Source organism: Rugamonas rubra (genome assembly GCF_900114705.1).
Lineage (GTDB): Bacteria > Pseudomonadota > Gammaproteobacteria > Burkholderiales > Burkholderiaceae_D > Rugamonas > Rugamonas rubra.
Map to the genome: position 1 here is coordinate 225,791 of NZ_FOTW01000010.1, position 84,928 is coordinate 310,718.

Annotated in this window: 80 protein-coding genes, 1 tRNA gene and 3 pseudogenes (1 of these 84 only partly in view); 28 read left to right on the forward strand and 56 right to left on the reverse strand. The window is 67.0% G+C overall.

The genetic code is table 11. The features are described 5' to 3' along the window. The 4 genes from BM252_RS11610 to BM252_RS11625 all read right to left on the reverse strand — a co-directional run. Positions 1-984, reverse strand: the 5' portion of a protein-coding gene (locus BM252_RS11610; protein ID WP_093387738.1) for a TAXI family TRAP transporter solute-binding subunit. It extends 447 nt beyond the left edge of the window; the window shows 984 of its 1,431 coding nt (coding positions 1-984); it begins with the start codon at positions 982-984; the stop codon falls past the left edge of the window. Between the two features lie 201 nt (positions 985-1,185). Continuing rightward, on the reverse strand, positions 1,186-4,374 hold the full coding sequence (locus tag BM252_RS11615) for a transglycosylase domain-containing protein (protein ID WP_093387619.1): 3,189 nt from the start codon (positions 4,372-4,374) through the stop codon (positions 1,186-1,188). Positions 4,375-4,822: 448 nt separating this feature from the next. Then, entirely contained in the window at positions 4,823-5,608 is a 786-nt protein-coding gene (locus tag BM252_RS11620; RefSeq protein WP_093387620.1) for a competence/damage-inducible protein A, read from the reverse strand. A gap of 91 nt (positions 5,609-5,699) precedes the next feature. Continuing rightward, positions 5,700-6,533 carry an EI24 domain-containing protein gene (locus BM252_RS11625; protein ID WP_093387622.1) on the reverse strand — a complete coding sequence of 278 codons (834 nt, stop codon included), beginning with the start codon at positions 6,531-6,533 and terminating at the stop codon, positions 5,700-5,702. Between the two features lie 302 nt (positions 6,534-6,835). Here BM252_RS11625 and BM252_RS11630 point away from each other — a divergent pair, with 302 nt between their 5' ends. Continuing rightward, entirely contained in the window at positions 6,836-7,192 is a 357-nt protein-coding gene (locus BM252_RS11630) for an FKBP-type peptidyl-prolyl cis-trans isomerase (RefSeq protein ID WP_093387623.1), read from the forward strand. A gap of 135 nt (positions 7,193-7,327) precedes the next feature. Here BM252_RS11630 and BM252_RS11635 read toward each other — a convergent pair whose 3' ends face one another. After that, positions 7,328-8,137, reverse strand: a complete 810-nt coding sequence (locus BM252_RS11635) for an anti-sigma factor family protein (RefSeq protein ID WP_093387625.1) — start codon at positions 8,135-8,137, stop codon at positions 7,328-7,330. A 247-nt stretch (positions 8,138-8,384) separates the two neighbouring features. Between BM252_RS11635 and BM252_RS11640 the strand changes: the two genes are divergently transcribed. After that, on the forward strand, positions 8,385-8,669 hold the full coding sequence (locus BM252_RS11640) for an HU family DNA-binding protein (RefSeq protein WP_093387626.1): 285 nt from the start codon (positions 8,385-8,387) through the stop codon (positions 8,667-8,669). A 96-nt stretch (positions 8,670-8,765) separates the two neighbouring features. On the opposite strand, the gene BM252_RS11645 is transcribed toward BM252_RS11640, so the two are convergent. Continuing rightward, positions 8,766-10,181, reverse strand: coding sequence for a wax ester/triacylglycerol synthase family O-acyltransferase (locus BM252_RS11645; RefSeq protein ID WP_093387739.1), 1,416 nt, complete (start codon positions 10,179-10,181; stop codon positions 8,766-8,768). A gap of 206 nt (positions 10,182-10,387) precedes the next feature. Here BM252_RS11645 and BM252_RS11650 point away from each other — a divergent pair, with 206 nt between their 5' ends. Then, positions 10,388-10,642 (forward strand): acyl-CoA-binding protein, encoded by a 255-nt coding sequence (locus BM252_RS11650; RefSeq protein WP_093387628.1) that lies wholly within the window; start codon positions 10,388-10,390, stop codon positions 10,640-10,642. A 52-nt stretch (positions 10,643-10,694) separates the two neighbouring features. Here the strand turns inward: BM252_RS11650 and BM252_RS11655 are convergent, their stop codons facing one another. Next, positions 10,695-10,976 (reverse strand): polyhydroxyalkanoic acid system family protein, encoded by a 282-nt coding sequence (locus BM252_RS11655; RefSeq protein ID WP_093387629.1) that lies wholly within the window; start codon positions 10,974-10,976, stop codon positions 10,695-10,697. 246 nt (positions 10,977-11,222) lie between these two features. After that, positions 11,223-12,536, reverse strand: coding sequence for a citrate transporter (locus tag BM252_RS11660; protein ID WP_245774204.1), 1,314 nt, complete (start codon positions 12,534-12,536; stop codon positions 11,223-11,225). 252 nt (positions 12,537-12,788) lie between these two features. Between BM252_RS11660 and BM252_RS11665 the strand changes: the two genes are divergently transcribed. The 5 genes from BM252_RS11665 (at position 12,789) to BM252_RS11685 (ending at position 17,842) form a co-directional block, all read left to right on the forward strand. Further along, positions 12,789-14,261 (forward strand): gluzincin family metallopeptidase, encoded by a 1,473-nt coding sequence (locus BM252_RS11665; protein ID WP_245774205.1) that lies wholly within the window; start codon positions 12,789-12,791, stop codon positions 14,259-14,261. A 103-nt stretch (positions 14,262-14,364) separates the two neighbouring features. Further along, positions 14,365-14,649 carry a protealysin inhibitor emfourin gene (locus BM252_RS11670; protein WP_093387631.1) on the forward strand — a complete coding sequence of 95 codons (285 nt, stop codon included), beginning with the start codon at positions 14,365-14,367 and terminating at the stop codon, positions 14,647-14,649. Between the two features lie 183 nt (positions 14,650-14,832). Then, the gene (fdxA, locus tag BM252_RS11675; RefSeq protein ID WP_093387633.1) at positions 14,833-15,156 is read left to right on the forward strand and encodes a ferredoxin FdxA; all 324 of its coding nucleotides are present in this window, start codon (positions 14,833-14,835) and stop codon (positions 15,154-15,156) included. 144 nt (positions 15,157-15,300) lie between these two features. Further along, positions 15,301-16,374: an NAD(P)/FAD-dependent oxidoreductase gene (locus BM252_RS11680; RefSeq protein ID WP_093387634.1), complete on the forward strand. Its 1,074-nt coding sequence runs from the start codon at positions 15,301-15,303 to the stop codon at positions 16,372-16,374. A gap of 232 nt (positions 16,375-16,606) precedes the next feature. After that, positions 16,607-17,842: a polyhydroxyalkanoate depolymerase gene (locus tag BM252_RS11685; protein WP_093387636.1), complete on the forward strand. Its 1,236-nt coding sequence runs from the start codon at positions 16,607-16,609 to the stop codon at positions 17,840-17,842. A gap of 54 nt (positions 17,843-17,896) precedes the next feature. On the opposite strand, the gene BM252_RS11690 is transcribed toward BM252_RS11685, so the two are convergent. Continuing rightward, complete coding sequence (locus BM252_RS11690; protein ID WP_093387637.1) at positions 17,897-18,769, reverse strand: substrate-binding periplasmic protein; 873 nt, start codon at positions 18,767-18,769, stop codon at positions 17,897-17,899. Between the two features lie 171 nt (positions 18,770-18,940). Here BM252_RS11690 and rsxB point away from each other — a divergent pair, with 171 nt between their 5' ends. Together rsxB and nth are read left to right on the forward strand one after the other, a co-directional pair. Next, positions 18,941-19,675, forward strand: coding sequence for an electron transport complex subunit RsxB (rsxB, locus tag BM252_RS11695; RefSeq protein ID WP_425442300.1), 735 nt, complete (start codon positions 18,941-18,943; stop codon positions 19,673-19,675). Then, positions 19,672-20,319 (forward strand): endonuclease III, encoded by a 648-nt coding sequence (gene nth, locus BM252_RS11700; RefSeq protein WP_093387640.1) that lies wholly within the window; start codon positions 19,672-19,674, stop codon positions 20,317-20,319. The genes rsxB and nth overlap by 4 nt, the downstream gene beginning before the upstream one ends. Positions 20,320-20,413: 94 nt before the next feature. Here nth and proB read toward each other — a convergent pair whose 3' ends face one another. The 4 genes from proB to rplU form a co-directional block, all read right to left on the reverse strand. Then, the gene (gene proB / locus BM252_RS11705) at positions 20,414-21,532 is read right to left on the reverse strand and encodes a glutamate 5-kinase (RefSeq protein ID WP_093387642.1); all 1,119 of its coding nucleotides are present in this window, start codon (positions 21,530-21,532) and stop codon (positions 20,414-20,416) included. A 334-nt stretch (positions 21,533-21,866) separates the two neighbouring features. Beyond that, positions 21,867-22,976 (reverse strand): GTPase ObgE, encoded by a 1,110-nt coding sequence (obgE, locus tag BM252_RS11710; protein WP_093387643.1) that lies wholly within the window; start codon positions 22,974-22,976, stop codon positions 21,867-21,869. Between the two features lie 97 nt (positions 22,977-23,073). After that, the gene (rpmA, locus tag BM252_RS11715; RefSeq protein ID WP_093387645.1) at positions 23,074-23,346 is read right to left on the reverse strand and encodes a 50S ribosomal protein L27; all 273 of its coding nucleotides are present in this window, start codon (positions 23,344-23,346) and stop codon (positions 23,074-23,076) included. Positions 23,347-23,385: 39 nt separating this feature from the next. After that, entirely contained in the window at positions 23,386-23,697 is a 312-nt protein-coding gene (rplU, locus tag BM252_RS11720) for a 50S ribosomal protein L21 (protein WP_093387741.1), read from the reverse strand. A gap of 293 nt (positions 23,698-23,990) precedes the next feature. On the opposite strand from rplU, the gene ispB reads away from it, so the two are divergent. Together ispB and BM252_RS11730 are read left to right on the forward strand one after the other, a co-directional pair. Further along, positions 23,991-24,980, forward strand: coding sequence for an octaprenyl diphosphate synthase (ispB, locus tag BM252_RS11725; protein ID WP_093387647.1), 990 nt, complete (start codon positions 23,991-23,993; stop codon positions 24,978-24,980). 118 nt (positions 24,981-25,098) lie between these two features. Next, positions 25,099-26,430: a leucine-rich repeat-containing protein kinase family protein gene (locus BM252_RS11730; protein WP_093387649.1), complete on the forward strand. Its 1,332-nt coding sequence runs from the start codon at positions 25,099-25,101 to the stop codon at positions 26,428-26,430. Between the two features lie 160 nt (positions 26,431-26,590). Here BM252_RS11730 and arsC read toward each other — a convergent pair. Further along, a pseudogene (gene arsC, locus BM252_RS11735) lies at positions 26,591-26,938 on the reverse strand (arsenate reductase (glutaredoxin)); the annotation flags it as partial. A gap of 171 nt (positions 26,939-27,109) precedes the next feature. On the opposite strand from arsC, the gene BM252_RS11740 reads away from it, so the two are divergent. The 3 genes from BM252_RS11740 to BM252_RS30030 all read left to right on the forward strand — a co-directional run bounded on the left by BM252_RS11740 (position 27,110) and on the right by BM252_RS30030 (position 29,669). Continuing rightward, positions 27,110-27,186: transfer RNA gene (locus BM252_RS11740), tRNA-Pro, on the forward strand. Positions 27,187-27,762: 576 nt separating this feature from the next. Then, complete coding sequence (locus BM252_RS11745) at positions 27,763-29,061, forward strand: AAA family ATPase (RefSeq protein WP_093387652.1); 1,299 nt, start codon at positions 27,763-27,765, stop codon at positions 29,059-29,061. After that, positions 29,058-29,669 (forward strand): HNH endonuclease family protein, encoded by a 612-nt coding sequence (locus tag BM252_RS30030; RefSeq protein ID WP_139236427.1) that lies wholly within the window; start codon positions 29,058-29,060, stop codon positions 29,667-29,669. Before BM252_RS11745 ends, BM252_RS30030 begins: the two co-directional genes overlap by 4 nt. Positions 29,670-29,726: 57 nt before the next feature. Here BM252_RS30030 and BM252_RS11750 read toward each other — a convergent pair whose 3' ends face one another. Then, a complete protein-coding gene (locus tag BM252_RS11750) occupies positions 29,727-29,927 on the reverse strand; it encodes a hypothetical protein (protein WP_093387654.1) in 201 nt (66 codons plus the stop codon). 122 nt (positions 29,928-30,049) lie between these two features. Between BM252_RS11750 and BM252_RS11755 the strand changes: the two genes are divergently transcribed. Beyond that, positions 30,050-30,856 (forward strand): substrate-binding periplasmic protein, encoded by an 807-nt coding sequence (locus tag BM252_RS11755; RefSeq protein ID WP_093387655.1) that lies wholly within the window; start codon positions 30,050-30,052, stop codon positions 30,854-30,856. A 137-nt stretch (positions 30,857-30,993) separates the two neighbouring features. Here the strand turns inward: BM252_RS11755 and BM252_RS11760 are convergent, their stop codons facing one another. The 3 genes from BM252_RS11760 to BM252_RS30990 all read right to left on the reverse strand — a co-directional run bounded on the left by BM252_RS11760 (position 30,994) and on the right by BM252_RS30990 (position 34,003). After that, positions 30,994-32,457, reverse strand: a complete 1,464-nt coding sequence (locus tag BM252_RS11760; protein ID WP_245774206.1) for a sensor domain-containing diguanylate cyclase — start codon at positions 32,455-32,457, stop codon at positions 30,994-30,996. 195 nt (positions 32,458-32,652) lie between these two features. Next, the gene (locus tag BM252_RS11765) at positions 32,653-33,672 is read right to left on the reverse strand and encodes a polysaccharide deacetylase family protein (RefSeq protein ID WP_093387659.1); all 1,020 of its coding nucleotides are present in this window, start codon (positions 33,670-33,672) and stop codon (positions 32,653-32,655) included. A 184-nt stretch (positions 33,673-33,856) separates the two neighbouring features. Continuing rightward, positions 33,857-34,003 carry a hypothetical protein gene (locus BM252_RS30990; protein ID WP_174900503.1) on the reverse strand — a complete coding sequence of 49 codons (147 nt, stop codon included), beginning with the start codon at positions 34,001-34,003 and terminating at the stop codon, positions 33,857-33,859. A gap of 186 nt (positions 34,004-34,189) precedes the next feature. Between BM252_RS30990 and BM252_RS11770 the strand changes: the two genes are divergently transcribed. Beyond that, positions 34,190-34,732 (forward strand): gamma carbonic anhydrase family protein, encoded by a 543-nt coding sequence (locus BM252_RS11770; RefSeq protein WP_093387660.1) that lies wholly within the window; start codon positions 34,190-34,192, stop codon positions 34,730-34,732. Positions 34,733-34,736: 4 nt separating this feature from the next. Then, a complete protein-coding gene (locus tag BM252_RS11775) occupies positions 34,737-35,582 on the forward strand; it encodes a glutaminyl-peptide cyclotransferase (RefSeq protein ID WP_093387662.1) in 846 nt (281 codons plus the stop codon). 85 nt (positions 35,583-35,667) lie between these two features. Here BM252_RS11775 and BM252_RS11780 read toward each other — a convergent pair whose 3' ends face one another. The 5 genes from BM252_RS11780 to BM252_RS11800 all read right to left on the reverse strand — a co-directional run bounded on the left by BM252_RS11780 (position 35,668) and on the right by BM252_RS11800 (position 40,818). Then, on the reverse strand, positions 35,668-37,659 hold the full coding sequence (locus BM252_RS11780; RefSeq protein ID WP_174900504.1) for an ATP-binding protein: 1,992 nt from the start codon (positions 37,657-37,659) through the stop codon (positions 35,668-35,670). After that, positions 37,656-38,147, reverse strand: coding sequence for a cache domain-containing protein (locus tag BM252_RS11785; RefSeq protein WP_093387665.1), 492 nt, complete (start codon positions 38,145-38,147; stop codon positions 37,656-37,658). The genes BM252_RS11780 and BM252_RS11785 overlap by 4 nt, the downstream gene beginning before the upstream one ends. Before the next feature lie 31 nt (positions 38,148-38,178). Beyond that, positions 38,179-38,670: a cache domain-containing protein gene (locus BM252_RS11790; RefSeq protein WP_093387666.1), complete on the reverse strand. Its 492-nt coding sequence runs from the start codon at positions 38,668-38,670 to the stop codon at positions 38,179-38,181. Positions 38,671-38,785: 115 nt separating this feature from the next. Next, entirely contained in the window at positions 38,786-40,018 is a 1,233-nt protein-coding gene (locus tag BM252_RS11795; protein WP_093387668.1) for an acyl-CoA dehydrogenase family protein, read from the reverse strand. 86 nt (positions 40,019-40,104) lie between these two features. Continuing rightward, positions 40,105-40,818 carry a histidine phosphatase family protein gene (locus tag BM252_RS11800; RefSeq protein ID WP_093387669.1) on the reverse strand — a complete coding sequence of 238 codons (714 nt, stop codon included), beginning with the start codon at positions 40,816-40,818 and terminating at the stop codon, positions 40,105-40,107. Between the two features lie 92 nt (positions 40,819-40,910). On the opposite strand from BM252_RS11800, the gene BM252_RS11805 reads away from it, so the two are divergent. Next, complete coding sequence (locus BM252_RS11805) at positions 40,911-41,822, forward strand: LysR family transcriptional regulator (protein ID WP_093387671.1); 912 nt, start codon at positions 40,911-40,913, stop codon at positions 41,820-41,822. A gap of 24 nt (positions 41,823-41,846) precedes the next feature. On the opposite strand, the gene BM252_RS11810 is transcribed toward BM252_RS11805, so the two are convergent. The 5 genes from BM252_RS11810 to BM252_RS11830 form a co-directional block, all read right to left on the reverse strand. Then, positions 41,847-42,473 carry a PqiC family protein gene (locus tag BM252_RS11810; protein WP_245774207.1) on the reverse strand — a complete coding sequence of 209 codons (627 nt, stop codon included), beginning with the start codon at positions 42,471-42,473 and terminating at the stop codon, positions 41,847-41,849. Continuing rightward, positions 42,470-44,086 (reverse strand): PqiB family protein, encoded by a 1,617-nt coding sequence (locus BM252_RS11815; protein ID WP_093387674.1) that lies wholly within the window; start codon positions 44,084-44,086, stop codon positions 42,470-42,472. Before BM252_RS11815 ends, BM252_RS11810 begins: the two co-directional genes overlap by 4 nt. Next, a complete protein-coding gene (locus BM252_RS11820) occupies positions 44,079-45,422 on the reverse strand; it encodes a paraquat-inducible protein A (protein ID WP_245774208.1) in 1,344 nt (447 codons plus the stop codon). Before BM252_RS11820 ends, BM252_RS11815 begins: the two co-directional genes overlap by 8 nt. Positions 45,423-45,624: 202 nt before the next feature. Beyond that, positions 45,625-46,857, reverse strand: coding sequence for a M20/M25/M40 family metallo-hydrolase (locus BM252_RS11825; protein ID WP_093387675.1), 1,233 nt, complete (start codon positions 46,855-46,857; stop codon positions 45,625-45,627). A gap of 63 nt (positions 46,858-46,920) precedes the next feature. Continuing rightward, positions 46,921-48,138: a urate hydroxylase PuuD gene (locus BM252_RS11830; protein ID WP_093387677.1), complete on the reverse strand. Its 1,218-nt coding sequence runs from the start codon at positions 48,136-48,138 to the stop codon at positions 46,921-46,923. 128 nt (positions 48,139-48,266) lie between these two features. On the opposite strand from BM252_RS11830, the gene BM252_RS11835 reads away from it, so the two are divergent. Then, positions 48,267-49,205 (forward strand): LysR family transcriptional regulator, encoded by a 939-nt coding sequence (locus tag BM252_RS11835; protein WP_093387678.1) that lies wholly within the window; start codon positions 48,267-48,269, stop codon positions 49,203-49,205. A gap of 134 nt (positions 49,206-49,339) precedes the next feature. On the opposite strand, the gene BM252_RS11840 is transcribed toward BM252_RS11835, so the two are convergent. The 15 genes from BM252_RS11840 to BM252_RS11905 all read right to left on the reverse strand — a co-directional run bounded on the left by BM252_RS11840 (position 49,340) and on the right by BM252_RS11905 (position 63,467). Beyond that, positions 49,340-49,873, reverse strand: a complete 534-nt coding sequence (locus BM252_RS11840; RefSeq protein WP_139236430.1) for a hypothetical protein — start codon at positions 49,871-49,873, stop codon at positions 49,340-49,342. Positions 49,874-49,880: 7 nt separating this feature from the next. After that, positions 49,881-50,198, reverse strand: a complete 318-nt coding sequence (locus BM252_RS30040) for a hypothetical protein (protein ID WP_139236432.1) — start codon at positions 50,196-50,198, stop codon at positions 49,881-49,883. Between the two features lie 9 nt (positions 50,199-50,207). Then, entirely contained in the window at positions 50,208-51,002 is a 795-nt protein-coding gene (locus tag BM252_RS11845; RefSeq protein WP_093387681.1) for a substrate-binding periplasmic protein, read from the reverse strand. Positions 51,003-51,130: 128 nt separating this feature from the next. Then, positions 51,131-52,864, reverse strand: a complete 1,734-nt coding sequence (locus BM252_RS11850) for a putative bifunctional diguanylate cyclase/phosphodiesterase (RefSeq protein WP_093387683.1) — start codon at positions 52,862-52,864, stop codon at positions 51,131-51,133. 220 nt (positions 52,865-53,084) lie between these two features. Next, positions 53,085-54,089 (reverse strand): porin, encoded by a 1,005-nt coding sequence (locus BM252_RS11855; protein ID WP_093387684.1) that lies wholly within the window; start codon positions 54,087-54,089, stop codon positions 53,085-53,087. Between the two features lie 236 nt (positions 54,090-54,325). Next, positions 54,326-55,222, reverse strand: coding sequence for a MaoC/PaaZ C-terminal domain-containing protein (locus BM252_RS11860; protein ID WP_093387685.1), 897 nt, complete (start codon positions 55,220-55,222; stop codon positions 54,326-54,328). Then, on the reverse strand, positions 55,219-56,784 hold the full coding sequence (locus tag BM252_RS11865; RefSeq protein WP_093387687.1) for an acyl-CoA synthetase: 1,566 nt from the start codon (positions 56,782-56,784) through the stop codon (positions 55,219-55,221). Before BM252_RS11865 ends, BM252_RS11860 begins: the two co-directional genes overlap by 4 nt. 33 nt (positions 56,785-56,817) lie before the next feature. Next, the gene (locus BM252_RS11870) at positions 56,818-57,888 is read right to left on the reverse strand and encodes a branched-chain amino acid ABC transporter permease (RefSeq protein ID WP_093387688.1); all 1,071 of its coding nucleotides are present in this window, start codon (positions 57,886-57,888) and stop codon (positions 56,818-56,820) included. Further along, the gene (locus BM252_RS11875; RefSeq protein ID WP_093387743.1) at positions 57,885-58,880 is read right to left on the reverse strand and encodes a branched-chain amino acid ABC transporter permease; all 996 of its coding nucleotides are present in this window, start codon (positions 58,878-58,880) and stop codon (positions 57,885-57,887) included. The genes BM252_RS11870 and BM252_RS11875 overlap by 4 nt, the downstream gene beginning before the upstream one ends. Then, positions 58,880-59,632, reverse strand: a complete 753-nt coding sequence (locus BM252_RS11880; RefSeq protein WP_093387690.1) for an ABC transporter ATP-binding protein — start codon at positions 59,630-59,632, stop codon at positions 58,880-58,882. Before BM252_RS11880 ends, BM252_RS11875 begins: the two co-directional genes overlap by 1 nt. Beyond that, positions 59,629-60,399, reverse strand: a complete 771-nt coding sequence (locus BM252_RS11885; RefSeq protein ID WP_093387691.1) for an ABC transporter ATP-binding protein — start codon at positions 60,397-60,399, stop codon at positions 59,629-59,631. The genes BM252_RS11880 and BM252_RS11885 overlap by 4 nt, the downstream gene beginning before the upstream one ends. 140 nt (positions 60,400-60,539) lie before the next feature. After that, positions 60,540-61,733: a substrate-binding domain-containing protein gene (locus BM252_RS11890; protein ID WP_093387693.1), complete on the reverse strand. Its 1,194-nt coding sequence runs from the start codon at positions 61,731-61,733 to the stop codon at positions 60,540-60,542. Between the two features lie 60 nt (positions 61,734-61,793). After that, complete coding sequence (locus BM252_RS11895; protein WP_093387694.1) at positions 61,794-62,054, reverse strand: hypothetical protein; 261 nt, start codon at positions 62,052-62,054, stop codon at positions 61,794-61,796. Between the two features lie 19 nt (positions 62,055-62,073). Further along, the gene (locus tag BM252_RS11900) at positions 62,074-62,853 is read right to left on the reverse strand and encodes an enoyl-CoA hydratase/isomerase family protein (RefSeq protein WP_093387696.1); all 780 of its coding nucleotides are present in this window, start codon (positions 62,851-62,853) and stop codon (positions 62,074-62,076) included. Then, complete coding sequence (locus tag BM252_RS11905; protein ID WP_093387697.1) at positions 62,850-63,467, reverse strand: TetR/AcrR family transcriptional regulator; 618 nt, start codon at positions 63,465-63,467, stop codon at positions 62,850-62,852. Before BM252_RS11905 ends, BM252_RS11900 begins: the two co-directional genes overlap by 4 nt. Before the next feature lie 55 nt (positions 63,468-63,522). On the opposite strand from BM252_RS11905, the gene BM252_RS11910 reads away from it, so the two are divergent. After that, a complete protein-coding gene (locus tag BM252_RS11910; protein WP_174900505.1) occupies positions 63,523-64,410 on the forward strand; it encodes an alpha/beta fold hydrolase in 888 nt (295 codons plus the stop codon). 34 nt (positions 64,411-64,444) lie between these two features. Here the strand turns inward: BM252_RS11910 and BM252_RS11915 are convergent, their stop codons facing one another. The 8 genes from BM252_RS11915 to aptA all read right to left on the reverse strand — a co-directional run bounded on the left by BM252_RS11915 (position 64,445) and on the right by aptA (position 75,771). Next, on the reverse strand, positions 64,445-65,680 hold the full coding sequence (locus BM252_RS11915; RefSeq protein WP_093387700.1) for a Zn-dependent hydrolase: 1,236 nt from the start codon (positions 65,678-65,680) through the stop codon (positions 64,445-64,447). 90 nt (positions 65,681-65,770) lie between these two features. Continuing rightward, entirely contained in the window at positions 65,771-67,165 is a 1,395-nt protein-coding gene (hydA, locus tag BM252_RS11920) for a dihydropyrimidinase (protein WP_093387701.1), read from the reverse strand. A 28-nt stretch (positions 67,166-67,193) separates the two neighbouring features. Beyond that, complete coding sequence (locus tag BM252_RS11925; RefSeq protein ID WP_093387702.1) at positions 67,194-68,678, reverse strand: NCS1 family nucleobase:cation symporter-1; 1,485 nt, start codon at positions 68,676-68,678, stop codon at positions 67,194-67,196. Between the two features lie 93 nt (positions 68,679-68,771). Then, the gene (preA, locus tag BM252_RS11930; protein WP_093387703.1) at positions 68,772-70,085 is read right to left on the reverse strand and encodes an NAD-dependent dihydropyrimidine dehydrogenase subunit PreA; all 1,314 of its coding nucleotides are present in this window, start codon (positions 70,083-70,085) and stop codon (positions 68,772-68,774) included. Further along, complete coding sequence (locus BM252_RS11935; protein WP_093387704.1) at positions 70,085-71,467, reverse strand: NAD(P)-dependent oxidoreductase; 1,383 nt, start codon at positions 71,465-71,467, stop codon at positions 70,085-70,087. Before BM252_RS11935 ends, preA begins: the two co-directional genes overlap by 1 nt. Positions 71,468-71,618: 151 nt before the next feature. Next, complete coding sequence (locus tag BM252_RS11940) at positions 71,619-73,121, reverse strand: CoA-acylating methylmalonate-semialdehyde dehydrogenase (RefSeq protein ID WP_093387705.1); 1,503 nt, start codon at positions 73,119-73,121, stop codon at positions 71,619-71,621. A 30-nt stretch (positions 73,122-73,151) separates the two neighbouring features. After that, a complete protein-coding gene (gene ald, locus BM252_RS11945; RefSeq protein ID WP_093387706.1) occupies positions 73,152-74,267 on the reverse strand; it encodes an alanine dehydrogenase in 1,116 nt (371 codons plus the stop codon). A 187-nt stretch (positions 74,268-74,454) separates the two neighbouring features. Continuing rightward, positions 74,455-75,771 (reverse strand): omega-aminotransferase AptA, encoded by a 1,317-nt coding sequence (gene aptA, locus BM252_RS11950; RefSeq protein WP_093387707.1) that lies wholly within the window; start codon positions 75,769-75,771, stop codon positions 74,455-74,457. 204 nt (positions 75,772-75,975) lie between these two features. Between aptA and BM252_RS11955 the strand changes: the two genes are divergently transcribed. Beyond that, positions 75,976-77,445 (forward strand): aminotransferase-like domain-containing protein, encoded by a 1,470-nt coding sequence (locus BM252_RS11955; protein WP_093387708.1) that lies wholly within the window; start codon positions 75,976-75,978, stop codon positions 77,443-77,445. A 10-nt stretch (positions 77,446-77,455) separates the two neighbouring features. After that, positions 77,456-78,112 carry a TetR/AcrR family transcriptional regulator gene (locus tag BM252_RS11960; RefSeq protein WP_093387709.1) on the forward strand — a complete coding sequence of 219 codons (657 nt, stop codon included), beginning with the start codon at positions 77,456-77,458 and terminating at the stop codon, positions 78,110-78,112. A gap of 65 nt (positions 78,113-78,177) precedes the next feature. On the opposite strand, the gene BM252_RS11965 is transcribed toward BM252_RS11960, so the two are convergent. From BM252_RS11965 to BM252_RS11970, 3 genes and pseudogenes are all read right to left on the reverse strand, one after another. Continuing rightward, the gene (locus tag BM252_RS11965) at positions 78,178-79,272 is read right to left on the reverse strand and encodes a collagen-binding domain-containing protein (protein WP_093387710.1); all 1,095 of its coding nucleotides are present in this window, start codon (positions 79,270-79,272) and stop codon (positions 78,178-78,180) included. A 214-nt stretch (positions 79,273-79,486) separates the two neighbouring features. Next, positions 79,487-79,576, reverse strand: a pseudogene (locus tag BM252_RS32205) (PEP-CTERM sorting domain-containing protein); the annotation flags it as partial. 39 nt (positions 79,577-79,615) lie between these two features. Further along, a pseudogene (locus BM252_RS11970) lies at positions 79,616-80,452 on the reverse strand (choice-of-anchor A family protein); the annotation flags it as partial. A 135-nt stretch (positions 80,453-80,587) separates the two neighbouring features. Here BM252_RS11970 and BM252_RS11975 point away from each other — a divergent pair. The 5 genes from BM252_RS11975 to BM252_RS11995 all read left to right on the forward strand — a co-directional run bounded on the left by BM252_RS11975 (position 80,588) and on the right by BM252_RS11995 (position 83,907). Further along, positions 80,588-81,148 (forward strand): GNAT family N-acetyltransferase, encoded by a 561-nt coding sequence (locus tag BM252_RS11975; protein WP_093387744.1) that lies wholly within the window; start codon positions 80,588-80,590, stop codon positions 81,146-81,148. Between the two features lie 146 nt (positions 81,149-81,294). After that, a complete protein-coding gene (locus BM252_RS11980; protein WP_093387712.1) occupies positions 81,295-81,561 on the forward strand; it encodes a hypothetical protein in 267 nt (88 codons plus the stop codon). Next, positions 81,558-82,460 (forward strand): sensor histidine kinase, encoded by a 903-nt coding sequence (locus tag BM252_RS11985; RefSeq protein WP_093387713.1) that lies wholly within the window; start codon positions 81,558-81,560, stop codon positions 82,458-82,460. Before BM252_RS11980 ends, BM252_RS11985 begins: the two co-directional genes overlap by 4 nt. Then, positions 82,457-83,227: a LytR/AlgR family response regulator transcription factor gene (locus tag BM252_RS11990; protein ID WP_093387714.1), complete on the forward strand. Its 771-nt coding sequence runs from the start codon at positions 82,457-82,459 to the stop codon at positions 83,225-83,227. The genes BM252_RS11985 and BM252_RS11990 overlap by 4 nt, the downstream gene beginning before the upstream one ends. Positions 83,228-83,481: 254 nt before the next feature. Continuing rightward, positions 83,482-83,907 (forward strand): VOC family protein, encoded by a 426-nt coding sequence (locus BM252_RS11995; RefSeq protein WP_093387715.1) that lies wholly within the window; start codon positions 83,482-83,484, stop codon positions 83,905-83,907. A gap of 100 nt (positions 83,908-84,007) precedes the next feature. Here the strand turns inward: BM252_RS11995 and BM252_RS12000 are convergent, their stop codons facing one another. Beyond that, positions 84,008-84,601 carry a putative adenosine monophosphate-protein transferase Fic gene (locus tag BM252_RS12000; RefSeq protein ID WP_093387716.1) on the reverse strand — a complete coding sequence of 198 codons (594 nt, stop codon included), beginning with the start codon at positions 84,599-84,601 and terminating at the stop codon, positions 84,008-84,010. A gap of 1 nt (position 84,602) precedes the next feature. Then, on the reverse strand, positions 84,603-84,928 hold a 326-nt coding region (locus BM252_RS12005), incomplete at its 5' end, for an IS4 family transposase (RefSeq protein ID WP_281249348.1).

Genomic DNA, 84,928 nt, shown 5'->3' on the forward strand with positions numbered 1-84,928 from the left:
GGGCGCGCCGTCCTTGTAGTACTTGGCCGCCCCGGCGGCGACCGGGATCTCGGTGTAGCGCGCCGAGGGGAACTGGCCCTGCTGCTGGAACCAGCCGGCGCCGCCGTGGATCGAGCTGGCCGCCTGCACGAACAGGTCGACCAGGGCCGGATGCAGGTCCTCGCGCGCCACCAGCGTGGCGGTCGGGGCGATCAGGTGGTATTCCTTGGCCGGCAGGTCGCGGCCGAAGTCGACGATGCCGCGCGGCAGCACCACATGCGTCAGGAAGGGCAGCTTGCGGGCGTAGGCCTCGGCCTGGGCGAAGTCGAACAGGCGGATGCCCGGCGTTTGCAGCAGCATCTGGATCAGCGGCGCCTCCGGCGCCGAGCTGAACACCAGGCCGTCGATGCGGCCCTCGAGCAGTTCGATGGTGGCGGCGGTGTTGCCCAGCGAGCTGGTGGTCAAATCGCCCGGCTCGACGCCGTTCAGCGACAGCAGCTGTTTGAACAGGCGCGGCGCGCCGGCGCCCTCCGGCCCCAGGTTGATGCGCTTGCCCTTCAGCTGGCTCAGCTCGGTGATCTCGGCCTGCTTGTGTTTTCCCTTGCCCTGCGGCTCGCGCAGGAACAGCCAGACCGGCTCGGTGAACAGGCTGCCCAGCGACACCAGGCCCTCGCGCTCGGCGGCCGCCTCGTCGGTGGAACCGCTCTGCACGAAGGCAATGTCGACCTGGCCCTGCTTGAGCCGCTGCAGGTTCTCCTGCGAGCCGGCCGAGGGCTGCAGCGCCACCTTGATGCCGTGCTTGGCCAGCGCGGCGGCGTACTTTTTGCCGAACTCCTCGTAGGCGCCGTTCTCCTGCCCGGTCGACAGGCTGACCTTGCGCGGCGGCGCCGGATCGACGACGAAATAGGCCAGCAGGCAGACGCCGACGATCAACAAAATGGTCGGGCCGGCGGTCACCAGCAGATCCCGCACGGAGAACTGGGTGAACTTGAGAATCTTGGACATGGTGTGGCGCATAGGTTTCATGGGCTGATACGATGCCAACAAATGATCAACTATGCAAGGGGAACCCGGCCGGGCCGGCGCGGGAGCAGGCGGCCCCGCAAGCACCCGACGGCGACAAGCCAGGGTCAGACCCTAGGGTCTGACCCTCGATTCCGCCCTTGGGTTTGAACGAGGCCAACGGCGGGCGGGCAGTCCCCGGCCTCAGCCGCCGCAGGGCCGCTGCGGCAGCGCGGCGGCGGCGGCCATGCCTGCCGCCGCCGCGGCCGGGGCCGCCGGCATCACGCCGGCGCCGCCCAGCGCCGCCGTCTTGAGCAGCGCCGGCTTGGCCGCCGCCGGCTCGATCAGCGGCATCAGGCTGGGCGCCAGCACCGTCAGCAACTGCACCGGCAGGGCGCTGGTGAAGTCGTAGTTCTTCGACTCCGGCCCGTGCACATAGGCCGTCATGCTGCCGAAGAAGCGCTCGCCGATGTTGAACACGAAGGTCGCCGAGCGGTTCACGTAGCGCGACTCGATCAGCCGGCCGCCGCCGCCGTAGACGTCGAAGCGCTGGTCGCCGGTGCCGGTCTTGCCGCCCACCGGAATGACCGTGCCGTCGGCCTTGACGAAGGCCATGCGGGCGCGCTTGGCGGTGCCGTCCGAGACCACGCCACGCACCGCGTCGGCCACCACGCGGGCCACCTCGGGCGCCAGCACCTGTTCGTTGTTGCTGGCCTTGCCGCGCGTCAGCAGCGTCTCGTACGGCGTGCCGGAGGCGAAGTGCAGCGAGGAGATGCGCTGGCTACCCTTGCGCACGCCGCCGTTGACGATGATGCCCATCAACTCGGCCAGCGCGGCCGGCCGGTCGGCCGAGGCGCCCAGGGTGGTGGCGTAGGACGGCACCAGCGACTCGAAGGGATAACCCATCTTCTTCCACTGGCGGTGGATCTCCATGAAGCCCTCCATCTCCAGCAGGCCGGCGATGCGCCTGTCCTGGGCGTGCTTGTGGTGGGTCTTGAACAGCCACTGGTAGACCTCCTGCCGCTCCTTGTCGCTGGCCGCCATCATCTGCGCCAGCGTGGCGCCGCTGTGGCTGCGCATATAGGCCACCATCCACAGCTCCAGTGGATGGACGCTGGCCAGGTAGCCGCGGTCGGCCAGCGACCACTTGTCGATGGCGTACTGCCCGAACAATTTGCTGACGCGCTCGGCCGGCACCTCGTTCTGCGACGGCAGGTGTTCCTTGAGGAAGGCGGCGAACTGCTCCTCCTTGGCCTGCGGGTACAAGGTGCCGAAGATCACCGCCAGGCGCACCGGCGTGCTGCGGATGTTGGCCAGCAGCACCTGGTCGAGCTCGGCCGGCTGCTTGCCCTTGTACTTGCCGTAGAAGCGCGCCAGGAACTCGCGGCCCTCCTTGTCGGCGAAGCGGGCCAGGTAGCCGGCGCGGCGCGGATCGTCGGCGTCGGCCAGCAGCGAGGCCGACGAGCCCGGCGTCTGGAACATGTAGAACTTGGCCACGTCGCGCATCAGGCGCACGAACACCAGGTTGGTCGAGTGGCGCAGCGCCTCGGTCACGCTGAGGATCTTGCCGTTGTCCTCCTTGGAGAAGTTGCCGAAGTAGTGCAGCCCGCCGCCGGTGAAGAAGCCCTCGCCCGGATTGCCGGAATACTTGCGCTCCATCGCCGCGTGCAACATCGGCGTCAGCTCGCGCCCGCCCTTTTCCAGCGGCAGCGCCTTGAAGTACTCGATGGCCCACAGCGACAGCTTGTCCTGCGGATCGACCACCACCTTGGCCAGCGCGGCGCCGTCCATGCCGGCGTACTTCTTGTTGAGCTGGTCGACGATGTCCAGGTAGCTCACCAGGGTGCGCAGCTTGGCCGTCGAGCCCAGGTCCAGCTTGGCGCCCTCGTTGATGTCGAGCGGCTGGTCGTAGTTGTCGGTCTGCAGGCGCAGCAGGTTGCTCTGCTCGCCCTTCTCCAGCAGGGTGAAGCTGTAGACCACGTTGGCCGGGTCGCCGTTGCCCAGCATGCCCTTGCCGGTCAGGCCGGCGGCCTTGGCGTGCTCGGGGTCGCGCAGGTCGCGCAGCACCTGGGTGACGGCGCGCTGGGCCTGGGCGTCGAGCGTGCTGACCACCTTCAGGTCGAGCCGGTCGAGGTTGTACATGCGGTTGTCGCCGAGCAGGTTGGCCAGGTGCACGCGGATCGCGTTGGAGGCCTTGCGGGTGACGAAGCTCATCGCCGGCGCCGCCTGCACGCCCGAGCCGGCGGCCGGCCGCAGGCGCACCGCCAGGCCGGCGTCGCGCAGCGCCGGCGTGATCAGGCCGTCCTGCGCCAGCAGGCGCAGGTGGCTGTTGGCCAGCACCTCCAGGTCGGCCGTGCCGTCGCCCAGGTAGTGGCTGGGGCGGCGTTGGGCGATCAGCAGGCTGAGCGCCTCCTTGAAGGCGAGCGCGCTGCCGGGCTGGTCCATCTTGCCGCCGAGCAGGCGGTTGAACTCGTCGAAGTCGCGGCCGTACCAGACCCACATGCCGTCGCCGATGCCGTTGACCTCGCCATAGCCGGGCTTGGCCGACAGCGGCACCGTGTTGAGGTAGTCGACCACGATCTGGTGGCGCACCTGCGAGGTGTCCTCGCCCTGCTGGTAGGCGCGCAGGCTGGCCGAGACCATCTGCTGCAGCTTGTCCTTGAGCGAGCCGGTGCGCCCTTCCGGCGAGTGGCGGTACTTCTCGATCTGCGTCGCCAGCGTGCTGCCGCCGGCCGGCCGGTGGCCGCCGCTGATGCTGTTGACCGACTTCTCCAGCACCGCCTTGCTGAGGCGGTCCCATTCGACCGCCGGATTGCGCTTCGGATACTTGGTGTCGAGCAGCTCGCGGTTCTCGATGAACAGCAGGCTGTTGACCAGCGCCGCCGGGGTCTGCTCGAAGCGCGCATAAATGCGCTCCGGGTAGCTGGCCGAGAACAGCGGCTGGGCGCGGCAGTCGACGATGGCCAGGCCGGTCTTGGTCTTCTCGCGGTAGGTGGCGAACACGCCCATGTCGGCCAGCTCGAGCATCTTCGGCGAGAAGCGCGACTGCGCCGTGACGGCGTAGTCGCGCGCCTTCAGCTTGGCCAGGTAGTCGGGCAGGTTGGCGTAGCCGAGCCGCTCGTCGTAGGGGCTGTCCTTGGGGAAGCGGATGGCGTTGCTCGGCCCCGCTTCGACCCGGTAGCTGAGTTTTTCCACCAGGCCGGCGAAGAACCTGGCCTGCATGGTCGAGCTGCGGGTTTCCTGCACGCCCCACCAGACGGCGAAGGAGAGCAGCACCAGCAGCACCAGGATGAAGGCGTTGCGGGATCGTTTGCCGCGTCCGGGAGTGGACGGCGGCGCCTCTGGCTGGGAGGGGGCCAGGTGGGCGGAGGTGTCGGGATTGTCGTTTTGCATAGGGGTGGGGACGGCGCGCAAATGACGCTGACGGCCATAGCCGAAGGCTGCCGCGCCGGCGCGCAACTTGCGCACCGCACGTACAACAATCCGGGGCCGGCGGAAGCGTCGATTGCTTAACATATTGTTCAAACCGGTCAGTCGTCTGTTTCAGTCATACTTACGGCCACATCTCGAGTACGAAGCCCGCACGCGATACGATCTGGAGTGAGTGCTTTCGTCGGCAACGCTGATGCAATGGGCGCGCCGGGCCACCGCGATGTGCGGCGGTGGCGGCCTGCGCGCTTAACTCCATTGCACCACAACGGCGCCGTGGCAACGGCCCGCCGCGCAGAAAAAGCGCGCGCCGCCGGCCATTTTCGCAAAAAAACAACGGCGCCTTGCGCGCCGCGAAAAGCCCGCCGCGCCGCCGCGCCGGCAGCGCCCGGCGCGGCCGCCACGGGCGCCGTCACAGCGGGTGGAACTCGACCCGCAGGCGGCCCAGCTCGGCGCACAGTTGCGCGTAGGCGGCCTCGGTCTGCGCCGGCTCGCCCTTGACGCCGAGCTCGATGTGGCGGCGCGTGTTGGCGTCGCCCACGCTGGGCAGGCTGAACACCTTGACCAGCGGGAACTGCGCCTCCAGCGCCAGCATCAACGGCGTCAGCGCCGACTCGGCGGCCTCGTACACCGTCACCGCCTTCTCCAGGCGCGGGGCGCGGTTGAACAGGTGGGCGTAGTGGGTGTCGAGCACCCATTCGATCATCGGCCAGGCCATCACCGGGAAGCCCGGCACGAAATAGTGCTCGCGCAGCGCGAAGCCGGCCACGTTGTTGTAGGGGTTGGGCACCAGCGCCGCGCCTTCGGCGAACTCGGCCATTTTGAGGCGGTGCAGGTTCTCGGCCGAGTCGAGGTCGGCCGCCACGCCGCTCTGCTCGCCCATCTGCACGATGCGCTGTTGGATATTGCGCTTGCCCTCGGCGTGCAACACCAGCGGCAGGCCGAGCGCGTCGGCCGCCGCCTGGCGCGTGTGGTCGTCCGGCGTGGCGCCGATGCCGCCGCAGCAGAACACGATGTCGCCGCTGGCGAAGCTGCGCTTGAGCGTGGCGACGATGCGCGCCGGCTCGTCGCCCAGCACCTCGGCCCAGGCCAGTTGCAGGCCGCGCGCGGCGAGCAGCTGCACCACCTTGGGGAAGTGCTGGTCGACCCGCCGGCCGGAGAGGATTTCGTCGCCGATGATGATGAGTCCGATTGCCATGCTAACCCTTATGGAAACGAAAAAACGATAGGAAAATGCAACGCGCGATACGCGCGATACGCGCGATTCGCGCGATTCGCGCGCGGCCGGCTCACTCGGCCGCCATCACCGCCTCGATGGCGGCCGCCTGCTCGACGCGCAGCGCGGCCAGCGCCTCCAGGCAGTAGTAGGTGAACCACAGGCCGGTGAAGATGAACACCAGGATGTACAACCAGATCGACAACGCCGCCAGGAAGGGGAACAGCACCACCGCCATCACGCTGCCGCCCACCCACAGCAGGCCGGGCAGCGCGCCGGCCAGGCCGGAGACGACGCCGATGGCCAGCAGCGGCCAGCGGTGCCGGCGCAATATCCCCTGCCGCTCGGCCACGCTGGCGTAGTCGGCCAGGGAGTCGTAGACCATCACCCGGCTGGTCAGCCAGCCCCACAGCGCCACCTGCAACAGCACGGCCAGCGGCGGGATGGCGTACAGCGGCAGGGTCAGCAGCCACAGCACGGCGAACACCAGCACGGCGGCCAGCGCGGTGCCGGCGCTGCCGAGCAGGCTGCCGCCGTGGCGCTGTTGCAGCCCGGCGTAGTGGCGCCCGCCGACGTGGCGCACCACCACCGGCATCGCCGCCACGCCGATGAACACCAGCGCCGTCATGATCATCAAGGGCAGCAGCAACAGCATGGCGACGAAGGGCACCACCACGGTCTTCAGCATGCCCAGGCCGAGCGAGGCCAGCCAGCCGTTGCTGAGCTTGAACAAATCGTGTTCGATGAACAGCCCGTGCAGATAGTCGAGCAGCGCTTGCAGGCCGAAGAACAGCAGCACGCCCCACAACGCCACCGACAGGACGAAGGGCAGCAGGCTGAGCAGCAGCATGCGCGCCTGCAGCTGCGACAGCACGGCGCGGCCGTAGGCGTTCAGCACGGCGCGCATCAGGCCGTGTCCCTGCGCAAGGTTTCCATCATCGCCATTTCCCCGTCCGGTGGCCGCCTCGGCGGCGGCATTGCAAAACAGTTATTTTAAGGGCAAACGGGGGGCGCACAGGAGGACGGCGAAAAATATTTCCAAAACGCAATACCGAACAACGCGGCGCACCGCCCGCCCCGGGGCACGCCGCGGCGGGCCGGCCGGCGGCGCGGCGGCGGGCCGCGCCGCATAGCGCTTTGCACCTGCTTGCACTACAATTCGGAGCGGTTCCCGCTTCCCTATTTTTTTACGTTCAACAAGGAAAAAACATGTCCACCATCACCACCGACTCCGGTCTGCAGTACATTGAAATCGCCGTCGGCGAAGGCGCCGAAGCGAAACTCGGCCAGAACGTGACCGTGCACTACACCGGCTGGCTGCGCAACGACGACGGCAGCAAGGGTCCGAAATTCGACTCGAGCAAGGACCGCAACGACCCGTTCGAGTTCGCCCTGGGCGCCGGCATGGTGATCCGTGGTTGGGACGAGGGTGTGCAGGGCATGAAGATCGGCGGCACCCGCCAGTTGATCATCCCGGCCGAGCTGGGCTACGGCTCGCGCGGCGCCGGCGGCGTGATCCCGCCGAACGCCACGCTGATCTTCGACGTCGAACTGCTCGGCGTGTAATGCGCCGCGCCGCCCGCCCGGGCGGTGCCGCCCCCTTGGCCGGCAACGGCGGCGCCTAAGCGCCGCCTGCGCTGGCGCCGGCCTCGTGCGCCGGCCCCCCGCCCTTGCCTGCCCCGCGCTTCCCAGACATTGCCGTCAACGCTGCCAGCCCTTGCGCAGCGCGTCCAGCTCCGCGTGCGGATCGAGCATGCCGCCGTCGATGCGCTGGTCGATCGCCTCGAGCAGCGCGGCCGGCAGGTTCACCCCCGCCATCCGGTAGGCCCCCATCTGCGGCTGCGGCCGCGGCACCTGCACCAGCACCGGAATGCGCCACTGCGCGCCGCCGCGGCAGGCCAGTCCGCTCAAGTCCTCGCTGGCGCCGCCCAACGTGAAGCTGCGGCAATAGCCGCCCTGCCGGGCGACGAAACTCAAGCCCACCCGCACGTCGCCGGCCAGCGGCGCCGCGCCGCCCAGCTGCTGGTCCAGCGCCGTCGCCAGCAGGCCCTGCGCCGTCAGCACGCCGTCGCCGCTGGCCAGCATGGCGCCGTTGGCGCCGGCCGGGCCGGCGCCCCAGGGCGGCTGCCAACCGGCCAGCGCGGTCCTGCCCAGCACCGCGCCCAGCACCAGCGCCAAGGCCAGCAGCAGGCCCAGCGCGGCCCAGTCCAGCCAGCGCCAGTGGCGCAGGCGGGCGCGCCGCGCCGCGCCGGCCTGGGCGGCGCGGTTGGCGCGCACGGCGGCCAGTTGCACCACGCTGCCGGCGCGCTGCCGGCCCGGCGGCGGCCAGGCCGGCGCGGCCCGCGCCGCGCCCTCCAGCGGCGCGTACAGGGCGGCGCGCAGGGCGCGCTGGTGCGCCACCCGGCGCGCCAGCGCGGCGTCGTGCTGCATCGCCTGCTCGAGCGCCCGGCGCGTGGCCGGGTCCAGGCCGCCATCGGCGTAGACCATCAGGGTGTCGTCCGAAAAACTCATTGTGCAGTCCTCGCAAGCCGGCGGCGCGCTCGCGCCCCTCAGTTCTTTATATGGCAGACCGGCCGACTATACAAGGCCAGCCATGCTGGCGCGCCGTCCGGCGCATGCCTTGCGGCCCGCCCTTGCTGGGCGCGGCGGGCGCGGTTGCTTGCCGCCTCAAGCACCACAAGGCTTGCTTCAACGGAATGTACTTACTTTTGGCAATATTTATGCTAATCTGCGCGCTCTAATAACCAAGGAGGTAGTAATGAAAAAAGGCGAATTGATTGCAGAATTTGCGAAACGCACTGAAGTGTCAGCTGCTGCCGCCAACGGTGCGGTGAACACGCTGCTCGCCATCATCACCGAGCGTCTGAAAAAGGGCGACACGGTAGGCATCACCGGCTTTGGCACCTTCTCCGTCGCCAAGCGCGCCGCGCGCAAGGGTCGCAACCCTGCCACCGGCGAAGCGATCAAGATCGCCGCGTCGAAAACCCCTAAATTCTCCGCTGGCGCGACCCTGAAGGCCGCCGTCAATCCGAAGAAGAAGTAATCCCGACGTGGTGTGACGACGTTGCCGCCCGTCCGGGCGGCGAAACGGCGGTTCGCGGTGTGGCCCTGGCGCCCGCCCCGGCCGCCGTTCTGTTTTTCAGGCCTGGTCCATCAACGCCAGCAACAGCAGCTTTTCAAACTCCGGCGCGAAGCGCTCGATGATGCGTTCGGGGTCGCGCGCCAGCGCGTCGTCGGTGACGATGCCGAACTGCACGCCGCCGTTGTAGCTGAGGATGGACACGCCGACGCCGATGTCGCCCGACTGCGGCACCCAGAACATCACCTGCTCGAGCCGGCTGCCGGCCAGGTACAGCGGGGTCTGCGGCCCCGGCACGTTGCTCATCACGGCGGTCGCCTTGCGCGCGAAATAGTTCTGGATCTCGCTCTGCAGCTGCTTCGGCGTGGCGCCCAGCACACCCAGCACCGACATCGCCACCAGCGCCGTGTAGCCGCCCTTGAGCTGGTCCATGCGGCGGCGCACCTCGCGCAGCCGCGCCACCGGGTCCTCGATGCCGACCGGCAGCACCAGCGGCACCAGGCCGAAGGCGTTGCCCAGCTTTTGCAGGCCGCTCTCCTTGCGCAGGTTGACCGGCACCATCACCCGCAGCGCGCAGTCGGGCGCCACGGCGTCGCCCTTGGCGCGCAGATAGGCGCGCAGCGCGCCGGCCACGCTGGCCATCAGCACGTCGTTGATCGAGCAGCCGTAGGCCTGGCCGACCGCCTTCACCTCGGCCAGCGGCAGCGGCTCGCTCCAGGCCACGTGCTTCCTGCCGTTCGGCTTGCCCTTCAGGCGGGTCGGGCTGTCGCTCGCCATCGCCGTCAGCTTGACGGCGTCCTGCGTCAGCTGGGCGGCGGCCTGGCCCAGCTGGCCCAGCCGTTCGCCCAAGTGCGGCAGATCGGCCCACATGGCGAAGGACTTCAGCCACAGCGCCGACGACAGCTCGATCGCCTTGACGCTGGCGGCGGTGATCGGCTGCAGGATCTGCTGCCACGGGTTGCGCTCGGCGGCGGCCACGGCGGCGGCCGGCAGCGCGTGCGGCTGGGCATCGGGATGGGCGCCGAACATCGACATGAACACGCCGACCAGGGCGACGCCGTCGGCAATGCAGTGGTGGATGCGCACGATCAGCGCCTGGCCCACCTTGCCGTCGGCGCCGACCACCCGGTCGACCAGGTGCATCTGCCACAGCGGCAGGTGGCGCGCCAGCGGCTGCTGCGACAAGCGGCCGACCAGCAGTTGCAGCGCCGCCTTGTTGCTGCCGCCGTCGGCCGGCAGCGCCAGCGCGGTGTGCACCACGTGCTCGTCCAGGTCGACCGCCTGCTCCTGCCACCAGGCGCCGCCCAGGTCGGTGACGACCCGGCTGCGGAAGCGGCTGAAGGCGAGGAAGCGGGTGGTCAGCGCCTCCTTCAGGCCGTCCTTGCTGATCGGCGCGCCCAGCATGGCGACGCCGACGATCATCATCTGGTTGCCCTCCGAGTCCATCCTGAGCCAGGCCGTATCCACGGTCGACATCTTTTTCCGGCTGAAGCTGGGCAAGGCGGTGGGCAACATTCGAGCATCTCCTCTAAGGTTTGCGGGCGTTTTGTTTGTATTATGGTGCGTATCGGTGATGTCAACGTATTAAGATACTAGTGACATTACTCTAGCCCAACAACCTTGGCAAGCGCGGCAATCCGCGCCGCCGCCCAGGCAACAAGCCTTTTCCAATAGGAGCAATCATGAACTTACAAGAACAATTCCAGCAGGCCCAACTCGACTCGAAGAACCTGTCCGAGCGTCCGGACAACATGACCTTGCTGAAGATGTACGCGCTGTTCAAGCAGGCCTCGAGCGGCGACGCCAGCGGCGAGCGTCCCGGCTTCACCGACATGGTCGGCCGCGCCAAGTACGACGCCTGGGCCGCGCTGAAAGGCAATTCGACCGAGCAGGCGCAACAACAATACGTCGACCTGATCGAAGAACTGAAGGGCTAGGCAGCCCGAACGCGGCGGGCCTTGCGCCCGCCGCGGCAACACCCGCGCCGCCTCACGCGGCGCCGAACACCTTGCGCATGTTCTCCGCCACCTTGCTCTCGATCTTGCCCGAGAAGGCGCTGAACAGGAAGCCCAGCTTGATCTCCATCTGCGCCTGGTGCTTGTGCAAGGTCAGCGAGCCGGCCACGCCGCTGCGCTCGAAATGCAGCACATCGCCCTCCCACTTGCACTCCATATCGAACTCCGCCGCCATTTCCTCGGCGACCTTCTGCGCCGCCTCGCGCGCCTTCTTCGGCGTCAGCTGGTGGTCCTGCACAATGTTGATGTCAGCCATCTGGCTATCCTTTCAAGTTTGAAACAGGCGCCATGATGCCAGCTGGCCGGCCGGCGCGCCAGTGGCGCCGGCCGCCGCTACTGCTGCCTAGTGTCCTGAATTGCTAGTTCGTTGAGCCATAAATATGGCGAAATCGGCCTGAGACAAGGAACAAAGCACAGCAAGGCCGGGGCCTTGCGCGCATTTGTGACGCAGTATCAGGACGATTCTCGTCATATTTATTCAACGAATCTGCAATTCAGGACACTAGTGCGCCATCGGCTCCGGATGCCAGCCCAGCAGGGCCAGCATGACGGCGAAGCCGAGCACATAGGCCAGCGGCACGTGCCAGCCATGGCGCAGCCACTGTGCCACCGAGCGCGACTCCGGATACATGCCGCTCAGCGCCACCCCGGCCGAGGAGCCGAACCAGATCATCGAGCCGCCGAAGCCCACCGCGTAGGCCAGGAAGCCCCAGTCGAAGCCGCCCTGCTTGAGCGCCAGCGCGGTCAGCGGGATGTTGTCGAACACCGCCGAGACGAAGCCGATGCCCAGCGCGATCGGCCAGGAGGCCGGCGGCAGCGCCTCGACCGGCATCAGCGAGGCCGACCAGACCAGCGCCAACAGGAACACCGCGCCGCGCAGCGCGCCCGGCAGCTCGTGCCAGTCGGGCCGGCGCACCAGGCCGCTGAGCAGGATCGCCAACCAGACCGCCGCGCCGAGGAAGGGGAACAGTCCGCTGGCGGCGGCATAGCGGGTGTTGAGCAGCACGTTGGCGCCGATCGTCAGGGCCAGGATGAAGGCGACGATGCCGACCCGCAGCCAGTCGACCCGCACGCCGTCCGGCGCGTCCTTGACGATCGGGCTGTAGGCGTGCTGCTGGCGCGCCGCCGGCACCGCGCACACCAGCAGCGCCACGCCGGCCGCCACGTAGGCGTGCAGCACCTGGCCCGGCGCCACGCCGGCCAGCCACATCATGGTGGTGGTGGTGTCGCCGACCACGCTGCCGGCGCCGCCGGCGTTGGAGGCGGCGACGATGCCGGCCAGGTAGCCGATGTGCACCTTGTTGCGGAACACGCTGCGGGCGATGGTGCCGCCGATGATGGCGGCGGCGATGTTGTCGAGGAAACTGGAGATGAAGAACACCAGCACCAGCAGCACCAGCGGCCCCTTCCAGTCGTCCGGCATGTAGTGCGGCAGCACGGCCGGAATGTGGCTGCGCTCGAAGTGGCGCGCCAGCAGCGCGAAGCCGAGCAGCAGCGCCAGCAGGTTGGCCAGGCCGACCCACTCGTGGCCGGCGTGGCCGAGCAGGCCGGCCAGCCCGGCGCCCTCGCCGAACGGCGCCCACAGCAGCTTGTAGACGGTGATCGCCAAGGCGCCCCACAGCGCCGTCAGCATGGTGCTGACGTGGCTGAAGGCGACCATGCCGAGCACGCCGGCGAACAACAGGAACTCGAGCGGCACGCCGGCCAGCGCCGGGCCGGCGGTGGCGGCCGGGACGGTGGCGGCGAGATTGGCGGCGGCCGGGCCGGCCAGGCCTGACAACAGTAATAGCAACAGCGGCGGGGTGAAACGGGGCATGGCATCTCCGGGAAACGTATCCGGCACCGCCGACTTCGGACGGCGCGGAATTTTATTGTGAAATGGATTCTAGCGCATCGCCAACCGCGCGCCGCCGGCGCCGATCTTTGCGCCGCGTCAAACGGGGCGCCCCGCCCCGGCGCGACCATGCTCTTGAACCGGCGCGCCGAGGCGGCGCCCGGCGGCGCGCCGGCCCGCTGCCGCCGACGCCGGCCGCCCCCAAGCGCAGCAGCATCCATCGGGAGATTCATCATGGACCAAAAAGTCATCGTGCCGGTCGAGGCGGTGCCGACCAAGTGCGCCGCGCTGCCGGTCGGCTACGTCCCCACGCCGTCGGCGTCCTACCGCCAGCACCGCAAGGCGGCCCAGCTGACCCAGGAGCCGGCGGCGCCGCGCCTGAAGGAGGCGGCGCTGTACCCGCCCGGCTCGCGCGTGCTGATCTGGAAACAGGACCCCGCCGTCAGCGAAATGGGCACGCGCAAGTCCTACCTGCCCGGCATCATCCTCGAGGGGCCGCGCGACGCCCGCATCGTCAGCGGCAAGCCCGGCATCGCGGCGGTCAGCCCGAACACCTTCGGCGACTTCATCCTCTCGCCCAACACCGACCAGTTCGACGCCGTGCACACCTTCGCCATCGTGCGCCAGACCTTGACCATGTACCAGCGCGCGCTGGCCAGCAACGGCGCCGAGGCGCCCCTGCCGTGGCAGTGGAACGGCGCGCACAACACCGCCCCGCTGCAGGTCTACCCGCACGGCCTGCCCAACGTGATGAACGCCTACTACAGCCGCTCCGACCGGGCGCTCAAGTTCGGCGACTTCGTGCCCAGCGGCGCCGGCGAGCGCATGTACACCTGCCGCTCGCTCGACATCGTCTCGCACGAGGCCGGCCACGCCGTGCTCGACGGCCTCAAGCCGAAGTGGCTGCTCAGCAGCAATCCGCCGCAGACCGGCGGCCTGCACGAATCCTTCGGCGACCTGACGGCGATCTTCCTGACCCTGTCCCAGTTCGACCAGGTCGAGGCGGTGATCGCCCAGACCAAGGCCGACCTGCACGACAAGACCTTCCTGGCCGACATGGCCGAGCAGTTCGGCCTGGCGCTGGGCCGCCCCAACGGCCTGCGCAACGCCGACAACGACCTCAAGCTGTCCGAGGTGGGCAACGAGGTGCACGCCATCTCGCAGGTGTTCACCGGCGCCATCTACGACATCCTGGCCGATATCTTCGCCTTCGAGCGCGGCCCCAACATGCGCGACGACGCCATGGTGCTGCACAGCGCCGCCGAGTACCTGCGCGGCCTGGTGCTGCGCGCGCTGATCGCCGCGCCCGACAGCGGCGCCACCTTCGCCGACGTGGCCAACCAGATGCTGAAGATCGCCGCCGCCGACCAACGCCCGGTCGAGTACCGCAACTTCATCCGCAACCGCTTCACGCTGCGCGAGGTGGTGCTGGCGACGGTGGCGCCCGGCGTCAACCACGACGCCGCGCTGACCCTGGCACCCAACATCGTCGACCAGGCGGGCGCGCCCCAGGACCGCCGCGCCTGCTGCGGCACCATGAACCACGCCGACTACGCCGGCGTCGAGGACGTGCTCGAGGAGGAGCGCCAGCGCCTGGCCTCCTGGTGCCGCGACTACGGTTGCGGCGGCGGCGGCGGCGGCAACGGCAACGGCAACTGGCGCGAACCGGCCAGCGCCGAGGAGCTGGGCCTGACCACCAACAAATGAGGCGCCCCGCCTTGGCGCGCCGCCTTGGCGCCCCGCCTTGGCGCACCGGGGCGGGCCTTCCTCCGCAGGCGGGCTCGACCAACAACACCACAAGGGGAACAAGATGAAAATTAGCGCCACCTCCAGCGGCGGCTACGCCGGCCTGGTCCAACACCTCGAGGTCGACACCGACAGCGGCCCGGCCGGCAAGGCCTTGGAACAAGCCCTGAAGGCGCACAACTATTTCGCCGCGGCGCCGTCCGCCGCGCCGATCGGCGCCGACCTGTTGCGCTGGACCCTCACCTTCGACGACGCCGGCCAGCAGCGCAGCGTCAGCTTCGTCGAGGACGGCCAACCCGCCAACGCCCCCTGGCAGGAGCTGCTGGCGCAGATCCGCGCCGCCGCCTGAGGCGCCGCCCAGGCCGCCGCGCACGACGTGATACGGAGCATAAACGAATTTGCTTATATGTATTGTATATAAGCCCAATTTGTGAGAAGCAGCGAATTACCTTAAAATACAGTGCTTTGCGGAAGTGCGCATGCCGCCAACGCGCCGCTGACGCCGCAGCACACCAACATTGATAGGACTGTTATGACCCACGTTGTCACCGAATCTTGCATCAGCTGTCGTTACACCGATTGCGTCGATGTCTGCCCGGTAGATTGTTTCCGCGAAGGCCCGAACTTCCTGGCGATCGACCCCGACGAATGCATCGACTGCGCCGTCTGCGTGGCCGAGTGCCCCGTCAATGCCATCTTCGCCGAGGAGGACGTGCCGTCCGACCAGCAGGCCTTCATCAAGATCAACGTCGACCTCGCGCGCAACTGGCCTTCGATCACCAAGACCAAGGCGGCCCTGCCGGAAGCCGAGGAGTTCAAGGACGTCAAGAGCAAGCTGCAACTGCTGGTACGTTAAGACAGACAGCGCCCCCACCGCCCGCCCGGCCAGCCCGGCTGGCGGACCGCATTCCGACGCCCCTCTCTCTTCGAGTTCCGCGCGCCACGCGCGGGCCTGTCTCATTGTTGCCAAACCAATATTGAAACCACAGGAAAGCATCGTATGAATAGCGCAACCACGTCCCCCACAACCGGCCTCATCGAAGCCGACGCCGTCATCATCGGCGCCGGCCCGGTCGGCCTGTTCCAAGTGTTCGAACTGGGCCTGCTCGAAATCAAGGCCCACGTCATCGACTCGCTGGCGGCGGTGGGCGGGCAATGCGTCGAGCTGTATCCGGACAAGCCGATCTACGACATCCCCGCCGTGCCCTCCTGCACCGGCCAGGAGCTGACCGACAACCTGCTCAAGCAGATCGCCCCGTTCAACCCGACCTTCCACCTGGGCCAGGAAGTGACCGTGGTCGAACGCCGCGACGACGGCCGCTTCAACGTCGAAACCAGCGCCGGCACCCGCTTCGTCACCAAGACCATCTTCATCGCCGCCGGCGTCGGCTCCTTCCAGGCGCGCACGCTGAAGGTCGACGGCATCGACGCCTTCGACAACAGCCAGCTGTTCTACCGCGTCAAGGACCCCGCCCTGTTCGAGGGCAAGAACCTGGTCATCTGCGGCGGCGGCGACTCGGCGCTGGACTGGGCCCTGAACTTCGTCGGCAAGGCCGAATCGGTGGTGCTGCTGCACCGCCGCGAGGACTTCCGCGCCGCGCCCGCCTCGGTGGCGAAAATGAAGGCCCTGTGCGACGACTACGAGATGCAGTTGTTGATCGGCCAGGCCAGCGGCTTCGAGGTCGACGCCGCCGGCAAACTGAACCACCTGAAGGTCACCGCCCTCGACGGCGTGACCCGCCGCGTACCGCTCGACATGCTGCTGGTGTTCTACGGCCTGACGCCCAAGCTCGGCCCGATCGCCGACTGGGGCCTGGACATCGAACGGCGCCAGCTCAAGGTGCAGAGCACCGAGAAGTTCGAGACCAACGTGCCCGGCATCTTCGCCGTCGGCGACATCAACACCTATCCGGGCAAGAAGAAGCTGATCCTGTCGGGCTTCCACGAGGCCGCCCTGGCCGCCTTCGGCGCCGCGCCCTACATCTTCCCGGACAAGAAGATCCACATGCAATACACCACCACCTCGCCCAAGTTGCACAAGGTGCTGGGGGTGGAAAGCCCGGTCTTCGACTAAACAACGGCCCGCTCTACAACAAGCGGGTCTTGTCCTACACAAAAAGCAGCGGAAACGCTGCTTTTTTTCCGTCCGATACACTATCATCGTACTATGAAAACCGGGCAAAGCCGCATGCCTGCTTTCTCTCAAGTATCCTAAAGTGCTTTACGTCACGAACAAATATCCTATAATTGGTCTATGATGTAAGGCGTTGGTGCACCGCACCAAAAATTAATTGCCAGGACTACTTATGCTCTACCAACTGCACGAAATGCAACGTTCGCTTCTGACGCCTCTCATGCAATGGGCCGACGCGTCGTCGAAGATGTTCACCAATCCTGTCTCCCCGCTGGCGCACACGCCGTTTTCGCAACGGATCGCCGCGGGTTACGAGCTGATGTACCGATTGGGCAAGGACTACGAAAAACCAGCCTTCGAGATCGACAGCGTCCAGGTCAACGGCCAGACGGTCGGCATCGTCGAGCACGTCGAGCTGACCAAGCCGTTCTGCCGCCTGCTGCACTTCCGCAAGGACCTGAGCGACAAGGAAACGCGCGCCCTCAAGCAGCCCAAGGTGCTGCTGGTGGCGCCGCTGTCGGGCCACCATTCAACGCTGCTGCGCGACACCGTGCGCGCGCTGTTGGCCGAACACGACGTCTACGTCACCGACTGGACCGACGCCCGCATGGTGCCGATGACCGAAGGCGCCTTCCACCTCGACGACTACATCTTCTACGTGCAGGACTTCATCCGCCTGCTGGCGCCCGACCTGCACGTGATCTCGGTTTGCCAGCCGACGGTGCCGGTGTTGGCCGCCATCTCGCTGATGGCCACCGCCAAGGACCCGAAACTGCCGAAGACCATGACGATGATGGGCGGCCCGATCGATCCACGCAAATCGCCGACCCAGGTCAACAATCTGGCCACCGAGAAGAAGTTCTCCTGGTTCGAGAACACCGTGATCTACGCGGTGCCGCCGAACTACCCGGCCTTCGGCCGCAAGGTCTACCCGGGCTTCCTGCAGCACGCCGGCTTCATCGCCATGAATCCGGGCCGCCACGCGCAGAGCCACCGCGAGTTCTACATGCACCTGGTGACCGGCGACGACGAGCCGGCGGAAGGCCACCGCAAGTTCTACGACGAGTACAACGCGGTGCTCGACATGCCGGCCGAGTACTATTTGGACACCATCAAGACCGTGTTCCAGGAGTTCAGCCTGCCCAAGGGCACCTGGATGGTCGGCGGCCAGCTGGTGCGGCCGCAGGACATCACCACGGTGGCCCTGTTCACCGTCGAGGGCGAGCTGGACGACATCTCCGGCGCCGGCCAGACCCAGGCCGCGCACGAGCTGTGCAGCGGCATCCCGGCGACTATGCAGCAGGACTTCGTCGCGCCCCAGGCCGGCCACTACGGCATCTTCTCCGGCCGCCGCTGGCGCGAGACGATCTGTCCGAAAATCGGCGAATTCATCAAGAAACACGGTTAAACGCCAACAAAAAACGCTCTTCGGAGCGTTTTTTTTCGTCCGTCCGCCGCCGGTTCAGGGCGCCATCACGCGGCGCGCGTTGTCTTTCCAATAGGCCCGCTCGATCTTGCCCAGGTCGAACTCGCGCGCCGCCTCGTTGAAGGCTCTCTGCTGCGTCAGTCCCTGCTCGTCGCGCTTGAAGCAGACGTGCACCGAGCGCTCCTTGAACAGCGTGTCGATGCTGCCGATGCGGGCCGCCTCGGCGCGGCTGAAGCGGCGCGAGGCCAGCAGGTGTTGCAGCACGTGCCTTTCGACCACGATGGCGCCGACCCGTTGCTTGAGCAGCTTGCGCAGATTGGTCTCGTCGTTGACGCCCTCGTCCACCGTCAGCTCGCCGCGCTGGCGCATGGCGTCGAACTGCTCGCCGTTCGAATAGCCGGCCACCGTGCCGATGCGCAGCTTGTTCAAGCCGGCCAGGCTGGCCGCCGCCACCGGCGCCGACTTCAAAAAGGCCAGCACCGTCTGCGTGTTGCCGATCGACGAGGAAAAGTGACACAGCTGCTCGCGCTCGGGCGAGCGCCAGACCGCCAGGAAACCGGCGTAGCGGGGATGGTGCAGACCAAACTCCATGGTCCGCTTCCACGGGAAATACTCGATCTGCAACTGGACGCCAAGCCGCCCGTAGACCGCCTGCAGCAAGGCGCCGGACAGGCCGCTGTCGGGCAGGTCGGGGCCGATGAAGGGCGGCCAGTCCTCGGCGGCGAAACGGATCACGCGCAGCGGCGCCACGCCGTCCGGGTGCGCCGCGCCGACCGGCTGGACGGCGCACAGCGCCAACCACAGCAGACAGCCGCCGGCCAGCCGCCGCCGCAGCGGCAACGCTTGGGACGACGGCGGCGGCAAGCGCGACGGCGCAAGGGAACGAGTCCAGCGCAGGATTGGCAACATGGCGACTACCGGATTGAACGCGACACTACTATCCTCGCACAAAACAAAATGTTCGCAAACTTAATTATGGGCAATACTGTTTTCCTGCTATCAGGCCGCGGGCGACAAGGTTTTTCGGCCCGCGCCGCGCAGATATCGGATAATGACGCTTTCCCGTTTTTGAAGCTGACCGTGGCCGCTCCAGATTCCCCCTCCCTCGCCGACCGCATCGAAGACCTGCTGCCGCAGACCCAGTGCACCAAGTGCGGCTACCAGGGCTGCCGCCCCTACGCCGAGGCGATCGCCGGCGGCGGCGCCGACATCAACCAATGCCCGCCGGGCGGCGCCGAGGGCGTGGCGCGCCTGGCCGGCCTGCTCGGCCGCGCCGTCATCCCGCTCAACCCGGTCAACGGCCGCGAGCGGCCGCGCGCCGTCGCCTACATCGACGAGGCCCTGTGCATCGGCTGCACGCTGTGCATCCAGGCCTGCCCGGTCGACGCCATCGTCGGCGCCGCCAAGCAGATGCACACCGTGCTGCCCGAGCTGTGCACCGGCTGCGACCTGTGCGTGGCGCCCTGCCCGGTCGACTGCATCGTCATGTACCCGGTGACGCAGACGGCCGGCTGGGACGCCTGGAGCCAGCCGCTGGCCGCCGCCGCGCGCCTGCGCCACGAGCGCCGCGCGCTGCGCCTGCAACGCGACATCGCCGAGAACGACGCCCGCCTGGCCGCCAAGGCGGTGGCCAAGCTGCGCGCCGTCGACCAGCTGGCGCCGGAGAACACGGCCGAGCAGGCCGAGAAGGAGCGCAAGCGCGCCATCATCGCCGCCGCCATGGAGCGCGCCCGCCTGAAGGCCGAGGCCGCCAAAGCCGGCGCCGCCGCCGACGCCCCTCCTCCGCCACCCGCCGACCAGACCCCGTCCACATGAACAACGCAAAACGACTGGACATGTTCACGCGCTTCCGCGCCGCCAATCCGCAACCCGTCACCGAGCTGGAATACACCACACCGTTCGAGCTGCTGATCGCCGTGCTGCTGTCGGCCCAGTCCACCGACGTCGGCGTCAACAAGGCGACGCGCAAGCTCTATCCGGTGGCCAACACGCCGGCCAAGATCCTGGCGCTGGGACTCGACGAGTTGACGGAATACATCCGCACCATCGGCCTGTACAAGACCAAGGCCAAAAACGTCATCGCCACCTGCAAGATTTTGCAGGAGCAGCACGGCGGCGAGGTGCCGCGCGACCGCGAGTCGCTCGAGGCGCTGCCCGGCGTCGGCCGCAAGACCGCCAACGTGGTGATGAACACCGCCTTCGGCGAGCCGACCATGGCGGTCGACACCCACATCTTCCGCGTCGCCAACCGCACCGGCCTGGCGCCGGGCAAGAACGTCGACATCGTCGAGCAAAAGCTGCTCAAGTTCGTGCCAAAGGAGTTTCTGCACGACGCCCACCACTGGCTGATTTTGCACGGCCGCTACACCTGCATGGCGCGCAAGCCGCTGTGCTGGAACTGCATGGTGGCCGACCTGTGCGACTACCGCGCCAAAACGCCGGCGCCGGCCGACGCCTAAACCCGATGCCAAAACGGGGTCTGACCCCGGACGGGGTCAGACCCCTGCTGCCGGTGTGCGGGGTCGGCCTTGGCGTCCGCCCGGCTGCCTACCGCTACAACAAGACCATGTTATCGCGGTGCACCAGCTCCGGCCCCTCGAGGAAGCCGAGGATCGCCTCGATCTCGGCCGAGGGCTTGCGCATGATGCGGCGCGCCTCGGCGCTGGTGTAGTTCGACAGGCCGCGCGCCACCGCCCGGCCGTCCTCGCCGACGCAGGTGATGACGGCGCCACGGCCGAACTCGCCCTTGACGTCGACCACGCCGATCGGCAACAGCGACTTGCCCTCCAGGGTCAGCTTCTGCACCGCGCCGGCGTCCAGCACCACCTGGCCGACCGTGTGCAGGTGGTCGGCCATCCACTGCTTGCGCGCCGTCAGGTGGCCGGTCTGCGCGGTCAGCTCGGTGCCGATCGCCTCGCCCTGGGCCAGCCGGGCCAGCACGTCGCTGTCGCGGCCCCAGGCGATGATGGTGTGGGCGCCCGACTTGGCGGCGCGCTTGGCCGCCAGGATCTTGGTCAGCATGCCGCCCCGGCCGATGTCGCTGCCGGCGCCGCCGGCCATCGCCTCGAGCGCCGGATCGCCGGCGCGGCCCTGCTGGATCAGCTTGGCGTCCGGGTCCTTGCGCGGATCGGCCGAGTACAGGCCGTGCTGGTCGGTCAGGATGATCAGCGCGTCGGCCTCGATCAGGTTGGCCACCAGCGCGCCCAGGGTGTCGTTGTCGCCGAACTTGATCTCGTCGGTGACCACCGTGTCGTTCTCGTTGATGATCGGCACCACGCCGAAGCGCAGCAGGGTGGTCAGCGTCGAGCGCGCGTTCAGGTAGCGCTCGCGGTCGGCCAGGTCGGCGTGGGTCAGCAGCACCTGGGCGGTGCCCAGGCCGTGGGCGCGGAAGCTGGTCTCGTAGATCTGCGCCAGGCCCATCTGGCCGACGGCGGCGCAGGCCTGCAGTTCGTGGATGTCGGTCGGGCGGCGCTCGAAGCCGAGGCGCAGCATGCCCTCGGCGATGGCGCCGGAGCTGACCAGCACCACCTGCTTGCCCAGCGCGCGCAGGCCGGCGATCTGCGCCGCCCAGCGGGCGATGGCGGCATGGTCGAGGCCGCGGCCGTCGTTGGTGACCAGCGAAGAGCCGACCTTAATGATGATGCGGTTGGCTTTTTGTATGACGGAATTCATGGTGCGGCGGTTCTCATCTGAAGGCTGACAAATAAAACCCCTGGCGGCGCCGCGCGCGGTGTGCGGTGTGCGGCGGCCCCGGCCGGGACGAATCTGGTGCGTTGCTGTGACATCGCCGGGAACGGGCTGGCCGTCCTGCCGCTTATAGGGCCGGGTCCGTGGTAACGGGGCCGGCGCCACATTGATGACATACACCGGCGATAACCGTTTATGTCGAGAAAAATGCGAAACGGCCGCACTAGTGCGGCCGGCGTTACACCCATTTTAACCAAGCTGGGCCGGCTTGTCAGCGCCGCGCGCGCGCCCTGTGGCGTGCGGCGCGGCGGCCGAACCTTTAGTCGAGGATTTTGAAACGCGGATCGTCCGGATCGATCGAGGAAATGCCGCGCGCCTCTTCCGTCATCTGGGTTTCCTCGGCACGCTGTTCGCTGTGCTTTTTGGTTTCCAGGTGCATGTAGATGGCGTTGACCAGTTCCTGCGTGCCGCTGTGGTCCAGTGCCGAGATCTCGAACACGGGGCCCTTCCAGGCGAAGCGCTTGATGAAGTCCTTGACCACCGATTTGCGGTCGGCCTCGGGCACCATGTCCATCTTGTTCAGCACCAACCAGCGCGGCTTGTCGACCAGCGACTCGTCGTACTTCTTCAGCTCCTTGACCAGGGCCTTGGCTTCCTTGACCGGATCGACGTTGGTCTCGAACGGCGCCAGGTCGACGATGTGCAACAGCAGACCGGTGCGCTGCAGGTGGCGCAGGAATTGGTGGCCCAGGCCGGCGCCCTCGGAAGCGCCTTCGATCAAGCCGGGAATGTCGGCGATCACAAAGCTCTTCTCGTGCGAGACGCGGACCACGCCCAGGTTGGGGTGCAAGGTGGTGAACGGGTAGTCGGCGATCTTCGGCCGGGCGTTCGACACGGCCGAGATGAAGGTCGACTTGCCGGCGTTGGGCATGCCCAACAGGCCGACGTCGGCCAGCACCTTCAGCTCCAGGCGCAGTTCGCGCCGTTCGCCTTCCTTGCCCTCGGTCTTTTGACGCGGCGCACGGTTTGTCGACGATTTGAAGTGGATGTTGCCCCAACCGCCCTCGCCGCCCTTGGCCAGCAGCTCGATCTGGCCGTGTTCGGTCAGGTCGGCCATGATTTCGCCGGTCAGATGGTCGATGATCAGCGTGCCCACCGGCATGCGCATGTGGATGTCGTCGGCGCCCTTGCCGTAGCAGTCGGCGCCGCGACCTGGTTCGCCGTCCCGCCCCTTGTGCATCTTGGAGAAGCGGAAGTCGACCAGGGTGTTGATGTTACGGTCGGCCACGGCCCAGATGCTGCCGCCCTTGCCGCCATCGCCACCGTCCGGGCCGCCGAAAGGTCGGAACTTTTCACGGCAGAAGGAGGCGCAGCCATTGCCGCCGTCGCCGGCGATGACTTCAATTTTTGCTTCGTCGATAAACTTCATAATGTGCCGCCATAAAACTAAAAAGGCTCTACCTTGGGCAGAGCCTTTCGATTGAAGGCTTGCGCCTTACAGTGTGCGTTTTACGCTGAAGCGTAAATTACGCTGGTACTACGGTCGCTGGTACGACGGTCACGAACTGGTGCGAACCGGCGCCCTTGACAACGAACTTGACCTTGCCTGCGATCAGCGCGAACAGGGTGTGATCCTTGCCCATGCCTACGCCTTCGCCGGCGCGCACTGGGGTGCCGCGCTGACGAATGATGATGCCGCCGGCATTGATCGATTGACCGCCGTAGACTTTAACGCCCAGGCGTTTTGATTCTGAGTCACGGCCGTTTCGCGTTGTGCCGCCGCCTTTTTTGTGTGCCATTTATAGCTCCTTAATTAGCTGGTGTGTCGCAAACAGCGATTAGCCGTTGATCGAAACGATTTGGATTTCGGTGTAGTTCTGACGATGGCCTTGATGCTTCTGGTAGTGCTTACGACGACGCATCTTGAAAATCTTCACCTTATCGTGACGACCGTGTGCCACAACAGTAACCAGTACCTTTGCACCTTCGACCAATGGAGCACCAAACTTGATGGTGTCGCCCGCGCCAACGGCGAGGACCTGATCGATGGTGATTTCGGAACCAATGTCTGCCGGTATCTGTTCTACTTTAAGTTTTTCGCCAGCGACAACTTTGTATTGTTTGCCACCGGTTTTTATGACCGCGTACATGATTTGAAACCTCATCAAATGTTAGAAAAGTTCATCCCGTGGGTTTGCTCACAAACCTGCATGTGTTGCTGAACCGAAACGGGAGAACCTGTGATTATACATGGGATGAGAATTTGCGTCAAAAACTATTCACAAATGGGATTTGTCGTGGTATGTCGGCAACTTTGCCCCGGCGCCGGCGCGCGCCGATGCTCGGATCGCCATCGAAGTTGCCGCCCATAGCAGGCAAAAGCCACTGATAGGCGGGGCATGACGTATAATCGCCGCACCTAATAGTCTATAGCAGGTTCGCCTTGTCTGCCGCCACCCAAAACGCCACCCAAAACAACATCGCCCACACGATCGCCGCCGACATGGACGCGGTCAACCAGGTGATCCGCCGCAGCCTGCACTCCGAGGTCAGCCTCGTCAACCAGATTGCCGAGTACATCATCAGCGCCGGCGGCAAGCGCATCCGGCCCGTGCTGGTATTGCTGGTCGCCAACGCCTATTCCTACAAGGGAAAGGCGCACCACGAGCTGGCGTCGGTGGTGGAGTTCATCCACACCGCCACCCTGCTGCACGACGACGTGGTCGACGAATCGTCGTTGCGCCGTGGCCGCGCCACCGCCAACGCCCTGTTCGGCAACGCCGCCTCGGTGCTGGTCGGCGACTTCCTCTACTCGCGCGCCTTCCAGATGATGGTCGGGCTGAACAATATGCGGGTGATGCAGATCCTGTCGGACGCCACCAACGTCATCGCCGAGGGCGAGGTGTTGCAGCTGCTTAACATGCACGACCCGGACGTCAACCAGGAACGCTACCTGCAGGTGATCCGCTCGAAGACGGCCAAGCTGTTCGAGGCCGCCGCCGAGCTCGGCGCCCTGATCTCCGGCGCCAACGACGCCCAGATCGAGGCCGCCGGCGAATACGGCCGCTCGCTGGGCACCGCCTTCCAGCTGATCGACGACGTGCTCGACTACGCCGGCGACGCCGCCGAGATCGGCAAGAACGTCGGCGACGACCTGCGCGAAGGCAAGCCGACCTTGCCGCTGATCTACCTGATGGAGAACGGCACGGCCGAACAGCGCGAGCTGGTGCGCAGCTGCATCGAGCAGGGCGACGAGCAGCACTTCGACACCATCCTGGCCGCCATCACCACCAGCGGCGCGCTCGACTACACGCGCCGCCAAGCCGAGGCGGCCGCCCGCCGCGCCGCCGAGGCGATCAGCGACCTGCCCGACAGCATCTACAAGGAATCGCTGCTGCAACTGGCCACCTTCGCCGTCGACCGCACCCACTAAGCGGCCGCGGGCGCCGGCGCCGGGCGCCGACGCGACAGGGCGACGCCAACGGCGCCGCCCTTTTTTTATCGCGCCCCGCAATGGTAGACTCTGCCCTGTCCGCCCCTCCCCGCCACCGATGCACACCCTCGAACAACTCCGCGCCGGACAACTGGCCGGCATCCGCCGCCTGCAACTGTCCTGCGCGCTGACCGAATTCCCCCGCGAGATCTTCGACCTGGCCGACACGCTGGAAATCCTCGACCTGTCCGGCAACGCCTTGTCCACCCTGCCCGACGACCTGCCGCGCCTGGGCAAGCTGCGCATCATCTTCTGTTCGGACAACCGGTTCACCGAGCTGCCCGCCGTGCTGGGCGCCTGCGCCGAGCTGAGCATGATCGGCTTCAAGGCCAACCGCATCGAGCGCGTGCCGGCCGCCTCGCTGCCCGCCAAGCTGCGCTGGCTGGTGCTGACCGACAACCGCATCGAGGAGCTGCCGGCGAGCATAGGCCGCTGCACCCAGCTGCAAAAGCTGATGTTGGCCGGCAACCGCCTGCGCGCCCTGCCCGCCGAGATGGCCGCCTGCACCCGGCTCGAGCTGCTGCGCGTCGCCGCCAACCGCCTGGGCGAGCTGCCGGCCTGGTTGCTGGCGCTGCCGCGCCTGAGCTGGTTGGCCTACGCCGGCAACCCCTGCGCCGCGACCAACGCGCCGGGCGCGCCGCCCCGCGCCATCGCCTGGCAGCGATTACAGTTGCAGCAGCAATTGGGCGAAGGCGCCTCCGGCGTCATCCACCAGGCGCGGCAGGATGGCGCGCAGACCGTCGCCGTCAAGCTGTTCAAGGGCGAGGTGACCAGCGACGGCCTGCCCGGCGCCGAAATGGCCGCCTGCATCGGCGCCGGCGAACACCCCAACCTGATCCCGGTGCTGGGCCAGCTGAGCGAGCATCCGGGCCAGGCCCAGGGCCTGGTGATGCAACTGATCGACCCCGGCTTCGGCAACTTGGCCGGCCCGCCCAGCCTGGACAGCTGCACCCGCGACGTCTACCCGGCCGGCAAGCGCTTCGACCTGGCCGCCAAGCTCGGCATTGCCCACGGCATCGCCTCGGCGGTCCACCACCTGCACCGGCGCGGCATCCTGCACGGCGACCTGTACGGCCACAACATCCTGCACTGCGAGCAGGGCCGCAGCCTGCTCGGCGACTTCGGCGCCGCCTCCTTCTTCGACCCGGACGGCGCCCATGCCGGCGCGCTGCAGCGGCTCGAAGCGCGCGCCTTCGGCTGTCTGTTGGAGGAGCTGATCGGGCGCAGCGACGCGCCCGCCTCGGCCCGGCCGGCGCTGGACCAGTTGAGCCGGCTCAGCGCCGACTGCCTGCACGCGGAGGGCGCGCGCCGCCCCCTGTTCGGCGAGATCGAGCAGCGCCTGGCCGACCTGAAGCGGACGCACTCGCCCCGCCCGCAGCGGGAAGACTGAGCCCATCGAGCGAATAGCCGGCGAGCCCGCTAGCTGCGGGCTCGTCGCGTTTCAGGCTGGGGAGTTTCAAGCCGGAGGGTTCCGGGCCGGAGTTTCAGGCCGGAGTCCCAGGCTGGAGTTTCAGTCCGAAATCTCAGGCTGGAGTTCAGGCGGCAGTTTAAGGCAGCAGTTCGCGCACCAGATCGGCCGGACGGCACAGGCGGGCGCCCTTGTCCGTCACCACGAAGGGACGGTTGATCAGAATCGGGTGGGCCATCATCACGTCGAGTAGCGCCGCCTCGGACAGCGCCGGATCGGCCAGGCCCAGCTCGTTGTAAAGGTCGCCCTTGTCGCGCATGGCGGCGCGCGCCGTCAGGCCGGCCTTGGCGATCATGTCCTGCAACTCGGCGCGGCTCGGTGGGTTCTTCACATAGTCGACGACCAGCGGCTCGATGCCCGCCTCGCGGATCATGGCCAAGGTGTTGCGCGAGGTGCCGCAGGCGGCGTTGTGGTAGATGGTGACGGTCATGGTGCAGGTTTCCTTGTGCTGGGGGCCGCGCCGGCGCACGGCGGATTGGCCGAAACCATAATGGAAGCGGCCTAAAAACACAAGGCTTGATCCGACCGCGCCGGGTGGCGCCGGAACACGCGCCAACATGGTTGAAAAAGCCACAAAAATCTGGTTTAATTATCGTCTAGTCGGGGTGTGGCTCAGCCTGGTAGAGCGCTGCGTTCGGGACGCAGAGGCCGGAGGTTCGAATCCTCTCACCCCGACCAAAATCCCCCATAAATTCAACCAGTTAGCTACTAGGTGCCGACTGTTCAAGAAACGCACCAATCTGAGTTCTGTACCAGCGCGGAAACACATCTAGCTGATTTACTCATGGCGCCACTCACTCCAATGTTGGCGCGCTAGTCAAAAGCAGGACGATCCAGTCGGACTAGCCTGGTCGGCTACGCGCCCAGCATACGCCGCAGGCGGCAAGCGCGGAGTGGAGCACGCCGCCCGGCCGCCCAATTTACCCGTCGTAAGCGGGCTGATCGGACCTATGGCGGCTCGGCGCATGGTGCTTCCACTCCTAAGGCGCTAAATTTCATAGTGAATATATGATAAATCAAGAAACTACGTTAAGCTAATGATCGCCATATTTTGCGCTCGTTTGGGGGCATCGTCACAAAAGCGGTCGGTTTCACTCCCTGCACGGATGGCCGCCGTCCGATGTTTGAACATCGTAAAAACAAAGCCTTCCTAAGGACATGAAGAACCTTCCTGAAGAGCTATTCAATAACAAGCGTGTAACAAGCCCATCACTCGACGATGACTGATACAGTCGGCCGCGAAAGCCAAAAAAAATGCTAAAAGAACTACATCTACGGAAAGTTGGACCATCGGAGACATTGGACGTCAGGTTTAAGCCGCGCCTCAACCTTATCACTGGCGACAACGGACTCGGCAAGAGCTTTCTGCTTGATATTGCATGGTGGTCACTTACCCGACGGTGGCCTCGCGACCTCAACAAGGACTTGGTGAGCGGCTACATAGTCAGACCGTTTTCTGCGAAAGATGGCAGCATTGAGTTTGTAGTGGAAGGAAAGGCAAAGAAAGAAATTCGTTACAAGAGTGTTTTCTCGGCGCAGGACGAAGCATGGGTGGGGAAATCCGGACGTCCGCACAATCCCGGATTGGTACTCTATGCAATGGCGGACGGCGGGTTCGCAGTGTGGGACCCTGCCCGTAACTATTGGAAAAAGGTAGGGAATGTAGATGTGCAAGACCGGGTTCCCGCATACGTATTCAGTCCAAGCGACGTATGGGACGGGCTCCACAGCGCCGAGAAAGGTCAACTCTGCAATGGATTAATTCAAGACTGGGCGGGCTGGCAAAAGGAAAATGGCCAGGCATTTCAGTTGCTATGCAATGTGTTAGAGCGCTTGTCGCCCTCGCCAGAGGAATTGCTTCGCCCCGGCCCTCTCGAGCGGATGAGTTTAGACGATGTTCGGGATATTCCAACGTTAATGGGGCCGCTGGGGAAGCCGATTCGAATATTGCACGCATCGTCGGGGGTTCGGCGAATTGTCGCATTGGCGTACTTAATGGTCTGGAGTTGGCAAGAGCATCAGAAGGCCGCGCAACTACTCGAAGAAGACACCGCCCAGCAAATTGTTTTCTTGATCGATGAAATAGAAGCTCACTTGCATCCACGCTGGCAGCGAACCATCGTGCGCACGCTACTTGAAGTGGCGGGAGTACTCGGGCAAGCGGCCAAGGTCCAGCTTCTTGTGGCAACACACTCTCCATTGGTAATGGCGTCAATGGAACCCCATTTTGCGGACGAACTCGATGGTTGGTTTGACTTGGACCTTGTTAGGAACAAACTTGGGGAAGGAAACGTCGAGCTAACTGAACGCCATTTCACGCGACTCGGCGATGCGTCAAAATGGTTGGTGAGTGAGGCCTTTGACCTGGAAGCCGCGCGCTCGCAAGAAGCCGAGGCTGCGCTTGCTGAAGCGACAGATATCATGAATCTTCTGGGGACAAACGTACAAGTGTCCGACGAAAGGATCGCGAGAGCTGAGAAATTACTAGGTTCGGCCTTATCCGATACCGATATTTTCTGGTCTCGCTGGAATATTGCACTGGAGAAACAGTGATTCCGGTAAAATTGAAACCTGAACATTCCGACTTCGAAAAGAAAGTTCGCCGACCCGGCCAAAAATGGCTCTTTAAGAAACTCTACCCGACGCAGCCACTGAATGTCGCAGCGCCGCCCAAAACAAAATTCCCATCGCACTGGACAAAGGTCCTGCCGGAATTTCATGATGCGTATGGCGGCATATGTTCCTACCTAGGAACATACATAAGTTTGGCAACAGGGTCCGCATCAATGGACCATTTTGCGCCAAAATCGAAGGCTGCCGGTCTGGCATATGAGTGGGATAATTTTCGATTGGCATGTTTACTAATGAACTCGCGCAAGAACAACTTTAGCGGGATTCTTGACCCTTTCACCATGCCCGACGAGGTTTTCCATCTCGTTCTAACCACTGGGAAACTTGAAATCAACGGCGCTTTTCTAGGGACACCTATTGAAAGCAAAGCTATCGAAACAATGTCCCGACTGAAGCTGGATTCCAAGGTGAATCGCGATGACAGAGCCACGTTGTTCACCGAATACAAGACCGGCGATAGATCCGCGCGACTAATGCGGCTCTACCATCCATTTGTCTGGTCCGAAATCGTTAGACAAGGCAAACAGTAGCTCGATAGTTCCAAAGATCGCCAAATCCTTCCACTGAACGAACTTGGGTGTTTACTGTCAGGCGGTGGTGTCGACCACGCTCCCCAAGGTGGCATCCCGCGATGCCGATTTCGTTCTTTCGGCGCCGGAAGTCGAGCCGCCGGCGGCCGGCTCGTTCTGCCGCTTGGCGCTGGCGGCCGAATCCTGCTGTAGCTTCAGCTGTTCCAACGCGGCTTTCTGCGCATCGGCCGACAGCAATTGCTGGATCTGCGTTTGCACCGCCTTTGTTCCCCCGCAACATATTCTGACACCGGCAAACAGTTGAGTTAGAGTTTGTCGGATAGCCGCAGCGCAGCGGTCCCACCTGCGCGAAAACTTTCGTGCCCTCCCAAAAAACCGACATGAAGATTCAGCGTTTCCTCGCCGCCACCCTATTGCTCATCAAGGCCGGCCACGCCATGGCCGACTGTTCCCGTCCGATACTGGTCCCGGTGGCGCCGGCCGGCCTATCGGTCGTCGTCAGCGGGCAGGAGGTGGGCGGCATCTATCCGGACATGTTGGCGGCGGCGGGCAAGCGGGCCAACTGCCAGTTCATTTTCAAGCCCGTGCCGCGCGCCCGCCTGGAGGCGATGTTCGAGGCGGGAACGGCCGACCTGCTGCTGCCGGCGCCACGCACGGCCCGGCGCGACCAGCACGGCATTTTCATTCCCATGATCCAGGCGCGCGCGACGGTGATCACGGTCGATGCCAAGTACGAGCCGGTGCGCTCGCTGGCGCAATTGACGAGCCGCTCCCAGCGCACGGCGGTGGTGCGCGGCTTCGACTACGGCGCGCCCTACCAGCGCTTCCTGAGCGAAGCGAGCCAGGGCGGCCGCCTGTTCATCGAGGTCGACGCGGAACACGTGGCGCGCCTGTTGAACGCCGGCATCGCCGACGCGGCCGTGATGACGCCGACCGTGCTGGCCGGCGCCATTCTCGGCGACAAGCGCCTGGCCGGCCTGCTGGAGCGGCTGCGCTTCGAGCCGGTCGAGGAGTTGGACTGGATGGACACCGGCATCTACCTGTCCAAGTCCAGCCTGAGCGAAGCGGACCAGAACGAACTGGCACGCATCCTGACGGCGGCCGCCCAATCGGGCGCGCTATGGAACAGCTACAAACGCTACTACCCCGCCAACATCCTGGCGACCAGCCTGCGGCCACGCGGCTAGCCAAGACGCCGACGGCGGTCGATGGCGCCAATCCGGCGTCAACTTGGCGCCGACGGCCGGCCGCAGCGGCATGGCGGGCGCATCCACGCGCACAGCCGCCCACTCGCCGATAATTTGACCAGAAGCGGCCGCCCCGGCTAGGCCGGCAGGGTCGCGCACGGCGGGCCGGCCGCCGCCCGCAGCGGCGGCGCCAGCGTCGCCCGGTTGCGCCCGCCCGTCTTGCTCGCGTACAGGGCCAGGTCGGCCGCCTCGACCAGGCGCAGCGGCGCGGCCGCGTCCGCCGCCGCGCCGCCCGGATGGCCGCCGCCGGGCGCGGAACCGGCGCCGACGCAGGCCACGCCGATGCTCAGCGTGACGTGGCCGGCGGCGGCCGAGTGCGCGTGCTCGACGCCCAGCTCGGCCAGCGCGCGGCAGATGCCTTGGGCGAAGGCCAGCGCCGCCGCGCCGTCCATGCCGGGCAGCAGCACGGCGAACTCCTCGCCGCCGTAGCGCGCCGCCAGCTCGCCGGGCCGCCGCGCCGCCGCCGCCAGCAGCTGCGCCACCCGGCGCAGGCAGCCGTCGCCGGCGACATGGCCGTAGGCGTCGTTGTAGCACTTGAAGAAATCGATGTCGAGCATCAGCAGCGACAGCGGCGCGCCGCTGCGCATGGCGCGCCGCCATTCGGCCTCGAGGGTGGCGTCGAACTGGCGCCGGTTGGCGATGCCGGTCATGGTGTCGACCATGCTCAGCTGGCGCAACTCGTCGGCCATGCGGCTCAGGTTCAGGTACAGCGTGCCGTTCTCGACCATCAGCATCATCAGCACGAAATTGGCCGCCAGCAGGCCGTAGATGCGGCCGGCGTAGAAGCCCAGGTCGAAACGGGCGCCGTTAAACAGCGCCGACAGGGCGATGTCGATCAGCCAGGCGCACATCACCACCATCAGCCACAGGTCGAGCATGCTGCGCTGCCGCTTGCGCCAGACGGCGAACAGGGCGAACACGCTGAACGACCAAACGATGCCGACCACGACGGTCAAAGCGGGGGCGTAGCGCTGCTTAACCATGATGACGGGCAAGCGGTCGTGGCCGATGGTGGCCAGCGCGCCCAGCGCCACCACCAGCAGCAGCGTCAGCAGCACGCAACGCAGGATGGCGCGGTACAAGGGACGCGGCCCCGGCCGCATGCGCAGCTCGACGCCCTGCAGGCCGGCGTAGGCCAGCACGAACAGGGGAAAGCCGCCGTGCCAGAACATGTACAGCCAGGCCGTCGACTGCGGCCCGGCGCCCAGCAGGCCGGTGGGGGAGAACAGGCCGGGGAAGCTCAGCGCGTGCACCACGGTCATGCCGGCCGTGAAGAAATAGCCGCAGGCCAGCGCCAGCACACCCCGGCTGCGCGTGCTGCGCACCTGGCCGAGCAGCAGCACGGCGGTGATCAGGTCGCTAATCAACAGCATCGATTCGTAGCAGGGAATGAAGGCCCACACCGGCGCCAGCGGCAGCTTGGCGAACGGCACCAGCGCGCCGAACACCAGCAGCGACAACAGCAGCACGGCGCCGGCCAGCCGCTGCGCGCGCAGCCCGGCGCCGGCCGTCGACAGCATCACCTCGGAATTCGACGTCAAATCCATGTCCGCACCCCGCCACGCGTCGAAGAAAGTGTTAGATTTGGAGAGAATTCAGTGTAGCAAACTTCGTCGCCGATTCTTGCCCTTTTAAAAACTTCAATCCATTGCAACAACGAAGCCGCGCGCGGGAAATTCTCCGCAGGCGCCGGTGGCGCGCGGCCCGGGCCGCCGCCGGGCCGTGCCGTGCCGCCGCTAGATCGTCTCGCCCCCGCGCAGGGTCGACGGGCTGGCCAGCGCGTGGCGGGCGATCTCGTCCTTGCGCAGGAAGGCCACACCGGCCTTGCTTCTCGCGTAGGTCAGGAACTGGCCCCAGGCGCGCACCATCTGCGGCGTGCCGCTGATGCGGTCGTGGGCGCTGATCGACATCATGCGGCGGCGCGTACCGGCCTCCTCGTACAGCTGGTCGAACTCGCCCTTGATCTGTTGGAGGAATTGATCGGGCGAATAGTTGCGCCCCTCCACCAGCAGGATGTCGTTGTTGCGCAGCGTGTAGGGCACCACCACGAAGTCCCGGCCGTCGACCTGCTCGATGAAGGGCTCGTCGCGGCTGACGTCGTCGATGTGGTAGAGGAAGCCCAGCTCCTGCAACAGCGACAGGGTGTTCGGCCCACGCCGCAGCCAGTTGCAGTTGTAGCCCAGGGTGCGCTCGCCGGTGCCGGCCTGCACCATGTCGCGGCCGTCGAGCAGGAACTGGCGTTCCTCGGCGCGGCCCATGGCGTATTGCGAGCTCCAGCGCGGGCCGTGGCCGGACGCCTCGTGGCCGCGCCGCACGATCTCGCGCGCCAGCTCGGGGTGGCGGCGCACCGCCTCGCCGATCATGTGCGAGGTGACCTTGACGCCATGCTTGTCCCACAGCTCCAGCATACGCGGGATGCCCTCGCGGTAGCCATAGGCGAACCAGCTGTCGGCGGCGCCGTCGCGCGGCACCTTGGGCGGGAAGTCGACCTTCGGGAAGGGGCTGTCGGCACCCAGCGCGGGCTGGCCGCCGGCCTCGAACTGCATCGAGATCGACACCACCAGGCGGGCGCCGTGCGGCCAGAACTTGCCGGCCGCGCCGGACGGTGACGGCGCGCCGGCCGGCGCCTTGGCGGCGGCCTCGGCGCTGCCGTTCAACGCCAGGCCGGCAGCCAGCAGCGTGGTGGCACCGCCGGCCTGGGCCAGAAAGCGGCGGGGTGGATTGGTGTGGTGTTGTTTGCGGTCGGACTGTTTCATTGTATGGTTCCTGGCAATGCCATTGTCGGATGGCGGGGGAAGGCGTTCTGGGGTTCGCGGGACGCTGGGCAAACCCGCAGGCAAAATCTGGGGTCAGACCCCGAAGGGGTCTGACCCCGGCTTGGCGCCGTTGGGTGGTTCATAGCCGCTGGCGCCTTGACTTGGCGGGCAAGACCAGGCGGCGCTACAGCAGGCCGCCGCCATCGACGTCGAGCACGGCGCCGCTCATGAAGCCGTTGTTCATCACCATCAGGTAGGCGCGGGCCAGTTCCTCGGCGGCGCCGGTGTGCTTCCATGCTGATTCTCCATTCGGGTGGGCGATGGAGAGCATGTTGCACCTGATTGCCTAGGTTGATAATTGGCTTAGATTTTGAATGACCATCTCGGATTTATTGATAATCGTGGCAGCATCCAGGCCGGCCGTTTTGCGTGAAAGGCAAGCCTCGGCTACACTGGCAGCGCCGTGCCGGCCCGGCCCGCACGGCGCCCTTTCCCATCCACACGACAAGCGAGCACCATGCCACTCAGCCCCTACCTCGACAGCTTCCCCGTCATCGGCGAACAGGTCTATCTGCACGACAGCGCCACCGTCATCGGCGACGTGTGCATCGGCGACCACAGCTCGGTTTGGTGCAACGCGGTGCTGCGCGGCGACGTCAACCGCATCACCATCGGCCACAGCAGCAACATCCAGGACTTCACCATGGGCCACGTGTCGCACAAGAACGCGGCCAAGCCGGACGGCTCGCCTTTGACCATCGGCAACTACGTGACCATCGGCCACGGCGTGCAGTTGCACGGCTGCAGCATCGGCGACGCCTGCCTGATCGGCATGGGCTCGATCATCATGGACGACGTCGTGGTCGAGCACCACGTGATGGTCGGCGCCGGCAGCCTGGTGCCGCCGGGCAAGGTGTTGCAGAGCGGCCACTTGTATGTCGGCCGGCCGGCCGTCAAGCTGCGCGCGCTGAGCGCCGACGAGATCGCCTATCTGCAATATTCCGCCGAGCATTATGTGCGCGTGAAGAACAACTACCTGGCCACGCCGGCGCGCGGCTAGGGCCATGAGAGCGCCCTCGCCGCGCGCCGCCGGCGCCTTCCTGCTCAAGCTGTTGGGCCTGCTGGCCCTGGCCCACGTCGCCGGCGCCGCCTCGCGCGCGCCCGCAGCGGCCCCGCCCCCCCCCTCGACCATCCCGGTCTACCGCTACGAGGTGTTGCACGCTTATCCGCACGACGCCAACGCCTTCACCCAGGGCCTGTTCTACGACCAGGGCGTGCTGTACGAGAGCACCGGCCTGCAGGGCCGCTCGTCGGTGCGCAAGGTCAGATTGGAGACGGGCGAGGTGCTGCAGCAGACCAACTTGTCGCCGGCCGTGTTCGGCGAGGGCATCACCCACTGGGACAAGCGCCTGGTCGGCGTGACCTGGCAGTCCGAGCTGGGCTACGTGCTCGACCAGGACAGCTTCGCCGTGCAGCAGTTGTTCAACTACAAGGGCGAGGGCTGGGGCCTGACCCAGGACGGCCAGTCCATCATCATGAGCGACGGCAGCGCCGAGCTGCGCTTCCTCGACCCGCAAACGCTGCAGGAGCGGCGCCGCCTGCGCGTGACGGCCGACGGCCGGCCGGTCGACCAGCTCAACGAATTGGAATGGGTCGAGGGCGAGATCTACGCCAACATCTGGCAATCCGACCGCATCGCCCGCATCGACCCGGCCAGCGGCAAGGTGGTGGGCTGGATCGACCTGGCCGGCCTGCTGGGCGCCAAGGAGCGCGCCGGCGCCAACCCGGACGTGCTCAACGGCATCGCCTACGACAGCGCCGGCAAGCGCCTGTTCGTCACCGGCAAGTTGTGGCCGAAGCTGTACGAGATCCGCCTAGCGGCGCCGGCCAAGCCGGCGCCGCGCCGCTGATTCAGATTCAATAGGCAACTCGCCCGCCATGAGGGCGAAATATGCAAAAAAGCGAGCTGTTGCGCCGCGCGCACAAGCGCGCGCCTCAGGCCGGCGGCTCGGCCGGGTTGGCGCCCCGTTCGGGCGCGGCCAGCGGCAGCACGATGCACACCCGGCAGCCTTGGCCGGGCGCGCTGTGCAGCACGATGCTGCCGCCCAGCAGCGCCGTCACCAGGTTGTAGACGATGTGCATGCCCAGGCCGGAGCCGCCCTGCCCCAGCTTGGTGGTGAAGAAGGGATCGAACACCCGCTCCATCTGCGCCTGCGCCATGCCGACGCCATCGTCGGCGAAGTCGAGCAGCAGCCGGCCGTCGCCGTCGAGCGCGGTCGACAGCCGCATGGTACCGTCGGCGCGGCCGTCGAAGCCGTGCGCCAGCGCGTTGCTGACCAGGTTGGTGATGACCTGCCCGAGGGCGCCGGGATAGCTGTCGAGCTCGACCTCCGCCGCCAGCGACAGCACCATCTTGTACGGCGACTTCTGGTACATCGGCGCCAGCGTGGCCAGCACCTCCTCGACGGTGCGCGACAGCGCGAAGCGGCGCCGGTGGTTGCTGGCCTGGTCGACCGCGACCTGTTTGAAGCTCTGCACCAGCTCGCCCGCCCGCACCAGGTTGCGCAGCAGGATCTCGCTGCCCTGCACGCTGGCCTGCAGGCCCTGCTCCAACCGCGTGCGGCTCGGCCGCGCCGCCGCCAGTTCGTCCAGGCTCTGCTGGGCGTTGGCCTGCAGCGAGCTGGCCATCATGATGCCGTTGCCGATCGGCGTGTTCAGCTCGTGCGCCACGCCGGCCACCAGCGAGCCCAGCGCGGCCAGCTTCTCCGAGCGCAGCAGCTCATGCTGGGTGGCCTGCAGGGCGCGCAGCGCCTGGCCCAGCTCGGCGTTGGCCTGCTCCAGGTTCAGCGTGCGCTGGCCGACGCGCCGCTCCAGGCCGGCGTTCAACTCGCGGATCTCGTGCTCGATCTGCCGCTGGCGCGCGACGCTGTCGCGCAGCGAGCGTTCGGAGCGCTGCAGTCGCCGCATGTGCAGCAACAAAAACAGGCCGAGCACGGCGGCCAGGCCGATCGCGGCGGCGGCGAAGGCGACCCGCTCGCGGCTGCGCTGGCGCCAGTCGGCCAGCACGTCGTCCAGGCGCTGCGCGAAGACGGTGTTGACGCCGTAGGCGGCCAGCTTGCGGTAGGTGTACTGGCGCGCCTCGCCGCCGCCCAGGTCGAGGAAGTGGCCGTCCTCGAAGACACCCTCGGCGGCGGCGCCGCGCAGCCGCCGCGCCACGTCCGAGCGCGCCAGGTCGAGGTCCAGGTAGCCGGCCGCGAACGGCGTGCGGACGACGACGAAACCCTGGTCGGCGAACAGCGCCACCAGCGCGCCGCTGTCCTTGGCGACGCGGGCATACACGCCGGCGAAGTAGGCGACGTCGATGTCGATCGAGATGATACCGAGGTGGCGGCCGGCGCCGTCGTACAGGTTGCGCGCCAGCGGCAGCACCAGCGCCTGGTCGTAGAAGCGCTGGAAGGGGTGGCCCAGGCGCGAGCCGCGCTGCGCCGGATCGGCCAGCAACGGCGCCACGTAGCCGCGGTCGACGATGTCGAACTGGAAGGCCGGATAGGCCGCCGAGTTGACGAAGGGCAGGCCTTGCAGGTTGACGAACTGCAGCGCGTTCAAATAGCGCCCGTCCTGCTGGCCGGCGCTGATGACGGCGCGCACGGCGCGGTCGTCGAGCCGGGTTTTCTGGCCGGCGCGGGCGATGGCGGCCACCACCGCATCGAGCCGGCGCTCGGCGTCGCGCAGCGTCTGCGTGGCGTGCTCGTCGAGCAGGCGCACGGCGATCAGACCGGTGCTGTGGGCCGAGGCCAGCGTCAGGCGGCGGTCCTGCGCCACCGTCCACCAGGTCTGCGCCAACACCAGCGCGGCCAGTAGTAGCAAACACAGCAGCAGAGCCAACTGGGCGCGGCGCGCCCGCGCCGCCGCCACTTTGGCGCCGCTGTCGGCGGCATCGGCGGACGGCGCAACAGCAACGGCGGCGGCGGGCGGCGGCGTACTCAAGGGAAGTAGCCGCTGGTGACCAGCACCCCGCCGACCCGTTCGGTGTAGGCGCGCTTGCGCTGCCACTGGTGGCTGAGCGGATGCGGCCATTTGTATTCGATCCAGCCGCGATGGTTCGGGCTGTTGCCGACGGCGATGAGTTTCTTGATGACGAAGACGCCGTCGCTGTCCTGCAGCTCGAGCAGCGAGTTGCCGACCACCTTGGGCGTCAAGCCGTGCGCCAAGTTGACGCCGCTGACGGCGTCGTTGACGGCGATGTACAGGGTGCCGTCGACGAAGGCGCCGCGCGGATCGGAGAAGTCGGCGAAGGCGCGCTGCGGGCCGACCTGCTGCAAATGGGCGACGGCGCGGCGCACCAGCGCCAACGTGCGTTCGGCCGTGCCGTTGTCGGCCGTCGTCGCCGGCGCGGCCGACAACGGCAGGGCCGGCGCCAACGCCGCCGCCGCCAACATCAACCGCCGCAACGCGGAGCGCCGCCCTGTCGCCATCGTGCCTCCCACCAGCGGCCGGCCGTGCGGCCTATTTGTAGATGCCGGTGCCGAGACAGTACTCGTCGATCCGCACCACGTAGCTTTGCTTGGACTCGACCGCCTTGGTCACCGGATTGGGCCACTTGTAGCTGACCCAGCCCTTGCCGGCCGGCGAGTTGCAGGCCTTGATGATCTCACGGATCAGGTAGACGCCGTCGGCGTCGCGCATGTCCGACACGTCCTTGCCGACGATCTTGGGATTCTTGCCGTGCACCACCTGGCCGGTGCCCGGCTTGCTGGCGTCGAACATGAACAGATACAGGTCGCCCTTCTTGTTGATCTCGCTGGTGACGTTGAATGGGCTGCTCAGGTTGTTGAATTCGACGATGGATTTCTCCTTGCCGTTCTTCTTCATGTAGTCGAGCGCCTTGTCGATCAAGGCGATGGCCTCGTCGGCGGTGCTGCGCTCGACCGCCCGGGCCGGGCCGGCGGCGAGCAGGGCGGCAAACACGATCAATCCGGCAGTAAAATACAATCGCATGTCATCCTCCTGGTTGGCGCCGCTATTGGATGCGGCTGTCAAGCCATACTATGACCAATCTTATGCCACGTCAACGAGTAGAGTCCATCGTGCAAGCCGGTGTTGCGCGCCGCGCCTAGCGCGGCGCGCTCGGCGGCTGGTAGCGCGCCAGCTCGAGCTTGCCGATCTGGTTGCGGTGCACCTCGTCGGGACCGTCGGCCAGGCGCAGCGAGCGGGCCGCCGCGTAGGCCGGCGCCAGGAAGGGGTCGCTCATGCCGCCGCCGCCCTGCACCTGGATGGCCCAGTCGATCACCCGGCAGGCCATGTTCGGCGCCGCCACCTTGATCATGGCGATCTCCTTGGCCGCCACCTTGTTGCCCACCGTGTCCATCATGTGCGCCGCGTTGAGCACCAGGAAGCGCGCCTGGTCGATCAGGATGCGCGCCTCGGCGATGCGCTCGAGCGTGACGCCTTGCTGCGCCAGCGGCTTGCCGAAGGCGACCCGGCCCAGCGAGCGGCGGCACATGTGCTCCAGCGCGCGCTCGGCCAGGCCGATCAGGCGCATGCAGTGGTGGATGCGGCCGGGGCCGAGGCGGCCTTGGGCGATCTCGAAGCCGCGCCCCTCGCCCAGCAGCAGATTGGCCACCGGCACGCGCACGTTCTCGAAGACGATCTCGGAGTGGCCGTGCGGCGCGTCGTCGAAGCCGAACACCGGCAGCTGGCGTTCGATGGTCACGCCCGGCGTGGCGCGCGGCACCAGGATCATCGACTGCTGCTGGTGGCGGCTGGGGTTGTTCGGATCGGTCTTGCCCATGAAGACGAACACCTGGCAGCGCGGATCGCCGCCGCCGGACGACCACCACTTGCGGCCGTTGATGACGTACTCGTCGCCGTCGCGCACGATGCTGCTCTCGATGTTGGTGGCGTCCGACGAGGCCACGGCCGGCTCGGTCATGGCGAAGCAGGAGCGGATGCGGCCGGCCAGCAGCGGTTCGAGCCACTGGCGCTGCTGCTCGGCGCTGCCGTAGCGCGCCAGCACCTCCATGTTGCCGGTGTCCGGCGCCGAGCAGTTGAAGGCCTCGGCCGACCACAGCGCGCGGCCCATGATCTCGCACAGCGGCGCGTACTCCAGGTTGCTCAGGCCGGCGCCCAGCTCGGACTCGGGCAGGAACAGGTTCCACAGGCCGGCGGCGCGCGCCAGCTCCTTCAACTCCTCCATCACGCGGGTCGGCAGCCAGGCGTCGCCGGCGGCGCGGTTGGCCTCGATCTCGGCGTGGAAGCGCGCCTCGTTCGGGTAGATGTGCTGGTCCATGAAGGCGTTCAGGCGTGCCTGCAACTGCTGTACCTTGGGGCTGTAGTCGAAGTCCATGTGCTGCTCCTGTGTGGAAAATGCGGACGTAGGGGGGCCTTGGCGCCCCGCCCGGGGCGCCTTGGTCACATCGGAAATTGGATGGGCTAGCGGTAGGTGACGCTACCCGCTTCGCCCAGCCACTCCAGGTGGGCGTAGTTGTTCAGGTAGGCCAGGCTGGTTTGGCCGGGCCGGTGCAGCACCTTGCTGACGGCGCCGTTGACCATGCCCATGCTCAGCTCCACCACCTGCTGGTCGTCCAGCCCCAGCACGTGCTGCACCAGCGCGGAGATGGTGCCGCCGGAGGTGAACACGATGCAGTTCTGCACGCCGTCGGCCTGGGTTTGGGCGCACAGGCGCTCGAAGGCGGCCACGCAGCGGGCCCGGAAGGCCGGCCAGCTCTCGTCGTAGTCGTGGTCGTGGGCGCCGCCCATCCAGCGCGCCATGGCGTCGCGGAACAGCTGCTCGAAGGCGCGCAGCGGCTGCTCCTGGCGCGCCATCATCAGCTTGAATTCGGCCGGGTCGGCGAACTCGGGACACAGGCGCAGCAGCACCTGGTGGTGGTCGAACTCGGCGAAGCCGGCGTCGGTCTGCCACTCGGTCTCCAGCAGCAGCGCGCGCGGCAGCTCGGCCAGGCAGCTGTCGGCGCTCTGGCGGTGGCGCTGCATGCCGCCGGTGACGACGCGGCCGAAGCCCTGGCGGCAGTTGGCGAACCACTGGCCCAGCAGGCGCGTCTGCTCGTAGCCCAGCGGCGACAGCTGGTCGTAGTTGGCGCTGCCGAAGGAGGCCTGGCCGTGGCGCACCAGATAGATATGTCCCATTGCTCGTCTCGTCTGCTGAAGAATAAGCCATAGCATACCGCCGCGACTATAATTCATCAAATGAATAGTATTAATGCGGAACTATAAATGCCATGCATATATCCAGAGTCGACCTGAACCTGTTCATCGTCTTCGAGGCGATCTACTCCGAGGGCAGCCTGACCCGCGCCAGCCTGAAGATGAACCTGACCCAGCCGGCCATCAGCCACGCGCTGGGCCGGCTGCGCCAGTTGTTCGACGACCCGCTGTTCGAGCGCCAAGGCCACGTGATGGTGCCCACGCCGCTGGCGCGCAGCATGATCGAGCCGGTGCGCCAGTCGCTGCGCGGCTTCGAGCTGACCCTGAACGGCGCCGAGCGCTTCGACCCGGCCAGCAGCACGCGCAGCTTCACGCTGGCACTGCGCGACGTGCTGGAGGCGACCATGCTGCCGCCGCTGATGGCCGGCATCGCCGCGCAGGCGGCCGGCGTCGGCCTGAACGCGCTGCAGGTCGGCCGCCGCGAGCTCGAGAGCGAGCTGGCCGGCGGCACCCTGGACGCGGCCATCGACGTGCTGCTGCCGCTGTCGCCGGAGATCCGCCACACCCAGCTGGTGATGGACCAGACGGTGGTGCTGGCGCGCCACGGCCACCCCGCCGTGCGGGGCGCGCTGGACTTGGACGGCTATCTGCGCCAGGAGCACATCCTGGCCAGCTCGCGCCGCCGCGGGCCGGGGCTGGAGGACGTGGAGCTGAGCCGGCTCGGTTTGCAGCGCCGCGTCAAGCTGCGCTGCCAGCACTATTACGCCGCCTGCCGCGTGGTCAGCCAAACCGACCTGCTGCTGACCATGCCGGAGCGCCTGGCGCGCGTGGTCAACCAGCAGTTCGACAACCAGATGCTGCCCTTCCCCCTGCCCATGCCGGGGCTGGACGTGCACCTGTATTGGCACGCCAACGTCGACACCGACCCGGCCAACGCCTGGCTGCGCCAGCGCGTCATCGAGGCGGTCGGCGCGCTGCCGGGCTAGCCGGCGCGGCGCGCCGCTAACGCATCAGCAGCCGGCCTGGCCGGACGCGGCCAGCGCGCGCACCGCCTTGGCGATGTCGGCGCCGATCTGCAGCACGGCGCGGCGGTGGCCGGCCACCAGCGCGTCGTAGCCGGAGCCGGCCGGCAGCGACTGGTTGGCCACGCTGCGGCAGGTCAGCACGGCGCCGCTGCCGACCCGGCGCACGCTCCACACGGCGTCGATCAGCGCGTACTGGCCGGGCGCCGATTCGAAGCGCTGCACATTGGTGCTGATGCGGTAGACGGCGGCCTGCTCCGGCGTCGGCGTGCGGAACACGTCGATGGCGCCCAGCTCGCCGGTGACGGCCAGCGACAGCGCCTGCCCCAGCTCGGCCGCCAGCGGCGCCGACCAGCGCTCCTGCTCGAGCAGCTCGACCCGGCCAGGGCCGGCCGCCACCACCAGTTGGTTGCGGCTGACCTGCTGCGGCACGCTGACCGCCTGCAGCTCGATGAACAGCACGCCGCCGGCGCCGGCCGGCGCCGCCGGCGCGCCGCCGCTGAGGCTATAGAAGCGTTCGACCGGCGGCGTGGCGCAGCCGGCCAGCGCCAGCAGCATCGTCAGCGCCGACAGCGCGGCCATTCGTGGCGCCTTGCGGCAAGCGGACACACTCATTTCTGATCTCCTTTTTTACCGCGCAACAGCGACTCGGGATGCCGCTCCAGATAGTCCGACAGCGCGTTCAACGATTGCAGCGTCTGCGTCAACTGCTGCAGCGCCTCGCGCAGGTCGGACTGCACCGGCGAATCCTTCTGCAGCACCTGCTCGGCCGCGCCGAAGGTCTGCTTGGCCGCGCTCAGCGTGCCGCGCATCTCCGGCACCACCTGGGCGTCGAGCTGCTTGAACAGCAGGTTGGCGCTCTTCAGCGTTTGGTTCAGATTGTTGCCGATGTCGGCGAACGGCACCTGGTCGAGCTTCTTGGCGATGCTGGCGATCTGGTCCTGCAGCTCGTCCAGGCTGTTCGGCACCGTCGGCACCTCGAGCGGATACTGCGCCAGGTTCAGCTTGGCCGCCGGCGCCTTGGGGAAGAAGTCCAACGCGATGTACAACTGGCTGGTCAGCAGGTTCCCCGTGCGCAGCTGGGCGCGCAGGCCACGGCTGACCATGCGCTCCAACACCTGCGGGCCGACGTTGTGGTCGCGCTCGTCGGCGATGGCCTGCTGGAAGCGCTTGCCCAGACGAGCCGGATACAGGTTCACCGTGACCGGCATGCGGAAGCTCTTCTTCACCGGGTCGTACTCGACGCCGACCGAACGCACCTCGCCCAGCACGATGCCGCGGAAGTCCACCGGCGCGCCGGGCGACAGGCCGCGCAGCGACTGGTCGAAGTAGAACACCGAGGTGATCGGCTCGCCATCCGGCTCGAGCATCGCGCTGGCCAGGTCGGGCGCCAACTGGAAGCTGGCGCCGTTGGCCGCCGGCTTCTCCGAGCCCGGTCCGTTGTAGATGGTCTCGAAGGAGATGCCGCCCACCACCAGCGCCGCCAACGACTGCGTGTTGAGCTTGAAGCCGTTCGAATCGAGCCGCACGTCGATGCCGCTGGCATGCCACCAGCGCGTGTTCTGGCTGACGAAGGACTCGTAGGGCGCGTTGACGAACACCGTCATGGTGACGCCGCCGCCCTCCTTGTCGAGCGAATAGCCGATCACCTGGCCGACCTGGATGCGGCGGTAGAACACCGGCGAGCCGATGTCGATCGAGCCCAGGCTGTCGCCGTGCAGCGTGTACTGGCGGCCCTTCTGGTCGCCGGTCACCTGTGGCACCTGCTCCAGGCCGACGAACTCCTCGCGCTGCTCGCTGGCCTTGCCGGCGTCGACGCCGATGTAGGCGCCCGACAGCAGCGTGCCCAGGCCGGACACGCCGCTGGCGCCGACCCGTGGCCGCACCACCCAGAAGCGCGTGTCGGCCGCCGTGAAGCGCCGCGCCTCCTTGCTCATGTCGATCGTCACCAGCACCTTCGACAGGTCGGGCGCCAGGCGGATCGCCCGCACCAGGCCGATGTCGACGTCCTTGTACTTGACCTTGGTCTTGCCCGGCTCCAGGCCGTCGCCGCTGTGGAAGCTGACCGTCACCGTCGGCCCCTGGTCGAGCACCGACTTGACCACCAGGCCCAGGCCGATCAAGGCCGCCAGCAAGGGGATCAGCCAGACCAGCGAAGGCAGCCAGCGGCTGGCCGGTTCCACGTCCGGCGTGGGCAGGCGCGCCGGGTCGCCCTCGTTTTCAATCATGTGTTCCTCCAGAAGATTCAATACGATTCGAATGCGGTAAGGCGGGCGGCGTTGGCGTCAACGGCGGCGGTGCCGCCGGCGCAGGCGGCCCGGCGGCATCCCAGATCAGCCGTGGGTCGAACTGCAGCGAGGCCAGCATGGTCAGCACCACCACCGCGCAGAAGGCCAGCGCGCCGGGGCCGGCGGTGATCACCGCCAGCGTCTGGAAGCGCACCAGCGCCACCGTCAGCGTGATGACGAAGATGTCCAGCATCGACCAGCGGCCGACGAACTCGACCAGCCGGTACAACACCGTGCGCTGGTAGGGCCGCCAGCGCGAGCGGCGCTGCGCCGTCCAGGCCAGCAGCGACAGCGCGGCCAACTTGGCCACCGGCACCACGATGCTGGCGATGAAGATGATGGCGGCCAGCGCCGGCGAGCCGCTGGTCCAGAAGTAGACCACGCCGCTGATGATGGTGTCGTCCTGCTTGCCGAACAGCGAGTGGGTGTACATCACCGGCAGCAGGTTGGCCGGAATGTAGAGGATGGCGGCGGCCAGCAGCAAGGCCCAGGTGCGACCGATGCTGTCGGGGTGGCGCCGGTGCAGCGTCTTGTCGCAGCGGGCGCAATGCTGGTGCTGGTGCTGGTGCTGGTGCTGCTTGCCCAAGTCCGGCGCCACCAGGCCGCAGGCGTGGCACAACAGCGGCGCGCGGCCGCCGCCGAGCAGCGCGCGCTCGTCCTGCGCGGCACGCGGCAGCAGGCGGTCGCCCAGCTCCCACAGCGCGCGCGGCTCGTAGGCGACGACGAAGGCCAGCATCGCCGTCAGCGCGCCAAAGGCGAACAGGCCGGGCTGCACCAGCACCTGCGCCAGGCTGGTCATTTTGACGATGGTGATCAGGATGCCGATCATCAGCACCTCGGTCATGCCCCAGTGGCGCGCCGCGCTGACGGCGCGCAGCAGGCGGTGGAAGCCCGGCAGCACGCGGCCGGCGCGCAGCCCCAGCGTGACGTACAGCAGCGCGCCCAACTCGACCGCCGGGAACAGGATGGTGCTCAGGAAGACGATGGCGGCCACCAGCTGCATCTGCTCCCGCCACAGCACGACGATGGCGCCGAACAGCGTGGCCGACGAGCGCAGGCCGTTGACCTCCAGCTCGACGATGGGGCAGAACTGGGCGATCAGGAAGGTGAGGATGGCGCCGAGGACGATGGCGGCCATGCGCTCCGGGCCGGCGCCGCTGCCGCGATACAGCACCGAGCGGCAGCGCACGCAGCGCGCCTTTTGGCGCGGGCCGAGCGGCGCCTTGCGGTGCAGGGTGCCGCATTCATGACAGCTGATCAGATCGTATCGAGGCACGGGGTCGCGGTGGCTTGGTCGTGGCAGCATCATACGATAAAAGCAAGCTTCCCGGCGATCGCGGAACGTCGGCAAAAAACCGCAGCACAAACTAGGGTCAGACTCCCCGCCTTGGCGCTAGGGTCTGACCCTGGCTTGCTGCCGTTGGGCGGTCTTGTCGCCGCCGGCGCCTAGACGAAAAGCGCGCAGGACGCCGCGAAAATCAAGCGCCGAGGAAGTCCAGCAGCGTCATCGCCACCACCTTGGTGGCCTTGCGCAGGTCCTCCAGCGCCAGCCGCTCGTCGCCCTTCTTGGCGTTCGACTCCGGCACCGTGCGCGGGCCGGCGCCGTACAGCACGGCCGGAATGCCGTGCTCGCCGTACAGGCGCGCGTCGGCGTACAGCGGCGTGCCCTGCGCCGGAATCAGCTCGCCGAGCACCGTCTGCGCGTTCTGCTGCAGGTGCGCCACCAGCTGCTCGCTGCCCGGCTGCGGCCGCAGCGCGTGCGACAGCAACAGGCGCTTGATCTCGACGCGGATGCCGGGCTGGCCGCGCACCGCCTCCTCGATCAGCGCGCGCACCTGCGCCTCGACCGCCGCCGGGTCCTCCTCCGGAATCATGCGGCGGTCCATCTTCAGCACCACCTGGCCCGGCACCACGTTGGTGTTGGTGCCGCCGTCGATGCGGCCGACCAGCATGGTCGGCGAATCGATGCCCGGCACCTTGGACTTGATCTTCTTCAGCTCCGGCAGCTGGCCGTAGATCGCGTTGAGGATGCGCGTGGCCGCCTGCAGCGCGTCGTGTCCGGTCTCCGGCATGGCGCCGTGGCCGGACTTGCCCAGCACGGTGATCTCGAACTGCAAACAGGCGTTGTGCGCGGTGACGATGTTGTAGCTGAAGCCGGCGGCGATGACGAAGTCCGGCTTGGTCAGCTTCTGCTCCAGCAGCCAGCCCGGGCCGAGCAGGCCGCCGAACTCCTCGTCGTAGGTGAAGTGCAGCTCCAGCGCGCCCTTCAGCGGCGCGCCCAGCGCCTCCAGCGCGCGCGTGGCGAAGATGTAGGTGGCGAAGTCGCACTTGGAGACGGCGGCGGCGCGGCCGTAGATAAAGCCGTCCTGCACCACGCCGCCGTAGGGCGGGAAGCTCCAACCCTCGCCCGGCGGCACCACGTCGCCGTGGGCGTTCAGCGCCACCGTCGGGCCGCCGGCCTGGTAGGGGCGGCGCACGATCAGGTTGGTGATGCTCTCCATGCCGTAGTCGCGCACCGTCTGCTGCGGCACGGCGTGCTTCTCGGCGCTCCAGCCGTAGGCCTTGACCAGCTCGGCGACGGTGTCGGCGTGCGGCGCGTTGTTGCCCGGCGGGGTGTCGGTCGGCACGCGCAACACCTGCTGCAGAAAGCCGACCTCCTCGTCGAAGTGGGCGTCGATCCAGCTGGCCAGTTGTTCTTTTTTCGAGCTCATGGTGGTGTCCTTTGTGCGGTGTTCTTTGTGCGGTGTTACTTGTGCGGTGTTACTTGTGCGGTGTTACTTGGCGCCGGCTTCGAACCAAGCGCCGATGGCGGCCCGTTCGGCATCCGTCATGTTGGTCAGGTTGCCGATCGGCATAGCCTTCAGCTGCACCGCCTGCTTGTAGATCTTCTCCGACTGCTGGCGGATCTGCTCGGCGCCGTCGAACATCACGCCGGCCGGCGCGGTGGCGAAGCCGGGCTGGCTGGGATGGGCCGAGTGGCAGCTGACGCAGCGCTGCGCGACGATGACCTGCACCTTGGTGAAGGCGGCGGCCGGATCGGCCACGGCCACGGCGGCGGCGGGGCGCGGCGGCGCGATCGCCACCGCCACGGCCAGCAGCAGCGCCACGCCAAACATTGGATAGCGCCACTCGGTGCGGCCCTTGTGGCGCAGGTTGAAGAAGTGGCGGATCGACACGCCGGCCGCCATGATGAAGGCCAGCACCAGCCAGGCGCGGTCGTTGCGGTAGGTCATCGCGTAGTGGTTGCTGATCATGATGAACAGCACCGGCAGCGTGAAGTAGTTGTTGTGCACGCTACGCTGCTTGGCGCGCTGGCCGTGCACCGGATCGGGCAGGCCGCCGGCCGCCATCGCCTCGACCATTTTGCGCTGGCCGGGAATGATCAGCATCAGCACGTTGGCCACCATGATGGTGCCGATCATCGCGCCGACGTGGATGTAGGCGGCGCGGCCGCTGAGCCAGTGCGTCAGGCCGAAGCCGGCGGCGACGATCAGCGCGAACACCACCACGCCGAACCAAAAGTCGTGCTTGCCCAGCGGCGAGCGGCACAGCAGGTCGTACACGGTCCAGCCGACCAGCAGGCTGCCGAGGCCGAGGCCGACCGCCTGCCAGCTGCCGATATCGGCCACATCCTTGTCGATCATCATCGCCTGGGCGTTGAAGTAGTAGGCGATGGTCAGCAGCGCGAAGCCGGACAGCCAGGTGGTGTAGGCCTCCCATTTGAACCAGTGCAGGTCCTTCGGCAGTTCGGCCGGCGCCACCAGGTATTTTTGCGGGTTGTAGAAGCCGCCGCCGTGCACCGCCCACAGCTCGCCCGAGACGCCCTTCTTGGCCAGGTCGGAACCGGGCGCCGGCGGGCGGATCGAATTGTCCAGCCAGACGAAATAGAACGAGGCGCCGATCCAGGCGATGCCGGTGATCACGTGCAGCCAGCGGACGATCAGGTTGAGCCATTCCAGGCCGTACGGGATCAAATAGGCGAACAAGTCCATGGCTTCCTTCTGCGGGTTGGCTTTTAAGGCGATAGATGCGGCGAATTTACAGAAGATAGCCGGTATTGGTTCCGACCAGATGAAATATATCGTATATTCAACATATCCGATTCAATATAAGCGACAGCATGGCCTCCCTGCCACTACACCTCGACCTGCACCTGATCCGCATCCTCTACCTGCTGCTGGTTGAAAAGAACGTTTCGCGCGTGGCGCTCAAGCTGAACCAGCCGCAGCCGTCGATTTCGGCCTCGCTGCGCAAGCTGCGCGAGCTGACCGGCGACCCGCTGCTGGTGCGCGGCGCGCGCGGCATGGTGCCGACCCAGCACGGCGAAAGCCTGCTCAAGCCGGCCAAGCGCATCCTCGACGAGACCGAGAACCTGTTCGTCAAGAAGACGCCCTTCGTGCCGCAGGAGGAGTCGCGCACCTTCCACATCGCCGCGCCGGACTACCTCGACAGCCAGTTCCTGCCCAACATCGTGGCGGCGCTGCGGCGCGGCTCGCCGCTGTCGAAGGTGGTGATCCACAGCCTGGGACCGGGCATCGACTACATCCGCCTGCTATCCGACGGCGACATGGACCTGGTCATCGCCAACTGGGAGGAGCCGCCGCAGCACCTGCACATCGCCAAGCTGTTCGAGGACCCGATCATCTGCACCATGCGCGCCGACAGCCCCTACGCCATGCGCACCGACTGCGACGCCATGACCCTGGCCGACTATTTGAGTTTGCCGCACGTGGCGCCGGCGCAGATCCTGCCCGGCTACCACGGCGTGATCGACACCTTCCTGGCCAGCCAGAACCTACAGCGCAACGTGATGGTGGAGTCGGCCTACTTCGGCCTGATCCCCTACATGCTGACGCAGACCGACCTGGTGCTGACCACCGGCCGCCAGTTCGTCCGCTACTACGAGAGGACGCTGCCGCTGAAGACCTTCAGCGTGCCGGTCAAGTTCCCGCCGATGCGCTTCTACCAGCTGTGGCACGAGCGGGTGCACCAGGCGCCCGAGCACAAGTGGCTGCGCGACCAGGTCAGCGCGGCGGCCAAGGCGCTGCTGCCGCAGTAGGGGGAGTGTTGGCGCTGGTGGCAGATAACGCCGAGCTGGTGGCGCGGGTACTGCTCGATCTCCCGCGCAGCTTCCGATCCAAGCCCAAGAAATAGTCGCACGCGTTCGCCTTGGCGACCGCTACCTCAAACGAGTTAAGGCACCTTGGGTTGCGGTGAAGACTCTGATTTCTGCTGGGTGCGGTCCGTTCCAAGATCGAGCCGCGTTTCGGTTGCGGAGTTAAAACTGGCCAAGGATTTATAGCCAATTACTGCGGTACCAATAACGATAATGGTGACAATATTTATCAGCAAATTCGCGCTCACTTCGGCGCACCAGCCCCAGAAGCTCCGCTTGCCATCTAGCTTGCCTTCGATCCTGTCTAGCCGCCGATTGAAATCCGATTCTTGCAACTCCAGGCCTATGCGCACAATATGCTCAGCCAATCCATCTTCGAGAAAATTCGCCGCTAAAACCTGCGCTCTCTGCCTATAGCCGTCCAGTTGACTCTGCAAAGAGATTTGCTGATAGAAAATCTCCATTTCCTCGTCAGTGGGGTCCCTTCCACGCGCGTCAAAAACGTTTTTCACGAATGCGACTTTATGCTGTTTGTACAGCACGTAGGCAAAGGCCCCGACAGCATCGTCGGGGCCGGCAACAAGGCGCTCGTAAACGTGATTGTGCGGCATAGCAAACCTATGCTTCACCCAGACGCCGCCGAGCGGCGGCAAAGGCGCTGTTGATCTGCTCACGGGAAAAACGAACGTCGCGCAAGAACCTGTCGCGAATATCTGGGGCTAGTGGCGCGGGCTCTCGATTAATCATGCGCTGATTAATCTTCACCACATCGGCCGTGGTAAACAATCTGGCTGACTTCATATCATCCCCCCCTGTTTGGAAACATTGCGCCCTGCAATGTCGTCCATTTGAAGCACCATCGTAAAAAACAGTATAGGACATCGTCAAAAATCCGTTTTTGATCCCGCGCGCATGCCAGTCGACTTGGAAAACCAAGTCCAGCCGCTACCGGCCGTCGATGAAGCGGCCCAGCTCGGGCGTAGTTTCGATGCGGTGGCGCTCGAGCAGCTTGCGGTAGGCGCCGCCGGCCAGGTAGGCCTTGAACTCAAGGTCGAACTGGTCGCGCAGCGCCGTCAGCCGCAGCGACTTGGCGAAGGCGATGTGGCTGGCCACGTTCTCCAGCGCCAGCGGCAGCTGGACGATGTCGTCCGCGCCGGCGCCCATGCGGCGCAGCGTGACGCCGGCGGTGTACAGGTTGCTCGGCACCAGGTCGAGCCGGCCCAGCGCCAGCTTGCGGAAGTTCTGCTCCAGCGTGGCCACCTCGCGCACCGCCAGCGTGGCGCGCGCCGCCTCGAAGCGGGCGCCGTAGTTGACGTTCAGGACGGTGCCGACGCGGCTGCCGGCCAGCGCGGCCAGGTCGCCGTTGAAGGCGGTGGCGCCGTCGCGCTGGCCGTAGAAGTAGATGATCTGCGGCAGGATGGACTCGCGGCTGAAGTCGAGGAAGCCTTCGCGCTCGGCCGTGCGGAAGATGGTGAACACGCAGTCGCGCTGGCCCTGGCGCACCAGCGCCAAGGCGCGGCCCCAGGGATAGATTTCGACGCTGACGGTGTGGCCCATGCGGGCGAACACGGCGCCGACCAGCTCGACCGCCAGGCCGTGCACCGGCCCGCCGGCCTCCTGCTGGATCAGCGGAGGATAGTCGAGCGAGACGCAGCGGTAGTGGTCGGCCCAGGCGTGCGACGGCAGCGCCGCCGCGAGCAGCAGGCAGGCAAGGCGGGCAATGACACTGCAGCGTCGCATAGTCGCTCCTTGGCCGGCGCGGCCGGCGCCGCAATCGCTCCAGTATAGCGCGATGGCGCTGGCGAGCGGACGGGCGACACCGCGCCACCGCCACGCCGTGCCCGCTGGCGCCGGCGGCGGCGCCCCCCTCAGCCGCCGGCGCGGGCGGCGATGAACTCGGCCAGCCGCTCTGCCGGCAACGGCCGGCTGTACAGATAGCCCTGGTAGGCCTGGCAGCCCTCGGCGACGATGAAGTCAAACTGCGCCGCCGTCTCGACGCCCTCGGCCAGCACCGTCATGTCGAGCGCCTGGCCGAGGGCGACGATGATGCGCACGATGGCCGCGCCGTGGCCCTCGCCGCTGATCTCTTGGATGAAGGAGCGGTCGATCTTCAACTGGTCGAGCGGCAGCCGGTGCAGGTAGGACAGCGAGGAGTAGCCGGTGCCGAAATCGTCCAGCGCGAAGCCGACGCCGACCTCGCGCAGCAGGAACATCTTCTCGACGGTGCCGGCGACGTCCTTCAGCAGCAGGCTCTCGGTCAGCTCCAGCTTCAGGCGGCCGGCCGGCGCGCCCGTCTCGGCCAGCACCGCAAGCACCTGCCCGACGAAGTCGGGCCGGTGGAACTGGTGGGCGCTGACGTTGACCGCCATCTCCAGCGCGGCCGTGGCGGCGCCGCCGGCCCACTGCGCCAGCTGCCGGCAGGCGCTGCGCAGCACCCACTGGCCGAGCGGCACGATCAGGCCGGTGTCCTCGGCCACCGGGATGAACTCGGCCGGCGACACCAGGCCGCGCTGCGGGTGGTTCCAGCGCAGCAGCGCCTCGGCGCCGGCCAGGCGGCCGTCGACGCCGACCTGCGGCTGGTAGTGCAGCACGAACTCCTCCTGCGCCAGGGCGCGCCGCAGGTCGGCCTCCAGCGCCACGCTGGCGGCCACGCGCAGCTGCATCTCCGGGTCGAAGCAGGCGATGGTGTTGCGGCCGGCCGCCTTGGCCTGGTACATGGCCAGGTCGGCGCGCTGCAGCACGTCGTCGACGCTGCCTGCGTCGCGGTCGAAGATGGTGATGCCGATGCTCGGCGTGCTGTACTGCTGCACGCCGGCGATCTCGAACGGCTGGCAGAAGGCGTGCTGCACCTTGCGCGCGCTCTCCTGCGCGCCGGCGGTGGCGCTGGCGGCGTCGGCGTCCAGGTCCTCCAGCAGCACGACGAACTCGTCGCCGCCGAAGCGCGCCACCGTGTCGCTGGCGCGCACCGCCGACTGCAGGCGTTGCGCCACCAGTTGCAACAGGATGTCGCCCTTGTCGTGGCCGCGCGTGTCGTTGATGGCCTTGAAGTTGTCCAGGTCGATGAACAGCACGGCGCCGCTGTGGCCGATGCGCCCGCACAGCGTCAGCGCGTGCTCGATGCGGTTGAGCAGCAGCTGGCGGTTGGGCAGGCCGGTCAGCCGGTCGTAGAAGGCCAACTGGTGGATCTCGGCCTCGCTGGCCTTGCGCGCGCTGATGTCGAGGAAGTAGATGGCCAGGCCCTCTTCCGACGGGTAGGCGCGGATCTCGGTCCACAGGTTCAGCGGCGCGTAGTACTCCTCGAAGGAGACCGAGCTGTTGCTCTCGACCGCCTTGTGGTAGGCGCGGTAGTAGGGCCCGCCCACGGCCTCGGGGAACACCTGCCAGACGTTGCGGCCGATGACCTGCTCGCGCCGGCACTGCAGCAGGCGCTCGGCCTCGCCGTTCATGTAGCTGAGGTTCCAGTCGCGGTCGAGCATCAGGAAGGCGTCGGTGATGCTCTCCAGGGTGGCGGTGAGGCGCGCCGCCAGCCGCGCCGCGCTGTGCTCCGGCGTGTTGCCGCCCGCGCCATCCTGGGCGGATGGGGAGTGCGTGGAATCTTGCATCGTGCGATCTGCCCCGCCGGATCGGTCGAAACGGCGCGCCGGCCCCGGCAAAGCCGGCGCGCCACAGGACGATCATAAGCAATTCCGCGCGGCCGGGCGACTACTAACTTAATTGCGAACGGGAAAACAACAAGGCCGCCATTGTTGCCGATTGGTCTAGCAGTCTGTCGGACTTGAAGTCAGGTCTACCCCTGACCCCATTGTTGCGTTCGGGGCCGGGCTAGAAGAGGTGGTCGATGCCCATGGAGACGCCGGTCTGGCTGGTCTGGCTGCCGATGCGCGAGCTCCCGCTCAGTTTGGCATAGTCGATGTCGGCGTACAGATTGGTCCGCTTGGACAGGTAGTGGACGGCGCCAACCATGAAGAGTTTGCGCGCGCCGGCAATGCGCGCCACCGAGGTTTTGGTCTGGTAGTAGGCGGCGCTGATGACGGTTTGCGGCGCCACGTCGAAGCTGACGCCGCCCCAGGCGTTTTTGGTGGTGTTGTCGGCGCCGGAGGCGGTCGCCAGTTTGTCGGCCATGTAGCCGGCCGCGACGCGCGCCGCGCCGAATTTGTAGGCGGCGCCGACGGTGTAGTGGCGGTCGGCGAAGCCTTCCACGTCGCGGCTGCTGTAGGCGCCGCCCCAGTTCAGCGGCCCTTGCGCATAGGCCAGGCCGACCGCCTTGGCGGTGTTGGTGCCGGCGTTGCCGGCCTTTTCGCCGGGCGCGTACTCGGCCCGCACCTTGTAGGCGCCGAAGCTGCCGGTGTATTGGATGTTGTTGTCGTAGCGCCCGCCCGCGGTCGCCGCCGACACCGGGATGATGTAGGCGTATTTGTAGTTGAAGGGGTCGTAGTCGTTGGCGGTGAAGAAGGCGATGGTGTATTGGTGGCCGAAGTTGATCTGTCCCCACTTGCCCGACACGCCCACCCACGAGCTGCGGTTGAACAGGCGTCCGCCGGCGTTGTCGAGCGCGCCGGTGCCGGTGTTGAAGCCGCTTTCGAGTTTGAAGTGCACCTTCATGCCGTCGCCCAGGTCCTCGCTGCCGATGAAGCCGAGCCGGTTCGGGTAGTACTGGCCGTTCGAGCCGACCGACAGTTTGCTGTCGCCGGCGGCGTTGACGTTGGTCTGGTGGCGCAGGCCGCCGTCGATGGAGCCGTAGATGGTGACGCCGCTTTGCGCCTGCGCCGCGCCGGCCAGCGCCGCCATGATGGTCGTTGCCGCCAGTGCCAGGATGTGTTTTTTCATTCTTGTCTCCGTTGTGGTGTTGATGTGCTGCGGGTCCGGGCGGTCAGCTTCGTTTGTCTGTTCCGCCCGGCTTGGGTGGGACCGGCGCCGCTGGTGGGCGCCGCCGGCCGGTGCTGGCTGCCCGCCGCGGCGGGCAGTTCTGAAAATCTCTAGATCGACGGGCGCAGCTCTCCCGCGCCGCTCGCCGGCGGCATCTGCAACAGCGCTGTGGGGAACGGGGGCCGGCCCGCGCGGGGTCAGCCGGCCGGCGCTTCCAGGTTGCGCACCAGGACCAGCGATTCGCCGCGGCAGATGGCGCGCCCGTCCGCGCCGGTGAGCACGCTGGACAGGTTGACCAGGTCCTTGTCGGCGCGCAGGCGGACGATTTCGACTTCGGCGGCGATGCGTTCGCCGACGTAGGCCGGCGCAACGAAGCGCAGCGTCTGCTTCATCCAGCCGGTGCCGCGCCCGGGCAGGCGGGTGCCGAGCAGGTCGGAGAACAGGCTCGCCAGCAGCGGCGGCGGCACCAGGCGGCCGGCGAAGCCGTGGGCGACGGCCCAGTCGTCGCTGTGGTGCAGCGGGTTGCGATCGCCGGTCAGCGCCGCGTAGTCGGCCAGGTCGGCCTCGCTCAGGGTGCGCTCGGCGCGCGCGCGCATGCCGAGGCGCAGTCCGCGCAGTTCCTCGTCGCTGGCGCCGGGCGCGCCGGGCGCGCCGGCCGGCGCCATGGCGGCGGCGGCGCCGGCCGCCAGCGCGGCGGCGCCGCCGGCGCCGCTCACCCGCGCGCTGCCCAGCGCCGTGACGACGGCCGCGCCGCCGGCCTGCTTGCGCACCACGGTGCTGAAGCAGCGGCTGCCGTCGCCGCGCCCCGGCAGCGGCGTGACCAGCACCTCGACCTCGTCCTGCGCGTAGCTGGGATTGGGGAACATCAGTTCCTGCTCGAGCTGCAGCATGCCTGCGCCGGGCACCGCCTCTTCCAGGGCGCGGTAGATCAGGCCGTAGAGGAACATGCCGTGCGCGACGGTGGCGCCGAAGTGGCTGCGGCCGGCGAACTCGGGGTCGCAGTGGATCGGGTTGTTGTCGCCGCTGAGCACGGCGAAGCGGTCGAAGTCGCTCTGTTGCAGCGTGCGGCGAAAGCCGGATTGGACTGAGCTCATGGCGCGGTTCCTTCTTGAGTGCCGAGATCGGCGAATTGGCTGCGGAGTTTGTGTTTTTCGAGTTTGCCCGACGGCGTGCGCGGCAGCGCGTCGAGGACCACCACGTGCTTGGGCACCTTGTAGCCGGACAGACGGGCGCGGCAGAAGGCTTGCAGCTCGGCCGGCGCCAGCGGCTGGCCGGCCTTGAGCACGACGATGGCGGCGCCGACGTCGCCCCATTTGGCGTCGGCCACGCCGATGACGGCGGCGTCGGCGATCTGCGGCATCTGGAACAGCACGTTTTCGACTTCGGCCGGATAGACGTTTTCCGCGCCGGAGATGTACATGTCCTTGGCACGGTCGACGATGTAGTGGTCGCCCTCGTCGTCGAAGTAGGCGATGTCGCCGGAGCGCAGCCAGCCGTCGACGAAGGCCTCGGCGCTGGCTTGCGGCAGCTTCCAGTAGCCGGGCGTGACGCCGGGCCCCTGGATGTAGAGTTCGCCGCGCTGTCCCGGGCCGGCGTCGCTGCCGTCGGCCAGCACCACGCGCGTGCGCATCGAGCCGACCGGCCGGCCGATGGTGCCGGTCTTGCGCCGGGCGGTCGCCTCGTCGCAGATGAACACGGTCGGCCCGGTTTCGGTCATGCCAAAGCCGAAGCAAATGGTCACGCCCTTGGCCTGGTACAGCTCGAGCAGGCTGTGCGCCATCGGCGAGCCGCCGGCCGACCAGTGGCGCATGGCGCGGAAACGCGCGGCGCCGAAGGCGGGGTGCTGGCTCAGCATCAGGTAGACCGCCGGCACGCCGAGGAACAGCGTCACCGTGCTGTCGAGCAGTTCGAGCGCGGCGCCGGCGTCGAACTGCTGCATGATGTGGACCGTGCCGCCGGCGTGCAGCACCGGATTGGTGTACAGGTTCAAGCCGCCCGTGTGGAAGAACGGCAGCACGTTGAGCAGCACGTCGTGCCGCGACAGGCCGGTCGCCAGCATGCAGTTGACAGCGTTGAAGTAGACCATGCCGTAGGTCTGCATCACGCCCTTCGGCGTGCCGGTGGTGCCCGAGGTGTAGAGCAGGTGCCAGACCTCGTCCATGCCGCGCGGCTGCATTTCGATGGCGTCGCCGCAGGCGCCGGCCAGGCAGTCTTCGTAACCGCGCGCACCGGCCTGCTCGGCCCCGCCCGTGGCACCGATCACCACCGCCTGCCGCGCCCGCAGGCCCGGCAGCTGCGCCCGCAGCGCCTCGGCGGTGGCGCCGAAGGGCTGGCCGTAGACCAGCAGGGCCGGCTCGGCGTCCTGCAGAATCGGCAGCAGCTCGGCCGGCGCCAGGCGCCAGTTCAGGCAGACCATGACCATGCCGGCCTTGGCGCAACCGTACAGCAGCTCCAGATAGTCCGAGGAATTCTGCGCCAGCACCGCCACGCGCGCGCCCGGCTGCAGGCCGGCCCGCGTCAGCAGGTAGTCGGCGACGCGGCTGGCGCGCTCGTTGAACTGCCGGTAGGTCCATTCGCGCCCGCTGGCCAGGTCCACCAGCGCGGTCTGGTCCGGCCGGTGCAGCGCCTGCTTGTGCAACCAATCCACTACATACATATGCCGCTCCTTCATCAAATGGGGTGTCCCCGGTCAAGGCTTGCCGCGCAGGCGCCCGACGATGCCGCTGGGGAAGAAGTAGACGCTCAAAATGAACAGCACGCCCAGCCACAACAGCCAGCGGTCCGGATGGAACAGGGCCGCCAGCAGGGGCGCGGACTCGAGCGCGCCGCTGAGCAGCTTCATGCCGTCCTGTAGATAGTTTTGCGCGACGACGAAAATGGCCGCGCCCAGCGCCGCGCCGTACATCGAGCCCATGCCGCCGATGACCACCATCAGCAGGATGTCGATCATGATGGCGAAGCTGAGCGTGGTGTCGGGGCCGACGTAGCGCAGCCACAGCGCGTACAGGATGCCGGCGGCGCAGGCCAGCAGCGCCGCCAGGCAATTGGCCACGGTGCGGTACAGCACCGGGTTGTAGCCGATGGCGGCGGCGCGGAAGTCGTTTTCGCGGATCGCCTGCAGCACCTTGCCGAACGGCGAATTGACCACCCGCAGCGCCAGCAGGAACAGCGCCAGGCTGCAGCAGAACACCAGGTAGTAGCACAGCAGCTTGCCGCCCCAGTCGACGCCGAGGAAGGGCTGGTCGAGGAAGCGGGTGGCCGGCGAGAGCAGCGCCGGCAACTTGAAGCTGAGACCGTCCTCGCCGCCGGTGAAGGCGGAGAACTGCGACGCCAGCGTGGCGAAGAAGGAGGCCAGCGCCAGCGACATCATGGCGAAGAAGATGGTGCGCACGCGCAGCGAGAGCACGCCCAGCAGCAAGGCCAGCAGCAGCGCCAGCAACAAGGCCGCGCCGGCGCCGGCGGCCAGCGCCAGCCAGTCGCCCTCGCGGTGCGCCATGGCGATGCCGACGCCGTAGGCGCCGATGCCGAAGAACATGGTGTGGGCGAAGGAGACCACGCCGGTGTAGCCCAGCAGCAGGTCGTAGCTGGCGGCCAGCACGATGAAGACGCAGATCTTGGCGGCGACGTTGAGCGCGCGCGTGCCGGGGAACAGGAAGGGCGCCAGCAGCAGGCCGGCGCACAGCAGCAGCAGCAGGACGGCCAGCACGCGGCTGCGCGGCGCGTCGCCCGACAGCGCGCTGGGGAGCAGGCGGGCGATCATCGCGACGCCACCGGAAACAGGCCCTGCGGGCGCCACAGCAGGATCAGCACCATCAGCAGGATGTTGGCGCCCAGCGCCACCTTGGGCGCCAGGAAGCCGGCGTAGTTGGCGGTGAGCCCGACCAGCAACGCGCCGGCGAAGCAGCCGCCGACCGAGCCGAGGCCGCCGATGATGATGACGATGAAGATCAGCACCATCAGCTGCGCGCCCAGCGCGGCGCTGACGCTTTCCTGGTACAAGCCCCACAGCACCCCGCCCAGCCCGGCCAGCGCCGAACCGGCGACGAACACGCCGACGAACAGCACGCCGACGCGGTAGCCCAGGGTTTCGACCATCTCGCGGTCCTGCACGCCGGCGCGCACCAGCAGGCCGATCTTGGTGCGGTTCAGCACCAGCCACATCGCCGCGAAGACCAGCAGGCCCAGCGCCACCGCCAGCAGGCGGAACTTCTCGACCGCGACGTCGCCGACGATCCAGGCGCCGCGCAGGCTGGGCGGGCGCGGCAGCGGAATCTGCTCCGGCCCCCAGAGCACGTGGATCAACTGCTCGGCGACGATCAGGCCGCCGGTGGTGACCAGGATCTGCGTCAGGTGGCTGCCGTAGACCGGGCGTATCATCAGGCGCTCGAATCCCCAGCCCAGCAGGCCGGTGGCCAGCGCCGCCGCCAGCAGCGCGACGCCGACCGCGCCGGCGTTGAGCAGCAGGCTGTCGGCGCCCATCCAGCCCGGCATCCAGCGCAGCACGCTGGTGGCGACGAAGGCGCCGACGGCGATGAAGGCGCCGTGGCCGAAGTTCATCACGTCCATCAGGCCGAACACCAGGGTCAGGCCGCTGGCCATGATGAAGATCATCATGCCCATCGCCAGGCCGGCGACGGTCAGCGTGATCCAGGTCGGCAGACCGGGCAGCAGGGGCAGGGCCAGCAGCATCAGCGCCGGCAGCACCAGGCTGGGCAGGTTCTTGTCGAAGGCCCGCAGGCCGTTGGAGGCCATCATGCGCCCTCCCCCGCCGGCGCCGGCGCCGGTGCGGCGGCCAGGTGCAGCCCGAGCAGGCGCTGCTGCAGGTCGGCGTCGGCCGCCAGTTGCGCCATGGCGCCGTGGTGGATCACCCGGCCGGCGTCCATCACCGCCACCGAGTCGCCCAGCGCCTGCGCCACCGCCAGGTTCTGCTCGACCAGCAGCACCGTCGCGCCCTGCTCCTTGAGCGCGCGCAGCGCCGCCACCATGCTGTTGACCATCACCGGCGCCAGGCCCTTGGAGGGCTCGTCGAACATGTACAACTGGCGCGGCTCGACCAGCGCGCGGCCGATCGCCACCATCTGCTTCTGGCCGCCCGAGAGCTTGCCGGCCGGCTTGTCCCAGAACTGCTTGAGGGACGGGAACAGCGTGAAGATCCACTCCAGGCGGGCGCCGTCCATCGGCCCGCTGCGCGCCGCCAGCAGCATGTTCTCGCGCACCGTCAGGTCGCTGAAGATGCCCATGTTTTCCGGCACATAGGCGATGCCGCGGGCGGCGATGTCGGCCGTGCCGACGCCGCGCAGCGAGGCGCCGGCAAAGCCGATGGCCCCGGCGCTGGCGCGCCACAGGCCCATGATGGTGCGCAGCGTCGTGCTCTTGCCGGCGCCGTTGCGGCCCAGCAGCATGGTCAGCTGGCCGCGCGGCACCTGCAGGTCGACGCCCTGCAAGATGTGGTAGGGGCCGATGTGGGTGTGCACCCCGGCCAGGGTCAGCAAGGGCGCGCTCATGCCGCCTCCTCCGCCGCCACCTCGGCGCCCAGATAGGCCTCCTGCACCACGCGCAGACGCATCACCGCGGCCGGCGCGCCGTCGGCCACCAGCTGGCCGTGGTTGAGCACGATGACGCGGTCGGCCAGGCGCTCGACCACGTCCATCTTGTGCTCGACCAGCAAAATGGTCTTGTCGCGCCGCGCCTGGATCCGCGCGATCAGCTCGAGGATCACCGGCGCCTCGTCGTGGCTCATGCCGGCGGTCGGCTCGTCGAACATGAACACCTGCGGCTGCATCGCCAGCAGCAGGCCGACCTCGAGCTTGCGCTGGTCGCCGTGCGACAGCGCGCTGGCCGGCGTGTCGCGCCGCGCCGCCAGGGAGATCTGTTCGAGGATGTCGCCGGCCTCCTCGACCAGGTGGCGCTGGCTGAACCAGGTCGTCAGCAGGCGCAGGCCGGTGCGGTGGCGCGCCTGCAGCACCAGGCGCACGTTTTCCAGCACCGACAGGCGCGGGAACAGATTGGTCAGCTGGAAGGCCCGGCCCAGGCCGCCACGGGCGCGCGCGGCGGCGCCGTGGCGCGTCAGGCTCTCGCCGTTCAGCAGCACCTCGCCGCCGCTGGCCGGCAACTGGCCGGAGATCAGGTTGAAATAGGTGGTCTTGCCGGCGCCGTTCGGGCCGACGATGGCGGTCAGGGTGCCGGGCCGGAAGGCGCACGACACCTGGTTGACCGCCACGTGGCCGCCGAAATTGACGGTCAGCGCGCGCGTTTCGAGAGAAATGGACATGGCTACCCCTGCCGCGCTTCAAGGCGGCGAAAATGTGGACAAAAAAGGCTGTGCTGACGCCAGGGTGGCGCGGGCCGGCCATCAACCCAGGGGCGCGGAGCCGGTGCACCTCCCTGGTTTTGCTATGGCCGCCCCGGCGCTCACAGCTTGTTGCGCAGCGGCAGCTTGATCTCGTCGATCGTCAGCTCGCGCACCAGCTCCGGCACGCCCCAGGCAAAGGCCGGGTCGGCCTTGATCTGGAAGTGGTACATCGACTGCAGCGCCTGGTGGTCTTCCTTGCGGAACACCATCTTGCCTTTCGGGCTCTGGAACGCCATGCCCTCCATGGCCTTGATCAGCTGTTCCGAGCCGGCGTCGTCGGCCTTTTTCAGCGCCTCCACCAGCGCGATGCCGGCCGTCATGCCGCCGGCCGTGAAGAAGTCGGGCGGCGTCTTGAACTTCTTGTAGTGCTCGGCGACCAGCCAGATGTTGGCGGGATTCTTCGGGATGCCGAAGTAATAGTAGGTGGCGCCCTGCATGCCGGGGAACTGCTTGTAGGCGACCATCGCCGGCAGGATGTTGCCGCCGCTGGCGATCTCGATGCCGTAGCGCTTCAGGTCCAGGTCGGCGATCTTGAAGGGATTGCCGGCGCCGGCCCAGATCACGAAGATCACCTTGCGGCCGGGCTGGTTCTTCAGCGCGTCGATCAGGCGCTGGGCGCCGGCGGTGAAGTCGGTGGTCGAGGTGGGCAGATACTCCTCGTGCACCAGCTTGGCGCCCTTGCCCGACAGCGCCTGGGAGAAGGCCTTCACGCCGTCGCGCCCGAAGGCGTAGTCCTGCGCCAGCGTGGCGATGGTCACGCCCGGCTTGTCGAGCGCGACGGCGTTGGCGATGGCGTCCTGGGAAGAATTGCGGCCGCTGCGGAAGACGTAGCGGTTCCACTTGCTGCCGGTGATCGAATCGGCCACCGCCGGCTCCACCAGCAGCACCTTCTTGTACTCCTCGGCCACCGGCAGCATGGCGATGGCCACGCCCGACGAGGTCGGGCCGACGGCCAGGTCGACCTTGTCGTCGCCGTAGGCCTGGGCCAGCAGCGACTTGCCGACGTCCGGCTTGCCCTGGTCGTCCTTCTCGATGACGACGATCTTGCGGCCCTTGACGGTCATGCTGCCGCCGGTGGCGTACTCCAGCCCCATCATCAAGCCGGTCTGGGTCTGTTTGCCGTAGGCCTCCAGCGCGCCGGTCTTGCTGTAGATGTGGGCGATCTTGATGTCGGCGGCGTGCGCCGGCGAACTGGCGCAGGCCAGCGCCAGCAGCGCGCCGGCGGCCAGGCTATGCAACGGTGTGTGGTTCATGTCTCTTCCATCCTTATTGTTATATGAAAACGGGGAAGGCGGGCGCCCTCCCCGGCGACGTCAACTCAAGGCGGCGTCAGTTCGCTCCAGTCGAAAATGGTCACACGGCAGCTGATCAGCGAGCTGACGTAGACCTGCCAGGGCGATCGCGCCGCTGGCCGGATAAACCTCGAAAATCTTGATGCGCTTGTCGCCGTTGTCGCACAGGTACAGATAACTGTGGGTGCCGGCCGGCGGTCGCCAGTAGCTCATGCCCTGGGGGAGCAGCGCCGCCCGTGCCTTGCCCTTGAAGCTCGATTGCAAATTCATGAAACTGTTCATTGTCACTCCTTCAATAGGGTTAACGCTGTACAGCCTGACTCCCCTGAGACAAGAATCGCTGCATACCTTGTTGTGCTTCCATACTCACCACCTGCTGCAAAAATTCGCTGCGCTCCCGCTCCAGCGCCTCGGCCAGACGCAGCGGGTCCGGGCCCAGCAGGGCGCGCGTGCGGCGCACGCTGCCGGGCACCTTGGCGGCGACGGCGCGGGCCGTCGCGGCGGCCTGGTCGGCCATGTCGATCGAGGCCACCAGCCTGGCAGCCATGCCCCAGGCCAGCGCCTGCTCGGCGCTGATGCGCTGGTTCAGCAACTGCACCGCGCGCGCGCGCGCCGGGCCGATGAAGGCCGGCAGCAGCGCGGTCCAGCCGCCGTCCGGGCTGAAGCCGACGTCGACGTAATACGGGGTGAAGCTGGCGCGCGCCGACACCAGCACGATGTCGCAGGCCAGCACCAGGCCGAGCGCGCCGCCGGTGACGGTGCCGTCGACCGCCGCCACCACCGGCTTGGGGTAGCCGGCCAGACGCAGGATCGCCTCGTTGAGCAGGCCGACCAGCTCGGCGCCGTAGGCGGCCAGGCCCTGGCCCTGCTCGTGGAAGGCGCGCACGTCGCCGCCGGTGGAGAACGACGGCCCGGCGTGCGCCAGCACCAGCGCGGCCACCGTCGGATCGGCGGCGCAGGTGTCGAGCGCGCCCAGCAGCGCGCGCAGCAACTCCGGCACCAGGCTGTTGTGGCGCGCCGGCCGGTTCAGCACCAGCCGCGCCAGCGCGCCGTCGCGCTCGACCAGCACCAGCGCGCTCATGGCGCATCCTTGGCGCGCAAGCCGTTGCTGATGAAATCGGCGGCGGCGTCGACCACGCGGGCGTGCGCCTCCGGGCTGTCCCACAGGCCGTAGCGCATGCCGAGGAAATGGCTGATGCCCATCAGGCACCAGGCCCGCACCTCGGTGTCGCCGGCGGTGATCTCGCCGTTGCCCGCGGCCGCGTCCAGACGCGACTGGTACAGCGCGCCGAACTTGCTGAAGTAACTGCGGTAAATCGCCTCGTCGACGAACAGCGACTCGAGCACGATGCGGTACAGGTTCTTGTGCTCGGCGACGAAGGAAAGGAAAGCCTGCAGGCCGAGGCGCTCGGCCTCCAGGCGGCTCTGGGCGGCGCCGGTGCGCTGGCGGATGAAGGCCTGGGTCTCCTGGCCCATGAACTCGACCAACGCGCGGAAGGCCTCCTCCTTGTCCGGGAAATAGATATAGAAGGTGCCCTGCGACACCTCGGCGACCTGGGTGATTTCCGAGATCGAGGCGGCATGGAAGCCCTTGTTGCCGAACACCTGCTCGGCCGCCTTGAGGATCTTGGCCCGCGTCTTGATGCCGCGGGCGGTCTTCGGTGCTTCGATTTTCTTGACTGGGGTCGGTTGCATGGCTACTCAATATACAATATGATTCATGTGTCATATTGTATACGGGTCAACTCCAATGTCAACGACAGCCGACACAAAATTTTTCCTGCCGCTGCGCGACGGTGCGCGGCTGCACTACCGCGACAGCGGCGCGGGCGCGGGCGCGGGCGCGGGCCCGACCATCATCCTTCTGCACGGGTGGGGCGCCTCGGGCGACTTCTTCGAGCGCCAAGCGGCGCTGGCGCAACAAGGCCTGCGGCTGATCGTGCCCGACCTGCGCGGCCACGGCCTATCGCAGGGCGGGCCGCAAGGGCCGCAGCGGGGGCCGCTGACGCTCGCCGTGCTGGCGGCCGACGTGGGCGAACTCATCGCACAGCTCGCACTGGAGCGCTACTCCCTGGTCGGCTGGTCGATGGGCGCGATGGTCGCGTGGGAACACCTGCGCGGCGCCGGCCTGGAGCGGCTGGACAAACTGAGCGTCGTCGACATGACGGCGAAAATCGTCACCGACGAGGGCTGGCCCCACGGCCTGACGGGCGGCTATCCCGAAGCGATGGTGGCGCCGACGGTGGCGGCGGTGCGCGCCGACTGGGCGCGCATGGCCCAGACAAGCGCGGCCAAACTATTCGCCCGCGGCACCCGCGCCGAGCCGGCGCTGCTGGCGCGCCTCACCGCCTTGATGCGCGCCAACGCGGCGGAGGGGCTGGCGCAACTGTGGAGCGACATGGCGCGGCAAGACTACCGCGCGCTGCTGCCGCGCCTGGGCGAGCGCTGCCAATACATCTACGGCAAAGAAAGCCGGCTCTACAACGAAGCGACCTTCCTCCACCTGGCGCGCCTGACAGGAACGACCCGACTGGTGGGTCTGGCGGGCGCCGGCCACGCGCCGCAATGGGAACAGCCCGAAGCGTTCGCCGCCGCCCTGACCCGCCACCTCGCGCCACACCCACGGGCTCAGGTCTAGACATGGCGGTTTCCCCCTTGTTGCTCGCGGGGCTTCAGGCGCTGCCGGCGCGCTCCAGCATGGCGTGCAGCAGCACGTTGCAGCCGGCCTCCAGGTGCTCGGACTTGGCGTCCTCGATCTCGTTGTGGCTGATGCCGTCCTTGCAGGGCACGAAGATCATGCCGGCCGGCGCCAGGCGGGCGGCGTAGATGGCGTCGTGGCCGGCGCCGGATACCACGTCCATCGTCGAGTAGCCCAACGCGGCGGTGGCGCGGCGCACCGCGCCGACGCAGTCCGGGTGGAAGGGACAAGGCGGATAGTAGGAGACGCGCTCGACGCTGATGGCCAGGCCGCTGTCGCGCCGGGTTTGCTCGACGAAGGCCAGCATCTCCTCGTGCATGGTGTTGAGCAGCGCGTCGTTGACGTTGCGCAGGTCGATGCTGAACTTGACCTCGCCGGGGATCACGTTGCGGCTGTTGGGGAACACCTGCACCATGCCCACCGTGCCGCGGCCATACGGCGGGTAGCGGTTGGCGATCGCCACCACCTCTTGCATGATGCGGGTGGCCACTTGCAGCGCGTCCTTGCGCAGGCCCATCGGGGTCGGTCCGGCGTGCGCCTCCATGCCGCTGACCACGCAGTCGTACCAGGACAGGCCCATCACCGCCGGCACCACGCCGATCACCTTGTCGGCATCCTCCAGCACCGGGCCTTGTTCGATGTGGGTCTCGAAGTAGGCGCCGATCGGATGCTGGCCGGGCACCTGCTCGCCCTGGTAGCCGATGCGCGCCAGCTCCTCGCCGACGCTCTTGCCCTCGGTGTCGCGCGCGGCGTAGGCCGTCTCCAGGCTGAAGGCGCCGCAGAACACGCCCGAGCCCATCATCACCGGCACGAAGCGCGAGCCCTCCTCGTTGGTCCAGAAGGCCACCTCGATCGGCGCCTCGGTTTGGATGTTCGCATCGTTCAGGGTGCGCACCACCTCCAGGCCGGCCAGCACGCCGTAGTTGCCGTCGAACTTGCCACCGGTCGGCTGGGTGTCGATGTGGCTGCCCGTCATGATGGGCGGCAGCGCGTTGTTGCGGCCGTCGCGGCGCATGAAGACGTTGCCGATCTGGTCGATGGTGACGCTCATGCCGGCGGCGCGGCCCCAGCCCACCACCAGGTCGCGGCCCTGCTTGTCCAGGTCGGTCAGTGCCAGGCGTTTGACGCCGCCCTTGGCGGTGGCGCCGATCTGCGCCAGTTCCATCAGCGCCGCCCACAGGCGCGCGCCGTTGATGCGCAATTCACTCATGTCCCTGCTCCTCTGCCACGGTTGAAAATCGAATCGCGCTTGCCTGGTCGGCGCCGGCGGCGCCGCCGCTACTTGGCCGCTACCTGGCCGCTACTTGGCCGATACCGGCGCGAAGGCCGGCCGTTCGACGTAGCGGCCGGCGCCCTCCTCGGCCATCAGCTCGCCGCGCTGGAACACCACGTTGCCGGCGGCCAGCGTGGTGCTGGGGATGCCGCGCACGGTGCGGCCCTCGAAGACGTTGAAGCCGCCCTTGGCGAACTGGGTCTTGGCCGAGATGGTGCGCGTGCCCTCGGGGTCCCAGACGACGATGTCGGCGTCCGAGCCGACGGCGATCAAGCCCTTGCGCGGATACATGTTGAAGATCTGCGCGGCGTTGGCCGAGGTGACGCGGACGAACTCGGACGGCGTCAGCTTGCCGCTGTTGACGCCGGCGTCCCACACCACCGACATGCGGTCCTCGACGCCGCCGCAGCCGTTGGGGATCTTGGTGAAGTCGTCCTTGCCGGCCGCCTTTTGTGCGGCGCAGAAGGTGCAGTGGTCGGTGGCGGTGGTGTGCAGGTTGCCGCTTTGCAGACCGTGCCACAGCGCCGCCTGGTGGTGCTTGCCGCGGAACGGCGGGCTCATCACGTGGGCGGCGGCGTACTCCAGATCCTTGCTCTGGTAGACGCTGTCGTCGATCACCAGGTGGCCGGCCAGCGCCTCGCCGTAGACGCGCTGGCCATTGGCGCGGGCGCGGGCGATGGCGTCCAGCGATTCGGCGCAGGAGACGTGGACGATGTAGACCGGCGTGCCGAGCACGCCGGCGATGGCGATGGCGCGGTTGGCCGCCTCCGCCTCGACGGCGGGCGGGCGCGACAGCGGATGCGCGCTGGGGCCGGTCATGCCGCGCTTGAGCAGGTCCTGCTGCAGTTGGAAAACCAGCTCGCCGTTCTCGGCGTGCACGGTGGGAATCGCGCCCAGTTCGAGCGAGCGGCGGAAGCTCTTCACCAGCGTCTCGTCGTCGGCCATGATGGCGTTTTTATACGCCATGAAGTGCTTGAAGCTGTTCACGCCGTGCTGGCGCACCAGCGTGCCCATGTCGGCGTGCACGCTGTCGTCCCACCAGGTGATGGCGACGTGGAAGGTGTAGTCGCCGGCCGACTTCTGCGCCCAGCCGCGCCAGGTGTGGTAGGCCTCCATCAGCGACTGCTTGGGCGCCGGGATGACGAAGTCCATGATGGTGGTGGTGCCGCCGGCCAGGCCGGCGGCGGTGCCGCTGAAGAAGTCGTCCTGCGTCACCGTGCCCATGAAGGGCAGGTTCATGTGGGTGTGGGTGTCTATGCCGCCGGGGATGACGTACTGGCCGCCGGCGTCGACCACCGTGGCCGAATGCGGCGCCTCCAGGTTCTCGCCGACGGCGACGATCTTGTCGCCGTAGCACAGCACATCGGCACGAAACGCGCGGTCCGCGTTGACCACAGTACCACCGCGAATAATGGTTGTCATAGACATCTCCGTAAGACTCAGGTCGGGTTCAGGGCTGGGCCGCCGGCCGCATGGCCGGCAGTGCTTTGCCCTTCATCATAACCGCATACACCAGCGCGGAAATAGCGATTCCGACAAACCACGCATAGGTGTAAATCGTCTTGAAACCGTCGGCCACTTGCGGGAAGCTAGCCGGGAAGGCGGCGTTGAGGAAACCGGGGATGTTCGGCAGCACGCCGACCACAAAGGCCACCAGCGCCGCCATGTTCCAGCCGCCGCCGTAGGAGTAGACGCCGTCGTCCAGATACAGCTGGTCGACCGCCAGTTCGGTCTTGCGCACGAAGTAGTAGTCGACGATCAGGATGCCGGCGATGGGGCCGAGCAGCGCCGAGTAACCGATCAACCAGGTGAAGACGTAGCCCTGGGTCGACTCGAGTATCTTCCACGGCATCATGACGATGGCGATGCCGGCGGTGATGTAGCCGCCGGTCCTGTAGGAGATCAGCTTGGGCGCCAGCGAGGAGAAGTCGTAGGCCGGTCCAACCAGATTGGCCGCCAGGTTGACCGAGACGGTGTCGATCAGCAGCACCAGCAGGGCGATCAGCACGGCGATGCCGGTCATGCGGCTGGCCAGGTCGACCGGGTCCCAGATCGCCTTGCCGTACAAGACCACGGTGGCCGAGGTGACGATCACCGCCAGCATGGCCAGCAGCCCCATCGGCACCGGCAGGCCGACCGACTGGCCGACGATCTGGTCGCGCTGCGACTTGGCGAAGCGGGTGAAGTCGGGGATGTTCAGCGCCAGCGTGGCCCAAAAGCCGACCATCGCCGTCAGCGAGGGCCAGAAGGCGCTCCAGAACTGGCCGGCCTTCTTGCCTCCCTCGACGAACTGCGACGGCGCGCCGAGCAGGTCGCCGAAACCGCCGGCCTTGTTGTGGACCCAGCCGAGCAGCACGAAGCAGATCAAAATCTTCAGCGGCGCGGTGTAGGTCTCCAGCTTGCGGATGGCGTCCATGCCGTGCACGATGTACCAGAACTGGATGCCCCAGAAGGCCAGGAAGCACAGCAGCTGGACCGGATTGATGCCCAGGCCGGCCAACTTGGCGCCGCCGATCTCGCCGCCGTACATCACGCCGAGCAGGGTGTAGATCATCTGCCCGCCGAACCAGGTCTGGATGCCGTACCAGCCGCAGGCGACGATGGCGCGCATCAGCGCCGGCAGCCGCGCGCCGCGCGTGCCGAAGGAGGCGCGCGCCAGCACCGCGTAGGGAATGCCGTACTTGGTGCCGGCGTGGCCGATCAACAGCATCGGCAGCAGCACGATGGCGTTGGCGAGGAACACCGTCAGCACCGCCTGGTAGCCCGACATGCCGCCCTCGATCAGGCTGGCCGACAGGGTGTAGGCGGGTATGCACATCACCATGCCGACCCACAGCGCGGCGAAGTGATACCAGCGCCAAGTGCGTTGCGCGGCGCTGGTCGGCGCCAGGTCCTCGTTCCAAAGTTGCGCGCTGACGGACTGTTGTTTACTCACGTTGGTTCTCTCCCAGGGTTGAATATGCTTGTCGCACTACCGGTCTAGATGCCGGCGATGCGACAGTCTATAACAAGCTTGCAAGTTCCATACCTAGACTTGCACTGGTTCCAACGTTGGCACAGTCACACCGGGCGCCGGCTCCGCGCGCGGATTGCGCGGGTCCTGCGTCCAGTTCATATACGGCTTGCCGGTCTTCTGCGGCACCATCGTGATGCAGCCCTGCACCGGACAGGTGATCTCGCACAGATTGCAGCCGACGCACTCCTCCTTGATCACCTCGTAGGTGCGCACGCCGGCCGCGTCGATCAGCTGGGCGATCGACTGGTGCGAGGTGTCCTCGCAGGCGACGTAGCAGCGGCCGCACTTGATGCAGTCGTCCTGGTTGATCTGCGCGATCACCTGGTAGTTCATGTCCAGGTATTTCCAGTCGGTGGTGTTGGCCACCGCCTTGCCGGCGAAGTCGTCGATGGTCCGGTAGCCCTTCTCGTCCATCCAGCGCGACAGGCCGTCCTTCATCTCCTCGACAATGCGGAAGCCATGCAGCATGGCGGCGGTGCACACCTGCACCGAGCCGGCGCCCAGCGCGATGAACTCGGCGGCGTCGCGCCAATTGCCGATGCCGCCTATGCCGGAGATCGGCAGCCCTTTGGTGGCGGGGTCGCGGGCGATCTCGGCCACCATGTTCAGCGCGATCGGCTTGACGGCGGAGCCGCAGTAGCCGCCGTGGGTGCTGGCGTTGCCCACCGCCGGGAAGGCCACCATGCGGTCCAGGTCCAGATGGGTGATCGAGTTGATGGTGTTGATGAGCGAGACGGCGTCGGCGCCGCCGGCCTTGGCGGCGCGGGCCGGCGCGCGCACGTCGGTGATGTTGGGCGTGAGCTTGACGATCACCGGCAGTTTGCTGTGCTTCTTGCACCAGCTGGTCACCAGCTGCACGTACTCGGGCACCTGGCCGACCGCCGCGCCCATGCCGCGCTCGGGCATGCCGTGCGGGCAGCCGAAGTTGAGCTCGATGCCGTCGGCGCCGGTGGCCTCCACCAGCGGCAGGATGTTGGCCCACAGCTGCTCCTCGCAGGGCAGCATCAACGAGACGACGATGGCGCGGTCGGGCCAGTCCTTCTTGACCTGGGTGATCTCGCGCAGGTTGATCTCCAGCGAGCGGTCGGTGATCAGCTCGATGTTGTTAAAGCCGAGCACCTCGCGGTTCTTGCCGTAGTGCGCCGAGTAGCGCGACGAGACGTTGACGGCCGGAGGGTCTTCGCCCAGCGTCTTCCACACCACGCCGCCCCAGCCGGCCTCGAAGGCGCGCACCACGTTGTAGGCCTTGTCGGTGGGCGGCGCGGAGGCCAGCCAGAAAGGATTGGGCGACTTGATGCCGCAAAAATTGATGGACAGATCAGCCATTATGCAGCCTCCACTTTCGCCTTGGTGTTCAGTTGAATGTCCGCGTGAATCGCCAGCGCGGCCAGCTTGCCGTGCTGGACCGCCTGCACCGTCAAGTCCTGCCCCGGCGCGACGCAATCGCCGCCGGCGTAGATACCCGGCAGGACGGTGCGGAATTGCGCGTCGACTTCGATCTTGTCGCCGTCGCGCTTCAACATGGCCGCCAGCGGATCGGCGACGCTGTGCGCGTCCAGGCTCTGGCCGATGGCCTTGAAGACGGCGTCGGCGGCGATCTCGAAGGTCTCGCCGGTGCCGGCCAGGCGGCCGTTGAGCAGCGCGGTGCGCTCGAAGCGCATGCCGCGCACGCGGCCGGCGTCGTCCAGCAGCACTTGCTGCGGCTGGGCCCAGGTCTGCATGCGCACCTGGTTGGCCTTGGCGATGTCCTGCTCGTGGTGGGTCGCGCTCATCGCGTCGAAGCCGCGCCGGTAGACCAGCGTGACCTCCTGCGCGCCGAGGCGTTGTATCTGCACCGCCATGTCGATCGCCGTGTTGCCGGCGCCGATGACGATGGCGCGCGCCGGCAGCGGCAGCGCGTGCAAGTCGTCGGCCTGGCGCAGCGCGGCGATGTAGTCGACGGCGGCCAGCAGGCCGGGCGCGTCCTCGCCGGTCAGACCCAGCTGGCGGCTGGCGCCCAGGCCCAGGCCGAGGAACACCGCGTCGTACTGCGCGTGCAGGTCTTTGAGTTGCAGATTGCCGCCCAGGGTCTGGCCGTGGCGGACCGTGATGCCACCCACGCCAAGTAGGAACTCGACCTCCTTCTGCGCGAAGTCGTCGGTCAGTTTGTATTTGGCGATGCCGTATTCGTTCAGGCCGCCGGATTTTTCGCGCGCCTCGAAGACGACGACGTCGTTGCCCAGCATGGCCAGACGGTGGGCGCAGGACAGGCCGGCCGGGCCGGCGCCGACCACGGCGACGGTCTTGCCGGTGGCGGCGGCGCGGGCGAAGGGGTGGCCGTTCAGCTGCATGTGGTCGACGGCGTAGCGCTGCAGCAGGCCGATCTTGACCGGCTGGCCCTCGGCGTCGTGGTTGCGCACGCAGGCGTCCTCGCACAGGATCTCGGTTGGGCAGACGCGGGCGCAGCTGCCGCCGAGGATGTTCTTCTTGAGGATGCCGACGGCGGCGCCGTTGATGTTCTCGTCGTTGATGTTGCGGATGAAGCTGGCCACGTCGATTTCCGACGGGCAGATGCGGCTGCAAGGCGCGTCGTAGCAGTACAGGCAACGCGCGCTTTCAATCGCCGCCTGGCGCGGTGTCAGCGGCGGCGCCAGGTCGGTGAATTGTGCGGCCAGTTCGCCGTCGGCTTGCTGCGGGTGCGGCATGTAGTTCAGTGAGGTGATCATCATTCGTTTTCCTGGCAATGGCTTGGTGGGCAAATGGGTTACAGCATGCGGAAACCGCGCACCCCGCACTGCGGCGACCAGGGGTCAGACCCCGTACGGGGTCTGACCCCGACCTCTTGGGGGTAGAACGCCGCTCAATCGAGCAGTCAGAGCGTCACTTCATCTGAGGAAAAGCAAATTCCGCACCAGCGCTGGCGGTGTTCGGCCAGCGCTGCATCACGGCCTTGTGGCGCGTGTAGAAGCGCACGCCCTCGGGACCGTAGGCGTGGTGGTCGCCGAACAGGCTGCGCTTCCACCCGCCGAAACTGTTGAAGGCCATCGGCACCGGCAGCGGCACGTTGACGCCGACCATGCCGACCTGGATCTGCCGCACGAACTCGCGCGCCACGCCGCCGTCGCGCGTGTAGATGGCCACGCCGTTGCCGTACTCGTTGCGGTTGATGAGCTCCACCGCGTGCACCACGTCGGGCGCGCGCAGCATGCACAACACCGGGCCGAAAATCTCCTCCTTGTAGATCGACATGTCCGGCGTGACGTGGTCGAACAAGGTGCCGCCGACGAAGAAGCCGTTCTCGCGGCCGGCCACCGTGCAGTTGCGGCCGTCCACCACCAGCGTGGCACCCTGCTCGACGCCCTCGCCGATCAGCTTCTCGATGCGCTGCTTGGCCGCGCTCGACACCACCGGCCCCATTTCGGCGTCGGCCGCCATGCCGTCGCGTATTTTCAGTGCGGCCGTGCGCTGTGCCAGTGCGTGCACCAGTTTGTCGCCGGCGTCGCCCACCGCCACCACCACCGAGATCGCCATGCAGCGCTCGCCGGCCGAGCCGTAGGCGGCGCCCATCAGCGCATCGACGGTCATGTCCATGTCGGCGTCGGGCATCACCACCATGTGGTTCTTGGCGCCGCCCAGCGCCTGCACGCGCTTGCCGCTGGCGCTGCCGCGCGCGTAGATGTATTCGGCGATCGGCGTCGAGCCGACGAAGCTGACCGCCTGCACCACCGGATGGTCGAGCAGCGCGTCGACGGTGACCTTGTCGCCCTGGACGACGTTGAACACGCCGTCCGGCAAACCGGCCTCCTTGAGCAGCGCGGCGTGCAGCAGCGACGGCGACGGGTCGCGCTCGGACGGCTTGAGGATGAAGGTGTTGCCGCAGGCGATGGCGACCGGGAACATCCACATCGGCACCATCACCGGGAAGTTGAACGGCGTGATGCCGGCCACCACGCCGAGTGCTTGGCGCATCGACCAGGCGTCGATGCCGCGCGAGATCTGGTCGGTGAATTCGCCCTTCAACATCTGCGGAATGCCGACCGCGAATTCGACCATCTCGATGCCGCGCGCCACCTCGCCCTGGGCGTCGGCAAAGGTCTTGCCGTGTTCGCGCGTCAGCATGGCGGCGAATTCGTCGGTGTGCTGCTGGCACAGCTGCAGGTACTTGAACAGCACACGGGCGCGGGTCAGCGGCGGCGTCGCCGACCACGCGGGGAAGGCGGCGGCGGCGGCCTGCACGGCGGCGTCCACCTCGGCCACGGTGCCCAGCGCGACGCGCGCCACCGGCTCGCCAAGCGCCGGGTTGTAGACGTCGGCGTAGCGTCCGCTCAGGGTGTCGACCTTGGCGCCGTTGATGAAGTGGGTGATGGTGTCTAGCTGGTTCATGATGTTCCGTTCAAAGTGGTGCCGCCGGGCTTAGACCAGCAGCGTGTCGGGGTCGACGTAGGTGTAGCCCAGCGCGTGCGCCACCGCCTCGTAGGTGACGTGGCCGTGGCAGACGTTGAGGCCTTGTTTCAGATGCGGATTGGCGGCGACGGCGCGGCGCCAGCCCTTGTCGGCCAGCGCCAGCGCATGCGCGATGGTGGCGTTGTTGAGCGCGAAGGTGGAGGTGCGCGCCACCGCGCCCGGCATGTTGGCGACGCAGTAGTGCACCACGCCGTCGACCACGTAGGTCGGCTGCTCGTGCGTGGTGGCGTGCGAGGTTTCGAAGCAACCGCCCTGGTCGATGGCCACGTCGACCACCACGGCGCCCGGTTTCATGCGGGCGATCATGGCGGCGGTGACCAGTTTGGGCGCGGCCGCGCCGGGCACCAGCACGCCGCCCACCACCAGGTCGGCGTCGAACACCGCCTCTTCGATGCTGTGGGCGTTGGAGTAGCGGGTGGCGACGCGGTTGCCGTAGATCAGATCGAGCTGGCGCAGGCGGTCGATGTTCTTGTCGAGGATGGTGACGCGGGCGCCGATGCCGACGGCCATTTGCAGCGCGTTGGTGCCGACCACACCGGCGCCGATGATGGCTATATGGCCGGGCGCCACGCCGGGCACGCCGCCCAGCAGCAGACCCATGCCGCCCTTGGATTTTTCCAAATGCGCGGCGCCGGCCTGGATGGCCATGCGGCCGGCCACCTCGCTCATTGGCGCCAGCAGCGGCAGGCCGCCGTTCGCGCCGGTGATGGTCTCGTAGGCCAGGCAGACGGCGCCGGAGGCCATCAGCGCGCGCGTCTGCTCCGGGTCGGGGGCGAGGTGCAGGTAGGTGTAGAGGATCTGGTCTTCGTGCAGCATGGCGCATTCCTGCGCCTGCGGTTCCTTGACCTTGACGATCATCTCGGCGCGGGCGAAGACTTCCTTGGCCGTGTCGACGATGCTCGCGCCGGCGCCAAGGTACATGGCGTCGGTCAGGCCGATGGCGGTGCCGGCGTTGGTTTGCACCAGCACCTGGTGGCCGCGCAGCGTGAGTTCCTTGACGCTGGCCGGGGTCAGGCCAACGCGCGATTCCTGGTTCTTGATCTCTTTGGGGACGCCTACCAACATGCTGTTCTCCTCGTTGTTATATTTGGAAGCAATTGGACATCAGCAGATCATGCAGCTAAGCGAAGAAACCCCAAGGGCGAAAATCTAGGGTCAGACCCTGAGGGTCTGACCCTGGGCATCTCTTTGCGGCATGAACCTTAGGCGGGGGGCCGGGGCTTGTGGCCCTCCCCCCCAGGTACATCGCTTGTTAAGCGAGATTCTTCAACACGGTGCGCAGTTTGCCGAACAGTTCATCGATGTGTTTTTTCTCCAGCACCAGCGGTGGCGACAGGGCGATGATGTCGCCGGTGGTGCGGATCAAGACGCCGTCGGCGAAGGCCTTCTTGAAGGCGTCGAAGGCGCGCGCGCCCGGCTTGCCGGCGATCGGCGCCAGTTCGATGCCGGCGATCAGGCCGATGGTGCGGATGTCGATCACATGCGGCAGCCCTTTCAGCGAATGCACCGCGTCGGCCCAGTACTCCTGCATGCCGGCGGCGTGCTCCAGGATCTTCTGCTCCTCGAACACGCGCAGCGTGGCCAGCGAGGCGGCGCAGGCCAGCGGGTGGCCGGAATAGGTGTAGCCGTGGAACAGCTCGATGCCCGGCGGCGCGTCCATGAAGGCGTCGTGGACGAACTTTTTCGAGAACACCGCGCCCATCGGCACCACGCCGTTGGTCAGTCCCTTGGCGGTGGTCATCAGGTCCGGCTCGACGTCGAAGTAGTCGGCGGCGAACGGCGTGGTCAGGCGGCCGAAGCCGGTGATCACCTCGTCGAAGATCAGCAGGATGCCGTGCTTGGTGCACAGCTCGCGCAGCCGCTTCAGGTAGCCCTTGGGCGGGATCAGCACGCCGGTGGAGCCGGCCACCGGCTCGACGATGACGGCGGCGATGGTCGAGGCGTCGTGCAGCGCGACGATGCGTTCCAGCTCGTCGGCCAGGTTGGCGCCGTGTTCCGGCTCGCCGCGCGTGTAGGCGTTCTTCTCCAGGTTGTGGGTGTGCGGCAGGTGGTCGACATACGGCAGGCCGGCGCCGTAGGCCTTGCGGTTGCCGGCGATGCCGCCGACCGACATGCCGCCGAAGCCGACGCCGTGGTAGCCGCGCTCGCGGCCGATCAGGCGGGTGCGGCCGGCCTCGCCGCGCGCCTTGTGGTAGGCCAGCGCCATCTTCAGCGCGGTGTCGACCGCCTCGGAGCCGGAGTTGGTGTAGAAGACGTGGCCGAAGCGGTGGTTGGTGTAGTCCATCAGCTTTTCGGCCAGGTCGAAGGCGGCCGGGTGGCCCATCTGGAAGGTGGGGGCGAAGTCGAGCTGGCCGATCATCTCGCGCACGGCGGCGACGATGACGGGTTGGGCGTGGCCGCAAGGCACACACCACAGGCCGGCGGTGCCGTCGAGGATGGCGTTGCCGTCGACGTCGCGGTAGTACATGCCTTCGGCCGACACCAGCAGCCGGGGATTGGCCTTGAAGTCGCGGTTGTTGGTGAAGGGCATCCAAAACGCGGACATCGATTCTGGGCGGGATTCGTTCATGCGTTCCTCCTGAAAACTACTGCGGTTTTTTTGATGAACCGGACAAAAAATTTACCAGTTGGCAAAATGATGATGCAATAATAGACAGCGCTTCAACTATGGCACAGATACACAAATAGCAAAACCGCCCAACCGTACAGGCGACGAAAACACTACAGTTTGCTTTTCCCCGAACGGGGCGGGCACAACCAGGGGACAGCGACGATGGACCAGCACAATTCCGCGCCGCCGGCGGCGGACCCGGCGGCGGCCGACGGCGCCTGGCCGCTGGTGGCGATCGAGCGCGGCGGCAAGGGCAGCCTGGTCGAGCAGATCGTCGCCGCCGTCAGCGCCATGGTGGCCAGGCGCGAGCTGCGCATCGGCACCAAAATGCCCTCCGTGCGGCAGTTCGCCAAGTGTAACGGCGTCAGCACCTTTACAGTTGTCGAGGCCTACGACCGCCTAGTGACCCTGGGACTGCTGTCCTCGCGCCGCGGCTCCGGCTATTTCGTCGCGCGCCAAGACCTGCCGGCTGCGCTGCTGCCGCCGCCCTTCCACTCCAGCCCGACGGCGATCGACGCCCTCACCCCCGACCTGTACTCCGGCGTGTCGGACGCGCTGCCGGTCGGCGCCGGCTGGCTGCCGCCCGAGTGGTACGGCGAGGACACCATCCTCGACGCGGTGCGCCAGGCCATGCGCATCCCGGCCAACCGGCTGCGCGGCTACGGCCACCCGCTCGGCTTCCCCACGCTGCGCCAGCACATGGCGGCGACGCTGTCGGACGAGCTGTACGCCGTCGAGCCGGAGCAGATCCTGTTGACCCACGGCGCCACCCACGCCTTCGACCTAATCCTGCGCAGCCTGACCAAGCCGGGCGACACCGTGCTGGTCGAGGACCCCGGCTACAGCAACCTGCTGTCGCTGATCCGCCACCACGGCTGCATCCCGGTCGGCATCCCGCGCGGACCGCAGGGGCTGGACATGGCGGCGCTGGCGGCGCAGGCCGCCCTCACCCAGCCCAAGCTCATGTTCGTCAACACGGTGCTGCAAAACCCGCTCGGCACCTCGCTCAGCGCGGCGCAGGCGCACCGCCTGCTCGGCCTGGCCGAGCAGTTCGACTTCTGGCTGGTCGAGGACGACATCTACCGCGAGCTGGCGCCGCGCGGCGAGGCCTCGCTGGCGGCGATGGACGGGCTGCGCCGGGTGATCCGCGTCGGCAGCTTCTCCAAGACCCTGTCGCCGGTGCTGCGGGTCGGCTCGATCAGCGCCTCGGCGCAGCTGCTGCCCGAGCTGCTGCGGGTGAAGATGCTGGCCGGCCTGACCACCTCGGAGATCAACGAGCGCGCCGTCTACCACGCCGTCACGGCGCGGCCCTACAAGCGCATGCTGGAAAAGCTGATCAACCAGCTCGACGCCGGCCGCGAGCGCACCATCGACAGCCTGCGCGCGGCCGGCATGGCGCCGCTGGCGCGGCCGCGCGGCGGCATGTTCGTCAGCGCCGGCTGGGACGTGGCGCCGACGGCCGAATGGAACGGCAAGCTGATCGCCGACCAGGCGCTCAAGTCCGGCATCCTGCTGTCGCCCAACGAGTTCTTCATGCTGCGCCAGGCCGACACGGTCTGGTTCCGTTTCAATGTCGCCTACAGCGACCGCCTGCAGCTGCTGACCTTTCTGCAGTCGATCCGACCAAGCTGAAAGAGAGACCATGGCCACCGTCAAACCGTCCGCCGCCGCGCCGAAGATCAAGCGGCGCGTGCTCAACCGCGACAAGCTGGAGGCCGACATCGCCGCCGAGGCGGTCAAGGTGTTCGCCGAATGCGGCTACGAGGGCGCCTCGATCGCCACCGTGGCGGAGAACGCCGGCCTGTCGAAGCAGAACCTGATGTACTACTTCCCCACCAAGCAGGCCTTGTACCAGCGCGTGCTCGACAACGTGCTCGACGACTGGCTCGAGCGCATGGAGCACCTGGCCCACGCCGACGACGAGCCGCAGGAGGCGCTGCGCGCCTACGTGCAGGCCAAGCTGCGCTTCTCGCGCGAGCAGCCGTGGGCCTCGCGGGTGTATGCGATGGAGGTGATCGGCGGCGCGCAGTTGTACGGCGCGCAGATCCAGAGCCGCGTGGTGCCGCTGCTGCGCAAAGATATCGAGGTGTTCGAACAGTGGATCAGCGCCGGCAAGATCGCGCCGGTCAACGCCACCCATCTGCTGTTCGCGATCTGGGCGATGACCCAGTCCTACGCCGACTTCTCGACGCAAATGGGGCTGGTGTTGAACCGCAAGCAGTTGAACAAGAAGGACTTCGACGACGCCGAAAAGCTCATCGTCGACATGGTGCTGGCCACCGTCCGCGTCGCCGCCTGAGGAGGCGGCACGGCGCGGCATGGCCGAATGGAGGACAGGGCCGGCGCGGCGGCCGGCCCCTTACATCAGGACTGGCGGAACGGTGCCGGCTTGCGGCGGCGCGCCACCAGGCCGAGCAGGCCGAGACCGAGGCCCATCATGGCGTAGCCTTCCGGTTCCGGCACGGCCGTCACCGGCAGCGTGCCGCTGAACGACTGCAGGTGGATCTCGCCGTCCTGGTGCAGGTTGGCGGCGAACACGCCGCCTTCGACGTTGGCGCCGCCCACGTTGCTGAAGGTGGCGCCGGTGGCCAGCACCTGGCCGCCGAAGGTGCGGCCGACGGTGACGCTCTCGGCGCCGGCGAAGTTCCAGATCAATTGGCCGCCCAGCGACTGCGCCTGGTTGAAGTTGGCCATCAGGCTCAGGTTCTTGTCGTCGGTGTTGAGGATCACCGTGGTGGCGCCGTTCATGTTGAAGACGATGTCGCTGGTGGTGGCCGAGAAGATGCTGCTGTCGAGCGCGCGCAGGTCGAACACGGCGACGCCGTTTTGCGCCACGGCGTTGAAGGTCACCTGCTGGTTGTTGTTGCTGAAGTCCACCGTGCTGCCAGTGCTGTGCAGCGTGGACAAGGAACTCGACAGGCCACCGAGCACGCTGCCGAAGTTGGTCGAGGTCGACGCCGCCAGGGTGCTGTTCATCGCCGCCGTCGGCGCTGCCAGCGGGCGGTTGTTGTTGGTGTTGACCAGGCTGGCGGCATGGCCGGCGCCGTTGAAGTTGACACCGTCGGCGACGCCGCCGACCCAGGCGTCGCCGCCGAAGCTGACGCCGGTGGCCTTGCCGCCGACGTAGGCGGCGCCGCTGTTGACGCCACGGAAATAGATGTCGCCGCCGACCACCACGCCGAGGCCGTTGACGTTGGCGCCGCGCAGGTCGCCGCCCACGGTCAGGCCGGCATAGGCCGAGGCCGGCGTGTCGTTGACGTGCTGCACATAGTCGCCGCCGACGACGTTGCCGCCGGCGAAGGTGCGGCCGTCAACGTGGGAGCTCGAGTGGATATCGCCAGTCACCACCACATTGAATTGCTGCAAGACCTGGGTCGCGCTGAGCGGGGCGGCCTGGGCCGCGCTGGAGAACAAGGCAGCGACGGCGAGCGCGCTAAGGGAAACTGGACGTACCAACATGTACCACTCCTATCGTAAAGAAAGCCGCCAGCCACATCACCGGCGAAATTGCATAATTGAAACCAACGTTACGATAATTGTATCATGATATTGATCAAACAGATGGTATAAAGTAAATTATTTTTGTAACTGCGATAACAATTGCCACTTCCCAGAACAAAAAAAACCGCCCGGTATGGCGGGCGGCGCAACACTACCACTACAGGGATTCGAATCAGCCGCGCCGGCGGCGGCGCATCACGCCCAGCAGGCCCAGGCCTGCCAGCAACATCGCGTAGGTCTCCGGCTCCGGCACCGCCGTCACATAGCCGCTCACGTTGACGGGCTTGAAGAAATGGTTGGCGTTGACTTGGACGTTGGACAACCAGTCGCCGACGATGACGTTGCCGTTGATCTGGCCGCCGTAGCCGGTGACCGTGGCCAGCGGCGCCAGCAGGCTGCCCTGGATGCCGACGCTCTGGATGTTCAGCGCCGTGCTCTGGTAGAAGTTGAACAGCACGTTGTAGTCCTTGAAGCCGTCCAGGCCCACACCGTTCTGGTTGAAGCCGATGGCGTCGGCGCCGCTGACGTTGAAGATCAGCGTGGCGTTCTTGCTCAGGCCGCTAAGGGTGAAATTGTTGACGCTGGACAGGTCCTTGCCGCTCAGGTTGAACACCTCCACCGACTTCTTGCTGCCGGTGAGGGTCATGCCGCCGTACTGGATGGCCGACGAGCCGGTCGTGGCCACCTTGGACAGCGAGCTCGAGACGTTCTTGGCATTGCTGGCCAGCGCGTCGAAGGACACCGGCGCCGTCTTCGTGATGGTTGAGCTTTGCAGACCGACGCTGCTGGTCTTGGTGTCGCCGCCGACATAAATCTTGCCGTGTTTGATAGAGCCGGAGCTGTAGTCGAGGTTGCCGCCCACCGCCAGCGAATAGCCGGAGCCGTTGTTCTTGCCGTAGGCGTCCTGGTTCTTGTCGTTGATCGAGTAGCTGCTGGCGCTTAGGTTGCCGCGCACCAGCACGGCGCCCTCGACGTCGCTGCTGGAGGCCTTGAAGTTACCGAGTGAAAAGAGGTTGGCGTTGCTCACGCCCAAGTCGAGTACGACGGCCTGGCTGGCGCCGGCGGCCAGCGCACAGAAAGCGGTGGTGGCGGCGGCGAGGAAGTGTTTTGACATGCTTGGCATATTATTCCCAGACATCAATTTAAGTTACCCTCAGGGTATCATAAATCGACTAATAATTTCCATGCGGCACTAATAAATTTCTTATCGGAAAACACTTACGGCGCTTTCGTGTATGCTTGCGAAAATTGTAAAAACAACATGGCCGAACACATGCCCCGTTTCCTTCCCACCACGTTGCACAGCCCGCGCCTGACCCTGCGCGTGCTCACCCCGGCCGACGCCGACGCCCTGTTCACCATCTGCCGCGACGACGAGACGATGCGCTACTGGAGCTGCGCGCCCTGGCGCGAAAAGGCCCAGGCGGTCGATCACGTCAGGCAAAGCGAGGACAACTACCGCGACGGCACGGCCTTGCAGCTCGGCGTGACGCTGCGCGAGACGGGCCAGTTGATCGGCACCGTCACGCTGTACGCCATCATGCGCGCCAACCACCGCTGCGAGATCGGCTACCTGCTGGCCCGGCCGCACTGGGGCCACGGCTACATGGGCGAGGCGTTGGCGCTGCTGATCGAGCATGGCTTCGAGCAGCTCGAGCTGAACCGCATCGAGGCCGACCTGCACCCGCACAACGCCGCCTCGGCCAAGCTGCTGGACAAGCTGCACTTCCGCCTCGAGGGGCAGCTGCGCGAGCGCTGGTTCGTCAACGGCGAAGTGTCCGGCAGCGACATGTACGGCCTGCTGCGCAGCGACTGGCGCGCCGCCAAGGGCTGAGCGGCTGAACCGCCGCACGGCACCGTTCATCGGCGGCTCCCGCCGGCCATGCCGTCGAATCGACCGTTGATCGGAATCCGCTGAGGGCGCGCCGGCGGCCGCGCTACAGTGGCACCATTCCATCAACCGGACCTGGGAGCCTCACCATGCAACGCATCACCTGCCAATCGATCTGCGACCTGCTCGACGATGTCGTGCGGGCCTTCCTCCACACCGGCCGCATCGGCCTGCGCGCGCTGCGCCGCATGTCCTGGCCGGCCCTGCTGTTGAGCAGCGTGCTGCTGGCGCTGCTGCTGACCATCCTGCCGCTGGCCTTGGTGCTGTTCACCGTCTTCCTGCTGCTCAAACTGGCGCTCGGCGCCGTGGTCATCGGCAGCCGCCGCGCCCGTCACGACGACAAGACCCATCCATGAGAAAGGCCAACCGCGTGCTTGAATTCGTGCGCGAGGTGGGCGACACCGCCAGCGCGCTGTGGTGGCGCTTTTTCGACTGGCTGGCCCAAGTACCATGGCGCAAGCTGTACGTGATCTGGGTGCTGTTGCTGCTGCTGTGCGTAACCCCGCTGTGGCTGCCGAAACAGGCGGTCGCCTTCATCGTCGTCTCCTTCCTGCTGAAGGTGCTGGCCGGCGGCAAGCGCAAGGCCGAGCTGGAGGCGCGCCAAGCCAGCACCGAGGCCGGCGCCGAGGGCCTGGAGCGGCGCCTGGTCGAGGCGCGCATGGCGGCGTTGCAGGCGCAGATCGAACCGCACTTCCTGTTCAACACCCTGGCCCTGATCGGCCAGCTGATCGAGACCGACCCGCCGCAGGCGGCGAAAATCCACACCCACCTGATCGCCTATCTGCGCGCCACGCTGCCGCAAATGCGCGGCCCCGGCAGCGCCACGCTGGGCCGCCAGCTGGAGATGGCGCGCGCCTACCTGGCCATCATGCAAGCGAGGATGAAGGCGCGGCTGGCCGTGTCGATCGACGTGCCGGCCCAGATGCACAGCGCCAGCCTGCCGCCGATGATGCTGCAAATTTTGATCGAGAACGCCATCAAACACGGTCTGGAGCCGAAGGTCGAGGGAGGCCGCATCGACATCCGCGCCAGCGTCGACGGCGCCATGCTGCAAGTGGAGGTGCAGGACGATGGCGTCGGCTTCAACCTGCACGCCGACGACGGCGTCGGCCTGTCCAACGTGCGCGAGCGCCTGCGCTTGCTGTACGGCCAGCGCGCCCAGCTGGTGCTGGAGGCGCCGCACAGCGGCGGCACGCGCGCGCTGATCCGCCTGCCCTACGCGCCGGACATCTTCGCCGGGAGCGCCGCCACATGAACCAAGCACACAGCGCGCCGCGCGCCACCGCCCTGATCGCCGACGACGAGGACGCCATGCGCGCCCAGCTGCGCAGCCGCCTGCGCGAGGTCTGGCCGGAGCTGGAGATCGTCGCCGAGGCGGCCAACGGCATCGAGGCGGTGGCGTTGGCCGGCCAGCACCAGCCCGACATCGTCTTCCTCGACATCCGCATGCCCGGCCTGTCCGGCATCGAGGCGGCGCGGCTGCTGTTCAACCGCTGCCACCTGGTGTTCGTCACCGCCTACGACCAGTACGCCATCGCCGCCTTCGAGCAGGGCGCGCTCGACTACGTGCTCAAGCCCGCCGACGCCGCCCGTCTGGCCGGCACCTGCGCCCGCCTGCAAGCGCGCCTGGGGCGCCGGCCCGACGACATCGCCCGCCAGCTCGGCGCGCTGCTGCAGGGCCAGACGGCCAAGCCAAACTATCTGCGCTGGGTCCAGGCGCAGGTGGGCGGCAACCTGCGCATGATCAGCACGCGCGAGGTGCTGTTCTTCCAGGCCGAGGAGAAGTACACGCGGGTCAAGACCGAGCAGGGCGAGGTGTTGATCCGCAAGACGCTGAAGGAGCTGGCCGACGAGCTCGACCCGGACGAGTTCTGGCGCATCCACCGCTCCACGCTGGTGCGGGTCGACGCCATCACGCAAGTCACGCGCGACCTGCGCGGCCGGCAGATGGTCAAGCTGCGCGACTGCGCCGAACAGCTGGAAGTGAGCCGGGGTCACGCCCACCTGTTCCAGCAGATGTAGGCGGCCTCGGCGCTTGCGGGCCGCCGCCCGGCGACCTATGATGAAATGATGCCCCGCGTCTACGGCGGCTTCGCCACCCGCCATTCCTAACGGCCGATTTCATGGCGTTCGGATTCATCCTACGGGGGTCTGCGTTCTTCTGATCGACGTCAAAACGCGCGCGTAGCGCGGTCGATGGCATGAACGTCGACACTGGAAAAGTGATCGAAGATGTTCTATGTTTTTTGTCACACGACCGACTCAGGGAGAATAATATGTCCAACATTCCGAAGAATACAAAAGCCAACGTCATCCCCTGCCTGCGCTACCGCGACGCGCCGGCCGCCATCGACTGGTTGTGCGACAACCTCGGCTTCGAGCGCCTGCTGGTGATTCCCAACGAGGACGGCAGCATCGCCCACGCCCAGCTGGGCTACGGCAACGGCATGGTCATGCTCAGCTCCATCTTCGACACCGAGTTCGGCCGCCTGATGCGCGAGCCGGCGCAGATCGGCGGCGGCGTGACGCAGTGCAGCTACCTGCTGGTCAACGACGCCGACCTGGTCTACGGCCGCGTGCTGGAGTCGGGAGTGAAAGTCGAAATGGACATCAAGGACGAGGACTACGGCGGCCGGGGCTTCACCTGCCGCGATCCGGAGGGGCATTTGTGGAGTGTGGGGACTTACGATCCGTTTGCTTAGGGCAGGATACCTAGTTGTGGTCTCAGGTCTCGCTCACCGCAGGAGCGTTGGGCGACAACTAAACTAACAAATCAGCGCGTCCCTAAGGTTTCGAAATAAATCAATAACCCATCGATATTTTCTTCACGACACCGTCGAATAGCTGCTCAAGGGGAGCATAATCGCCGTTATATGCCGAAATGTTTGCACGAATCCATATATCCTTATTTACGCTCAGCCAATCTAAGACGTAACCAGCGTTAAGCGCAATAAGTTCAAACAAGAGTCGCTGAGAGCGACCGTTTCCTTCTCTAAATGGATGCAAAACATTTAGCTCCCCGAAGTGAAATGCCAAGCGTTTCACAAATTCCGATTGTTCGAGTCCACAAAGAAAACTTTCCTTTTCAAGCCTTGAAAACAGGGAGCCGCCATACTGATCAAGTTGTTCTGGCATTGCGAACACACTGCTCCCCTTGCGAATCTTCACCGTCCGTAGCTCACCGGCCCAATCATAGACATCTTGAAATAAATAGAAATGAATATTTTTCCAAGTATTCAAGGAAAATTTCGAAAGTGCAGGATACTCAAATGTAGCTAAACGATGCTGAGAAAAAGCCACCTCCGCATCGTTCAACGTACTTTGATCGGTAATATTAAGAATGTTCTTTAATACTTCAGAGTCGGGGTAGCAGTAGACCCATAGGTTTATACACAAGTCACTCGGCTTCCTCGCGTAGCGCTTTTATCGTTAGTGCGGCCACGCGCACTTCCTGAATCCCCTGCCAAATCGTTTTCACTCCTGGATCGCCGTCGCCTTTTCGCCCCAAGAATCCGCCGACGCGGGCGATCAGTCGCAAGACTTCGTTCAGGGTCGGAGGTCGATCCGGCCGTCGCTCCTTCGTGAGCAGGTAGGCTCCGCGGATTTCGTCAGGATCAAAGAACAGGCCCGCGTCCAGATCCGGACAGATGCGGCCCAGGCGCATCAAGTGGGCGATGCGCCACGCCACGACCATGAACAATGCCAACGCGCGCTCGATATTGT

What these genes read in the sequence shown, in the direction of transcription:
- BM252_RS11615 (WP_093387619.1), bottom strand. Translation starts at nt 4,374, where the DNA reads ATGCAAAACGACAATCCCGACACCTCCGCCCACCTGGCCCCCTCCCAG.
- BM252_RS11620 (WP_093387620.1), bottom strand. Translation starts at nt 5,608, where the DNA reads ATGGCAATCGGACTCATCATCATCGGCGACGAAATCCTCTCCGGCCGG.
- BM252_RS11625 (WP_093387622.1), bottom strand. Translation starts at nt 6,533, where the DNA reads ATGCGCGCCGTGCTGAACGCCTACGGCCGCGCCGTGCTGTCGCAGCTG.
- BM252_RS11630 (WP_093387623.1), top strand. Translation starts at nt 6,836, where the DNA reads ATGTCCACCATCACCACCGACTCCGGTCTGCAGTACATTGAAATCGCC.
- BM252_RS11635 (WP_093387625.1), bottom strand. Translation starts at nt 8,137, where the DNA reads ATGAGTTTTTCGGACGACACCCTGATGGTCTACGCCGATGGCGGCCTG.
- BM252_RS11640 (WP_093387626.1), top strand. Translation starts at nt 8,385, where the DNA reads ATGAAAAAAGGCGAATTGATTGCAGAATTTGCGAAACGCACTGAAGTG.
- BM252_RS11645 (WP_093387739.1), bottom strand. Translation starts at nt 10,181, where the DNA reads ATGTCGACCGTGGATACGGCCTGGCTCAGGATGGACTCGGAGGGCAAC.
- BM252_RS11650 (WP_093387628.1), top strand. Translation starts at nt 10,388, where the DNA reads ATGAACTTACAAGAACAATTCCAGCAGGCCCAACTCGACTCGAAGAAC.
- BM252_RS11655 (WP_093387629.1), bottom strand. Translation starts at nt 10,976, where the DNA reads ATGGCTGACATCAACATTGTGCAGGACCACCAGCTGACGCCGAAGAAG.
- BM252_RS11660 (WP_245774204.1), bottom strand. Translation starts at nt 12,536, where the DNA reads ATGCCCCGTTTCACCCCGCCGCTGTTGCTATTACTGTTGTCAGGCCTG.
- BM252_RS11665 (WP_245774205.1), top strand. Translation starts at nt 12,789, where the DNA reads ATGGACCAAAAAGTCATCGTGCCGGTCGAGGCGGTGCCGACCAAGTGC.
- BM252_RS11670 (WP_093387631.1), top strand. Translation starts at nt 14,365, where the DNA reads ATGAAAATTAGCGCCACCTCCAGCGGCGGCTACGCCGGCCTGGTCCAA.
- fdxA (WP_093387633.1), top strand. Translation starts at nt 14,833, where the DNA reads ATGACCCACGTTGTCACCGAATCTTGCATCAGCTGTCGTTACACCGAT.
- BM252_RS11680 (WP_093387634.1), top strand. Translation starts at nt 15,301, where the DNA reads ATGAATAGCGCAACCACGTCCCCCACAACCGGCCTCATCGAAGCCGAC.
- BM252_RS11685 (WP_093387636.1), top strand. Translation starts at nt 16,607, where the DNA reads ATGCTCTACCAACTGCACGAAATGCAACGTTCGCTTCTGACGCCTCTC.
- BM252_RS11690 (WP_093387637.1), bottom strand. Translation starts at nt 18,769, where the DNA reads ATGTTGCCAATCCTGCGCTGGACTCGTTCCCTTGCGCCGTCGCGCTTG.
- nth (WP_093387640.1), top strand. Translation starts at nt 19,672, where the DNA reads ATGAACAACGCAAAACGACTGGACATGTTCACGCGCTTCCGCGCCGCC.
- proB (WP_093387642.1), bottom strand. Translation starts at nt 21,532, where the DNA reads ATGAATTCCGTCATACAAAAAGCCAACCGCATCATCATTAAGGTCGGC.
- obgE (WP_093387643.1), bottom strand. Translation starts at nt 22,976, where the DNA reads ATGAAGTTTATCGACGAAGCAAAAATTGAAGTCATCGCCGGCGACGGC.
- rpmA (WP_093387645.1), bottom strand. Translation starts at nt 23,346, where the DNA reads ATGGCACACAAAAAAGGCGGCGGCACAACGCGAAACGGCCGTGACTCA.
- rplU (WP_093387741.1), bottom strand. Translation starts at nt 23,697, where the DNA reads ATGTACGCGGTCATAAAAACCGGTGGCAAACAATACAAAGTTGTCGCT.
- BM252_RS11730 (WP_093387649.1), top strand. Translation starts at nt 25,099, where the DNA reads ATGCACACCCTCGAACAACTCCGCGCCGGACAACTGGCCGGCATCCGC.
- BM252_RS11745 (WP_093387652.1), top strand. Translation starts at nt 27,763, where the DNA reads ATGCTAAAAGAACTACATCTACGGAAAGTTGGACCATCGGAGACATTG.
- BM252_RS11755 (WP_093387655.1), top strand. Translation starts at nt 30,050, where the DNA reads ATGAAGATTCAGCGTTTCCTCGCCGCCACCCTATTGCTCATCAAGGCC.
- BM252_RS11765 (WP_093387659.1), bottom strand. Translation starts at nt 33,672, where the DNA reads ATGAAACAGTCCGACCGCAAACAACACCACACCAATCCACCCCGCCGC.
- BM252_RS30990 (WP_174900503.1), bottom strand. Translation starts at nt 34,003, where the DNA reads ATGCTCTCCATCGCCCACCCGAATGGAGAATCAGCATGGAAGCACACC.
- BM252_RS11770 (WP_093387660.1), top strand. Translation starts at nt 34,190, where the DNA reads ATGCCACTCAGCCCCTACCTCGACAGCTTCCCCGTCATCGGCGAACAG.
- BM252_RS11775 (WP_093387662.1), top strand. Translation starts at nt 34,737, where the DNA reads ATGAGAGCGCCCTCGCCGCGCGCCGCCGGCGCCTTCCTGCTCAAGCTG.
- BM252_RS11785 (WP_093387665.1), bottom strand. Translation starts at nt 38,147, where the DNA reads ATGGCGACAGGGCGGCGCTCCGCGTTGCGGCGGTTGATGTTGGCGGCG.
- BM252_RS11790 (WP_093387666.1), bottom strand. Translation starts at nt 38,670, where the DNA reads ATGCGATTGTATTTTACTGCCGGATTGATCGTGTTTGCCGCCCTGCTC.
- BM252_RS11795 (WP_093387668.1), bottom strand. Translation starts at nt 40,018, where the DNA reads ATGGACTTCGACTACAGCCCCAAGGTACAGCAGTTGCAGGCACGCCTG.
- BM252_RS11800 (WP_093387669.1), bottom strand. Translation starts at nt 40,818, where the DNA reads ATGGGACATATCTATCTGGTGCGCCACGGCCAGGCCTCCTTCGGCAGC.
- BM252_RS11805 (WP_093387671.1), top strand. Translation starts at nt 40,911, where the DNA reads ATGCATATATCCAGAGTCGACCTGAACCTGTTCATCGTCTTCGAGGCG.
- BM252_RS11810 (WP_245774207.1), bottom strand. Translation starts at nt 42,473, where the DNA reads ATGAGTGTGTCCGCTTGCCGCAAGGCGCCACGAATGGCCGCGCTGTCG.
- BM252_RS11815 (WP_093387674.1), bottom strand. Translation starts at nt 44,086, where the DNA reads ATGATTGAAAACGAGGGCGACCCGGCGCGCCTGCCCACGCCGGACGTG.
- BM252_RS11825 (WP_093387675.1), bottom strand. Translation starts at nt 46,857, where the DNA reads ATGAGCTCGAAAAAAGAACAACTGGCCAGCTGGATCGACGCCCACTTC.
- BM252_RS11830 (WP_093387677.1), bottom strand. Translation starts at nt 48,138, where the DNA reads ATGGACTTGTTCGCCTATTTGATCCCGTACGGCCTGGAATGGCTCAAC.
- BM252_RS11835 (WP_093387678.1), top strand. Translation starts at nt 48,267, where the DNA reads ATGGCCTCCCTGCCACTACACCTCGACCTGCACCTGATCCGCATCCTC.
- BM252_RS11840 (WP_139236430.1), bottom strand. Translation starts at nt 49,873, where the DNA reads ATGCCGCACAATCACGTTTACGAGCGCCTTGTTGCCGGCCCCGACGAT.
- BM252_RS11845 (WP_093387681.1), bottom strand. Translation starts at nt 51,002, where the DNA reads ATGCGACGCTGCAGTGTCATTGCCCGCCTTGCCTGCCTGCTGCTCGCG.
- BM252_RS11850 (WP_093387683.1), bottom strand. Translation starts at nt 52,864, where the DNA reads ATGCAAGATTCCACGCACTCCCCATCCGCCCAGGATGGCGCGGGCGGC.
- BM252_RS11855 (WP_093387684.1), bottom strand. Translation starts at nt 54,089, where the DNA reads ATGAAAAAACACATCCTGGCACTGGCGGCAACGACCATCATGGCGGCG.
- BM252_RS11860 (WP_093387685.1), bottom strand. Translation starts at nt 55,222, where the DNA reads ATGAGCTCAGTCCAATCCGGCTTTCGCCGCACGCTGCAACAGAGCGAC.
- BM252_RS11865 (WP_093387687.1), bottom strand. Translation starts at nt 56,784, where the DNA reads ATGTATGTAGTGGATTGGTTGCACAAGCAGGCGCTGCACCGGCCGGAC.
- BM252_RS11870 (WP_093387688.1), bottom strand. Translation starts at nt 57,888, where the DNA reads ATGATCGCCCGCCTGCTCCCCAGCGCGCTGTCGGGCGACGCGCCGCGC.
- BM252_RS11875 (WP_093387743.1), bottom strand. Translation starts at nt 58,880, where the DNA reads ATGGCCTCCAACGGCCTGCGGGCCTTCGACAAGAACCTGCCCAGCCTG.
- BM252_RS11880 (WP_093387690.1), bottom strand. Translation starts at nt 59,632, where the DNA reads ATGAGCGCGCCCTTGCTGACCCTGGCCGGGGTGCACACCCACATCGGC.
- BM252_RS11885 (WP_093387691.1), bottom strand. Translation starts at nt 60,399, where the DNA reads ATGTCCATTTCTCTCGAAACGCGCGCGCTGACCGTCAATTTCGGCGGC.
- BM252_RS11890 (WP_093387693.1), bottom strand. Translation starts at nt 61,733, where the DNA reads ATGAACCACACACCGTTGCATAGCCTGGCCGCCGGCGCGCTGCTGGCG.
- BM252_RS11895 (WP_093387694.1), bottom strand. Translation starts at nt 62,054, where the DNA reads ATGAACAGTTTCATGAATTTGCAATCGAGCTTCAAGGGCAAGGCACGG.
- BM252_RS11900 (WP_093387696.1), bottom strand. Translation starts at nt 62,853, where the DNA reads ATGAGCGCGCTGGTGCTGGTCGAGCGCGACGGCGCGCTGGCGCGGCTG.
- BM252_RS11905 (WP_093387697.1), bottom strand. Translation starts at nt 63,467, where the DNA reads ATGCAACCGACCCCAGTCAAGAAAATCGAAGCACCGAAGACCGCCCGC.
- BM252_RS11910 (WP_174900505.1), top strand. Translation starts at nt 63,523, where the DNA reads ATGTCAACGACAGCCGACACAAAATTTTTCCTGCCGCTGCGCGACGGT.
- BM252_RS11915 (WP_093387700.1), bottom strand. Translation starts at nt 65,680, where the DNA reads ATGAGTGAATTGCGCATCAACGGCGCGCGCCTGTGGGCGGCGCTGATG.
- hydA (WP_093387701.1), bottom strand. Translation starts at nt 67,165, where the DNA reads ATGACAACCATTATTCGCGGTGGTACTGTGGTCAACGCGGACCGCGCG.
- preA (WP_093387703.1), bottom strand. Translation starts at nt 70,085, where the DNA reads ATGGCTGATCTGTCCATCAATTTTTGCGGCATCAAGTCGCCCAATCCT.
- BM252_RS11935 (WP_093387704.1), bottom strand. Translation starts at nt 71,467, where the DNA reads ATGATGATCACCTCACTGAACTACATGCCGCACCCGCAGCAAGCCGAC.
- BM252_RS11940 (WP_093387705.1), bottom strand. Translation starts at nt 73,121, where the DNA reads ATGAACCAGCTAGACACCATCACCCACTTCATCAACGGCGCCAAGGTC.
- ald (WP_093387706.1), bottom strand. Translation starts at nt 74,267, where the DNA reads ATGTTGGTAGGCGTCCCCAAAGAGATCAAGAACCAGGAATCGCGCGTT.
- aptA (WP_093387707.1), bottom strand. Translation starts at nt 75,771, where the DNA reads ATGAACGAATCCCGCCCAGAATCGATGTCCGCGTTTTGGATGCCCTTC.
- BM252_RS11955 (WP_093387708.1), top strand. Translation starts at nt 75,976, where the DNA reads ATGGACCAGCACAATTCCGCGCCGCCGGCGGCGGACCCGGCGGCGGCC.
- BM252_RS11960 (WP_093387709.1), top strand. Translation starts at nt 77,456, where the DNA reads ATGGCCACCGTCAAACCGTCCGCCGCCGCGCCGAAGATCAAGCGGCGC.
- BM252_RS11965 (WP_093387710.1), bottom strand. Translation starts at nt 79,272, where the DNA reads ATGTTGGTACGTCCAGTTTCCCTTAGCGCGCTCGCCGTCGCTGCCTTG.
- BM252_RS11975 (WP_093387744.1), top strand. Translation starts at nt 80,588, where the DNA reads ATGCCCCGTTTCCTTCCCACCACGTTGCACAGCCCGCGCCTGACCCTG.
- BM252_RS11980 (WP_093387712.1), top strand. Translation starts at nt 81,295, where the DNA reads ATGCAACGCATCACCTGCCAATCGATCTGCGACCTGCTCGACGATGTC.
- BM252_RS11985 (WP_093387713.1), top strand. Translation starts at nt 81,558, where the DNA reads ATGAGAAAGGCCAACCGCGTGCTTGAATTCGTGCGCGAGGTGGGCGAC.
- BM252_RS11990 (WP_093387714.1), top strand. Translation starts at nt 82,457, where the DNA reads ATGAACCAAGCACACAGCGCGCCGCGCGCCACCGCCCTGATCGCCGAC.
- BM252_RS11995 (WP_093387715.1), top strand. Translation starts at nt 83,482, where the DNA reads ATGTCCAACATTCCGAAGAATACAAAAGCCAACGTCATCCCCTGCCTG.